Source organism: Micromonospora yongxingensis (genome assembly GCF_052601155.1).
Genome location: NZ_JBQXEO010000027.1, coordinates 1 through 90,756 on the forward strand (window position 1 = coordinate 1; position 90,756 = coordinate 90,756).

At 73.2% G+C, this 90,756-nt stretch carries 87 protein-coding genes, 1 pseudogene and 1 riboswitch; of the genes and pseudogenes, 79 read left to right on the plus strand and 9 right to left on the minus strand.

The annotated features are described in order from the left end of the window. A pseudogene (locus ACTWLT_RS25975) lies at nucleotides 1-1,302 on the minus strand (hypothetical protein); the annotation flags it as partial. A gap of 240 nt (nucleotides 1,303-1,542) precedes the next feature. Between ACTWLT_RS25975 and ACTWLT_RS25980 the strand changes: the two are divergent. The 21 genes from ACTWLT_RS25980 to ACTWLT_RS26080 all read left to right on the plus strand — a co-directional run bounded on the left by ACTWLT_RS25980 (nucleotide 1,543) and on the right by ACTWLT_RS26080 (nucleotide 25,300). Further along, on the plus strand, nucleotides 1,543-2,268 hold the full coding sequence (locus ACTWLT_RS25980) for a hypothetical protein (protein ID WP_445320655.1): 726 nt from the start codon (nucleotides 1,543-1,545) through the stop codon (nucleotides 2,266-2,268). Between the two features lie 147 nt (nucleotides 2,269-2,415). Then, nucleotides 2,416-2,880 carry a DUF948 domain-containing protein gene (locus ACTWLT_RS25985; protein WP_252419166.1) on the plus strand — a complete coding sequence of 155 codons (465 nt, stop codon included), beginning with the start codon at nucleotides 2,416-2,418 and terminating at the stop codon, nucleotides 2,878-2,880. Between the two features lie 29 nt (nucleotides 2,881-2,909). Further along, nucleotides 2,910-3,215 (plus strand): hypothetical protein, encoded by a 306-nt coding sequence (locus ACTWLT_RS25990; RefSeq protein ID WP_252419167.1) that lies wholly within the window; start codon nucleotides 2,910-2,912, stop codon nucleotides 3,213-3,215. Then, the gene (alaS, locus tag ACTWLT_RS25995) at nucleotides 3,212-5,890 is read left to right on the plus strand and encodes an alanine--tRNA ligase (protein ID WP_445320601.1); all 2,679 of its coding nucleotides are present in this window, start codon (nucleotides 3,212-3,214) and stop codon (nucleotides 5,888-5,890) included. The genes ACTWLT_RS25990 and alaS overlap by 4 nt, the downstream gene beginning before the upstream one ends. Nucleotides 5,891-5,963: 73 nt before the next feature. Continuing rightward, nucleotides 5,964-6,422: a Holliday junction resolvase RuvX gene (gene ruvX, locus ACTWLT_RS26000; protein WP_445320602.1), complete on the plus strand. Its 459-nt coding sequence runs from the start codon at nucleotides 5,964-5,966 to the stop codon at nucleotides 6,420-6,422. Beyond that, entirely contained in the window at nucleotides 6,422-7,621 is a 1,200-nt protein-coding gene (gene mltG / locus ACTWLT_RS26005; protein ID WP_445320603.1) for an endolytic transglycosylase MltG, read from the plus strand. Before ruvX ends, mltG begins: the two co-directional genes overlap by 1 nt. Further along, on the plus strand, nucleotides 7,621-8,442 hold the full coding sequence (locus tag ACTWLT_RS26010; RefSeq protein WP_445320604.1) for a shikimate dehydrogenase: 822 nt from the start codon (nucleotides 7,621-7,623) through the stop codon (nucleotides 8,440-8,442). Before mltG ends, ACTWLT_RS26010 begins: the two co-directional genes overlap by 1 nt. Nucleotides 8,443-8,744: 302 nt before the next feature. Next, nucleotides 8,745-9,575, plus strand: a complete 831-nt coding sequence (locus ACTWLT_RS26015; protein WP_445320605.1) for a phosphatase PAP2 family protein — start codon at nucleotides 8,745-8,747, stop codon at nucleotides 9,573-9,575. Nucleotides 9,576-9,717: 142 nt separating this feature from the next. Further along, entirely contained in the window at nucleotides 9,718-11,421 is a 1,704-nt protein-coding gene (locus tag ACTWLT_RS26020; protein WP_445320606.1) for a glycoside hydrolase, read from the plus strand. Nucleotides 11,422-11,631: 210 nt separating this feature from the next. After that, nucleotides 11,632-13,575, plus strand: a complete 1,944-nt coding sequence (locus ACTWLT_RS26025) for a hypothetical protein (RefSeq protein ID WP_445320656.1) — start codon at nucleotides 11,632-11,634, stop codon at nucleotides 13,573-13,575. Nucleotides 13,576-13,719: 144 nt separating this feature from the next. Further along, nucleotides 13,720-15,330 (plus strand): P-loop NTPase family protein, encoded by a 1,611-nt coding sequence (locus tag ACTWLT_RS26030; protein ID WP_445320607.1) that lies wholly within the window; start codon nucleotides 13,720-13,722, stop codon nucleotides 15,328-15,330. Between the two features lie 21 nt (nucleotides 15,331-15,351). Then, complete coding sequence (locus ACTWLT_RS26035; protein ID WP_445320657.1) at nucleotides 15,352-16,686, plus strand: O-antigen ligase family protein; 1,335 nt, start codon at nucleotides 15,352-15,354, stop codon at nucleotides 16,684-16,686. Continuing rightward, nucleotides 16,683-18,281, plus strand: coding sequence for a lipopolysaccharide biosynthesis protein (locus ACTWLT_RS26040; protein ID WP_445320608.1), 1,599 nt, complete (start codon nucleotides 16,683-16,685; stop codon nucleotides 18,279-18,281). Before ACTWLT_RS26035 ends, ACTWLT_RS26040 begins: the two co-directional genes overlap by 4 nt. Nucleotides 18,282-18,289: 8 nt before the next feature. Next, nucleotides 18,290-19,192 carry a sulfotransferase domain-containing protein gene (locus ACTWLT_RS26045; protein ID WP_445320609.1) on the plus strand — a complete coding sequence of 301 codons (903 nt, stop codon included), beginning with the start codon at nucleotides 18,290-18,292 and terminating at the stop codon, nucleotides 19,190-19,192. Next, nucleotides 19,189-20,448: a serine/threonine-protein kinase gene (locus ACTWLT_RS26050; RefSeq protein ID WP_445320610.1), complete on the plus strand. Its 1,260-nt coding sequence runs from the start codon at nucleotides 19,189-19,191 to the stop codon at nucleotides 20,446-20,448. The genes ACTWLT_RS26045 and ACTWLT_RS26050 overlap by 4 nt, the downstream gene beginning before the upstream one ends. Nucleotides 20,449-20,673: 225 nt before the next feature. Then, on the plus strand, nucleotides 20,674-21,153 hold the full coding sequence (locus ACTWLT_RS26055) for a glycosyltransferase family protein (protein ID WP_252419178.1): 480 nt from the start codon (nucleotides 20,674-20,676) through the stop codon (nucleotides 21,151-21,153). Nucleotides 21,154-21,251: 98 nt separating this feature from the next. After that, nucleotides 21,252-21,857, plus strand: coding sequence for a glycosyltransferase (locus ACTWLT_RS26060; protein WP_445320658.1), 606 nt, complete (start codon nucleotides 21,252-21,254; stop codon nucleotides 21,855-21,857). Next, nucleotides 21,854-22,774, plus strand: coding sequence for a glycosyltransferase family 2 protein (locus tag ACTWLT_RS26065; protein WP_445320611.1), 921 nt, complete (start codon nucleotides 21,854-21,856; stop codon nucleotides 22,772-22,774). Before ACTWLT_RS26060 ends, ACTWLT_RS26065 begins: the two co-directional genes overlap by 4 nt. Nucleotides 22,775-22,849: 75 nt before the next feature. After that, the gene (locus ACTWLT_RS26070; RefSeq protein ID WP_445320612.1) at nucleotides 22,850-23,506 is read left to right on the plus strand and encodes a class I SAM-dependent methyltransferase; all 657 of its coding nucleotides are present in this window, start codon (nucleotides 22,850-22,852) and stop codon (nucleotides 23,504-23,506) included. 112 nt (nucleotides 23,507-23,618) lie between these two features. Then, nucleotides 23,619-24,797, plus strand: a complete 1,179-nt coding sequence (aroC, locus tag ACTWLT_RS26075; RefSeq protein ID WP_252419181.1) for a chorismate synthase — start codon at nucleotides 23,619-23,621, stop codon at nucleotides 24,795-24,797. Continuing rightward, complete coding sequence (locus ACTWLT_RS26080) at nucleotides 24,797-25,300, plus strand: shikimate kinase (RefSeq protein WP_445320613.1); 504 nt, start codon at nucleotides 24,797-24,799, stop codon at nucleotides 25,298-25,300. Before aroC ends, ACTWLT_RS26080 begins: the two co-directional genes overlap by 1 nt. A 50-nt stretch (nucleotides 25,301-25,350) precedes the next feature. Here the strand turns inward: ACTWLT_RS26080 and ACTWLT_RS26085 are convergent, their stop codons facing one another. Then, entirely contained in the window at nucleotides 25,351-26,079 is a 729-nt protein-coding gene (locus ACTWLT_RS26085; protein ID WP_445320614.1) for an alpha/beta fold hydrolase, read from the minus strand. Nucleotides 26,080-26,159: 80 nt separating this feature from the next. Between ACTWLT_RS26085 and ACTWLT_RS26090 the strand changes: the two genes are divergently transcribed. The 5 genes from ACTWLT_RS26090 (at nucleotide 26,160) to nusB (ending at nucleotide 29,760) form a co-directional block, all read left to right on the plus strand. Then, nucleotides 26,160-27,158: a helix-turn-helix transcriptional regulator gene (locus ACTWLT_RS26090; protein WP_445320615.1), complete on the plus strand. Its 999-nt coding sequence runs from the start codon at nucleotides 26,160-26,162 to the stop codon at nucleotides 27,156-27,158. Nucleotides 27,159-27,168: 10 nt separating this feature from the next. Next, nucleotides 27,169-28,248: a 3-dehydroquinate synthase gene (aroB, locus tag ACTWLT_RS26095; protein ID WP_445320616.1), complete on the plus strand. Its 1,080-nt coding sequence runs from the start codon at nucleotides 27,169-27,171 to the stop codon at nucleotides 28,246-28,248. After that, nucleotides 28,245-28,685, plus strand: coding sequence for a type II 3-dehydroquinate dehydratase (gene aroQ / locus ACTWLT_RS26100; protein WP_445320617.1), 441 nt, complete (start codon nucleotides 28,245-28,247; stop codon nucleotides 28,683-28,685). Before aroB ends, aroQ begins: the two co-directional genes overlap by 4 nt. 83 nt (nucleotides 28,686-28,768) lie before the next feature. Then, the gene (gene efp, locus ACTWLT_RS26105) at nucleotides 28,769-29,326 is read left to right on the plus strand and encodes an elongation factor P (protein WP_210917934.1); all 558 of its coding nucleotides are present in this window, start codon (nucleotides 28,769-28,771) and stop codon (nucleotides 29,324-29,326) included. A gap of 23 nt (nucleotides 29,327-29,349) precedes the next feature. Beyond that, nucleotides 29,350-29,760 carry a transcription antitermination factor NusB gene (gene nusB, locus ACTWLT_RS26110; protein ID WP_252419227.1) on the plus strand — a complete coding sequence of 137 codons (411 nt, stop codon included), beginning with the start codon at nucleotides 29,350-29,352 and terminating at the stop codon, nucleotides 29,758-29,760. A 71-nt stretch (nucleotides 29,761-29,831) separates the two neighbouring features. Here the strand turns inward: nusB and bldD are convergent, their stop codons facing one another. Continuing rightward, a complete protein-coding gene (gene bldD, locus ACTWLT_RS26115; RefSeq protein ID WP_007458348.1) occupies nucleotides 29,832-30,320 on the minus strand; it encodes a transcriptional regulator BldD in 489 nt (162 codons plus the stop codon). Between the two features lie 287 nt (nucleotides 30,321-30,607). Between bldD and pyrR the strand changes: the two genes are divergently transcribed. The 19 genes from pyrR to ACTWLT_RS26210 all read left to right on the plus strand — a co-directional run bounded on the left by pyrR (nucleotide 30,608) and on the right by ACTWLT_RS26210 (nucleotide 52,801). Then, nucleotides 30,608-31,192: a bifunctional pyr operon transcriptional regulator/uracil phosphoribosyltransferase PyrR gene (pyrR, locus tag ACTWLT_RS26120; RefSeq protein ID WP_445320618.1), complete on the plus strand. Its 585-nt coding sequence runs from the start codon at nucleotides 30,608-30,610 to the stop codon at nucleotides 31,190-31,192. Continuing rightward, nucleotides 31,189-32,115: an aspartate carbamoyltransferase catalytic subunit gene (locus tag ACTWLT_RS26125; RefSeq protein WP_252419188.1), complete on the plus strand. Its 927-nt coding sequence runs from the start codon at nucleotides 31,189-31,191 to the stop codon at nucleotides 32,113-32,115. The genes pyrR and ACTWLT_RS26125 overlap by 4 nt, the downstream gene beginning before the upstream one ends. Further along, nucleotides 32,112-33,389: a dihydroorotase gene (locus ACTWLT_RS26130; protein WP_445320619.1), complete on the plus strand. Its 1,278-nt coding sequence runs from the start codon at nucleotides 32,112-32,114 to the stop codon at nucleotides 33,387-33,389. The genes ACTWLT_RS26125 and ACTWLT_RS26130 overlap by 4 nt, the downstream gene beginning before the upstream one ends. After that, complete coding sequence (gene carA, locus ACTWLT_RS26135; RefSeq protein ID WP_445320620.1) at nucleotides 33,389-34,552, plus strand: glutamine-hydrolyzing carbamoyl-phosphate synthase small subunit; 1,164 nt, start codon at nucleotides 33,389-33,391, stop codon at nucleotides 34,550-34,552. Before ACTWLT_RS26130 ends, carA begins: the two co-directional genes overlap by 1 nt. Next, nucleotides 34,545-37,892: a carbamoyl-phosphate synthase large subunit gene (gene carB, locus ACTWLT_RS26140; protein ID WP_445320621.1), complete on the plus strand. Its 3,348-nt coding sequence runs from the start codon at nucleotides 34,545-34,547 to the stop codon at nucleotides 37,890-37,892. The genes carA and carB overlap by 8 nt, the downstream gene beginning before the upstream one ends. Next, nucleotides 37,889-38,935: a quinone-dependent dihydroorotate dehydrogenase gene (locus ACTWLT_RS26145; RefSeq protein WP_445320622.1), complete on the plus strand. Its 1,047-nt coding sequence runs from the start codon at nucleotides 37,889-37,891 to the stop codon at nucleotides 38,933-38,935. Before carB ends, ACTWLT_RS26145 begins: the two co-directional genes overlap by 4 nt. 141 nt (nucleotides 38,936-39,076) lie before the next feature. Continuing rightward, a complete protein-coding gene (locus tag ACTWLT_RS26150) occupies nucleotides 39,077-40,351 on the plus strand; it encodes an adenosylmethionine--8-amino-7-oxononanoate transaminase (RefSeq protein ID WP_445320623.1) in 1,275 nt (424 codons plus the stop codon). A gap of 70 nt (nucleotides 40,352-40,421) precedes the next feature. After that, nucleotides 40,422-41,258: an orotidine-5'-phosphate decarboxylase gene (pyrF, locus tag ACTWLT_RS26155; protein WP_252419195.1), complete on the plus strand. Its 837-nt coding sequence runs from the start codon at nucleotides 40,422-40,424 to the stop codon at nucleotides 41,256-41,258. Nucleotides 41,259-41,436: 178 nt separating this feature from the next. After that, the gene (gene mihF, locus ACTWLT_RS26160) at nucleotides 41,437-41,754 is read left to right on the plus strand and encodes an integration host factor, actinobacterial type (protein ID WP_007458370.1); all 318 of its coding nucleotides are present in this window, start codon (nucleotides 41,437-41,439) and stop codon (nucleotides 41,752-41,754) included. 25 nt (nucleotides 41,755-41,779) lie between these two features. Then, nucleotides 41,780-42,313, plus strand: coding sequence for a nucleoside/nucleotide kinase family protein (locus tag ACTWLT_RS26165; RefSeq protein WP_445320624.1), 534 nt, complete (start codon nucleotides 41,780-41,782; stop codon nucleotides 42,311-42,313). A 64-nt stretch (nucleotides 42,314-42,377) separates the two neighbouring features. After that, nucleotides 42,378-42,641: a DNA-directed RNA polymerase subunit omega gene (rpoZ, locus tag ACTWLT_RS26170; RefSeq protein WP_074318577.1), complete on the plus strand. Its 264-nt coding sequence runs from the start codon at nucleotides 42,378-42,380 to the stop codon at nucleotides 42,639-42,641. A gap of 14 nt (nucleotides 42,642-42,655) precedes the next feature. After that, nucleotides 42,656-43,864, plus strand: a complete 1,209-nt coding sequence (coaBC, locus tag ACTWLT_RS26175) for a bifunctional phosphopantothenoylcysteine decarboxylase/phosphopantothenate--cysteine ligase CoaBC (protein ID WP_445320625.1) — start codon at nucleotides 42,656-42,658, stop codon at nucleotides 43,862-43,864. A gap of 88 nt (nucleotides 43,865-43,952) precedes the next feature. Further along, nucleotides 43,953-45,146 (plus strand): methionine adenosyltransferase, encoded by a 1,194-nt coding sequence (metK, locus tag ACTWLT_RS26180; RefSeq protein ID WP_252419198.1) that lies wholly within the window; start codon nucleotides 43,953-43,955, stop codon nucleotides 45,144-45,146. A gap of 59 nt (nucleotides 45,147-45,205) precedes the next feature. After that, the gene (locus ACTWLT_RS26185) at nucleotides 45,206-47,227 is read left to right on the plus strand and encodes a primosomal protein N' (RefSeq protein WP_445320626.1); all 2,022 of its coding nucleotides are present in this window, start codon (nucleotides 45,206-45,208) and stop codon (nucleotides 47,225-47,227) included. A 235-nt stretch (nucleotides 47,228-47,462) separates the two neighbouring features. Next, nucleotides 47,463-48,446 (plus strand): AAA family ATPase, encoded by a 984-nt coding sequence (locus ACTWLT_RS26190; protein ID WP_252419200.1) that lies wholly within the window; start codon nucleotides 47,463-47,465, stop codon nucleotides 48,444-48,446. Between the two features lie 118 nt (nucleotides 48,447-48,564). Next, nucleotides 48,565-49,833, plus strand: a complete 1,269-nt coding sequence (locus tag ACTWLT_RS26195) for a cytochrome P450 (protein ID WP_445320627.1) — start codon at nucleotides 48,565-48,567, stop codon at nucleotides 49,831-49,833. 45 nt (nucleotides 49,834-49,878) lie between these two features. Then, nucleotides 49,879-50,436, plus strand: coding sequence for a peptide deformylase (gene def, locus ACTWLT_RS26200; protein ID WP_445320628.1), 558 nt, complete (start codon nucleotides 49,879-49,881; stop codon nucleotides 50,434-50,436). Nucleotides 50,437-50,441: 5 nt separating this feature from the next. Continuing rightward, complete coding sequence (gene fmt, locus ACTWLT_RS26205; protein WP_445320659.1) at nucleotides 50,442-51,368, plus strand: methionyl-tRNA formyltransferase; 927 nt, start codon at nucleotides 50,442-50,444, stop codon at nucleotides 51,366-51,368. Next, the gene (locus ACTWLT_RS26210) at nucleotides 51,365-52,801 is read left to right on the plus strand and encodes an RsmB/NOP family class I SAM-dependent RNA methyltransferase (protein ID WP_252419204.1); all 1,437 of its coding nucleotides are present in this window, start codon (nucleotides 51,365-51,367) and stop codon (nucleotides 52,799-52,801) included. Before fmt ends, ACTWLT_RS26210 begins: the two co-directional genes overlap by 4 nt. An 81-nt stretch (nucleotides 52,802-52,882) precedes the next feature. Here the strand turns inward: ACTWLT_RS26210 and ACTWLT_RS26215 are convergent, their stop codons facing one another. Together ACTWLT_RS26215 and ACTWLT_RS26220 are read right to left on the minus strand one after the other, a co-directional pair. Then, nucleotides 52,883-53,773: a septum formation family protein gene (locus ACTWLT_RS26215; RefSeq protein WP_445320629.1), complete on the minus strand. Its 891-nt coding sequence runs from the start codon at nucleotides 53,771-53,773 to the stop codon at nucleotides 52,883-52,885. 85 nt (nucleotides 53,774-53,858) lie between these two features. After that, nucleotides 53,859-54,749, minus strand: a complete 891-nt coding sequence (locus ACTWLT_RS26220) for a septum formation family protein (RefSeq protein WP_445320630.1) — start codon at nucleotides 54,747-54,749, stop codon at nucleotides 53,859-53,861. Nucleotides 54,750-55,003: 254 nt separating this feature from the next. On the opposite strand from ACTWLT_RS26220, the gene rpe reads away from it, so the two are divergent. From rpe to argH, 24 genes are all read left to right on the plus strand, one after another. Further along, nucleotides 55,004-55,684: a ribulose-phosphate 3-epimerase gene (rpe, locus tag ACTWLT_RS26225; RefSeq protein ID WP_445320631.1), complete on the plus strand. Its 681-nt coding sequence runs from the start codon at nucleotides 55,004-55,006 to the stop codon at nucleotides 55,682-55,684. Between the two features lies 1 nt (nucleotide 55,685). Then, entirely contained in the window at nucleotides 55,686-56,642 is a 957-nt protein-coding gene (locus ACTWLT_RS26230; protein ID WP_445320632.1) for a GGDEF domain-containing response regulator, read from the plus strand. A gap of 78 nt (nucleotides 56,643-56,720) precedes the next feature. Next, nucleotides 56,721-56,891: riboswitch (FMN riboswitch) on the plus strand. Between the two features lie 162 nt (nucleotides 56,892-57,053). Further along, nucleotides 57,054-58,115, plus strand: a complete 1,062-nt coding sequence (gene ribD, locus ACTWLT_RS26235; protein WP_252419209.1) for a bifunctional diaminohydroxyphosphoribosylaminopyrimidine deaminase/5-amino-6-(5-phosphoribosylamino)uracil reductase RibD — start codon at nucleotides 57,054-57,056, stop codon at nucleotides 58,113-58,115. A gap of 1 nt (nucleotide 58,116) precedes the next feature. Beyond that, nucleotides 58,117-58,770 (plus strand): riboflavin synthase, encoded by a 654-nt coding sequence (locus tag ACTWLT_RS26240; RefSeq protein ID WP_445320633.1) that lies wholly within the window; start codon nucleotides 58,117-58,119, stop codon nucleotides 58,768-58,770. Continuing rightward, nucleotides 58,770-59,459 carry a nicotinamide riboside transporter PnuC gene (pnuC, locus tag ACTWLT_RS26245; RefSeq protein WP_445320634.1) on the plus strand — a complete coding sequence of 230 codons (690 nt, stop codon included), beginning with the start codon at nucleotides 58,770-58,772 and terminating at the stop codon, nucleotides 59,457-59,459. The genes ACTWLT_RS26240 and pnuC overlap by 1 nt, the downstream gene beginning before the upstream one ends. A 76-nt stretch (nucleotides 59,460-59,535) precedes the next feature. Next, entirely contained in the window at nucleotides 59,536-60,801 is a 1,266-nt protein-coding gene (locus tag ACTWLT_RS26250) for a bifunctional 3,4-dihydroxy-2-butanone-4-phosphate synthase/GTP cyclohydrolase II (RefSeq protein ID WP_445320635.1), read from the plus strand. A gap of 2 nt (nucleotides 60,802-60,803) precedes the next feature. After that, entirely contained in the window at nucleotides 60,804-61,301 is a 498-nt protein-coding gene (gene ribH, locus ACTWLT_RS26255; protein ID WP_252419212.1) for a 6,7-dimethyl-8-ribityllumazine synthase, read from the plus strand. A gap of 26 nt (nucleotides 61,302-61,327) precedes the next feature. After that, nucleotides 61,328-61,591 carry a phosphoribosyl-ATP diphosphatase gene (locus tag ACTWLT_RS26260; protein ID WP_184184738.1) on the plus strand — a complete coding sequence of 88 codons (264 nt, stop codon included), beginning with the start codon at nucleotides 61,328-61,330 and terminating at the stop codon, nucleotides 61,589-61,591. 47 nt (nucleotides 61,592-61,638) lie between these two features. Then, nucleotides 61,639-62,484 (plus strand): ATP phosphoribosyltransferase, encoded by an 846-nt coding sequence (gene hisG, locus ACTWLT_RS26265; RefSeq protein WP_252419213.1) that lies wholly within the window; start codon nucleotides 61,639-61,641, stop codon nucleotides 62,482-62,484. Nucleotides 62,485-62,692: 208 nt separating this feature from the next. Further along, nucleotides 62,693-63,166 (plus strand): PH domain-containing protein, encoded by a 474-nt coding sequence (locus ACTWLT_RS26270; protein ID WP_252419214.1) that lies wholly within the window; start codon nucleotides 62,693-62,695, stop codon nucleotides 63,164-63,166. A gap of 459 nt (nucleotides 63,167-63,625) precedes the next feature. Continuing rightward, nucleotides 63,626-64,273 carry a translation initiation factor IF-3 gene (gene infC / locus ACTWLT_RS26275; RefSeq protein ID WP_252419215.1) on the plus strand — a complete coding sequence of 216 codons (648 nt, stop codon included), beginning with the start codon at nucleotides 63,626-63,628 and terminating at the stop codon, nucleotides 64,271-64,273. Nucleotides 64,274-64,292: 19 nt separating this feature from the next. Next, the gene (gene rpmI / locus ACTWLT_RS26280; protein ID WP_007458415.1) at nucleotides 64,293-64,487 is read left to right on the plus strand and encodes a 50S ribosomal protein L35; all 195 of its coding nucleotides are present in this window, start codon (nucleotides 64,293-64,295) and stop codon (nucleotides 64,485-64,487) included. 32 nt (nucleotides 64,488-64,519) lie between these two features. Further along, the gene (gene rplT, locus ACTWLT_RS26285; protein WP_030335718.1) at nucleotides 64,520-64,912 is read left to right on the plus strand and encodes a 50S ribosomal protein L20; all 393 of its coding nucleotides are present in this window, start codon (nucleotides 64,520-64,522) and stop codon (nucleotides 64,910-64,912) included. A gap of 83 nt (nucleotides 64,913-64,995) precedes the next feature. After that, nucleotides 64,996-65,793: a TrmH family RNA methyltransferase gene (locus ACTWLT_RS26290; protein ID WP_256483339.1), complete on the plus strand. Its 798-nt coding sequence runs from the start codon at nucleotides 64,996-64,998 to the stop codon at nucleotides 65,791-65,793. Between the two features lie 219 nt (nucleotides 65,794-66,012). Next, nucleotides 66,013-67,080, plus strand: a complete 1,068-nt coding sequence (pheS, locus tag ACTWLT_RS26295; protein WP_445320636.1) for a phenylalanine--tRNA ligase subunit alpha — start codon at nucleotides 66,013-66,015, stop codon at nucleotides 67,078-67,080. A gap of 40 nt (nucleotides 67,081-67,120) precedes the next feature. Then, on the plus strand, nucleotides 67,121-69,700 hold the full coding sequence (gene pheT / locus ACTWLT_RS26300; protein WP_445320637.1) for a phenylalanine--tRNA ligase subunit beta: 2,580 nt from the start codon (nucleotides 67,121-67,123) through the stop codon (nucleotides 69,698-69,700). Nucleotides 69,701-69,861: 161 nt separating this feature from the next. Next, nucleotides 69,862-70,863, plus strand: a complete 1,002-nt coding sequence (argC, locus tag ACTWLT_RS26305; RefSeq protein ID WP_445320638.1) for an N-acetyl-gamma-glutamyl-phosphate reductase — start codon at nucleotides 69,862-69,864, stop codon at nucleotides 70,861-70,863. Next, nucleotides 70,860-72,032 (plus strand): bifunctional glutamate N-acetyltransferase/amino-acid acetyltransferase ArgJ, encoded by a 1,173-nt coding sequence (argJ, locus tag ACTWLT_RS26310; protein ID WP_445320639.1) that lies wholly within the window; start codon nucleotides 70,860-70,862, stop codon nucleotides 72,030-72,032. Before argC ends, argJ begins: the two co-directional genes overlap by 4 nt. Further along, nucleotides 72,029-72,970, plus strand: a complete 942-nt coding sequence (gene argB, locus ACTWLT_RS26315) for an acetylglutamate kinase (protein WP_445320640.1) — start codon at nucleotides 72,029-72,031, stop codon at nucleotides 72,968-72,970. Before argJ ends, argB begins: the two co-directional genes overlap by 4 nt. After that, the gene (locus tag ACTWLT_RS26320) at nucleotides 72,967-74,193 is read left to right on the plus strand and encodes an acetylornithine transaminase (RefSeq protein ID WP_445320641.1); all 1,227 of its coding nucleotides are present in this window, start codon (nucleotides 72,967-72,969) and stop codon (nucleotides 74,191-74,193) included. The genes argB and ACTWLT_RS26320 overlap by 4 nt, the downstream gene beginning before the upstream one ends. Beyond that, nucleotides 74,190-75,131: an ornithine carbamoyltransferase gene (argF, locus tag ACTWLT_RS26325; RefSeq protein ID WP_445320642.1), complete on the plus strand. Its 942-nt coding sequence runs from the start codon at nucleotides 74,190-74,192 to the stop codon at nucleotides 75,129-75,131. Before ACTWLT_RS26320 ends, argF begins: the two co-directional genes overlap by 4 nt. Beyond that, nucleotides 75,128-75,643 carry an arginine repressor gene (locus tag ACTWLT_RS26330; protein ID WP_252420380.1) on the plus strand — a complete coding sequence of 172 codons (516 nt, stop codon included), beginning with the start codon at nucleotides 75,128-75,130 and terminating at the stop codon, nucleotides 75,641-75,643. The genes argF and ACTWLT_RS26330 overlap by 4 nt, the downstream gene beginning before the upstream one ends. Further along, nucleotides 75,640-76,851: an argininosuccinate synthase gene (locus tag ACTWLT_RS26335; RefSeq protein ID WP_252420382.1), complete on the plus strand. Its 1,212-nt coding sequence runs from the start codon at nucleotides 75,640-75,642 to the stop codon at nucleotides 76,849-76,851. Before ACTWLT_RS26330 ends, ACTWLT_RS26335 begins: the two co-directional genes overlap by 4 nt. An 8-nt stretch (nucleotides 76,852-76,859) precedes the next feature. Continuing rightward, on the plus strand, nucleotides 76,860-78,323 hold the full coding sequence (gene argH, locus ACTWLT_RS26340) for an argininosuccinate lyase (protein ID WP_445320660.1): 1,464 nt from the start codon (nucleotides 76,860-76,862) through the stop codon (nucleotides 78,321-78,323). 46 nt (nucleotides 78,324-78,369) lie between these two features. On the opposite strand, the gene ACTWLT_RS26345 is transcribed toward argH, so the two are convergent. Both ACTWLT_RS26345 and ACTWLT_RS26350 read right to left on the minus strand, forming a co-directional pair. Further along, entirely contained in the window at nucleotides 78,370-78,723 is a 354-nt protein-coding gene (locus ACTWLT_RS26345; protein WP_252420384.1) for an MmcQ/YjbR family DNA-binding protein, read from the minus strand. 97 nt (nucleotides 78,724-78,820) lie between these two features. Continuing rightward, nucleotides 78,821-79,246 (minus strand): DNA-binding protein, encoded by a 426-nt coding sequence (locus ACTWLT_RS26350; protein ID WP_445320643.1) that lies wholly within the window; start codon nucleotides 79,244-79,246, stop codon nucleotides 78,821-78,823. A 91-nt stretch (nucleotides 79,247-79,337) separates the two neighbouring features. Between ACTWLT_RS26350 and ACTWLT_RS26355 the strand changes: the two genes are divergently transcribed. The 4 genes from ACTWLT_RS26355 to ACTWLT_RS26370 all read left to right on the plus strand — a co-directional run bounded on the left by ACTWLT_RS26355 (nucleotide 79,338) and on the right by ACTWLT_RS26370 (nucleotide 82,886). Beyond that, nucleotides 79,338-79,979 carry a DNA-3-methyladenine glycosylase gene (locus ACTWLT_RS26355; protein ID WP_445320644.1) on the plus strand — a complete coding sequence of 214 codons (642 nt, stop codon included), beginning with the start codon at nucleotides 79,338-79,340 and terminating at the stop codon, nucleotides 79,977-79,979. An 85-nt stretch (nucleotides 79,980-80,064) separates the two neighbouring features. Further along, the gene (locus ACTWLT_RS26360; RefSeq protein ID WP_445320645.1) at nucleotides 80,065-80,916 is read left to right on the plus strand and encodes a WD40/YVTN/BNR-like repeat-containing protein; all 852 of its coding nucleotides are present in this window, start codon (nucleotides 80,065-80,067) and stop codon (nucleotides 80,914-80,916) included. A gap of 141 nt (nucleotides 80,917-81,057) precedes the next feature. Then, entirely contained in the window at nucleotides 81,058-82,197 is a 1,140-nt protein-coding gene (locus ACTWLT_RS26365) for an LLM class flavin-dependent oxidoreductase (protein WP_445320646.1), read from the plus strand. Further along, nucleotides 82,194-82,886, plus strand: coding sequence for an FMN reductase (locus ACTWLT_RS26370; RefSeq protein ID WP_445320647.1), 693 nt, complete (start codon nucleotides 82,194-82,196; stop codon nucleotides 82,884-82,886). Before ACTWLT_RS26365 ends, ACTWLT_RS26370 begins: the two co-directional genes overlap by 4 nt. Here ACTWLT_RS26370 and ACTWLT_RS26375 read toward each other — a convergent pair. Next, complete coding sequence (locus ACTWLT_RS26375) at nucleotides 82,816-83,697, minus strand: universal stress protein (protein ID WP_445320648.1); 882 nt, start codon at nucleotides 83,695-83,697, stop codon at nucleotides 82,816-82,818. The two genes, ACTWLT_RS26370 and ACTWLT_RS26375, sit on opposite strands and share 71 nt — an antisense overlap. Nucleotides 83,698-83,827: 130 nt before the next feature. Here ACTWLT_RS26375 and ACTWLT_RS26380 point away from each other — a divergent pair, with 130 nt between their 5' ends. From ACTWLT_RS26380 to ACTWLT_RS26400, 5 genes are all read left to right on the plus strand, one after another. Beyond that, nucleotides 83,828-84,340, plus strand: coding sequence for an ArsR/SmtB family transcription factor (locus ACTWLT_RS26380; protein WP_445320649.1), 513 nt, complete (start codon nucleotides 83,828-83,830; stop codon nucleotides 84,338-84,340). Between the two features lie 53 nt (nucleotides 84,341-84,393). Further along, nucleotides 84,394-85,863: a serine hydrolase domain-containing protein gene (locus ACTWLT_RS26385; RefSeq protein ID WP_445320650.1), complete on the plus strand. Its 1,470-nt coding sequence runs from the start codon at nucleotides 84,394-84,396 to the stop codon at nucleotides 85,861-85,863. A gap of 51 nt (nucleotides 85,864-85,914) precedes the next feature. Beyond that, complete coding sequence (locus ACTWLT_RS26390; RefSeq protein WP_445320651.1) at nucleotides 85,915-86,415, plus strand: GNAT family N-acetyltransferase; 501 nt, start codon at nucleotides 85,915-85,917, stop codon at nucleotides 86,413-86,415. Nucleotides 86,416-86,424: 9 nt separating this feature from the next. Continuing rightward, a complete protein-coding gene (locus ACTWLT_RS26395) occupies nucleotides 86,425-87,066 on the plus strand; it encodes a hypothetical protein (protein WP_445320652.1) in 642 nt (213 codons plus the stop codon). Nucleotides 87,067-87,191: 125 nt separating this feature from the next. Then, on the plus strand, nucleotides 87,192-88,517 hold the full coding sequence (locus ACTWLT_RS26400; protein WP_445320653.1) for a hemolysin family protein: 1,326 nt from the start codon (nucleotides 87,192-87,194) through the stop codon (nucleotides 88,515-88,517). 21 nt (nucleotides 88,518-88,538) lie between these two features. On the opposite strand, the gene ACTWLT_RS26405 is transcribed toward ACTWLT_RS26400, so the two are convergent. Next, nucleotides 88,539-88,922 carry a PaaI family thioesterase gene (locus ACTWLT_RS26405; protein ID WP_252420412.1) on the minus strand — a complete coding sequence of 128 codons (384 nt, stop codon included), beginning with the start codon at nucleotides 88,920-88,922 and terminating at the stop codon, nucleotides 88,539-88,541. Nucleotides 88,923-89,027: 105 nt separating this feature from the next. On the opposite strand from ACTWLT_RS26405, the gene tyrS reads away from it, so the two are divergent. Continuing rightward, complete coding sequence (gene tyrS / locus ACTWLT_RS26410) at nucleotides 89,028-90,320, plus strand: tyrosine--tRNA ligase (protein ID WP_445320654.1); 1,293 nt, start codon at nucleotides 89,028-89,030, stop codon at nucleotides 90,318-90,320. Nucleotides 90,321-90,756 lie beyond the last annotated feature (436 nt).

Consider the following 90,756-nt stretch of genomic DNA (forward strand, 5'->3'; position numbering starts at 1 on the left):
ACGCGTCATGCGGATCCTGCCGGCCCGCCGGCCTGCCCGCCGGCCGGTCGCCGGCCGGTCACCGCCGCACCCGTGGGCAGGGCGGACGCGATGCCGCCGCTGCGCCGGCCCGACGCCGCGCAGCCGGGTCGCGGCCCCGGCCCGGAACCCACCGAGCCCGGCCGTCCACTGCCCGCCACCGGCGGGCCGGGCGGTCGGCGTGCGAACGATCCTGCGCGAGCCCCCGGTCCACCGACCGCTCCCGGCGGCGGCCAGTTCGACGCGCCGCCGGCCGGTGCCGTGCCGTCGGTCCCTGGTGGACTGCGACCAGACCCCGCCGTCGACCGTGATCCGCGGACCGCCCGGCGTCGCCCGGGCCCGGTCGACCCCGGAGCGGCGGAGGTTTCCGGCCGTGGGCCTGCCGAGCGCGCCCGCCCGGCCCCCGGCGGGCGTCGCCGCGCCGCCGAACCCGAGCCGGTGGTGCCCCGATCGGGCAACGCCCCGCCGGTGCCCGACGCGTCCACCGGCAACACCGGCGCCGCGCCGATCGTCGGCCCGACCGACGGCGCCGGGCGCCGCCGGGCGGCCCTCGAGGAGCAGGAGCGCGGCGTTGCCGCCGCCGGCGAGCCCCGGACCGACCGGCCGGAGCGACCGGCCGACTGGCTGCGCCAGGCCGGCCGTCTGCCGCACACCGACCCTGGCCTGCCGACGGTCAACCGGCGTGGTGACACGCCCGCCCCGGCCGGGGGTCGGGCCGCACCTCGCCGACCCGCGCCGCCAGCGGGTGCGGATGATCTCACCGACCGCTCGGCCGGCCGGCTCGCCGCGCCCGACCCGGCAGCGGAGCGCCCCGCCGGCCGTCGAGCCGTCGGGCCGCCGGTCGACCCGGGCGCGGACGCCCCGACCGGTCGCCGTGCCGCCCGACCCGGGCCGCCGGAGTCCACCGGGGAGCAGCCGAATGCCGGCCCGACCTATCCGCCGGTCACCGGCGAGCGGCCGACCGTCCGCCGGGGCGCTGCGGTGCCCCCGTCGGACCCGACCGCCCGACGCCGCCGTCCGGCGGCTGATCCCGGCCACGACGGACCCGCCGGGCCACCGCGGCCCCGCCCGGGTGCCGAGGCCGCCGCCCGTGGCGCCGCCCGGCCGGATGGTCCGGGTCGTGCCGCCGTGCCGCCGGGCATTGGCCCGGATGGTCAACCTCGCGTACGCCCGGATGGTCCGGGTCGCGCCGCCGTGCCGCCGGGCGCTGGCCCGGATGGTCCGCCCCGCCCACGCCCGGATGGTCCGGCTCGTGCCGCCGTCCGCCCCGCCGGCGCCGGACACCCGCCTGTGGGTGGCGAGCCCGGCACCGGCCCCGCGACGGCCCGCGGCGGTGCTCCGGTCGCTCGACCCGCGCCGGCCGACCGCGCCGCCGGCCGTGCCCTGCCACCGCCTCGGGACCCCGGTCGTCCAGAGCCGTCCGGCGTCGCCCCGGTGCCACCGCCCAACCGCCCCGGGGAGCCGGTCGGCGTGGCCCGGGCCGCTGCCGTGGTGCCCGTCCCGGGCGGGCCGGTGGACCGGCCGGTGCCCGAGCCGTCCGACGGGCCCGCGCTGCGCCCGGCCGGCCAGGCGGCGCCCGACGACGAGAGCGCCGCACCCGGCGCCCGGTCCGAGCTGCGCCGGCAGTTGCGCGAACGGCGTCGGCTGCGGGCGGCGGTGCTGGTGCTGGTCAGCGTCGTGCTGCTCGGCGCGGTGCCGCTCTTCTTCGGTATCCGTACGCTGAGCCGCGACCCGGTGTTCGACAACCTGGACCAGCTGAACGTGCCCGGCTGGGCCGCGGCGAAGACGGTCGACGAGGTCAGCGGCAGCCGCTGGTGCCTGCTCGACTGTCGACTGCGCGAACGCACCGTCACCTCGGAGAAGTCGCCGGAGGAGACGGCGGGGGTCTACGAGAGCGCACTCCGCGAGGACGGCTGGCAACCGTGGAAGGTGTCCCGCTGCCCGGAACAGGAGACGAAGGGCAGCTACACCTGCTGGCGTCGCGACGAGTTGACCCTCGACCTGTGGGTGCGCGAGCCGACCTGCGTACCGCCGCCGGTCGACGGCGAGCCGGCGGTCGTGCCGTCCGGAGACCCGTCGGCCGCTGCGACGAAGTGCACCGGCTCGTTGGTGTCGGTGAAGGTGCGCAACGCGATCGACGACGAGCGGACCAGGCCCCAGCCGAGCACCGATCCGTCACTGACCGGAGAGGACCCGTTCCCGACAGTCAGCGCGGACCCGCTGGGCGAGTTGACACCCTCACCGTCCTGAGCCGGTTTCCATCACGGACGGTAGGGTCTGGGGCTGGTGGGCCCGCCCGCTGCCGTTGATCGCGATGGCTCGGGGACCGGTACGGGTACCACGGTGGTGCGTTCCGGGGACGTAGGGTCCCCGGAACTCTGCTTGAGGAGGACAGGCGTGGGCGACATTGGAGAGGTCGCGGCGCTGATCGCGGCGTGCGCGTTCGCGGTGCTGGTGCTCATCCTGACGCTGCCCATCCTGCGGCTGCGGCACACGGTGGACGCCACCACTCGGATGATCAACGACCTCAACGATCGGACCGCACCGCTGCTCGGCGACGTGAACACCACGGTGAAGAACGTCAACACCGCCCTGGAGCAGGTGCAGACCTCGCTCGACGGCGTGAACCTCCAGCTGGCGAAGGTCGACACCATGACCAGCCACGCGCAGAACGTCACGGCCAACGTCGCCAACCTGGCCACCGTGGTTTCCGCCGCGGCCGCGAACCCGCTGGTCAAGGTGGCCGCGTTCGGCTACGGCGTACGCAAGGCCGCCGCCGGCCGCCGGCACGCCGAGACCGAGCGCGAGGTGCGCGACACCATCAAGCAGCAGCGGCGCGCTGCCCGGCGCGGCAACCGCTGACCGGCCGGCGCACCAGGAGGTAGCGAGACATGAGGCGGTTGTTCTGGCTCGGCATCGGGCTCGCCGTCGGCGTGGTGGTGGTCCGCAAGGCGACCCGGACCGCGCAGGCGTACACCCCGGCCGGCATGGCCAGCTCGTTGTCGGAATCCGCTGGCGGGCTGGTCGAGTCGCTGCGTAGCTTCGTGGAGGACGTTCGCATCGGGATGGCCGAGCGCGAGCAGGAGATCCACCAGGCGTTCGCCCAGGGTGAGGCGTTCGACGACCAGTTCGCCGAGTTGCGGGAGGACCCGCGCATCGGCGATCGAGAGATTTTTCCGGAGGAACACCAGCGATGAAGACGGCGGAGATCAAGCGGCGGTACCTCGCGCACTTCGAGGCGAACGGTCACGCCGTGGTGCCGTCGGCTCCGCTGCCCGCCATCAGCGACCCGAACCTGCTGTTCGTCAACGCCGGCATGGTGCAGTTCGTCCCCTACTTCCTGGGTCAGCAGGCCCCGCCGTACCGGCGGGCGGTCAGCGTGCAGAAGTGCATCCGCACGCCGGACATCGACGAGGTCGGCAAGACCAGCCGGCACGGCACGTTCTTCCAGATGAACGGCAACTTCTCCTTCGGTGACTACTTCAAGGACGGCGCGATCCCCCTCGCCTGGGATCTGATCACCAAGTCGCAGGCCGACGGCGGCTTCGGCCTCGACCCGGAGCGGATCTGGCCGTCGATCTACCTGGACGACGACGAGGCGTTCGAGATCTGGCGCTCGATCGGCGTGCCGGCCGACCGGATCGTCCGCCGGGGCAAGGCCGACAACTTCTGGTCGATGGGCATCCCCGGGCCGTGCGGGCCGTCCTCCGAGCTGTTCTACGACCGCGGCCCCGAGTACGGCCGCGAGGGCGGCCCGGCGGTCGACGAGGACCGCTACATGGAGTTCTGGAACCTCGTCTTCATGCAGTTCGAGCGGGGTCCGGGCACCACCAAGGACGACTACCCGATCCTGGCCGAGCTGCCGGCGAAGAACATCGACACCGGCATGGGCCTGGAGCGGATGGCCTCGATCCTGCAGGGCGTCGACAACCTCTACGAGATCGACGAGGTCCGGCCGATCCTGGACAGGGCGGCCGAGCTGACCGGCAAGCGTTACGGCGCGCACTCCGGCCACGTGGCCAGCGAGTCGCACCCGGACGACGTCCGGCTGCGGGTGATCGCCGACCACGTGCGTACGGCGCTGATGCTGATCGGCGACGGCGTGACCCCCGGCAACGAGGGGCGTGGCTACGTGCTGCGCCGGATCATGCGCCGGGCGATCCGGTCGGTCCGGCTGCTGGGCTGGCAGGATCGGGCGCTTCCCGAGCTGCTCCCGGTGGCGCGGGACTGCATGGCGCCGTCGTACCCGGAACTGGCGACCGACTTCGACCGGATCGCGCAGTACGCGTACGCCGAGGAGGAAGCCTTCCTGTCCACCCTGCGTGCCGGCACCACGATCCTGGACACCGCGATCGCCGAGACCCGCACCGCGGGCGGCACGGCGCTGTCCGGGGCGAAGGCGTTCCAGCTGCACGACACGTACGGCTTCCCGATCGACCTGACCCTGGAGATCGCCGCCGAGCAGGGCCTCAAGGTCGACGACGAGGGTTTCCGCCGGCTGATGGCCGACCAGCGGACCCGGGCGAAGGCGGACGCGCAGGCCCGCAAGACGGGGCACACCGACGTGTCGGCGTACCGGTCGGTGCTGGACGCGGGTGGCCCCGTGACGTTCACCGGGTACAGCGAGGTGGCGCGGGAGTCGACGGTGCGGGCGCTGCTCGGCGAGGGCGGCCCGCGTCAGGCGGCGACCGAGGGCGACACCATCGAGCTGGTGCTGGACACCACCCCGTTCTACGCCGAGGGCGGCGGTCAGCAACCCGACCAGGGCATGATCACCGTGGGCGGCGGTCAGGTCGAGGTGCTCGACGTGCAGCAGCCGGTGCCCGGTCTGATCGTGCACCGGGCCCGGGTGATCCGGGGTGAGGTGCGCGCCGGCGAGACCGGCTACGCCGAGATCGACACCACCCGGCGGCGCGCGATCTCCCGGTCGCACACGGCCACCCACCTGGTGCACCAGACCATGCGGAACTTCCTCGGCGACTCGGCCACCCAGGCGGGTTCGTTGAACGCGCCGGGTCGGTTGCGGTTCGACTTCAACACCCCGACCGGGGTGTCGCCGAGCGTGCTGCGAGACGTGGAGCAGCAGGTCAACGAGGTGCTCCTGGCCGACCTGGAGGTGCACGCCTTCATCACCTCGCTGGACGAGGCGCGGCGGATCGGGGCGATGGCGCTCTTCGGCGAGAAGTACGGCGAAGAGGTGCGGGTCGTCGAGGTGGGCGACTACGCCCGGGAGCTGTGCGGCGGCACGCACGTGGCCCGCTCGGCCCAGCTCGGCCTCGTGAAGATCCTCTCCGAGTCGTCGATCGGCTCCGGTGTTCGCCGGGTCGAGGCGCTGGTCGGCATGGACGCCTTCGGCTTCCTGGCCCGCGAGCACCTGCTGGTCTCCCGGCTGGCCGAGCTGTACCGGGTGCCCAACGAGCAGGTCGCCGACCGGGTCGAGCAGACCGTCACCCAGCTCCGGGACGCGGAGAAGGAGTTGGAGAAGCTGCGCGCCCAACTGGTGCTGGGCGGGGCGTCGGCGCTCGCCGCGCAGGCCAAGGACGTGCGCGGGGTGGCGTACGTGGGCACCGAGGCGCCGGAGGGCGCGGCCGGCAACGACGTGCGGACGCTCGCCCAGGAGATCCGGGGCAAGATCGACCCGGCGCGGCCGGCGGTGGTCGCGGTGGCGGCCCGCGCGAACGGCAAGGCGTCCCTGGTGGTGGCGGTCAACCAGGCCGCCCGCGGTCGGGGTCTCGCCGCATCGGATCTGGTGAAGGCGGCGTTCTCCGGGCGCGGCGGGGGCAGCCCCGACCTGGCCCAGGGTGGTGGCCTGCCGGCGGCCGAAGCGCCGAACCTGCTACTCACCGTCGAGAAGGCGATCACCGAGGCGTGATGGACCACCATCTTTCGACCAGGGCGGGCCGATCGGCCCGCCCTGGCTTGTTCGGTTCCGGTGGTGACCGTCGGTGAGTGGACGCACGCGTGGCGTTCGGATCGGCGTGGACGTCGGTCAGGTGCGGGTCGGAGTGTCCCGTTCGGATCCGGACGGGGTGCTGGCGACGCCGCTGGTGACTCTCGCCCGGGATCTCACCGCCGCGGCGGACACGGTGCCGAGCGACATTGCCCAGCTGGCGGCGCTGGTGGCCGAACACGAGGCCGTCGAGGTCGTCGTCGGCCTTCCGGTCAATCTCGCCGGCAAGCACGGACCGGCGGCCATCCATGTGAAGGCGTACGCTGACCGACTGGTCGATGTGATAGCGCCCGTCCCGGTAACGCTCACTGACGAGAGGATGTCGACCGTGGTCGCTTCTCGTAGGCTTGCCGAGCGTGGCGTTCGGGGCAAGCGTCAACGTGCGGTTGTCGACCAGGCGGCCGCGGTGGAGATCCTGCAGAGCTGGCTGGACGCGCAGCGGAGGCGGACGTAATGATCGACGATCTGGACCTTGGGTTCGACGAGCCGGAGCGGGGGGAGAAGGGCCGGCACCGGCGGGGCTTCGTCCGCAAGCGCAAGGGCGGCGGCTCCGGGGGACGGGGCAAGACGTTCATGGCCCTGCTGCTGGCCCTGGTCCTGCTGGGCGGCATCGGCGGCGGAGCGTTCTACGGCTTCGACCGGATCCAGAACTACTTCGTCACCCCGGACTACGACGGGGCTGGCACCGGTGAGGTCACCGTCGAGATCAAGAACGGCGCCCTCATCGCCGACATGGCAGACGCGCTGGTCACCGCGGACGTGGTGAAGAGCCACAAGGCGTTCATCGAGGCCGCCGAGGCGAACTCGCGCAGCAAGAACATCCAGCCGGGCACGTACAAGCTGCGCAAGCAGATGAGCGGCGCGAGTGCCGTCACCGCGATGCTCGACCTGAAGAACAAGATCGTCAACGGGTTGACCATCCCCGAGGGGCGCAGCAGCAAGAACATCTACAAGCTGCTGTCGGAGAAGACGAAGATCCCGGTCAAGGACTTCGAGGCCGCCGCGAAGAACCCGCTGGAGCTCGGCATCCCCGACTGGTGGTTCAAGCGCGAGGACGGCAAGAAGGTCCCCAGGTCCGTCGAGGGCTTCCTCTTCCCGGACACGTACGAGATCCCGCCGAAGTCCACCGCGGAGAGCATCCTCAAGCTGATGGTGGAGAACTTCCTCACCGTCACCGAGGAGATGAAGTTCGCCGACCGGGTGCAGAAGGAGCGGGGCGGCGTCAGCCCGTACGAGGCGCTTATCGTGTCCTCGCTGGCACAGGCCGAGGCGGGCAACAAGGACGACCTGGGCAAGGTCGCCCGGGTGGCCTACAACCGGGTCTACGGCGAGTTCCCCTGCAACTGCCTGGAGATGGACGTCACGGTCAACTACTACCTGGAGCTGACCGGCCAGCAGACCAAGACGTCCGCGCAGATGACGGCGGCCGATCTGGACAACCCGAAGAACCCGTACAACCGCAAGCTGCGTGGCCTGGTCCCCACTCCGATCAACAACCCGGGCAGGCAGGCCCTGGAGGGGGCCATGGACCCGCCGCCGGGCAAGTGGCTCTACTTCGTGGCGATCGACAAGCAGGGCCACTCCGCCTTCGCGGAGACCTACGAGGCCCACCAGCGCAACGAGGCCAAGGCCAGGGAGGCCGGCATCATCTGATGGCGCTCCGACGACGGGCCGCGGTGCTGGGCAAACCGATCGCGCACTCCCTCTCCCCGGTGATCCACACCGCCGGGTACGCGGCGGCCGGGCTGACCGGGTGGTCGTACACCCGGATCGAGTGCGCGGCGGCGGAGCTGCCGGCCCTGGTCGCCGGCCTGGGCCCGGAGTGGGCCGGGCTGTCGGTGACCATGCCGGGCAAGGAGGCGGCGCTCGCGGTGGCGGCGCGGGCCTCGCCGGTCGCCGTCGCCGTCGGCGCGGCCAACACGCTGGTACGCCGGCCGGACGGCTCCTGGTGCGCGGACAACACCGACGTCGGCGGCATGGTCGACGTGCTCACCGCCGCCGGCGTGCGTCCCGGGGCGACGGTGACGGTGCTCGGCGCGGGTGGGACGGCCCGCGCGGCGCTGGCCGCGGCGGCCCTCCTCGAGGTCCGCACGGCGACCGTGGTGGCGCGTCGACCCGAGGCGGTCGGGGAGTTGGGTTCGGTGGCACGGGCGGTCGGCCTGTCGATGGCCGGCGCGTCCTGGGCCGACGCCGCCGACCGGTGCCGCGCCGACGTCGTGATCTCCACCGTGCCGAAGGGCGTCGCGGACCCGCTCGCCGCAACGATCGCCTGGCGGCCGGACACCGTGCTGTTCGACGCGCTCTACGATCCGTGGCCAACGCCCCTCGCGGCGTCCGCGCAGGTCGTCGGTTGTCGGATCGTCTCCGGGCTCGACCTGCTGCTGGCCCAGGCGGTCGGCCAGTTCGAGCAGTTCACCGGGGTGAGCGCGCCCCGCGACGCGATGGCGGCGGCCCTGCACGCGTCCCGCCACTGAGCTGGCTCGACCAGCCCGGCGACCGCGACTGTCGGCAGTGCGACACCCGAGGCGGTGGAACGCGACAGGACGGACGCGGCGGCTATCGCGGTGGTCAGGCGTCCCCTAACGTGTCACCAATCGATCGTCACGTGTTGGTGCCGGCGTGGTCGATCCTGTCCGGGAGGCTGTCCACGGGGCCTGGATCGGGAGTTGTTCGACGGCCCGCGGACAGGAGGACCGATGATCTGGCGTTCACCACGCGGTGGCGTGCCAAGGATGGGGCGGTGCCGTTCGCTCGGCCCGGACGGCGGTGACCGGCCATGGTCCTGATCTACGTGCTGGGCGCGCTGTCGGTGCTGGCGCCCGTCGTCCTGGTTCCCCTGGCGGCCGTCCGTTGGGCGCCGGCCGTGCGGCAGAGTCGGATGGCGGAGCGACTGCGCGTCGCGGTGGCCGGGCTCACCGACGCGTTCGGCCGGCTCGGGGCCGCTCTCGTCGTCGCGCTCGCCGGATGCGCGGCGGTGGTGGCGATCTGCTGGCCGCTGGGCGAGGCGCTGTCCAGGTTGGAGCCGACCGTCGACCACGCCGTCTTCGACTACGTGCACGCCCGGCGGGTCGACGCGTGGGCCGACCTCAACTCGTTCGTCACCGCGCTGGGCGACCGGTACCCGCTCAAGTGGGTCACCGTGGTCGCGGCGGTCGGCTTCGCCATCGCCTGGCGCCGCCGCCGCTGGTGGATCCCCCTGCTCGCGATGCCGATGCAGTTCGTCGTCGAGCAGTACACCCAGCAGATCCTGGCCCTCACCGTGGACCGGGGCCACCCACCCACCGACCTCGGCACCTATCCTTCCGGCGGCTGTGCGCGGGTCATGCTCACCTTCGGCACCATCGCGGTGCTGGCGGGCCTGACGTGGAACATCCCGCGGCGCGGCCGGATCGCCATGGTGACCGCGCTGGCGGTGCTGGCCTCGGTGGAGGGCTACACGCGCATCTACGCCGAGCGGCACTGGTTCACCGACGTGATCGGCGGCTGGATCTTCGGTGCCCTGCTGCTCGGCGTGATGGTGCTGACGGTCCTCGTGGCCGAGGGCCGGGTCCGCACACCCGCCGGGCCCGCGACGGCGGTGCCCGTGCGGGTCGCGACCACCACCTGATCGTTCGCCGCACAGCCGGCGACCTGCGGGCATCCTTAGGCTGCCATTAAGACCCGCTTAGCTACCGGTTGTCAGCCACTCGTCGCCGTGTGTACGCCGATACGCTGCGCACAGTTTGCGGTGGTCGACACAGGGAGCCGGTTTGAGCAGGTATGGAGCGCCCCGCCACGTCCGACGCGGCGGTGGCCGACGCAAGGCACTGCTGCTCGGCGTGGCCGCCACGACGGTCGTGGGTGGACTGGTGGCCACCATGGTGCCGCTGCTGGCCGCCGACGACGTGTCGATCGCGGCGACGGCGGACACCACCGCGACGACCGTCAGCCAGGACGGGGACAACGGCGCGAAGACCACCCTCGCCACCTGCCCCAACCGCTGCGACGCCCGCCCCAGTGGCGCACGGGAGGCGGTCCTGGAGTTCGCGACGCCCACGCTGCCGCCGAACGCGGTCAACGTCCGGGCCACCCTGCGGGTGCACGCCTGGCAGGCGTTCGACGCCACGGTGACGGTCCACGCGTCCACGCTGGACGCGCGGCTGGCACGGCCGGCGCCGGGGCCGGTGGGCCCCGCCGTCGACACGGTCACCGGTGTGCGGCCCGGCTTCAACGAGTGGGACGTGTCCAAGCTGGTCACGGGCGACGGCACGCTCACCGTCTCGATGGCGCAGACCGGGTTGGAGACCCGGATCTACTGGGCCTCGACGGAGAACCGCAACCCGGACCTGCGTCCCCGGCTGGTCCTGGCGTACGACGTCGCGAGCCGCCCGACCCCGACGTCGGCGCCGAGCAGCGCCGCGCCGTCTCCCAGCCGGACGGTGGCACCGACCACGCCGCCGCCGTCCGCCAGCGCGAGCCCGACCCGGCCGGCGCCCAGCCCGCCGCCCACCTCAGCACCGCGTCCCCCCACCACCGGGTGCGGACAGGTGTCGCCGAAGCTGGTGCCCTCGTGCGGAGCCTGGTGGGGGATGTACTCGCCGACGAACCCGTCGACCTGGGATCACGGCCGGGCCATCACCGACATCGAGGCGCAGGTCGGGCGGAGCTTCGACATCGTGCACCGCTACCACGACTTCTCCAACAGCGGCAGCAACGGGGCCTTCCCGGACTCCTACGAACAGCAGCAGATGCGTGAGGGCCGGGTGATGTTCTTCGCCTGGGAGTCCCGGGTCTTCTCCTCGGGTGCCGTCCTCACCTGGAAGGACGTCTACGGCGGCCGGCACGACGGGACCATCGACGCTGTCGCCGCCCGGATCAGGGCGACCGGTGTGCCGGTGTTCATGGGCTTCGACCACGAGCCGGAGGACGACCCGGGCAAGGGCGGCGACGCCGACTTCGTCCGCGCCTGGCAGTACGTGCACGACCGGTTCACCGCCGCCGGCGCCCACAACGCCGTCTGGGTGTGGACGATGATGGGCTGGTCGGGCCACTACGGCCGGTACGCCGGCCTGTACCCGGGAGACCGCTTCGTGGACTGGGTGGCCTGGGACCCGTACAACTTCCACGTCTGCAACGGCAGTACGACGTGGAAGAGCCCGTCGACCACCATCGGCAGCTTCTACCGCTGGCTCGACCAGAGCGGCATCGGCGCGGGCAAGCCCCGGATGCTCGCCGAGTTCGGCACCAACTTCGACACGGCCGACCCGGACGCCAAGCGGCGCTGGTTCGAGGAGTTCCCGGCCGCGCTCAAGGCGCACCCGAAGATCAAGGCGGCGATCTACTTCAACTCCGCCGGCGTGACCACCCGGACGCGCACCTGCGACATGACGATGAACCACGACCCGTCCGCCCTTGCGGGGTTCGCCCGGGCCGGCCGCGACGCCTATCTCAGCCAACCGACTCCGGGGGGCTGACACCGCGACGCTCGCGCGACGGCGAGGGGCGGTCGGAGGTCCGTCGGACATCCGACAGCCAGTGCTGATGTCGTCGCTCGGGGCCACTGACCGCCCAATCGGCGGATGTCGCCGGCCGGGATCGGCGAGGCACGCTACGCGGGTTCTCGTCCATCTTGGAGGCGTAGCGTGCCCGAAGTTCCGCTCTCTCGGCGATCTGCCGGATTCCGCATCCGCGCGGCCCTGGTCGGCCTGGTGACCGCCGCCGCCGTGATGACCGTCCCGTCGGCGGCCTCGGCCACCGTGGTGCCCGCCCCCGAGACGGCGACCCTGGTATCAACCAACCCCGCCGACAACACGCCACACGGCCGCGACGGTGAGAGCCGCGCCTTCGCGCAGGTCGGGTCGCAGGTGTACGTGGGCGGCAGCTTCACCGAGATCCGACAGAACGCCAGCGCCCCGTGGATCGGGCAGAGCTACTTGTTCGCGTACGACCGGACCAGCGGAACCATCTCGACCACCTTCCTGCCGGCCCTCGACGGCCCGGTCAACTCCCTGCTCGCCGGCCCGAACGGCACGCTCATCGTCGGCGGCGGGTTCAAGACCGTCAACGGTGTCTCGCGGAAGAACCTCGTGGCGCTGAACCCCACGACCGGGGCGACCGTCGACAGCTGGGTCGGCCGCTCCGACGGCGGCATGATCCGGGACATGGTGCTGCGCGGCAACTGGCTCTACGTCGCCGGCGCCTTCAACTGGCTGAACGGTGCCGCGCACTCCGGACTGGGCCGGCTCAACGCCAGCACCGGCGCGATCGACCCGACCTTCGCCATCAACGCCACCGTCGGGCGGCACGGCACCGGCTCGTACGGTTGGACGATCGACATCACCCCGGACGGGCAGACGATGGTCGCCGGCGGCAACTTCACTCTGGTCAACGGACTGTCGCGCAACCAGATGGCGCTGATCGACCTCTCCGGTACGCCGACGGTGCTGGACTGGAGCACCGAGAAGTTCGTCCCGCCGTGCGCGGCGCCCACGACCTTCGTGCACTACGTGCAGGACGTGAAGTTCGGTGCGGACGGCACCTGGTTCGTCGTCGGCACCAACGGTGGCGCCGGCTGGCCGGCCGCCTACTGCGACGCGCTGATCCGGTTCGAGACCGCCAACCGGGGCAGCGGCCAGCTCGGCACCTGGGTCGACTACACCGGCAACGACACCATCACCTCGGTGGAGGTGGCCGACAACGTCATCTACCTGGGCGGGCACTTCCGCTGGCTGAACAACCCGAACGCGTCCGACGCGGCCGGCAACGGCGCGATCGACCGGCTCGGCATCGCCGCCGTCACCCCCGCGACCGGCCTGCCGGTGGCCTGGAACCCCGGCCGCCGCGGCAGCGCGTCCATGCCGGCCGGCACCAGCAACTGGGGCTCCCAGGTGCCGGTGCTGTGGCGGGGCAGCGACGGGCTCTACTTCGGGCACAACTCCGACGGCATGGGCAGCGAGTACCACGGCCGGCTCGGCATGTTCCCGCTCGCCGGAGGCCGCACCGTCGTCCCGAAGAACCCGCCGACCGCGACCACCGGCAACCTCTACCTCGGCACCGGCGAGGGCCAGCTGGCCAAGGTGCCGTTCAACGGCGCGGGTGTCGGCACGCCGGCCACGGTCAGCCAGCCCACCTACACCAACGCCGGGGCGACCTGGCGGGTGAGCGACCGCATCTACTGGGCGCACACGGTGGCCGGCACCCCCACCGGCAGCCGGATCGACGTCTCGATGTTCAACGGCGGCGCCATCGGCGTCCCGTGGGAGTCGTCGGGGTTCAACGACTGGTTCAACGCCGCTGGCATGACCGGCGCGTTCTACCTCGACGGCCGGCTCTACTACACCCGCAGCGGCGCCAACGCGCTCTACTACCGCTACTTCGAGATCGACGGCAACTACCTGGGCGCCACCGAGTTCCCCCTTCCCACGACCGGTGTCACCTGGTCGTCGGTGCGGGGCATGGCGTGGGTCGGCGGCCGGATCGTGTACGGCGCGACCGACGGCACGCTGCGCAGCGTGGCGTTCGACCCGACGGCCGCCCCGGCCGTGGACGGCGCGACCAGCACGGTGATCGCGCCGGCGGGCGGGGGACTGACGTGGTCCACGCCGAGGATTTTCTTCTCCGTGCAGTGACGACGACCCGTTCGTCACAGAGAATCGATAGATCACGTCGGGCCGGCGGCGGACCACGTCGCCGGCCGGATGCGTCGCAGGGGAATGTACGGCGCGCACGGGCGTCGTTCCGTCCGGGCAATCCATAACAGACGGTGAAGTTTCATGGCTGATGCACCTTCCGGTTCCTGGTCCGCCGACCCGCTCGGCGGTGGGGGCACGCCGGCCCGGACGGTCACCCTGACCGACCTGCTCCGCGTCCCCCTGCACCGGATCCGGCTGGTGGCGGCGGTCGCCGCGGTCGGCCTGCTCGCCGCCCTCGGGTATGTCCTGCTCAGTCCGGGCGCGGTCACCGCGAGCGCGGTGGTGGCGGTGCGCCCGGTCGTCACCGACGCGTTCACCCCGAGCGGCGCCGCCGCCGACCGCGCGGTGAACATGAACGTGGAGAGCGGTATCGCCACCGGAACCGAGGTGGTGCAACGGCTCGTGACCGCCGGTGGCGACGACCAGCGCGACGTGCGGGACGCACTCGAGGTGGAGGTGCCGACCGGCGGGCAGATCCTGCGCTTCTCGTACACCGGGCGCTCCGCCGACGACGCGGTCCGCAACGTCAACCTCGCCGCGCAGACCTACCTCGACGTGCGGCGGACGATGTACGAGAAGCAGCGCTCCGAGATGCTGCGGCGCTACGACGAGAGCATCGCGGAGGTGGACAAGCAGCGGGAGGCGTTGCAGCGGCGCATCGCGGGCGCGCGGGACGGCTCGTTGGACGCGGCGGTCGCCGAACTCGGCGGCACCAACAACCAACTGACCCAGTTGAAGTCGTCGCGGACCGAGATCGCGGCGGTCGACGTCAACCCGGGCTGGATCACTCAGAGCGCGGAACACGTCCTGGTCTCCTCCGACGGGCACACGCTGCTCTACGTGCTGGCCGGGCTGCTCGGGGGCGCACTGCTCGGCGTGGTGCTCGCGTACGCGTGGGAGTCCGCCGACCGCCGGGTCCGGTCGGTCCACGACGGACGGGACGTCACCGGCCTGCCGCTGCTCGGCACCGTGCGCGGCCGGCTGTTCCGCGGCCGGGGGAGGGCGGTGGACGCGGACATCCGGTACGTGGCGATGGCGATCGCCGAGCGGGTTCGCGAGCCGGCCCGGGTGGCTCTGCTGACCACCCGCGAGGACCAGACCGCCGTCACCGCCGGTCTGGCCGTCGCGCTCGCCGCGACCGGCCGGGACGTGTACGTGGCCGACGACAGCGGCCGCCTCGAGCAACTGCGCGCCGCCGTGCTGGCCGACCGGGACCGGCTGCCGGCGACGGCCAGTCCGGTCCGTTCGCTCGTCCCGAAGCCCCGGGCCGCCGATCTGGCCAGCGGCCACGACGTCACCGAGCAGATCCCCGTCCGCCGCCCGTTGCCGTACCCGGTCGGCCGGCGCCCGTCGGCGGACCCGGACGCCACCCTGACCCTGCCCCGGACCCCGGGTACGACCGCGAGCGGCACGAGCACGGTCCGGAACAGCGCCGAGGAGATCCCCGTGGGCGCTGGGGGAGTGCGGTTCGGCACATGGCGGCAGCGCGCCTCCACCGGGATCGTGCTGTTCAACGCGCCGCCGGCCGAGGCCGACGAGCGCGGCGTCGCGGCGGCCCGCCAGGGCACCGCGGTGGTGGTCGTCGAACAGGACGGGACCCGGCAGGGCGACCTGCGCCGGCTCGCGGAGCGGCTGCGCGCGGCCGGCGTCGCCCCGTTGGGTTTCGTGCTCACCCGCAGCGGACGGGCCTGACCGGTGCCCGTCACCGTCGCCCTGGCGAGCCTCGAGCCGGACGGGGGCGGCCCGCCGGTCAGCACCGTACCGCTGCCACCGCCGCCGCCCCGGCTGCCCGGCTGGCCGCTGCTGATCATGTTCGGTCTGGTCCCGCTGTGGTGGCTGGCGGGCGCGTTCTACCTGGTCTGGCCACTGCTCGGCGCGGTGCTGCTGGCGATGCTGATCGTCCGGGGGCGGGTGCCGCTGCCACCGGCCACCGGCATCTGGCTGCTGTTCCTGACCCTGGTGCTGCTCAGCGCCACCCGACTGTCGTCGCCGGTCTCGCTGCTCCCCTTCGGCCTGCGGCTGGGCTACTACCTCACCGCGCTCGTGGTGGGCGTGTACGTCTATGTCTACGCCCGGGAACGAGCCGATCTTGCGGCGGCGCTCGTGCCGGTCTGCCTGTTCTGGTTCGGTCTGGTCGCACTGGGTTGGCTCGGTGTGGTGGCGCCCCGGTTCGCGCTGACCACCCCGGTGGAGATGCTGCTGCCCGCCGGCGTCGCCGGCCACCCGTACATGCAGGACCTGGTGCACGTCACCGCCGCCGAGTACAGCGAGTTGTCGCTCAACCCGATCTACCGGCCGGCGGCGCCCTTTCCGTACACCAACAACTACGGCAGCGCGTACGCGATGACGCTGCCCTGCGTCGTGGCGTACACGATGCTGCGCCGCGGCGGGATCCTCCGCTGGGCGCTGCTCGTGTCGCTGCCGCTGTCCCTGGCGCCGGCCTTCCTCACCCTGAACCGGGTGATGTTCGCGAGCCTCGGTGTGGGACTGGCCGTGCTCGGCGCGCGGGCCGCGCTGCGCGGCAACGTCCGGGTGGGCGCGTCCGTCGTCGGGGTGCTGCTCCTCGGCGGGCTCACCACCTTTCTGATCCCGATCGGGGAGCTGATCGGCAACCGCGTCGCGTCCAGCGACACGAACAGTGACCGGTTCTCCCTCTACGCGGAGGTCATCCGCCGTATCGGGGACTCACCCTGGCTCGGGTACGGCGCTCCGGTCAGCGTGGACACCGTCGCGGCGCAGGTGCCGGTCGGCACCCAGGGGCAGCTCTGGACGGTGCTGTTCAGTCACGGCGTACCGGCGTTGCTCTGCTTCCTGGCCTGGTTCGTGACCGTCACGGTGATCTGCGCGCGGGCCCGCTCGGCGCCCGGGCAGTGGCTGGCGGTGGTCCCGGTGGTGTGCCTGGTGCAGATCCCGTTCTACGGCATGGCCGACCCGACCATCACGGTCGCCTACTTCGCGGTCGCCGTCGCGATGGCGCTCACCGAGCGGGAGGCGGGACCCGGGCGGCGGGCACCGGCCACGCGCGGCCTGACGGCCGTTCCGGGATGACGGCCGGCACCCGTCCGGCCGCCGACTCCGCCGGCGACGAGCAGCCGACCGACGGTACGACCGAGGCCCGGCGTAGCGCCCGCACCGGCCTCGCGGGGCTGGCCGGCGCCGCCACCAACGGGCTCTTCGGCTTCCTGCTGGCGGTGGTCATCACCCGCGGCTACGGCACCGTCGGCTCGGGGGCGTTCTTCGCCGCGATCGGGGTCGTCACCGTCACCGCCGCCGTGTGCACGCTCGGTGCGGAGACCGGCCTGATCTGGACGCTGCCCAGGCGGCGCGCCGGCGGGCGGGGCGACGCCGCCCGGGTGCTCCCGGTGGCGTTCCTGCCGCCGCTGGTGGCCGCCGTCCTCGTCGGCCTCACCGGGGTGTTCGCGGCGGACGCGCTCGCGCCGCGCCTGCTGGACGGGCCGGGCGCCGGCGGTACGACCCTGATCGCGGTCAGCTTCGCCGCGGTGCCGCTGGTCGTGGCGATGACGCTCCTGCTCGCCGTGCTGCGCTGCGTCCGCCCGATCCGGGCGTACGTCGGTGTGCAGTCCGTCCTGGTGCCGGTCGCCCGGCCGGTGCTGGTCGGTGTGGCCGCCGTCGCCAGCGGTGGCGTGCTGGTCGGCGTGACCGGCTGGCTGGTCCCGGCGGCGTTCGCCGTGCTCGTCTGCCTGCTGCTGGTGGCCGGTCCGCTCGGCGTCGGCCGGGGCGCGCCGCTGCGTCCCGAGCGGGCCGACTGGTCGACGTTCTGGCGTTTCGCGCTGCCCCGCGCCGCGTCCGCGGCGATCGACGCCAGCGCCGTGTGGGTCGGCGTGCTGCTCACGTCGGTGCTCGCCGGGCAGGCCGACGCGGGCGTGTTCGGCGCGGTCGGCCGCTACATCCTGGCCGGGCAGCTCGCCATGCAGGGGCTGCGGGTGGCGGTGTCGCCGCAGCTGTCCCGGCTGCTGGGTCGCGGCGAGCGGGCCGCCGCCGCGGCGGTGCACCGGCAGCTGACCACCTGGGCGCTGGTGCTGTCCTGGCCGGTGTACCTGCTGCTCGCCGTGTTCGGGCTGGCGTTCCTCCAGCTCTTCGGCCCGGAGTTCACCGCCGGCACCACCGCGATGACCGTGCTCGCCCTGGCCATGCTGGTCAATACCGGCGTGGGCAACGTGCAGAGCCTGCTGCTCATGGGCGGGCGCAGCGGCCTGCATCTGGTCGCGACGGTGGCCGGGTTGCTGGTCACCGTCTCCCTCGGGCTGTGGCTGATCCCGGAACACGGCGTGACGGGTGCGGCCGTCGCCTGGGCGGTCGGCATCGCCACCGAGAACCTCACCGCGTTCGGCTGCGCCCGGACGGTGGTCGGCCAGCCGCTGGTCGACGCGGCGCTGGTACGCGCGGCGGCCGGGGTCGTCGCCGGGGTGGGGATCGCGGCACTGGTCGGCGTGTCCACGGGCGGTCGGGGGGTCGCCGGTCTGGTGGTGGCGCTGGGCGTGCTGGCCGCCGGTTGCGTCGGCTTGTTGACGGTGCCCCGGGTGCGACGACGCATCCGGGTGACCATGAGGCAGCTCCGTGGCGGGCAGGGGGCGGCGTCGGCCGCCGACGGTGCCGCCGCGGCGTCGATGAAGGGCAGGTGAGGTCCGCCGTGTCGTCCCTCCGAGACCGGGTGAAGCAGCTCGTGCCGACCCAGGTGACCAACCGGGTGAGAAGTTCCCTGGTCGACTACGCGGTGCGTACCAGCGACCGGCGGCCGCTGCCGGACTTCCTCATCATCGGCACCAAACGGGGCGGCACCACCTCCCTGTGGAACTACCTGATCCAGCACCCGCTGGTGCCGCGCCTCTTCCCGGCCTGGAACACGAAGTCCTCGCACTACTTCGAGGAGAACTGGCACCGGGGCGAGGCCTGGTACCGATCGCACTTTCCGACCGGGCGGCAGCGGGCGGCGCTGGAGAGCCGGCACGGCGGGCCGGTGCGGGTCGGTGAGGCGGCCCCGCTCTACATGTTCCACCCGCTGGCCGCGCAGCGCGTCGCCGCGCTGATGCCGTCGGTGCGGCTGATCGTGCTGCTGCGGGACCCGGTCGAGCGGGCGTACTCGCACTGGAAGGAGCGGCGGACGCACGGCATCGAGCCGCTGGACTTCGCCGACGCGCTGGCCGCTGAGGAGGAGCGGACGGCGGGGGAGCGGGAGCGGCTGATCGCCGAGCCGGAGTACGTCAGCGAGCCCTACGACTGGTACACCTACCGGGCCCGGGGGCGCTACCTGGAGCACCTGGAGCCGTGGCTGGACCGGTTCGACCCGGCGCAGATCCTCTTCCTGCCCAGCGAGGGCCTCTACCGCGACGCGCGCGCCACCTACCGCCGGACGCTGGACTTCCTCGGGCTGCCCCCGCACGACCTGCCGAACTTCAAGGTCTACAACGACCGGCGGTCCGCCCCGCTGGACCCGGCGCTGCGCGCGGAACTGACCGCGTACTACCGGCCGTACAACGACGCGCTGCGGCAGCGGCTGGCGCTGGACCTCGACTGGCCGGAGCGGGCCGCGTGACCACCCAGGTCACCGCGTTCACCGATCCGCGTTCCCGCACCGACGGGCTGGGCTGGGTGACCCGGGCGGTCTTCGGCGACGAGCGCGTCGCGCTGACCGTCGGGGGCGACCCGCCGGCCGGTCACCGCCCCGCCGCCCGGTACGCGGTGGTCCCGTCGCTGGCCCGGGCACGGTTCCTGCTGCCGCTCGGCGCGCCCCGGGCCACGGCGGCGTCCCTGCTCGCGTACAACGCGCTGCGCCCACCGAGGGTGCGCGCGGTGCGGGCCGCGCTGGGCGGGCTGTCCCGTGTCGGCGCGCTACGGCGGGCCTTTCCCACCCTCACCGTCTCGGTGCCGGCCGGTCAGGAGCCCCTCGAGCTGCTGCTGGCCGAGCGGCTCGCCGCCGCCCTCGGCGGCGCGCCGCTGTACGCGGCGTGCGGGGTACGCCCACCGGACCCGAACCACAAGCCCACCCTTCAGCTCTTCGCCCCCGACGGCCGGCCCCGCGGGTACGCGAAGATCGGTTGGAACGGTGCCACCCGGGCGCTCGTCACCGCCGAGTCCGCCGCGCTGCGCGCGTTGGCCGAGGTGGGCGATGTTCCGGACCACCCGGCGACACCCCGGCTGCTGGCCGGGCTCGACTGGGCGGGACAGGTGGTGGCGGTGGTCGAGCCTCTGCCGACGCGGGTACGCGGCGTGCCGGTCACCGACCGGCCTCGGATCGCCGCGCTGCTGGCGGTGGCCCGCAGGGGACGCGCGGCGGCCCCGCCCCGCCCGCTGGCCGGCTCACCGTTCCTCGCCCGGCTGGCCGCCGAGGCTGCCCGGGCGGCCTCGGCGGACCCGTCCGGCGCGCGGGCGGTCGCGGCGGTGGCGGGACTGGAACGACGGCACGGGCACACCACGGTCGAGTTCGGACACTGGCACGGCGACTGGGTGCCGTGGAACCTCGGCCTGCACGGCGGACGACTGGTCGCCTGGGACTGGGAGCACAGTGGGCAGGAGGTCCCGCTCGGCTTCGACCTGGCGCACGACGCGTTCCAGCGGGCTCTGGTGCTGCACGGGGAACCGGCCGGCACGGCCGCGGACGCCGTCGACGCCCAGCTCGACCGGTACGGCGACCGGTTGGGGCTCGGGCCGGCTCAGCGCCGTCTGGTGTCCGACGGTTACCTGCTGGAGATGTGGCTGCGGACGTGGCGGCTGGCCGACGGCGGAGCGGGTTGGAACGCCGCCCTGCACCCCTCTCTGCTGGACATCGTCGAGAAACGACAGACGGCATGATTCCGACAAACCGCCACGCCGGTTGGCTGTTGACCACTGGCTGAGCGTGACGGAAGAATTGCTTGTCGTGATGGTGGTCGATGGACCATCGGGCGACCGGCGCGCCGGAAAGCCCGGCCGGGAGATCGAACGCTCGTCCGGTCGCCCTATACAACGGCCGGTCGGCCTGTGGTCTGCTTCAGCCTGGCGCCGACCGAAATTCCAAGCGAACTTGTGGGGAGTCGCGTGGACACGAGCACTGAGGACGGAGGGCCCCCGGTCCTGCTGCTGGTTGGTTCCAGCGGCGGTCACCTGGCCCAACTGCTGGCACTGAGGTCCTGGTACGAGAACCGGCCCCGATGTTGGGTCACCTTCGACACCCCGGAGGCGGTGTCGCTGCTCGCCGGGGAGGACCTGGTGCCGGCACACCACCCGACCACCCGGAACCTGCCGAACCTCCTGCGCAACGCGCTGCTCGCCTGGCGGGTGCTGCGTCGTCGGCGGGTCGCCGCGGTGGTCACCACCGGCGCCGGGGTCGCCGTCCCGTTCATCGTGCTGGCCCGGCTGCGCCGCGTCCCCACCGTCTACATCGAGGTGTACGACCGGATCGACACCCCCACGTTGACCGCCCGGCTCTGCCGCCCGTTCCTCTCCGCGATGCTGGTGCAGTGGGACGAGCAACGCCGGCAGTACCCGGAGGCGACCGTCGTGGGAACACTGCTGTGAGCGGGGAGGCGACCACCGGCACCGCACCCACCGCCCGATCCGCCGCGCCCCGGCCCGTGCCGCACGCGGCCCGGCCCGCCCCCCGCCCGGATTCGGCGCTGGTGCCCCGCCAGCGGGACCGCGCCGACGACGCGCGGCTCCAACTGCTGGTCGCCGTCGGCACCGACAAGCACCCTTTCGACCGGCTGGTGAACTGGCTGGACGAGTGGCACGTCGAAGCTGCCGACCACGTGGGGCTCACCATCCAGCACGGTCACACCCGGGCCCCGGCGGTGCCCGGCGCGGTGCCGTTCCTCGGCCACGACGCGTTGCAGGCCGCGATGGCCGACGTCGACCTGGTGGTCTGCCACGGTGGCCCGGCGACCATCCTGGAGGCCCGCCGGCACGGTCACCTGCCCATCGTGGTCCCTCGGGACCCGGCGCACGGCGAGCACGTCGACGACCACCAACTGCTCTTCGCCCGCCGGCTCGGCGCGGCCGGCATGGTCGCGCTCTGCGAGACCCGTCAGGCCCTGCGCGACGCGCTGGCCGCCGGGCTGGCCGACCCGACCCGCTTCGCGGTCGCCGCCGACCCGCAGGCGCACGACGCGCGGCACGCCGCGGTGGCCCGGGTCGGGCAGATCGTGGACGCGCTGGTCGCCTCCGCAGCCGGACGACGCCGGGCCTGGTGGTTTCCCTGGGCGCGGACCGGGCGGGACCGATGACGCCACGACCCACGGTCAGTGTCGTGGTGCCCACCCGGGACCGGCCGGAGCTGCTCCGGGCCGCGGTCCGGGCCATCCTCGACCAGGACCATCCCGGCGCCGTCGAGGTCGTGGTGGTGCACGACCACTCCGACCCGGACGCGTCGCTGGCCGAGCTGTCCCGGCCGGACCGTGTCGTCCGGGTGATCCGCAACGGCCGCACTCCCGGGCTGGCCGGGGCGCGCAACTCGGGGACCCTGGCCGCCGAGGGTGAGCTGATCGCGTTCTGCGACGACGACGACGAGTGGTTGCCGGGCAAGCTCTCCGCCCAGATCGCCGCGCTCGCCGCCGCGCCGGAGGCCGAGTTCGTCAGCTGCGGCATCCGGGTCAGCTACGACGGCCACACCGTGGACCGGGTGCTCGACCTCGACCGGGTCGCCCTGGCCGACCTGCTCCGGGACCGGCTGACCGAGCTGCACCCGTCCACCTTCCTGATCCGCGCCGCGGCCCTGCGCGACGGGTTCGGGCTGGTCGACGAGGAGATCCCGGGCAGCTACGCGGAGGACTACGAGTTCCTTCTCCGGGCCGCCCGCAGCGCCCCGCTGGTCAACCTGCGCACCCCCTACGTGCTGGTGCGCTGGCACCAGCGGTCGTACTTCGCGCAGCGCTGGGACACCATCTCCGAGGCGTTGCAGTGGCTGCTGGATCGCTATCCGGAGTTCGGCACCCAGCCGGCCGGCGAGGCGCGGGTCACCGGGCAGATCGCCTTCGCCCGGGCCGCGTCCGGTGACCGGCGGGGCGCGCTGCGCTGGGCGCGGCGCACCATCCGGCGCAACCCGCGTGAGCCGCGCGCCTACCTCGCACTGGCGGTGGCCGGCCGGATGGTCCGGGCCGACGCCGTCCTGCGCACCCTGCACAAGCGGGGCCGGGGCATCTGACGACCGCGCCCACCGACCTGCCGACCGGTTCGCCGTGCGAACCGCCCCCCGACACAGCAGACAAGGATGCCGCTCATGGCACTTCACTCGCTCAGGTTCCGCCTGGTCGACTCGCCGACCTCGCTCGGTGCGAAGCGCCGGGCGCGGCGCGCCGCCTGGCTGTCGGACACGTTCCCGCACCTCGCCGAGATGAACGTCCTCGACCTCGGAGGGCGGGTGGAGAGCTGGGCCCGGGTGCCGGTCCGTCCGGCGCGCGTCCACGTGGTCAACCTGGAGCCGCTGCCGTCGGAGCTGCCCGACTGGGCCGAGGCGGACCACGCCGACGCCTGCGAGCTGCCCAAGAGCATCCGCAGCCGCCGCTACGACCTCGTCTTCAGCAACAGCGTGCTCGAGCACGTGGGCGGGCACGAACGCCGCCGGCGCATGGCGGAGGCGATCCGCGAGCTGGCGCCCGCGTACTGGGTGCAGACGCCGTACCGGTACTTCCCGGTCGAGCCGCACTGGGTGGCGCCCGGCATGCAGTTCCTGCCGGTGCCGGCGCGCGTGGTCGTGGCGCGCAGGTGGCCGTTGGCCTACACCCCGGGCAAGTCGTACGAGGCGGCCATCCGGCAGGTCCTCACCACGGAGCTGATCGGCCGGGCGGAGATGCGGCACCTCTTCCCGGACGCCACCATCCGCAACGAGCGGCTGCTGGGCCTCACCAAGTCGCTGATCGCGCACCGGGGCTCGTGACGGCTTCCGCGCCGCCCGACGCGGCCCGGCCCGGCAGCCGCCCGTCGTCCGCAGGGCGGGACGCGGCGGGCAGCGCACCGGGCCGGCGGCCCGCCGTGACAGACTGACCGCTGTGTTGCGCTGGTTGACTGCAGGTGAATCGCACGGCCCCGCCCTCGTCGCGCTGCTGGAGGGCGTGCCGGCCGGTATCGAGGTGACCACCACCGAGATCGCCGACGAGCTGGCCCGCCGGCGGCTGGGCTACGGCCGCGGCGCCCGGATGTCGTTCGAGCGGGACGAGGTCGAGGTGCTCGGCGGCCTGCGGCACGGCGTCAGCCTGGGCAGCCCGGTGGCGATCCGGGTGGGCAACTCCGAGTGGCCGAAGTGGCAGACGGTGATGGCCGCCGACCCGGTGGACCCCGACGAGCTCGCCCGGCAGGCCCGCAACGCGCCGCTGACCCGTCCCCGGCCCGGCCACGCCGACCTGGCCGGCATGCAGAAGTACGGCCACACCGACGCCCGGCCGATCCTGGAGCGCGCCAGCGCCCGGGAGACCGCCGCCCGGGTCGCCGTCGGCACGGTCGCCAAAGCGCTGATCCGCCAGGCGCTCGGCATCGAGATCGTCTCGCACGTCGTCGAGCTGGGTCCGGTGGCCGCGAAGCCCGGGCTGCGCCCCACCCCGTCCGACGCCGCCCGGATCGACGCCGACCCGCTGCGCTGCCTCGACCCGGAGGCCAGTGCCCTGATGGTCGCCGAGGTGGACGCCGCGAAGAAGGCCGCCGACACCCTCGGCGGCGTGGTCGAGGTGCTGGCGTACGGGGTGCCGCCGGGTCTGGGCAGCCACGTGCAGTGGGACCGCAAGCTCGACGCCCGGCTCGCCACCGCGCTGATGTCGATCCAGGCGATCAAGGGCGTGGAGATCGGCGACGGCTGGCAGCAGGCCCGTTCCCGTGGCTCCGAGGCGCACGACGAGATCATCCCGTCGGCCACCGGTGTCCGCCGGGTCACCGACCGGGCCGGCGGCCTGGAGGGTGGCATCACCACCGGCGAGCCGCTGCGGGTCCGTGCCGCGATGAAGCCGATCTCGTCGCTGAACCGGGCCCTGGCCACCGTGGACATCACCACCGGTGAACCGGCCACCGCGATCAACCAGCGCTCGGACGTCTGCGCCGTGCCCGCCGCCGCGGTGGTCGCCGAGGCGATGGTCGCGCTGGTGCTGGCCGAGGCGGCCACCGAGAAGTTCGGCGGGGACTCGGTCGGCGAGATCCGCCGTAACCTGACCGGGTACCTCGACGCGCTGGTCATCCGCTGATGGCGCCGGTCGTCGTGCTGGTCGGCGCGCCCGGCTGCGGCAAGACCACCGTCGGGCGGGCGCTCGCCGAGGCCCTCGGGGTGGAGTTCCGCGACACCGACAGCGACATCGAGGCGATGGCCGGCAAGCCCATCCCGGAGATCTTCATCGACGAGGGCGAGGAGCACTTCCGTACCCTCGAACGGGCCGCGGTGGCCGCGGCGCTCGCGGCCAGCCCGGGGGTGCTCGCCCTCGGCGGCGGCGCGGTGCTGGCCGAGGAGAACCGGGCCGCCCTGGTCGGGCACCGGGTGGTGCACCTGTCCGTCGAGCTTCCCGACGCCGTGAAGCGGGTCGGGCTCGGCGCCGGTCGGCCGTTGCTCGCGATCAACCCACGGGCCACCCTCAAGCACCTGATGGACCAGCGCCGGCCGCTCTACGCCGAGGTGGCCACCGTGACGGTGCGCACCGACGGTCGGCCCCCGGAGGAGATCGTCGCCGAGATCACCGAGCTGCTGCCCCGCTGAGGTCGGCCCGCCCCGGCCGATCGACCGCGGGCGGGCCGCCCCGTCCTCCCTCAGCCGCGGGCGACGGTGTCGAGCACGTCGGCCAGGGCCTTCGGCTCGCTGAGCATCGGCCAGTGCCCGGTGGGCAGCTCGAACAGCCGACCACCGGTCAGCCCGGCGAAGAACGGGTGTCCCTCGCCGATCATCTGTTCCACCACCGTCAGCGGGAAGGTGCTGGCCACCAGCGCGGTCGGCACCGGACGGCCGCCGGTGCGCCGCACCGGGTCGGTCGCCGCGCGCAGGGGCTGCGGGGTGGCCCGGGCGCGCAGCAGGGCCAGGGTCGGTTCGTCCAGGCCGGCCAGGTTGGCGGGGTCCGCCGCCGGGTCCCAGGCCGGCGGCGGCAGCAGGTGACCGCTGCCGATCGCGGCCCGCAGCGCCTCCTGCTCCTCCGGCGGCACCGTGTCGAACTGCGCCGTGCCGTCCGGCAGCGGCCCGCTCTCCACGTAGACCACCCGGGCGATCCGGTCCGGGATGCGGTCCGCCGCCTGGGCGACCGGCATGCCGCCGCCGGAGTGCCCGACCAGCAGTACGTCGTGCAGGTCCTCGACCTCGATCAGCCGGACGATGTCGGTGGTGTGCGTCTCCAGCCCCACCTCCGGCCCGGCCAGGTGGTCCCGCTCGGCCAACCCGGTCAGCGTCATCGGGTACACCTCGTGCCCCTGTGCCCGCAGCGCGGCGGTCACCTCGCGCCACGCCCAGGCACCCAACCAGAACCCCGGTACCAGCACGAACGTCGCCATCTGTCGCTCCTTCTCTCGGGTATGGACACGACCGTACGATTGCAACCGGACAGAATCCGCCCGGTTTGGAGGAGTGGCCTGTGTCACATCCCGCCGCTCGCGTGCTGGGCCTGCTCGAACTGCTGCAGAAGCGGCACCGGTCGACCGCCGCCGAGCTGGCCGGCCAGCTCGGCGTGGACGAGCGGACCGTGCGCCGGTACGCCGCCACCCTGGTCGAGCTGGGCATCCCGGTCACCGCCGACCGGGGTCGTTACGGCGGCTACCGGCTGCGGCCCGGGTTCAAGCTGCCACCGCTGATGCTCACGGACGACGAGGCCGTGGCCGTGCTGCTCGGTCTGGTCGTCGCCGAACGGGTCGGGCTGGGCACCGAGCAACCCGCCACCGCCACCGCGCTGGCGAAGATCCGCCGGGTGCTGCCGGCGGCGCTCGCGGACCGGCTGGCCGCCGTGCAGGAGCACCTCGGGTTCACCCTGCGCCGACCCGAGCCGGGGCCGCAGCCGGCGTCGGGCACCCTGCTCACCCTGGCCTCGGCGGCCCGGCACCGGCAGCGGGTGGCGCTGGACTACCGCTCGTGGCGGGGCGAGCAGTCCCACCGTGAGCTCGACCCGTACGGGCTGGTCTTCCACGCCGGCCGCTGGTATGTCACCGGCCACGACCACCGGCGTGGACAGATCCGCACGTTCCGGCTGGACCGGGTCGACGCCGTGACGCCCGGCACCGCGACGTTCACCGTGCCGGACGGCTTCGACCCGGTGGCCCGGGTGACACGGTCGCTGGCCGCCGTGCCGTACGCGCACGAGATCGAGGTGCTGCTGGAGACCGACCTGGTCGCCGCCCGCCGCCGTGTCCCGCCCAGCGTGGCCGAGCTGACCGCCACCACCGACGGCGTGCTGCTGCGCACTCGGGTGGAGAGCCTGCCCGGCACGGCCGCGTTGCTCGCCGGGCTGGGCTGCCCGTTCACCGTGCGGCACCCCGACGCGCTGCGCGGCGCGGTGGCCGAGCACGCCCGGCTGCTGGCCGAGTGGGCCGCCCGGCCAGCAGGTGGGCGGCTACCCTCACCGCGGCCACCGCTGGACTAGGCTGCCGGCGATGGACGAGGTGACCCGGATCCCCGTCGGCGGCGAACGGCCGTACGACGTGCTGGTCGGACGCGATCTGCTGGACGCGCTGCCCGGGCTGCTGCCCGGCGCGACCCGAGCGGCGGTGCTGCACGCGCCCCCGTTGAAGGCGCTGGCCGACGCGATCGGCGAACGGCTGCGCGCCGCCGGCGTCGAGCCGCTGCCGATCGAGGTGCCCGACGCCGAGGCGGGCAAGCACATCGACGTCGCCGCCGCGTGCTGGGACCGGCTCGGCGCGGCGGGTTTCACCCGTACCGACGCGGTGGTCGGGGTCGGCGGTGGCGCGGTGACCGACCTTGCCGGCTTCGTCGCGGCCTGCTGGCTGCGCGGCGTGCGCTGGGTGCCGGTGGCCACGTCACTGCTGGGCATGGTGGACGCCGCGGTGGGTGGCAAGACCGGGATCAACACGGCCGCCGGCAAGAACCTGGTGGGGGCCTTCCATCCGCCGGTCGGTGTCCTGGCGGACCTGGCCACCCTGGACAGCCTGCCCGCGACCGACCTGGCGGCCGGGCTGGCCGAGGTGGTCAAGTGCGGCTTCATCGCCGATCCGGCGATCCTGGACCTCGTCGAGCGTGACCCGGCCGCGGCCACCGATCCGCGTGGGCCGGTGGCCCGGGAGCTGATCGAGCGGGCGATCCGTGTCAAGGCCGACGTGGTCGCCGGCGACCTGCGGGAGTCGGGCCTGCGGGAGGTGCTCAACTACGGCCACACGCTGGCCCACGCGATCGAGCAGGTCGAGGGCTACCGCTGGCGGCACGGCCACGCCGTCGCCGTCGGCCTGGTGTACGCCGCCGCGCTGGCCCGGCTCGCCGGCCGGCTGGACGCGCCGACCGCCGACCGGCACCGCAGCGCCCTGGCCGCGCTCGGCCTGCCGGTGAGCTACCCGGCCGACGCCTGGCCGAAGCTGCTGGCCGTGATGCGGGTGGACAAGAAGGCCCGGGGCAGCCTGCTGCGCTTCGTGGTGCTGGACGGGCTGGCCCGCCCGGGGATGCTCGAGGGTCCGGACGACGCGCTGCTCGAAGCCGCCTACCGCGAGGTGGGTGGCCGGTGAGGGTGTACGTCCTGAACGGCCCGAACCTGGGTCGGCTGGGCACCCGCGAGCCGGCGGTGTACGGCTCGACCAGCTACGCCGACCTGGTGGCGCTCTGCGAGCGCACCGGCGGGGAGTTGGGGTTCGACGTGACGGTCCGGCAGACCGACGCCGAGCACGAGCTGCTGGGCTGGCTGCACTCCGCCGCCGACGAGGGTGCCGCGGTGGTGCTCAACCCGGCCGCCTGGTCGCACTACTCGTACGCGGTGCGGGACGCCTGCGCCATGCTGCGCGGGCCGCTGGTGGAGGTGCACCTCTCCAACATCCACGCCCGTGAGGAGTTCCGGCACCACTCGGTGGTCTCCGCGGTGGCGACCGGTGTGATCTGCGGGCTCGGCATTGACGGCTATCGACTCGCCCTGCACCATTTGGCCGTTCACGCCACGGCCGCCGACTGAGGCGCCCCGAGCGGGGGTCGGGCGATTCGACGCAGCTAGTAGACTCGTAGGGTCTGTCCGCCAATTGATGATCAAGGCAGGAAATGGCCTCCACCAACGACCTCAAAAACGGCCTGGTACTCAACCTCGACGGCGAGCTCTGGGCCGTCGTCGAGTTCCAGCACGTCAAGCCCGGTAAGGGTGGTGCGTTCGTGCGCACCACGCTGAAGAACGTGCTGTCCGGGAAGGTGGTCGACAAGACCTTCAACGCGGGCACCAAGGTCGAGACCGCGACCGTGGACAAGCGCACGATGCAGTACCTGTACGCCGACGGCGAGGACTACGTCTTCATGGATCTGGAGACCTTCGACCAGATCACCGTCCCCGGCGGCACGGTCGGCGAGGCGGCCAACTACCTCCTCCCCGAGGCCGAGGCGACCGTCGCCACGCACGAGAGCGTCCCGCTCTACATCGAGCTGCCCACCAGCGTGGTGCTGGAGGTCACGTACACCGAGCCCGGTCTGCAGGGCGACCGGTCGACCGGCGGCAACAAGCCGGCCACCGTCGAGACCGGCGCGACCGTGCAGGTGCCGCTCTTCATCACCACCGGCGAGAAGATCAAGGTCGACACCCGCGACGGCCGTTACCTCGGCCGCTCCTGATGGCTGAGGGTCCCAAGCAGCAGATGCCGGCGCGCCGCAAGGCGCGCAAGCGGGCGCTGGACGTCCTCTACGAGGCTGACCTGCGGGACCGGCCCCCGGTGGAGGTGCTCGCCGGCTACCTCCAGCGGATCGAGAAGCCCGCACCGGAGCACCTGGGCTACGCGGTGGGCCTGGTCGAGGGTGTCGCCGAGCACCTGAACCGGATCGACGAGTTGATCGCCAGCTACGCCGAGGGCTGGACGTTGGAGCGGATGCCGGTGGTCGACCGCAACCTCGCCCGCATCGCGGTCTACGAGCTGCTCTACGTCGACGAGATCGACGACGCGGTGGCGATCAGCGAGGCCGTCGAGCTGGCCCGGCAGATGTCCACGGACGACTCGCCGCGCTTCCTCAACGGCATTCTCGGCCGGATCGCCGAGTACGCCACCCGCTGAGCCACCGCTCAGCTCCGTACGACGAAAGGGCCCGTGCCGGATGGCACGGGCCCTTTCGGTGGATCGACTGCTCAGGAGGCGAAGAACGCCCGCGGGTCGGCGACCAGCACACCGTGCTCGGTGAGCCGCTCGATCAGACCCGACGGCGAGGCGTCGTAGACGATCGCGAGCGCCCGCAGGTCGTCGGCGCGGATGGAGAGCACCCGGCCGTTGTAGTCACCGCGCTGCTGCTGGATGGCACGGGCGTAGCGGGCGACGTAGGCCAGATCCTCGGAGGCCTCGTCGTAGAGACGCTCCAGGTCCAGGACGATCTTGCTGGTTGGCTCGTGACGGACCCCACTGCCGTCGGGCAGCAGCTCCGAGACGGGGACGCGGTAGAACTCAGCCAGCTCGGCCAGGCGGGACACCGTCACGGCCCGGTCGCCGCGCTCGTACGAGCCGACCACCACGGCCTTCCACCGCCCGTTCGACTTCTCCTCCACGCCCTGCAGGGACAGACCCTGCTGCTGGCGGATGGAGCGCAGGCGGGCGCCCAGCGACTTGGCGTATTCAGAGGGCATTCGGACACTCCCAGTGCTGCTCGGGGTTCTCCCGTCGATCGCTACGGAGCGTGACGGTACGGGGATTGCGACACCTGGTCAAGTGGTCGTGACCTTACCGTTGGGGAGCACGGGGGGAGTTATCCCCATTCGTCGGCCTGATCCGATGATCAGCGGCCGCCGTCCATCGGCCCGGTGACCACTGGTAACGTGGCGTGAAGCCCCGGCCCTCGTCCGTCCCTGGACCGGCCGGAGGTGCCCGACATCCTTTAACGACCCGTCCCGTGAGGCGGGGAAGGAGGTCCGCCGTGGCATACCCACCGGCTGCCCGCTCGTCACCACCGCGACAACCCTCGGTGAAGGTGATCCTCGCCAGCGCCGACGTGCAACGCGTGGTCGACCGCATCGCCCACCAGATCCTGGAGAAGACCCAGGGCGCCGCAGACACGGTGCTGCTCGGGATTCCCACCCGGGGCGTCCCCCTCGCCCGGCGGCTCTCCGCCCGGATCAGCACCTTCGAGGACGTCGCCGTTCCGGTCGGTGTGCTCGACATCACTCTGTACCGCGACGACCTGCGCCGGCACGCGACCCGCGCGGTCGGCCCCACCGAGCTGCCGCCCGGCGGCATCGACGGCAGGCGGGTCATCCTCGTCGACGACGTGCTCTTCTCCGGCCGCACCGTCCGGGCCGCGCTCGACGCGCTCAACGACGTGGGCCGCCCGTCGTCCGTGCAACTCGCCGTGCTGGTCGACCGCGGCCACCGGGAGCTGCCGATCCGGGCCGACTACGTCGGCAAGAACATCCCGACCTCCCTCGCCGAGAGCGTCAAGGTGACGCTCGCCGAGACCGACGGGACGGACGAGGTCAAGTTGTACGGGGGTCCCACCGCATGATCAGGCACCTGCTCTCCGGCGCGGACCTGGACGCCGACACCGCCACCGAGATCCTGGACACCGCGGCCGAGATGGCCACCGTCGCCGGCCGGGAGATCAAGAAGCTGCCCGCGCTGCGCGGCCGGACCGTGGTGAACCTCTTCTACGAGGACTCCACCCGCACCCGGATCTCCTTCGAGGCGGCGGCGAAGCGACTCAGCGCCGACGTGATCAACTTTTCCGCGAAGGGGTCCAGCGTCACCAAGGGCGAGAGCCTGAAGGACACCGCGCTGACCCTGCAGGCCATGGGCGCCGACGCGGTGGTCGTCCGACACCCCGCGTCCGGCGCTCCGCACCGGCTGGCCAACTGGGTCGACGGGTCGGTGGTCAACGCCGGCGACGGCACCCACGAGCACCCCACCCAGGCGCTGCTGGACGCGTACACCATGCGGGCCCGGCTGGGCCGGCTGGCCGGCCTGTCGGTCGCGGTGGTCGGGGACGTGCTGCACTCCCGGGTGGCCCGCTCGAACGTGCTGCTGCTCTCCACCCTCGGCGCCAAGGTCACCCTGGTCGGCCCGCCCACCCTCATCCCGGTGGACATCGCCGCGGCGCTCGCCCCCGGCACGGACGTCTCCTACGACCTCGACTCCGTGCTGCCCAACGTGGACGTGGTGATGATGCTGCGGGTGCAGCGGGAGCGGATGAACGACTCCTACTTCCCCTCGGCCCGCGAGTACGCCCGCCGCTACGGCCTGGACGGGCCCCGGATGCGCCGGCTGCCCGCGCACGCGATCGTCATGCACCCCGGCCCGATGAACCGGGGGATGGAGATCACCCCCGAGGTGGCCGACTCACCCCGCTCCACCATCGTCGAACAGGTCACCAACGGGGTCTCCGTGCGGATGGCCGTCCTGTACCTGCTGCTCGGAGGGAACAACCGGTGACCGCGTACCTCATCACCAGCGTGAGCGTCGTCGGCGCCGCGCCGACCGACCTGCTGATCCGCGACGGCGTGGTCGCCGAGGTCGGCCCGGGGCTGTCCGCGCCGGACGCCACCGTCGTCGACGGCACCGGCCTGGTCGCCCTGCCCGGCCTGGTCGACCTGCACACCCACCTGCGCGAGCCCGGGCGGGAGGACGCCGAGACCGTCGAGTCCGGCTCCCGGGCGGCCGCGCTGGGCGGCTACACCGCCGTCTGCGCGATGGCCAACACCTCCCCGGTCGCCGACACCGCCGGCGTGGTCGAGCAGGTCTGGCGACTCGGCCGGGAGGCCGGGCTGGTCGACGTGCAGCCGATCGGCGCGGTCACCGTCGGGCTGGCCGGCGAGCGCCTCGCCGAGCTGGGCGCGATGGCCGACTCCGCGGCCCGGGTGCGCATCTTCTCCGACGACGGGTTCTGCGTCGCCGACCCGAAGCTGATGCGCCGCGCCCTGGAGTACGTCAAGGCGTTCGACGGGATCATCGCCCAGCACGCCGAGGAGCCGCGGCTCACCGAGGGCGCCCAGATGCACGAGGGCGAGGTCTCCACCCGGCTCGGGCTGATCGGCTGGCCGGCGGTCGCCGAGGAGGCGATCATCGCCCGGGACGTGCTGCTCACCGAGCACGTGGGCGGCCGGCTGCACGTCTGCCACGTCTCCACGGCCGGCAGCGTCGAGGTGCTGCGCCAGGCCAAGGCACGCGGTGTACGGGTCACCGCCGAGGTGACCCCGCACCACCTGCTGCTCACCGACGAGCGGGCGGAAACCTACGACCCGGTCTTCAAGGTCAACCCGCCGCTGCGCACTGCCGCGGACATCGCCGCGCTACGCGCCGCGCTCGCCGACGGGGTGCTCGACGTGATCGCCACCGACCACGCCCCGCACGCCGTGGAGGACAAGGAGTGCGAGTGGGCGTACGCCCGGCCGGGGATGCTCGGCCTGGAGACGGCCCTCTCCATCGCGCTGGACGTGCTCGGCCCCCAGTGGGACCTGATCGCCGAGCGGATGTCCCGCACCCCGGCCCGCATCGCCGGGCTGACCGGCCACGGTGTCGACCCGGCACCCGGCGTGCCGGCCAACCTGACCCTCGTCGACCCGGCCGCCCGCCGCACCATCGAACCGGCGGAGCTGGCCAGTCGCAGTCGCAACACCCCGTACGCCCGCATGACGCTGCCGGGTCGCATCGTGGCGACCTTCCTGCGTGGCGAGCCGACGGTCCTGGACGGAAAGGCTGTCAAGTAATGGTCAAGCGCAGACCCGCAATCCTCGTACTCGAGGACGGGCGTACGTTCCACGGCGAGGCGTACGGCAGCGTCGGGGAGACCTTCGGCGAGGCGGTCTTCAACACCGGCATGACCGGCTACCAGGAGACCCTCACCGACCCCTCCTACCACCGCCAGGTGGTCGTGCAGACCGCCCCGCACATCGGCAACACCGGTGTCAACGGCGAGGACGACGAGTCCGGCCGCATCTGGGTGGCGGGTTACGTGGTGCGCGACCCGGCCCGGATCGGCTCGAACTGGCGGGCCACCGGCAGCCTCGAGGACCGGCTCGCCACCGAGGGTGTGGTGGGCATCAGCGGCGTGGACACCCGGGCGCTGACCCGGCACCTGCGCGAGCGGGGCGCCATGCGGGTGGGCATCTCCAGCGTCGACGACGACCCGCGCGCCCTGCTGGCCCGGGTGCGTCAGTCGCCGCAGATGGTCGGTGCCGACCTCTCCTCGGAGGTGACCACCGCCGAGCCGTACGTCGTCGAGGCGGTCGGCGAGCACCGGTTCACCGTGGCCGCGCTGGACCTGGGCATCAAGCGCAACGTGCCGCGCCGGCTCGCGGCGCGCGGGGTGACGACCCACGTGCTGCCCGCCGGGTCGAGCATCGAGGAGCTGCTCGCCACCGGCGCCGACGCGATCTTCCTGTCGCCCGGTCCCGGTGACCCGGCCACCGCCGACGGCCCGGTCGCGCTGGCCCGGGAGGCGCTGGGCCGGCGGGTGCCGCTGTTCGGCATCTGCTTCGGCAGCCAGATCCTCGGCCGGGCGCTCGGCTTCGGCACCTACAAGCTGGGCTACGGCCACCGGGGGATCAACCAGCCGGTGCTCGACCGTGCCACCGGCAAGGTGGAGGTGACCAGCCACAACCACGGCTTCGCGGTTCAGGTGCCCGGCGCGGGTGAGGGCGCGGTGGTCCCCGACCAGGTGATCGACACCGACTTCGGCGGGGTTCGGGTGAGTCACGTCTGCCTCAATGACAACGTGGTCGAGGGGCTGCGGGCCGTGGACGTGCCCGCCTTCACCGTCCAGTACCACCCGGAGGCGGCGTCCGGCCCGCACGACGCGGACTACCTCTTCGACCGATTCGCCGATCTCATCGAGGGCCGGACCCACAGCGAGGGGCGCAGCAATGCCTAAGCGGACCGATCTCAAGCACATCCTGGTGATCGGCTCCGGGCCGATCGTGATCGGGCAGGCCTGCGAGTTCGACTACTCCGGTACCCAGGCCTGCCGGGTGCTGCGCAGCGAGGGGATCCGGGTCAGCCTGGTCAACTCGAACCCGGCGACGATCATGACGGACCCGGAGTTCGCCGACGCGACCTACGTCGAGCCGATCACCCCGGAGTTCGTGGAGCTGGTCATCGCCAAGGAGCGACCGGACGCGATCCTGGCGACCCTCGGCGGGCAGACCGCGCTGAACACCGCCGTCGCCCTGCACGAGGCCGGCGTGCTGGAGAAGTACGGTGTCGAGCTGATCGGCGCGAACATCGACGCGATCAACCGGGGCGAGGACCGCCAGCTGTTCAAGGAGATCGTCGCCAAGGCCGGCGTCCGCCTCGGCGTCGACGACCCGGCCGGGCTGGTGCCCCGCTCGCGGGTCTGCCACTCGATGGACGAGGTCGAGGCGACCGTCGCCGAGCTGGGCCTGCCGGTGGTCATCCGGCCGTCGTTCACCATGGGTGGCCTGGGCTCCGGCATGGCGCACACCCCGGAGGACCTGGCCCGTATCGCCGGCGACGGGCTGTCCGCCAGCCCGGTGCACGAGGTGCTCATCGAGGAGAGCGTGCTCGGCTGGAAGGAGTACGAGCTCGAACTGATGCGCGACCGGCACGACAACGTGGTGGTGGTCTGCTCGATCGAGAACATCGACCCGATGGGCGTGCACACCGGCGACAGCGTCACCGTGGCCCCGGCCATGACGCTCACCGACCGCGAGTACCAGCACCTGCGTGACCTGGGCATCGCGGTGCTGCGCGAGGTCGGTGTGGACACCGGCGGCTGCAACATCCAGTTCGCGGTCAACCCGGCCGACGGCCGGATCGTCGTGATCGAGATGAACCCCCGGGTGTCCCGCTCCTCGGCGCTGGCCTCCAAGGCGACCGGCTTCCCGATCGCCAAGATCGCCGCCAAGCTGGCCATCGGCTACACCCTCGACGAGATCCCCAACGACATCACGTTGAAGACTCCGGCGGCCTTCGAGCCGGCCCTGGACTACGTGGTGGTGAAGATCCCGAGGTTCGCGTTCGAGAAGTTCCCCGGCGCCGACCCGGAGCTGACCACCACCATGAAGTCGGTGGGCGAGGCGATGAGCCTCGGGCGCAACTTCACCGAGGCGCTGAACAAGGCGATGCGCTCGATGGAGACCAAAGAGGCCGGCTTCTGGACGGTGCCCGACCCGGCCGGCGCCACCAGGGAGAACACCCTCGCCGCGCTGCGCGTCCCGCACGACGGGCGGCTCTACACCGTCGAGCGGGCGCTACGCCTCGGCGCGTCGATCGCCGAGGTCACCACCGCGTCCGGCGGGATCGACCCGTGGTTCCTGGACCAGATCGCCGCGCTGGTCGAGCTGCGCACCGAGATCGTGGACGCCCCGGTGCTCGACGCCGAACTGCTGCGCCAGGCCAAGCGGGCCGGGCTGTCCGACCGGCAGCTCGCCGCCCTGCGCCCCGAGCTGGCCGCCGAGGACGGCGTACGGACCCTGCGGCACCGTCTCGACGTACGCCCGGTCTACAAGACCGTGGACACCTGCGCGGCCGAGTTCGAGGCGACCACCCCGTACCACTACTCCAGCTACGACTCCGAGACCGAGGTCGTGCCCTCGGACCGGCCCAAGGTGCTGATCCTGGGCTCCGGCCCGAACCGGATCGGTCAGGGCATCGAGTTCGACTACTCGTGCGTGCACGCGGTCCAGGCGTTGCGGTCGGCCGGCTACGAGACCGTCATGGTCAACTGCAACCCGGAGACGGTCTCCACCGACTACGACACCGCCGACCGGCTCTACTTCGAGCCGCTGACGTTCGAGGACGTGCTGGAGGTCTGGCACGCGGAGGATTCCTCCGGCCGGGCGGCCGGCGGACCGGGCGTGGTCGGCGTGGTCGTGCAGCTGGGCGGGCAGACCCCGCTCGGCTTGGCGCAGCGGCTCAAGAACGCCGGGGTACCGGTGGTCGGCACCTCCCCGGAGTCGATCCACCTCGCCGAGGAGCGCGGGGCGTTCGGCGCGGTGCTCGCCCGGGCCGGGCTGCGCGCGCCGGCGCACGGCATGGCCACGTCCTACGACGAGGCCAAGACGATCGCCGACGAGATCGGCTACCCGGTGCTGGTCCGGCCGTCCTACGTGCTGGGTGGGCGGGGCATGGAGATCGTCTACGACGATCCGACGCTGCGCGACTACATCGGACGGGCCACCGACATCTCCCCGGACCACCCGGTGCTGGTGGACCGGTTCCTGGACGACGCCATCGAGATCGACGTGGACGCGCTGTGCGACGCCGACGGCGAGGTCTACGTCGGCGGGGTGATGGAGCACATCGAGGAAGCCGGCATCCACTCCGGCGACTCGTCGTGCGCGTTGCCGCCGATCACCCTCGCGGGCTCGCACCTGGCCGAGGTCCGTCGCTACACCGAGGCGATCGCCCGGGGCGTCGGCGTCCGCGGCCTGCTCAACGTGCAGTACGCGCTCAAGGACGACGTGCTCTACGTGCTGGAGGCCAACCCGCGGGCCTCGCGGACCGTCCCGTTCGTCTCCAAGGCGACGGCGGTGCCGCTGGCCAAGGCGGCGGCCCGGATCGCGCTCGGCGCGACCATTGCCGAGCTGCGCGCCGAGGGTCTGCTCCCGGCCACGGGGGACGGCGGCACGATGCCGGCCGACGCGCCGATCGCGGTCAAGGAGGCGGTGCTGCCGTTCAAGCGCTTCCGCACCCGCTCCGGCAAGGGGATCGACTCGCTGCTCGGCCCGGAGATGAAGTCGACCGGCGAGGTGATGGGCATCGACACCAACTTCGGGCACGCCTTCGCCAAGAGCCAGTCGGCCGCGTACGGCTCCCTGCCGACCGGCGGAAAGATCTTCGTCTCGGTCGCCAACCGGGACAAGCGCGGCATGATCTTCCCGATCAAGCGCCTGGCCGATCTGGGCTTCGAGATCGTGGCGACCACCGGCACCGCCGAGGTGCTGCGTCGGCACGGCATCGCCTGCGAGCAGATCCGCAAGCACTACCAGGCGGGCGAGGGAGACGACGCGGTCTCGCTGATCCTCGGCGGTGACGTGGCCCTGGTGATCAACACGCCGCAGGGTTCGGGTGCCAGCGCCCGCTCGGACGGGTACGAGATCCGCAGCGCGGCGGTGACGGCGGACATCCCCTGCATCACCACGGTTCCCGGCGCCGCCGCGGCCGTGATGGGCATCGAGGCGCGAATCCGTGGTGACATGCAGGTCCGTCCCCTGCAGGACCTGCACGCCACCCTCCGGGCCGCCCAGTGACCGTGTTCGAGCGGGCGGTACGGCCCTGGTTGTTCCGGATCGGGGGCGGGGACGCGGAGGCGGCCCACGAGTGGACGCTGCGGCGGCTGGCCGTGCTCTCGCGCCGGCCGGTGGCGTTGGCGGCACTGCGGGCCCGGTACGCGGTCCAGGCGCCACGCACGGTGTTCGGCGTGCGGTTTCCCAATCCGGTCGGGTTGGCCGCCGGGATGGACAAGGACGGCGCGGCGCTGCCGGCCTGGCCGGCGCTCGGCTTCGGCTTCGTCGAGGTCGGCACGGTCACCGCGCACGCCCAGCCGGGCAACCCCCGGCCGCGGCTGTTCCGGCTGCCGGCCAGCGAGGCGGTGGTCAACCGGATGGGCTTCAACAACGCCGGTGCCGCCGCGCTGGCCGCCCGCCTGGCCGCGCTGCCGCGCCCGATCGGCGTACCGCTGGGCATCTCGCTGGGCAAGTCCAAGGTGACCCCGCTCGACGAGGCGGTCGAGGACTACCTCGCCTCGTACCGGGCGCTGCGCGGGCACGGCGACTACTTCGCGGTGAACGTCTCCTCCCCGAACACGCCGGGTCTGCGGTCCCTTCAGGACCGTGCGCACCTGGACGCGCTGCTCGGCGCGCTGGTGGGGGAGAAGCCGGTGCTCGTCAAGATCGCACCGGACCTGACCGAGGCGGCGATCGCCGAGCTGCTAGAGGTCTGCCTGGCCCGGGGTGCGGCCGGTGTGATCGCCACCAACACGACCCTGGCCCGCAACGGGCTCGCCTCGGTGGACACCGAGCGCGGCGCGGAGGCCGGCGGTCTGTCCGGCCGCCCGCTCACCGCCCGGGCGAGGGACGTGGTCGCCTTCGTACACCGGGAGACCGGTGGCCGCCTTCCGATCATCGGCGTCGGTGGAGTGCTCGACCCCGACGACGCGGCCCGCATGGTCGACGCCGGCGCCGCCCTGGTGCAGCTCTACACCGGCTTCATCTACCGGGGCCCGGCCCTGGTCCGCGCGGCCGCCCGCGCGACGGCCACAGCGGTGGCACCGGATCCGGTCGCCGGCCGGTGACCCCCCCGCCTCGGTGCCGGCCCGGCTCGGCTCGGTGCCGAGCCGGCCCCGCGCCGAGGGGGTGACCCGACCCGGCCACCGGCCGCCCACCGCCCTGGCCGTGGCCACCGCCCGGAGCGTTCGCGCCTGGAAGGAGTACGTGTGACACCCGAGGAGATCCTGACCGCCGACCGGGCGCACGTCTGGCACCCGTACGCCGCGCTGCCGCCGGCGAACCCGCCGTTCGTGGTGTCCAGCGCCGAGGGGGTACGGCTGCGGCTGGCCGACGGGCGGGAACTGGTGGACGGGATGTCGTCCTGGTGGGCGGCGATCCACGGCTACCGGCATCCGGTCCTGGACGCGGCGGTGACCGACCAGCTCGGCCGGATGAGCCACGTGATGTTCGGCGGGCTCACCCACGAACCCGCCGTCCAGCTCGCCCGGACCCTGGTCGAGCTGGCCCCGGAGGGACTGGAGCACGTGTTCCTGGCCGACTCCGGCTCGGTGAGCGTCGAGGTGGCGGTGAAGATGTGCCTGCAGTACCAGCGGGCCGTCGGTCAACCGCAGCGGCGCCGGCTGGCCACCTGGCGGGGCGGCTACCACGGTGACACGTTCCACCCGATGAGCGTGTGCGACCCGGAGGGCGGGATGCACCACCTCTGGGGTGACGTGCTGCCCCGGCAGGTCTTCGCCCCGGTCCCGCCGGGCGGTTTCGCCGATCCGCCCGACGAGGCGTACGTGGCGGCGCTCGTGGACGCGGTCGAGCGGCACGCCGACGAACTGGCCGCGGTGATCGTCGAGCCGGTGGTGCAGGGCGCCGGCGGGATGCGCTTCCACCATCCGGAGTACCTGCGGGTGCTGCGCGAGGTGACCCGCGCGCACGGGGTGCTGCTGATCTTCGACGAGATCGCCACCGGCTTCGGCCGTACCGGGACGATGTTCGCCGCCGAGCACGCCGGGGTGACCCCGGATGTCATGTGCGTGGGCAAGGCGCTCACGGGCGGCTACCTGACCCTGGCGGCGACGCTGTGCACGCCGCGGGTCGCCCGGGCCATCTCCGCCGCCGGGGTGCTGGCGCACGGCCCGACCTTCATGGGCAACCCGTTGGCCTGTGCGGTCGCCAACGCCTCCATCGGTCTGCTGCGGGCCGGGGACTGGGCGGCCCAGGTCAACAGGGTCGGCGCCGGTCTGCGGGCCGGGCTGGAGCCGTTGCGGGGCGCGCCGGGTGTGACCGACGTGCGGGTGCTCGGCGCGATCGGCGTGGTCCAGCTCGACCACGAGGTCGACCTGGGCGCGGCCACCGTGGCGGCGGCCGGCCGGGGGGTGTGGCTGCGGCCCTTCCGCGACCTGATCTACACGATGCCGCCGTACGTCACCGACGACGCCGACCTGGCCCGGATCGCGGCCGGTGTGGCGGCGGCGGTGGCGGCCGGCTGAGCCGGCCTGATCACCGGGCCGGGGTACCCCGGGCGGGCTGCCGCCCGGACGAGGAGAGGGGAAGTACCGGATGGAGAGCTTCGGAACCCGGTTGCACCGGGCCGTCACCGAGCGGGGACCACTCTGTGTGGGCATCGATCCGCATCCCGGTCTGCTGGCCCGCTGGGGCCTCGCCGACGACGTCCAGGGGCTTGACCGGTTCGCCCGGACCGTCACGGAAGCCCTCGGTGACCGGGTTGCGGTTGTCAAGCCTCAGTCGGCCTTTTTCGAGCGGTTCGGGTCCCGCGGTGTGGCGATTCTTGAGTCAACTATCCGACAGTTACGGGATGCCGGTTCGCTCGTTCTGCTGGACGTCAAGCGCGGCGACATCGGCTCGACGGTCAGCGCGTACGCCGCCGCGTACCTCGATCCATCCAGCCCGTTGTATGTCGACGCGGTCACCGCGAGCCCCTACCTGGGAGTAGGTTCGCTCGCGCCGATGTTCGAGCTGGCCGCCGAGCACGGCGGCGGAGTCTTCGTGCTGGCCCTCACCTCCAACCCGGAGGGGGCCGCCGTCCAGCGGGCCCGCACGGCCGACGGACGCACCGTGGCGCAGACCGTGATCGACGAGATTTCCCAGCTCAACAGGGGTGCGGACCCCCTCGGCAGCTTCGGTCTGGTGGTCGGCGCGACCATCGGCGACACCGGCCACGACCTCTCCGGCGTGGGGGGTCCACTGCTCGCTCCGGGGCTCGGCGCGCAGGGTGCCGGCGCCGCGGATCTGCGGACCGTCTTCGGTTCCAGCCTCTCCGCGGTGCTCCCGTCGTACTCCCGGGAGGTGCTCTCGGCGGGCCCCGACGTCGCCGCTCTGCGGGCCGCCGCCGACCGGGTGCTGGCCGACTGCCGGGCCGTTCTGGCTGCCCCGTGACTGACTGACGGCTCGGTCACTCTGCAATGATCATCGCGCGCCCACGTTGCCGAAAGCTCCGTTGACCGCTAGTTTTCCCCGCGCTGGGAACCACGGACCCCTTGGTTCACAGCGACACCACGTTTCACAGATGCGGCGGTGCGCCCCGCCCGCCGCGATAGGGACCTGAGGAGAACTGGTGCCGCTCCCGTCACTGACCCCCGAACAGCGCGCTGCCGCGCTCGAGAAGGCCGCGGAGATCCGCAAGGCCCGTGCCGAGCTGAAGGAGCAGCTCAAGCAGGGCAAGACCACCCTTGGTGCCGTCCTCGAGCGCGCCGAGAGCGACGACGTCGTGGGCAAGCTCAAGGTTTCGGCCGTCCTGCAGGCGATGCCGGGCATCGGCAAGATCCGGGCTACCCAGATCATGGAGAAGCTCAAGATCGCCGACAGCCGTCGCCTGCGCGGCCTCGGCGAGCAGCAGCGCAAGGCACTGCTTGGAGAGTTCGCCGCCAACTGAACCTGGCAGCGTGTAGAAACAAGCAGTGAGCACGGATGACGAGGCGCGCCCGGCGGCTCGGCTCACTGTCCTGGCTGGACCTTCGGGTTCCGGCACGGAGAGTGTCGTCGAGCTTGTCCGGGCGCGTTCTCCGTCCGTGTGGATCCCGGTGCCGGCGACCACCCGGCCGCGCCGGGAGGCGGAGGTGGACGGAGTCGACCGGCTGTTCCTGGCCCCCGCGGAGTTCGACCGCCGGGTGGCCACCGGCGAGCTGCTGGAGTGGTCCCGGATGGGTCCACACCGCCGGGGCACCCCGTACCTGCCGCTGCGCGCCCGGCTCGACGCCGGGCAGCCGGTGCTGCTCCCCCTCGACCTGGCCGGCGCCCAGCTGGTCCGGGCACGGTCACCCGACGCCCGGCTGGTGCTGCTGAGCCCACCCGGGTACCGACCCGCCCCGGCCGTGGCGGCCGCCTTCGACCACACGCTGAGCCACGACCGCACCGATCGGGTGGTTGACGAGCTGGTAGGCTTACTCGGTTCTTCTTATCCGGACCCGGCCTGGTCGCGCGTGCGTGGCTGAGGGCCGGCCGCCGTTGAGACTCAGCACCGCGTCCGCGCGGCTCGAAAGACGCAGAGGTTAATTCGTGGGATCCATCGCCAACCCCGAAGGCATCACCAACCCGCCGATCGACGAGCTCCTCGAGAAGACGACGTCGAAGTACGCGCTGGTCATCTTCGCCGCCAAGCGCGCGCGCCAGGTCAACGCCTACTACAGCCAGCTCGGTGAGGGCCTCCTGGAGTACGTCGGCCCGCTCGTGGAGACCACCCCGCAGGAGAAGCCCCTCTCGATCGCCATGCGCGAGATCAACGGTGGCCTGCTCACCGCCGAGCCGACCGACCAGCCGTAAGCCCCCGCACGTCGATGTCCGCCGGGATCGTCCTCGGGGTCGGCGGCGGCATCGCCGCCTACAAGGCCTGTGAGCTGCTGCGGCTCTTCACCGAATCGGGCCACCGGGTTCGTGTCGTGCCGACCGCGTCGGCGCTCCGGTTCGTCGGGGCGCCGACCTGGGCGGCGCTCTCCGGCCAACCGGTCGCCGACGACGTCTGGTCCGACGTGCACGAGGTGCCGCACGTCCGGCTCGGCCAGCAGGCCGACCTGGTGGTGGTCGCGCCGACCACCGCCGACCTGCTCGCCAAGGCCGCCCACGGGCTCGCCGACGACCTGCTGACCAACACGCTGCTGACCGCTCGCTGCCCGGTCGTGCTGGCCCCGGCCATGCACACCGAGATGTGGGAGCACCCCGCCACCGTGGCCAACGTCGCCACGCTGCGCGCCCGGGGTGTCCGGGTCATCGAGCCGGCCGTCGGCAGGCTCACCGGGGTCGACACCGGCAAGGGCCGGCTGCCCGACCCGGCGGAGATCTTCGCGGTCGCCCGTCGGGTCCTCGCCCGGGGCGGGCACGCCCCCGCCGACCTGGCCGGCCGGCGGGTGGTGGTCACCGCGGGTGGCACCCGCGAGCCGCTGGACCCGGTGCGCTTCCTGGGCAACCGGTCCTCCGGCAAGCAGGGTTACGCCTTCGCCCGGGCGGCGGTCGCCCGGGGCGCCCGGGTCACCCTCATCGCCGCCAACGTCTCCCTCACCGACCCCGCCGGTGTCGACCTGATCCGGGTGGGCACCACGGCCGAGTTGCGGGAGGCCACGCTGAAGGCCGCCGTCGAGGCCGACGCGGTGGTGATGGCGGCCGCTCCGGCCGATTTCCGGCCGGCGACGTACGCGCCTGGCAAAATCAAGAAGTCGGACGATGGCGTCGCACCCGCCATCGAGCTCGTCACCAACCCGGACATCGCGGCGGAGCTCGGCCAGCGCAAGCGGGCGGAGCAGTTGCTGGTGGTGTTCGCCGCCGAGACCGGCGAGGCCGAGGCCAACGGCCGGGCGAAACTCGCCCGGAAGCGGGCCGACCTGATCGTGGTCAACGAGGTCGGTCAGGACAAGGTCTTCGGCGCCGACACCAACACGGTGACGGTCATCGGCGCGGACGGCTCGGTCAGCCGACTGCCGGAGCAGGCCAAGGAGGACGTGGCCGACACCGTGTGGGATCTCGTCGTGGCGCGGCTGCCCGGCCGCTCCTGACGGGTGGAACAGCGCACGACCGACGGGGAACATCCGCCGCAGTGGTGATTAGACTGCCGCGGAACGACTTCACACGCTTAGGAGTGCCGTGACACGCCGCCTCTTCACGTCCGAATCGGTCACGGAAGGCCACCCGGACAAGATCGCCGACCAGATCAGCGATGGCATCCTCGACGCCCTGCTCACCGAGGATCCGCACAGCCGAGTGGCGGTGGAAACCATGATCACCACCGGTCAGGTGCACATCGCGGGTGAGGTGACCACCAAGGCCTACGCCGACATCCCGACCATCGTGCGCCGCACCATCCTCGACATCGGGTACGACTCCTCGAAGAAGGGTTTCGACGGAGCCTCCTGCGGGGTCAGCGTCTCCATTGGTGCGCAGTCCGAGGACATCGCGCAGGGCGTGGACAACGCCTTCGAACTGCGTACCGGGGCGTCGGAGAGCGCGCTGGACGCGCAGGGCGCCGGCGACCAGGGCATGATGTTCGGGTTCGCCTGCTCCGAGACCCCCGAGCTGATGCCGCTGCCGATCGCGCTGGCGCACCGGCTGGCCCGCCGGCTGGCCGCGGTGCGCAAGGACGGCACGATCCCGTACCTGCGCCCGGACGGCAAGACCCAGGTGACCATCGAGTACGAGGGGCTGCGCCCGGTCCGGCTGAACACGGTGGTCGTGTCCAGCCAGCACGCCGCGGACATCTCCCTGGAGTCGCTGCTCACCCCGGACGTGCGCGACCACGTCATCGCCCCCGAGCTGGAGAGCCTCGGCCTGGACACCGACGGCTACCGGCTGCTGGTCAACCCGACCGGCCGCTTCGAGATCGGTGGGCCGATGGGTGACGCCGGGCTGACCGGCCGCAAGATCATTGTCGACACCTACGGCGGGTACGCCCGGCACGGTGGCGGCGCCTTCTCCGGCAAGGACCCGTCCAAGGTGGACCGCTCGGCGGCGTACGCGATGCGCTGGGTGGCCAAGAACGTCGTCGCCGCCGGCCTGGCCGAGCGGTGCGAGGCGCAGGTCGCGTACGCCATCGGCAAGGCGCACCCGGTGAGCCTCTTCATCGAGACGTTCGGCACCGAGACCGTGCCGGTCGCCTCGATCGAGAAGGCCGTCACCGAGGTGTTCGACCTGCGTCCGGCCGCGATCATCCGGGACCTCAACCTGCTCCGCCCGATCTACCAGCAGACCGCCGCCTACGGCCACTTCGGCCGCGAGCTGCCGGACCTGACCTGGGAGAGCACCGACCGGGCCGCCGACCTCAAGTCGGCCGCAGGAGCCTGACCGCCACCAGGCGCAGCGACCGGCGACCCGCGGATGGGTCGCCGGTCGCGCGCGTCTGCGTGGACGTCGGACTGGCCCACCTGGACCGGCCGTTCGACTACCTGGTGCCGGCCGAGCTGGACGACGTGGCGGTGCCCGGCACCCGGGTGAAGGTGCGTTTCGCCGGGCAGCTCGTCGACGGCTGGCTGCTGGCCCGCGCCGACGACTCCGGTCACACCGGCCGGCTCGCCTACCTGGAGAAGGTGGTCTCGCCGGAGCCCGTGCTGGCGCCCGAGATCGCGCGGCTGGCCCGGGCGGTCGCCGACCGGTACGCGGGCAGCCTCGCCGACGTCCTCCGGCTCGCCGTGCCACCCCGGCACGCCCGGGTGGAGAAGGAGCCCCGCGGCGGCCCGTCCACACCACCGGCCCCCGCCGACGACGCCGCCGATCCGACCGCGACCTCCGACCCCGCGACGGCCGCGCCCGCGACCGTGCAGCCCGAGTCAGGCCCGGAGCCCGCCGGACTCGGCGGGGGAGCGTCCGGCGGGGCGGTCGACCCGCGTGGGTGGCGGGACTACCCGACCGGGCCTGCCCTGCTTCGCGCCCTCACCGACGGGCGGGCACCCCGCGCGGTCTGGTCGGCGCTGCCGGGCGAGGACTGGGCCGCCCGCTACGCCGACGCCGTGGCCGCCACCGTCGCCGGGGGGCGCGGCGCGGTGGTCGTGGTGGCCGACGCCCGCGACCTCGATCGACTGGACGCCGCGCTCACCGCCGTGCTGGGCCCGGGGCGGCACGTCAGCCTCACCGCCGCGCTCGGCCCGGCCCGCCGCTACCGGGCGTTCCTGGCCGCCCGGCGCGGGGAGGTGCCGGTGGTGATCGGCACCCGGGCGGCGATGTTCGCCCCGGTGGACCGGCTCGGCCTGGTCGCCGTCTGGGACGACGGCGACGACCTGCACTCCGAGCCCCGGGCGCCCTACCCACACGCGCGCGACGTGCTGCTCACCCGCGCCCAGCTCGCCGAGGCCGGCGCGCTGGTCGGCGGGTACGCCCGCACGGCCGAGGCGCAACTGCTGCTGGAGACCGGCTGGGCGCGGGAGGTGGTGGCGGACCGGGCGACCGTGCGGGCGCGTATCCCGGCCATCGCGCCGACCGGCGACGACCCCCAGTTGGCGCGCGATCCCGGTGCGGCCACCGCCCGGCTGCCCAGCCTGGCCTGGACGGCCGCCCGCGACGCCCTCCGGGCGGACCTGCCGGTGCTGGTGCAGGTTCCCCGGCGCGGCTACCTGCCCTCCATCTCCTGCGCGGACTGCCGCACCCCGGCCCGCTGCGCGCACTGCGCCGGCCCGCTCGCGTTGCCGTCCGCCGGCGGCACCCCGGCCTGCCGTTGGTGCGCGCGGGTGGCCGCCGCGTACGCCTGCCCGGAGTGCGGCGGGCGGCGGCTGCGCGCAGCGGTGACCGGCGCCCGGCGTACCGCCGAGGAGCTGGGCCGGGCGTTTCCCGGCGTGCCGGTGCGGACCTCGGGGCGGGAGGAGGTCCTGACCGACGTGCCCGGTGGGGCGGCCCTGGTGGTCGCCACCCCCGGCGCCGAGCCCGTCGCCGTGGGCGGCTACGGCGCGGTGCTGCTGCTCGACTCGTGGGCCCTGCTGACCCGCGCCGACCTGCGTGCCGGGGAGGAGGCGCTGCGCCGCTGGCTGGCCGCCGCGGCACTGGCCCGCCCCGCCCCCGACGGTCGGGTGGTGGTGGTCGCCGACGGCGCGCTCGCCCCGGTGCAGGCCCTGCTGCGCTGGGACGCCGGCTGGTTCGCCGGTCGGGAGCTGGCCGAGCGCCGCGAGCTGGGCTTCCCACCGGCGGTGCGGATGGCCAGCGTCACCGGCCCGGCCGAGGCGGTGGCCGACCTGCTCGCCGCGGCCCGGCTACCCGACGACGCCGAGGTGCTCGGGCCGGTGCCGGCCGAGGAGGGCCGGGAGCGGATGCTGGTGCGGGTGCCCCGGGCCCGGGCCGCCGCGCTGGCGGAGGCGCTGCACTCGGCGGCCGGGGTGCGCGCCGCTCGCAAGGCCGCCGACCCGGTCCGCCTCCAGGTCGATCCGCTGAGCATGTTCTGACCGTTTCGGCACGTGCCGGACCTGGTCCGGGCCGGTGGTCCTCGCACACCGCGTCCGGCAAAGCGGTGGCGCCGGGGTGGTAGCATCGCCCGTCATGCCCAGGCGTACGACGGCTCCAGGTCGAGGTGGGGGCGTCAGACGCGCCGAGCTGGAGCCGTCGCAGGATGGCGGGAATGCGTCGGTCGGACGCGATGTCGATGATGTCAGTGAGCCGGTGATCAGGGGTGGACCAGTCGTGACCGTTGGACAATCGATCGTCTTCAACGGCGACCTCGGCAGCGGCAAGAGCACCGTGTCGGTCGAGATCGCCAAGCGTCTCGGAATGCGCCGGGTCAGTGTGGGTGACCTCTACCGGGAGATGGCGCAGCAGCGGCAGATGACCGCCCTGCAACTCAACCTGCACGCCGAGCTGGACCAGGCCGTCGACGGCTACGTCGACCAGCTTCAGCGGGACATCGCCGCCTCCGGCGAGCGCCTCGTCATGGACTCCCGGCTGGCCTGGCACTTCTTCACCGACGCGCTCAAGGTGCACATGATCACCGAGCCGGGTGAGGCGGCCCGCCGCGTGCTGGCGCGCCCCTCCGGGCCGGCGGAGAGCTACGCCTCGCTGGAGGAGGCCAAGGCCAAGCTGCGCGAGCGCAGCGAGAGCGAGCGCAGCCGCTTCATCGTGCGGTACGGGGTCGACAAGGCCCGGCTGCGCAACTACGACCTGATCTGTGACACCACCCGCGCCTCCGCCGCCGAGGTGGTCGAGCACATCATCGGCGCGTACGAGGGGACGCTCGGCGCCGAGGTGCTGCGCGACGGCCCGCCGCTGCTGCTGCTGGACCCGGCCCGGGTCTACCCGACCGAGGACATCGCCACCCTGCGCGGGCTGTGGGACACCGAGTTCGTCGGCGACGTGGCCGAGGCCGGCGACGAGGGCCTGGAGCCGTTGAAGATCGGGTTCACCGGCGAGTACTTCTTCGTCGTCGACGGTCACCGCCGGCTCAGCGCCGCCCTGCAGAACGGCTTCTCCCTGGTGCCCGCCCAGCTCGTCGCCGAGGTCGACGAGCCGGTGGTGGGCGGGACGAGCGCGATCGACTACTTCGCCGCGCAGGTGCGCCCCGGCCTGGTCTACGACTGGGAGGCGGCCCACAAGATCCAGCTGCCGCTGCCGGAACCCGCGCTGCTCGGCGGCGACGCGGTCCTCGCTGGGGACCCGGGCGCCAGCGCCTGACCCCGCCGCCCGAGCCGCCCCCTGCGGGTCGGGCGGCGTTTCCCCGCTCACGGGGATGCCGGGCGTCGACGTCGTGAGGATGATGGAGCCTCCGACGCATCGACGGGGGAGGCCGGCCATGGACGCTGCCGAGGCGCTCACACTGCTCATGTCGCCGCAGGGGCGGATCGACCCGTACCCGACGTACGAGCGGCTGCGCGCGCACGGACCGGTCGTGGAGGCGCTGCCGGGCCTGTACGTGGTGACCGGCTACCCGGAGGCCGACGAGCTGCTCCGCGACCCCCGCCTCGGGGTGCTGGACGACGCGTTGCGCGACCAGGTCTGGCCGAACTGGCGGGAGAGCCCGGCGGTGTCGTCGATCGCCCGGTCCATGCTGCGGACCAACCCGCCCGACCACAGCCGGATGCGCCGGCTCGCCGCCGGCGCGTTCACCCCGCGCCGCATCGCCGGCATGCGGGACGTGGTGCGCGCCCAGGCCGAGGAACTGCTCGACGCGATGCGGGACCGGGCCCGCGACGGCGCGCCGGTCGACGTGCTGGCCGACTTCGCGTACCCGCTGCCGGTGGCGGTGATCTGCGCGCTGCTCGGCGTACCGGCGGCCGACCGGCCGCTGTTCCGCCGCTGGGCCGGCGACCTGACCGGCGTGCTGGAGCCGGAGATCACCGCCGAGGAGCTGGCCGTCGCCGACGCCGGCGCCGCCGAGCTGCGCGCGTACTTCGCCGAACTGGTCGCCGCGCGCCGCCGTACGCCGGCCGACGACCTCACCACGGCGCTGGTCCAGGTGCACGACACCGACGGTGAACGGCTCACCGGCGACGAGTTGCTGGCCAACCTGGTGGTGCTGCTCGTCGCCGGCTTCGAGACCACCACCAACCTGCTCGGCAACGGGCTGGTGGTGCTGCTGGAGCACCCCGGGGCCGCCGCCGCGCTGCGCGCCGACCCGGGGCTCGCCCCGGCGTACGTCGAGGAGCTGCTGCGCTACGACTCCCCGGTGCAGCTGACCACCCGGACCAGCACCGCGCCGGTGCGCTGCGGCGGGCTCGACCTGCCGGCCGGCAGCACGACGCTGCTGCTGCTCGGCGCCGCCAACCGGGACCCGCGCCGCTACCCCGAACCGCAGCGCTTCGACCCGACCCGCGACCAGGCGCACCCGCTGTCCTTCGGCGCCGGCCCGCACTACTGCCTCGGCGCCGGGCTGGCCCGGCTGGAGGCGCAGCTCGCCTTCCCCATGCTGCTGCGCCGGCTGCCCGGGCTTGCCCTGGCCGGGGCGCCCCGGCACCGGACCCGGCTGACCCTGCGCGGCTACGAGAGCCTGCCGGTGACGCTGGGCACACCGGCCGTCGCCGATCGAGGTGCGCCGGCCGGTGCCCACCCGGGGACTCCGTAGACTGGTACGGCACCGCTCGTCCCACCCATGAAGGAGCCCTCCCGCGTGACCGTTCAGCCCATCCGTCTGTTTGGGGATCCGGTGCTGCGCACGCCGGCCGATCCGGTGGTCGACTTCGACGCCGAGCTGCGTAGGCTCGTCGCCGATCTGACCGACACGATGCGTGAGCAGAACGGCGCCGGCCTGGCCGCCCCGCAGCTCGGTGTGAGCCTGCGGGTGTTCACCTTCGACGTCGACGACGTGCTCGGGCACCTGATCAACCCGGTGCTCGAATTCCCCGACGAGGAGGAGCAGGACGGCCCCGAGGGCTGCCTGTCCATCCCCGGGCTCTACTTCGACACCAAGCGCCGGCAGAACGTCGTCGCCAAGGGCTTCAGCTCGTTCGGCGACCCGGTGCAGATCGTCGGCAGCGGTCTGATGGCGCGCTGCGTGCAGCACGAGACCGACCACCTCGACGGCGTGCTCTTCCTCGACCGGCTTGATCCGGAGGGGCGCAAGGAGGCGATGAAGGCGATCCGCCAGGCCGAGTGGTACGACGCGGCGGCTCCGCCGGTGGTCAAGCTCAGCCCGCACATCACGGACCCGTTCGGTCTGGGCCGGTGACCCCGATGCGTGTGGTCTTCGCCGGTACGCCGGCCGTCGCCGTCCCCGCCCTGGCCGCTGTCGCCGCCTCCCGGCACGAGCTGGTCGCCGTGGTCACCCGGCCCGACGCTCCCGCCGGGCGTGGCCGTGGCCTGTCCCGCTCCCCGGTCGGCGAGTGGGCCGACGAGCACGGCGTCGAGGTGCTCACCCCGGCCCGCCCCCGTGAGCCGGAGTTCCTCGACCGGCTGCGCGAGCTGTCGCCGGACTGCGTGCCGGTGGTCGCCTACGGCGCGCTGGTGCCGCCGGCCGCGCTGGAGATCCCCCGGTACGGCTGGATCAACCTGCACTTCTCGCTGTTGCCCGCCTGGCGTGGCGCCGCACCCGTGCAGCACGCGGTGCTGCACGGTGACGAGCTGACCGGGGCCAGCGTCTTCCAGCTGGAGCAGGGCCTCGACACCGGCCCCGTCTTCGGCACCCTCACCGACGAGATCCGCGCCGGTGACACCTCCGGCGACCTGCTGGAGCGACTCGCCGGGTCCGGCGCGGGGCTGCTCGTGGCGGTGCTCGACGCGATCGCCGACGGCACGGCCCGGGCCGAGCCGCAGCCGGCCGACGGGGTGTCGCTGGCACCGAAGCTGACCGTGGACGACGCGCGGGTGCGCTGGACCGACCCGGCCTTCGCGGTCGACCGGCGAATCCGGGCCTGCACTCCGGCGCCGGGCGCGTGGACGACCTTCCGGGGCGAGCGGGTGAAGCTCGGTCCCGTCGTGGCGGCGGCCGACGGCCCCGACCTGAAGCCGGGGGAGCTGCTGGTGGAGAAGGCCCGGGTGCTGGCCGGCACGTCCACCGTGCCGGTGCGGCTGGGCGAGGTCCGGGCCGCGGGCAAGCGGGCCATGCCGGCGACCGACTGGGCGCGCGGCGTCCGGGTCAGCACCGGCGAGGACTTCGCGTGACGGCCCCGGAGGGCACGCGCCCGACGCGCGGTGGCCCGTCGACCGGTCGCGGCGGTGACCGCCGGCCGGTCCGGCCGCCGGTGGACCGGCCGCGGAGGGCGGCGTACGAGGCGGTCGCCGCGGTGCACCGCGACGACGCGTTCGCCAACCTGGTGCTGCCCACCATCCTGCGCGAGGAGGGGCTGTACGGCCGGGACGCGGCTTTCGCCACCGAGCTGACCTACGGCACGCTGCGCCTCCTGGGCACCCTGGACGCGATCCTCACCGACGCGGCCGGCCGGGACGTGGCCCGGATCGACCCGCCGGTGCGGGACGCGCTGCGGCTCGGGGCGTACCAGCTGCTGCACACCCGGGTGCCGGCACACGCTGCCGTCTCGTCGACCGTGGACCTGGTCCGCGCCGTCGCGCCCGGCGCCACCGGCTTCGCCAACGCGGTGCTGCGCGAGGTGTCCACCCTCGACGCGGACGGCTGGGTGGCGAAGCTCGCCCCGCCGATGGAGACCGACCCGATCGGGCACCTGTCGCTGGCGTACAGCCACCCGCAGTGGATCGTGCGGGCCTTCTCCGAGGCGCTCGGCGGTGACCTGGGCGAGACGACCCGGCTGCTGATCGAGGACAACGAGCGCCCTCCGGTGCACCTGTGCGCCCGGCCCGGCCTGATCGATCCGGTCGAGTTGGCCGACCAGGTCGGCGGCGCGCCCGGCGCCTTCTCGCCGTACGCCGTCTACCTGCCCGGGGGCGCGCCGGGTGACGTGCCGGCCGTGGTCGACGGCCGGGCTCACGTCCAGGACGAGGGCTCCCAGCTGGTGGCCAGCGCCCTCGCCGACGCGCCGCTAGACGGCCCGGACGGGCGCTGGCTGGATCTGTGCGCCGGCCCCGGCGGCAAGGCCGGCCTGCTCGGCGCGCTGGCCGCGCAGCGGGGTGCCCGGGTGACCGCGGTGGAGGTGGCCGAGCACCGCGCCCGGCTGGTCTCCCAGGCGACCCGGGGCCTGCCGGTGACCGTGCTGGCCATGGACGGCCGTGAGGTCGGCGGAGACCCGAAGCTGCCGGAGCAGCACTTCGACCGGGTGCTGGTGGACGCGCCGTGCACCGGGCTGGGGTCACTGCGCCGCCGGCCCGAGTCGCGGTGGCGCCGTCAGCCCTCCGACCTGCCGCCGCTGACCCGGCTGCAGCGGGAGCTGCTCGGCGCGGCCCTGCGTGCCGTCCGCCCGGGTGGCCTGGTCGCCTACGTCACCTGCTCGCCGCACACGGTGGAGACGCACGTGACGGTGACCGAGGCGGCGCGCCGTAGCGGGGTGCCGGTGGACTTCGTCGACGCCCGGCCGCTGCTGCCGGCCGGTATGCCGGGTCTGGGTGACGGGCCGACCGTGCAGCTGTGGCCGCACCGGCACGGCACCGACGCGATGTTCCTCGCCGTCCTGCGCCGGGGCTGAGTCGTTCCGCGTCGGGGTTGAGTCGCCCGGCGACGCGCACCGCACCCGGCCTCACCGGCCGGGTGCGGGGTGGCCCGCCGGTCAGGTGACCGGGAGTCCCTTGGTGCCGGCGCCCTTCATCGAGCGGGTCAGGTTCCGGTCGCTGATCCACAGGAAGCACTGCACACCGCGGTTGCCGTTCTTCCACTCCTGCTCGTACGGCTGGTAGTAGATCGTCCCGGCGCGGAAGTCGAGCTGGGCGTTGTCCGGCACCTTGGCGTACTTCGCGATCATCGTCTGGCAGGCCTGGTGGGTCCGCTTGCTGGTGCGGGTGAACTCCGCGTAGCTGATGTCCGGGGCCTGCCAGACTCCGACGAACTCGGCGTGGTGCTTGGCCGTGCAGGGCACCGCGACCATCTCGTCGATGTCGTCCTTGACCAGCTTGGGGTTGAAGCAGCGGTACGCCAGCGGCGCCGCTCCGGTCAACGCCCCGCGGATGCTGCCGGTGCGCAGGTCGACGGAGGTGTCGTCGATGCTGGTCAGCTCGGTGACGTCGCAGCGGTACCAGCGGGCGCCAGCGGCCCAGGCGGGCGCGGACGGCAGCACGACGGTCAGACCGACCCGTCCGGAGCGCCAGTCGGCACCCACCGCCTTGCTGACCTCCTTGTCACAGCCGGCCTGTGCGGCCCGCATGCCCACGGAGCCGGGCGGCGGCGGAGTGTTGCGCTCGGCACCCGGGCCGGTGAGCGTGCCGACGTGCACGGTCTCCACCCGGTGCGCTTCGGTGCACGCCGTCGGGTTGTAGCCGCTCAGGAAGCCGACCTGCTGGGAGGAGTGGTGGCAGACACCGGCGGCGGGAACGAACTGCTGCGCCGCGGCGGGCGCCGCCCAGTCGTCGATGAGGTTCCGGTCAACTCCGGCGGGTGCGCCGCACCCGGCCAGCGCCATGGTCACCGCCGCGCCCACGGCGACCGCCGCCAACCACCGTCGCATCCCCCGACCTCCCGCCGCTGGTGGTCTCCGGCCGGCCCCCAGCCGGTCGGTAGCGCCACGGCGCAGCAGCATACGGCACCGGTGCTCAGATCGCTGGTAGTCCCGCTGGGCCGGCGCCACGCATCGAACGGGTGAGTTTGCGGTCGTCGCTCCACAGGAAACACCGCACGCCGCGGTCACCCTCCTCCCACTCCCGCTGCGACGGTGGGTAGTAGATGGACCCGGCCCGGTACGGCAGGTCGCTGTTGTTCGGCACCGCGGCGTACGCGGCGATCAACGCCATGCAGCGCTTGTGTGCCTGCTCGGCGGAGCGGGTGAACTCCGCCCAGGTCACGTCCCGTTCCACGTAGACGCCGACGAACTCGGCGCGGTGCGGCTCGGTGCAGAGCACCGGCGCCATGTAGTTGAGGTTGTCGCCGATCAGCTTGGGGTCGAAGCAGCGGTGGGTCAGGGGGGTGTCGCCGATCAGCGCGCCGCGCAGGCTGCCGGTGCGGTTCACCGGTCGGGTGTTGTCGATGCTGCCGGTCTCACTGAGGTCGCAGCGGAACCAGCGTGCGCCGCCGGCCCAGGCCGGGACGGTGGGCAGTGAGACCGACAGGGTGAGCCGTGCCGTGTGCCAGTCGCCGCCGAGCACCTCCCGGGCCCGCTGGTCGCACTCGGCGCGGGCGGTGCGCAGCGCCGGCGACCCCGGCTCGGGGCGGGTGCCGGACAGCGCGGCGGGGCCGGTGAAGGCGCCGACGTGGATGGCCTCGGCCACGTGGTTGCGCGCGCAGTCCACCGTCTCGTACGTGCTGGCCTGCACGACCGGGGTGATCCGGGGCAGGCAGGTGTCGGTGGCGGGGGTGAACGGCTTCGGGGCGGCCAGCGCCGGCCAGTCGTCGATGAGATCGCCGTCCGCGCCCCGCGCCGGCCCGCAGCCGGCCAGCAGCATCGTCGTGACGCCGGCCAGCGCCAGCGCTCCGAGCCACCGTCGCATCGTCCGCCCTCCCGGGAGCTGGCGGCCGGTCACCGCGCCCAGCGGCGAGACCCCGGCGGGCGTGCAGCCTACGGCACCGTCCCCGTTGGAGTGTCGTCGCGTTTCCGTCGATCGGCCAGCCGCTGATATCTGTTCGTCCGGATTCGCCGGTCCGGATCGGCTCATTCTGCACCACTGGTCACCACTGGGTCACAGCGCGTCGGAGATGGTGCCGCGATGCGGGCGGCGGGTGGCCGCGTTCGTACACTGGCCCCGTGACCGTACCGCCGCCGATCGTCGCGCCGAGCATTCTGGCCGCCGATTTCGCCCGCCTCGCCGAAGAGGTCCGTGCCGTCGAGGACGCCGCGGACTGGTTGCACGTGGACGTGATGGACAACCATTTCGTGCCGAACCTGACCATCGGCCTGCCCGTGGTGCAGAGCCTGCGGGCCGTGACGGCGATGCCGTTCGACGTGCACCTGATGATCGAGGATCCGCGCCGGTGGGCCCCCGGTTACGCCGACGCCGGGGCGTACAACGTGACGTTCCACGCCGAGGCGTGCGACGACCCGGTGGCGCTCGCCAAGGACCTGCGCTCGGCGGGCGCGAAGGCCGGGCTGGCCATCGACCGGGACACGCCGATCGAGCCGTACCTGGACCTGCTGCCGAGCTTCGACACCCTGCTGATCATGACCATCAAGGCCGGCTTCGGTGGGCAGCGGTTCATCCCGCAACTGCTGGACAAGGTCCGCGCCGCCCGCCGGCACGTCGACGCCGGGCACCTGGAGCTGCGCATCGAGGTCGACGGCGGGATCGCCGCCGACACCATCGAGCAGGCGGCCGCCGCCGGCGCCGACGCGTTCGTGGCCGGGACCGCCGTCTACGGCGCCGCCGACCCGGCGGAGGCGGTACGCCACCTGCGCACGCTGGCGGAACGCGCGGCTCCCGGAGCCTGAGGTGGACCCCGACGGCGATCGCAAGGACATCGTCCTCGTCGTCGACGACGACGCGGACATCGCCCGTTTCGTCGAGTTCAACCTGCGGCTGCACGGCTTCGAGGTGATCCACGCGAGCGACGGCCAGGAGGCACTGGAGGTCATCGAGCGGCAGCGGCCCGACCTGGCCGTGGTCGACCTGATGATGCCCCGGATCGACGGGCTGGAGCTGACCCGGCGGCTGCGCGCCGACCCGATGACCTCCGCCATCCCGGTGATCATGTTGACGGCCAAGGGCATGACCGTGGACAAGGTGCACGGGCTCAGCGCCGGCGCCGACGACTACCTGGTCAAGCCGTTCGACACCGCCGAGTTGGTGGCCCGGGTCTCGTCGACGCTGCGGCGCAACAAGGAGTTCCGGGAGGTCTCCCCGCTGACCGGCCTGCCCGGCAACAGCCGGATCCGCCGGGAGATCAGCGACCGCGTCCGCCACGGGGTGGACTACGCGGTCGGCTACATCGACATCGACCGGTTCAAGAGCGTCAACGACCGGTACGGCTTCGTCCGTGGCGACGACTTCATCTCCGCGCTGGCCCGCAGCCTGCACCGGGCGGTGGTGGCGGTGGGCCTGCCACCGGCCTTCCTCGGCCACGTCGGCGGCGACGACTTCGTCATCGTCTGCACCCCCGACCAGGTCCGTCCGCTGACCTCCAAGGCGGTGGTCGACTTCGAGAAGTCCGCCGACACGCTCTACGACCCGACCGACCGGGAGCGTGGTTTCGTCGAACTGAAGGACCGGCGCGGCACCATCCGCCGGGCCGCCCTGGTCACCCTCTCCATCGGCGTCTCCCTCTCCGACGCCGGCAAGCGGTTCACCGACCCCCTGGAGGCCATCGCGGTGGCCTCCGAGATGAAGACGGTGGCCAAGAGCCAGCCGGGGTCGTACGTGGCGGTGGACCGGCGGCGCGGCGTCACGTGAGCGTGATACCGCTGTGAAGTAGCTCGCGTGGGTGGCGACGCACCCCCACTTGCGTGTAAGACTGCCGGTGTACCCACCACGCGCTGGCGGGACTCGGTGAAATTCCGAACCGGCGGTGATCCACGGTCCAACCGTGGTCAGCCCGCGACCCGGACGGCTCTGCCGTCCGGTGGACCTGGTGAAAATCCGGGGCCGACGGTTGGGGGCGGTTCGTCCGCGCCCAGACAGTCCGGATGGGAGACAGCGCGCGGGACGGACGGGTCGTAGCCGGCCGCTGGCTTCAGCGTGCCGTGCCGGCCCCCCGGGGGCGGCTGTGCCGTTCCCGGAATCCGCCGCCGCCTGCCCGCGGCCCCATGCCGCCTCCCTGACCGCCAGCGCGCGGACGGCGAGTGAGAGGGCAGGGGCAGGGCGATGGCCAGCGTCTCCGTCGATGAGGCGATGCGGCGTGCGATCGAGCTGGCGGCGCGCGGGCTGGGCACGACCAGCCCCAACCCGGTGGTCGGCTGCGTGCTGCTCGACGCCGACGGCACGGTCGTCGGCGAGGGCTTCCACGCCTACGCCGGCGGACCACACGCGGAGATCGTCGCGCTGGCACAGGCCGGGGAGCGGGCCCGCGGCGGCACCGCCGTCGTCACTCTGGAGCCCTGTGACCACACCGGTCGCACCGGTCCCTGCAGCAGCGCCCTGGTCCAGGCCGGCGTGGGCCGGGTGGTGATCGCCGTACCCGACCCCAACCCGGTCGCCACCGGCGGCGCCGCCACGCTGCGCGCCGCCGGGGTCCGGGTGGACCTGGGGGTACGCGGCGACGAGGCCGAGGCCGGCAACGTGGCCTGGTTGACCTCCATGCGCCGGGGCTGGCCGTACGTGATCTGGAAGTACGCCGCGACCCTGGACGGCCGGTCCGCGGCGGCGGACGGCACCAGCATGTGGATCACCTCGGAGGCCGCCCGGATCGACGTGCACGCGCTGCGCGGCACGGTCGACGCGGTCCTCGCCGGGGTCGGCACCGTGCTCGCCGACGATCCCCGGCTGACCGCCCGCAACCTGCGCGACGGCAGCCTGGCCATCCGGCAGCCGCTGCGGGTCGTGGTGGACAGCTCGGGGCGTACCCCGGCGGACGCCCGGGTCCGCGACGGCGCCGCCCGGACGTGGATCGCGACCGCCGCCGAGGTCGGCGCCGGCCCGGACGGCCGGGTCGACCTGCCGGCGCTGCTCGCGGCGCTGCACCAGCGCGGGGTCCGCGCGGTGCTGCTGGAGGGCGGCCCCCGGCTGGCCGGCGCGTTCCTGGCCGCCGGCCTGGTCGACAAGATCGTCGGGTACGTCGCGCCCCGGCTGCTGGGCGCCGGCCCGACCGCCCTCATGGACGCGGGCGTGACCACCATCGCTGAGGCCATCGATCTGGAGTACGTCGACGTTACGCAGGTCGGTCCGGATCTCCGGATCACCGCTTTGCCCCGGAAGAGGGAGGGCTGACATGTTCACCGGCATTGTCGAGGAGCTGGGCGAGGTCGTCGCGGTGACGTCGACGGCGGGCGATTCGGCGCTGGTCGCCGTACGCGGCCCGCTGGTCACCTCCGACGCCCGGCACGGCGACTCCATCGCGGTCAACGGCGTGTGCCTGACCGTGGTGGAGGCGGCGGACGGTGTGTTCACCGCCGACGTGATGGGGGAGACGCTGCGCCGCTCCGCGCTGGGCGCGCTGCGCCCCGGCGACCCGGTCAACCTGGAGCGGGCCGCCGCGCTCGGCAGCCGCCTCGGCGGGCACCTGGTGCAGGGCCACGTGGACGGGGTCGGCGAGCTGATCTCCCGGGAGCCGGCCGAGCAGTGGGAGACGGTCCGGTTCCGGCTGCCCGCCGCCCTCGCCCGGTACGTGGTGGAGAAGGGATCGATCACCATCGACGGCGTGTCGCTGACCGTGGCCGAGGTCGGCGCGGACGAGTTCGCCGTCGGCCTGATCCCCACCACGCTCAAGCTGACCACCCTCGGCGCGAAGGACGTCGGCGACCCGGTCAACCTGGAGGTCGACGTGCTGGCCAAGTACGTCGAGCGGCTGCTCGGCGCCCGGCTGGCCGACACCGCTACCGCCGGTACGCCCGGGGTGGCCACAGGCACAGGCGGGGTGGCCTGATGGGCCCGCTCGGCTGGCTGCTGGACGCCCAGGTGCACATCGCCGGTTCGCCGGTGCTGGTCCGGGAGATCGTCGGCAACGCGTTCGGGCTGGTCTCCGCGCTGCTCGGGCTGCGTCGGGTGGTCTGGGCCTGGCCCGTCGGCATGATCGGCAACGTGCTGCTGTTCACCGTGTTCCTCGGCGGGGCGTTCGCCACCCCGCAGGAGCACGACCTGTACGGGCAGGCCGGCCGGCAGGTGTTCTTCTTCGCGGTCAGCGTCTACGGCTGGTGGCGCTGGCAGCGCAACCGCCGTGCCGACGGTTCGCACGCCGCGGTGCTTCCGCGCTGGGCCACCGGGCGGGAACGACTGGCGATGCTGCTGGCCGCCGCCGTCGGCACCGCCGCGGCGTACCCGGTGCTCGCCGCACTGGGCTCCTGGGGCCCGCTCGCCGACGCCTGGATCCTGACCGGCAGCCTGCTGGCCACCTACGGCATGGCCCGCGGCTGGGTGGAGTTCTGGCTGGTCTGGATCGCCGTGGACGCGGTCGGCGTGCCACTGCTGCTGCGCGGCGGGTTCTACCCGTCGGCGGCCATGTACCTGGTCTACGGCGCCTTCTGCGCCTGGGGCTTCGCCGCCTGGTGGCGCACCTCCCGCGCCGCCCGGCCGGCGGCCTCGCTCTCGCCCACCTACACGGAGGCCGTCGCATGAGCAAGCGCAGCGAGCGAATCATCAGGTTCAGCGCAGTGGTGCCTCGTGACGGCACGGAGCGAAGTGGAGTGCCGGCATGAGCAGCTTCGCGAGCATCGAGCAGGCCGTCGCGGACATCGCGGCGGGTCGGCCGGTCGTCGTGGTCGACGACGCCGACCGGGAGAACGAGGGCGACCTGATCTTCGCGGCCGAGCTGGCCACACCGGAACTGCTGGCGTTCACCGTGCGGTACACGTCCGGCTACATCTGCGTGCCGTTGACCGAGAGCGAGTGCGACCGGCTCGACCTGCCGCCGATGCACCACACCAACCAGGACCGGCGGGGCACCGCGTACACCGTGACCGTGGACGCCCGGGAAGGGATCAGCACCGGCATCTCGGCGGCCGACCGCGCGCACACCATCCGGCTGCTCGCCGACCCGACCACCGACCCCACCGACCTGGCCCGACCCGGCCACGTGGTGCCGCTGCGCGCCCGCGAGGGCGGGGTGCTGCGCCGTCCGGGGCACACCGAGGCGGCGATCGACCTGACCCGGCTCGCCGGGCTGCGCCCGGCCGGTGTGCTCTGCGAGCTGGTCAACGACGACGGCACCATGATGCGCGTGCCCGACCTGGAGAAGTTCTGCGCCGAGCACGGCCTCACGCTGATCACCATCGCCGACCTGATCGCCCACCGTCGGCGCACCGAGAAGCAGGTCGAGCTGGTCGCCGACGCCCGGATGCCAACCCGCCACGGGGTGTTCCGGGCGCTCGGCTACCGCGCCGAGCACGACCCCGCCGAACACGTCGCCATGGTGCTGGGCGACCTCGGTGACGGCCAGGACGTGCTGGTCCGGGTGCACTCCGAGTGCCTCACCGGGGACGTGTTCGGCTCACTGCGCTGCGACTGCGGGCCCCAGCTGGACGCCGCGCTCGCCCGGGTCGCGCAGGAGGGCCGGGGCGTCGTGCTCTACGTCCGCGGGCACGAGGGGCGCGGCATCGGGCTGCTGCACAAGCTGCAGGCGTACCAGTTGCAGGACCTCGGCCGGGACACCGTCGACGCGAACCTCGACCTGGGCCTGCCCGCCGACGCCCGCGACTACGGCACCGGCGCGCAGATCCTGTACGACCTGGGCGTGCGCTCGATGCGACTGCTCACCAACAACCCGGCCAAGCGGGCCGGGTTGGAGGGCTACGGGCTGACCATCACCGGCCGGGAAGGGCTGCCCGCCGGCGCGCACCCCGAGAACCTGCGCTACCTGCGCACCAAGCGGGACCGGATGGGTCACCTGCTGGACGAGTTGGACGAGGTGACCGAGGCGCCGACGGGGCGCGCGGTGGCCAGCGACGAGATCGGAGCATAGACATGGCGGGTTTCGGGGAACCGGGCGTGCAGACGGTGGACGCCACCGGGATGACCGTCGGGGTGGTGGCGGCCCGGTGGCACGGTGAGCTGACCGACCACATGCTGGAGCGGGCCGTCGCCGCCGCCGAGGCGTCCGGCGCGCGGGCCGTGGTCGCCCGGGTCGCCGGCTCGGTGGAACTGCCGGTGGTCGCCCAGGCCCTCGCGCGCCGCTGCGACGTGGTGGTGGCGCTCGGCGTGGTCGTTCGAGGCGCCACCGCGCACTTCGACTACGTCTGCCGCTCCGTCACCGACGGGCTGACCCGCGTCGCCCTCGACGAGGGCAAGCCGGTGGCGCACGGTGTGCTCACCGTGGAGACCATCGAGCAGGCCCGCGACCGGGCCGGTCTGCCCGGTTCCGCGGAGGACAAGGGCTGGTCGGCGACCGTCGCCGCCCTCGACGCCGCGCTGGCCGTCCGGACGCTGGCGCACAACGGCCAGCGGGTCGGCTTCGGCGGCTGACCGACGGACTGGAAGAATCGGGTTCCGTGAAGACGTTCGAGGAGTTGTTCGCCGAGCTGCAGGCCAAGGCCGCCGCCGGCACCCCGGGCTCCGGCACCGTCGCCGCCCTGGACAAGGGGGTGCACTTCATCGGCAAGAAGGTCGTCGAAGAGGCGGCCGAGTCGTGGATGGCCGCCGAGTACGAGGGGCCGGAGCGTACCGCCGAGGAGATCTCCCAGCTGCTCTACCAGGTCCAGGTGCTGATGCTCGCCAGCGGTCTCGAGCTCAAGGACGTCTACCGACATCTGTGAGTGCCCCCACCCGTTGATCAGATCCGCGATCGAAGGAGCACTCCGTCATGCTGCGTGTCGCCATTCCCAACAAGGGCACCCTGGCCGAGCCGGCCGCCCAGATGCTGCGCGAGGCGGGCTACCGCCAGCGCACCGACCCCAAGGACCTCATCTGCCGGGACGAGGCCAACGACGTCGAATTCTTCTACCTGCGCCCCAAGGACATCGCCACCTACGTCGGCTCGGGTGACCTCGACCTGGGTATCACGGGCCGGGACCTGTTGATCGACTCGGCCGCGCCGGCCGAGGAGGTCGTCGACCTCGCCTTCGGGCGGGCCACCTTCCGCTTCGCCGCCCGCCCCGACGACATCGCCTCCGTGCAGGACCTGGGCGGGCACCGGATCGCCACCGCGTACCCGGGCCTGGTCGAGCGGCACCTCGGCGAGGTGGGCGTGAAGGCCGACGTGATCCGCCTCGACGGCGCGGTGGAGAACGCCGTACGCCTCGGCGTCGCCGACGTCATCGCCGACGTGGTGGAGACCGGCGCCACCCTGCGCCAGGCCGGCCTCGTCGTCTTCGGCGAGCCGCTGCTGCGGTCCTCCGCGGTGCTGGTGCGTCGCACCGACGCGCCGGCGCACCCGCAGGCCGAGCAGTTGCTGCGCCGCCTGCACGGTGTGCTGGTGGCCCGCCGTTACGTGATGCTCGCCTACGACGTGCCGGCCGGTCTGCTCGACCGGGCCAGCGGGCTCACCCCGGGCATCGAGTCGCCCACCGTGTCGCCGCTGCACCGCGAGGGTTGGGTGGCGGTGCAGGCCATGGTCCTCCGCGACGACGTGCACCGGATCATGGACGAGCTGTACGAGATCGGCGCCCGGGCCATCCTGGTCACCAACATCCACGCCTGCCGCCTCTGACCTCTGCCGTCCGTCGGGCGGTGCGCGACGGTCACGCCCCGGCGCGCAAGATCACGCTCGATCACGGATCCAGTGGCTTCCCTCGCTGCCGAGGCCACTGGATCCTGGATCGAGCAGGAGCTCGCGCGGTGCGGCGCCGCAACGGTGCGGCGCGGTGGTGCGGCGGGTGGTGCGCTTGCGGGGCGAGGGTGGGTGGCAAACTGGTGGGGTGAGTGAAACCGAGCTGGTCCGCCTGAAGCCCCGCCGCATCCGGGTGGTCTGCTGGTCCGCGGCGGTCGCGCTGGTGGTGGTCTTCGCTCTGGTGGCCACCTCGTTGAGCGGTCCCACCGGCGACGGCTACGGCAGCTTCCAGCGCGGCGACCAGATCGCCATGATCGGTCTGGGCATCTTCGGCGCGCTGGGCTTCCTGCTGTTCACCCGCCCCCGCGTCGAGGCCGATGCGCGTGGTGTCCGGGTGCGCAACATCATCGGGTCGTACGAGCTGCCCTGGGAGGTCGTACGGGGAGTCCGGTTCGACCGGGGCGCCCCGTGGGCCAGTCTCGAACTGCACGACGACGACCTGTTGCCGATGGTCGCGCTGCAGGCCGCCGACAAGGAACTGGCCGTCGAGGGGGTCCGCGCGCTGCGCCGGCTGCACGACGCGCACCAGGCCCGCCTCGCCGAGCGCGCCACCGGCCGCTGACCGCACCGCGCCGCACCGGGCCGTCCGACCCGCCCGGTCGCGCCAGAGCCTCAGCAAGATCCGCGCACCATCGCCGAAGGTGCTGCCTCCGAGCGCCGTGAGACAGCACCGTCACCGAAAGTGCGCGGATCAGCGGGCACCCGTGCCCGGTTTGGGGGTGGCCGGGGCGGCGGTGTAGTGTTGTCGAGTCGACCAGGCTGTCTCCGCGTGCGAGCAGACAGCCACGAAAGCGGAGCGCCTGCTCCCACCCGAGTCGCCGCCACGGTGGCCGGGTCCGGTCCCCGGTTCCGGGCACGTCCCGGCGCCGGATGCGCGATCCTGTGATCGTGCCGACCGGTCGAGCGGGCCCTGGCATGCGCCGGGGCCTTCTGCTTTCCGGGTCGGTTCCCACCCGGGAGCCGCGGGGTCGGCAAGAAAGCAGAAACGACTCGAGGAGGCCCCATCAGCGTCGAACCACGCGTGAACGAGCAGATCCGGGCACGTGAGGTCCGACTGGTCGGCCCCGAGGGTGAGCAGGTGGGCATCGTCCCACTGGAGCGCGCCCTTCAGCTGGCCGCGGACGTCGATCTGGACCTGGTCGAGGTTGCGCCGATGGCGCGCCCGCCGGTGTGCAAGCTCATGGACTTCGGCAAGTTCAAGTACGAGAGCGCACTCAAGGCGCGCGAAGCGCGGCGTAACCAGCAGCAGACCGTCATCAAGGAAATGAAGCTCCGTCCGAAGATCGACCCGCACGACTACGAGACCAAGAAGGGTCACGTGGTGCGGTTCCTCAAGGCGGGCGACAAGGTCAAGGTGACGATCATGTTCCGCGGTCGCGAGCAGAGCCGCCCGGAGCTGGGTTACCGGCTCCTGCGCCGGCTCGAATCCGAGATCACGGACCTGGGATACGTCGAGGCCGCTCCGAAGCAGGACGGCCGAAACATGATCATGGTTCTCGCTCCGCATCGGGCCGTCAAGGCCTCCGCGGTCGCCGCTACGGCGTCCCGCGGTGCACCTCGGGACCGGGCAGCGGACGAGTCCGCTCCGGAAGCCGATGAGACCGCGGCGGCCGGCGAGACCGCAGCAGCCGGTAGCACCGGCACCGCCGCCGACACCAGCGGCGAGTAACAGGGGAGAGACGTTCCACATGCCGAAGATGAAGAGCCACACGGGTATGGGCAAGCGGGTCAAGGTCACCGGCAAGGGCAAGATCGTTGCCCAGCAGGCTGGCCTCCGCCACAACCTGGAGAAGAAGCCCTCCACCCAGACCCGCCGGCTGACCGGCACGGTCGTGCTGGCCAAGGCCGACGTCAAGCGCATCAAGAAGCTGCTCGGCCGCTGACGCGCGCCACCTTTACGTAATAAGGAGTTGAGATGGCACGCGTCAAGCGGGCTGTGAACGCCCAGAAGAAGCGTCGTACCCTGCTGGAGACCGCGAGCGGTTACCGCGGTCAGCGCTCCCGGCTGTACCGCAAGGCCAAGGAGCAGGTGCTGCACTCGATGCAGTACGCCTACCGGGACCGTCGTGACCGCAAGGGCGACTTCCGGCAGCTGTGGATCCAGCGGATCAACGCGGGCGCCCGGGCCAACGGGATGACCTACAACCGCCTGATCCAGGGCCTGCGTCTGGCCGGCATCGAGGTCGACCGCAAGATCCTGGCCGACCTGGCTGTCAACGACGCCGCCGCCTTCGCGGCGATCGTCGAGCTGGCCCGGGCCGCGGTCGCGGCCGAGGGCACCGGCGGCGCGGCGGCCCAGGCCGCCTGATCCCCGCGCACAAGAGCGAGGCGTCTCCCGTGTCGGCACTGCCGTCCGGGGGGCGCCTCGATCGTGCCGGAGGACCACCAACCATGGCCTTCACCCCGCGTACACCCAGGGTTGTCGCCGCCCGCCGCCTGCAGCGCCGCCGGGACCGCGAGGCCACCGGCCGTTTCCTGGCCGAGGGGCCGCAGGCGGTCCGCGAGGCGCTGGCCCGGCCCGGGGTGGTCACCGAACTGTTCGGTACGCCCACCGCCCTCGACCGTCACCCGGAGCTGGCCGCTGTCGCGGCCCGGGCCGACGTGCCGGTCTCCGAGGTGACCGACGAGGGGCTCGCCGCGCTGGCCGAGACCGTCGCCCCGCAGGGGCTGGTCGCCGTCTGCCGGCACCTGGACGTGCCCTTGGAGCAGGCCCTCGCGGGTGCGCCCCGGCTGGTGGCGGTGCTCGCCGAGATCCGTGACCCGGGCAACGCCGGAACGGTGCTGCGTACCGCCGACGCCGCCGGAGCGGGCGCGGTGGTCTTCGCCGGCGAGGCCGTCGACCCGTACAACGGCAAGTGTGTGCGGGCCTCCGCCGGCAGCCTGTTCCACGTCGACGTGGTCCGCGCCGCCGACCCGGTCGAGGTGGTCGACGCGCTGCGCGCCGCCGGGCTGTCGATCTTCGCCACCACGGGGTACGGCGACAGCGACCTGGACGACCTGACCGACTACGGCCGGCTCGTCGGGCCCACCGCATGGCTGTTCGGCTCCGAGGCGCACGGTCTGCCCGAGGAGCTGACCGCCGCCGCCGATGCCCGGGTACGGGTGCCGCTGTACGGGCGCGCGGAGAGCCTGAACCTGGCTGCCGCCGCCGCGGTCTGCCTGTACGCTTCAGCGAGAGCGCAGCGCTGAGGGTGACCGCCTCCGGCGCGACTGACAGCAGGGGAGATCGTCCGTCCATGAACGCGCCACGGCGTTCGTTTAGCCAGCCCGCCGGTGTCGGCGGGCGGCGGGTCTGACCTGCTCCCTGCGCAACTCCTACCGGCGGGCTGCGGCGCAGCCGCGCGTCCGTAGACTCGCTTCGCCGCCCCGGTGAGGGCTGGCGCCGCCGTGAGGGAGTGCCCGTACGCCATGAGCTACCGCAACGATCCGTACGACCCGAAGCAGGTCGCCCTGCTCGACCCGGCCGCCCTGGCCGAGGCCGTCGCCGACGCCACGAAGGCGTTCACGGCCGCCGCCGACCCGGACGCGCTGACCGCGCTACGCCCCGCGCACCTCGGTGACCGGTCTCCGGTCTCGTTGGCGCGTCGGGAGATCGGCGCGCTGCCACCCGCCGCCAAGTCCGACGCCGGCAAGCGGGTCAACGAGGCCCGCCGGGCGATCGAGACCGCCTACGCCGACCGTTCCGAGGTGCTGGAGCGCGAGCAGGCCGAGCGGGTGCTGGTCGAGGAGCGGGTGGACGTCACCCTGCCGTACGACCGGCGCCCACGCGGCGCCCGGCACCCGCTGAGCACCCTGATGGAGTCGATCAGCGACCTCTTCATCGGGATGGGCTACGAGGTGGCCGAAGGTCCCGAGGTCGACCTGGAGTGGGTCAACTTCGACGCGTTGAACATCCCCGCCGACCACCCGGCGCGCGGGCTGATGGACACGTTCCACATCGCACCGGAGGGTTCCGGTCTGGTGCTGCGGACGCACACGTCGAACGTGCAGACCCGCACCATGCTCAGCCGCAAGCCGCCGATCTACGTGATCTGCCCGGGCCGCGTCTACCGCACCGACGAGGTGGACGCCACGCACAGCCCGGTCTTCCACCAGGCGGAGGGCCTCGTCGTGGACAAGGGCATCACGATGGCCCACCTGCGCGGCACCCTCGACCACTTCGCCCGGGCGATCTTCGGGCCGGAGGCGAAGACCCGGTGGCGGCCGCACTACTTCCCGTTCACCGAGCCGTCGGCGGAGTTCGACGTCTGGTTCCCGGAGCACCGCGACGGCCCCCAGTGGGTCGAGTGGGGTGGCTGCGGAATGGTCAACCCGCGGGTGCTGCGCGCCTGCGGCGTGGACCCGGAGGTCTACTCCGGGTTCGCCTTCGGCATGGGCATCGACCGGACCCTGATGGTCCGGCACGGGGTCGGCGACATCCGCCATCTCTTCGAGGGCGACGTGCGGTTCAGCCGCGCGCTCGGGACCGGGGCGTAGGCGATGCGGGTACGAGACACGGGAACGGTGGTCTGAAGTCATGCGAGTTTCTGTCAGTTGGCTGCGGGAGTACGTCGACCTCCCCGCCGACCTGCCCACCGGTGACCTGGAGCAGGCGCTGGTCGACCTCGGCATCGAGGTCGACTCCGTCCAGGACCTGCGGGAGTCCGTCACCGGCCAGTTGGTCGTCGGCGAGGTGCGCGAGATCGAGGAGCTCACCGGCTTCAAGAAGCCGATCCGGTTCTGCCGGGTCGACGTGGGTGACGCCAACGGCACGGGCGAGCCGCAGGAGATCGTGTGTGGAGCGCGCAACTTCGCCCCCGGCGACCGGGTGGTGGTGATCCTGCCCGGCGGTGTGCTGCCCGGCGGCTTCGCCATCGGCGCCCGCAAGACGTACGGGCACAACTCCGCCGGCATGATCTGCTCGGCGAAGGAGCTGGGCCTGGGCGACGACCACTCGGGCATCATCGTGCTGCCGCCCGACGTGGCGGCCAAGCCGGGTGACGACGCGCGGCCGGTGGTCGGCCTCGACGACGTGGTGCTGGAGCTGGACATCACCCCGGACCGGGGGTACGCGCTGAGCCTGCGCGGCCTGGCCCGGGAGCTGTCGCACGCGTTCGACGTGCCGCTGCGCGACCCGGCCCTGGTGCCGGCTCCGGGCGGCACGGCCGAGCCGGCGTACCCGGTGGAGGTGCGCGACACGGTCGGCTGTGACCGGTTCGCCGCCCGCCTGGTCCGTGGCGTCGACCCGAACGCGCCCACCCCGTCGTGGATGCAGCGGCGGCTCGTCACGGCCGGCATCCGCAGCATCTCGCTGCCGGTTGACATCACCAACTACGTGATGCTCGAGCTGGGCCAGCCGATGCACGCCTTCGACGCCGACCGGATCGTCGGGCAGCTGGTGGTCCGGCGGGCCGAGCCGGGGGAGAGGCTGACCACCCTGGACGGGGTCGAGCGGGTGCTCGCCACCGACGACATGGTCATCTGCGATGCCGGAATCCCCAACCCGCTCGCGGGAGAGGGCGCCGGCGTGCCGATCTCGCTCGCCGCGGTGATGGGCGGTGAGACCAGCGAGGTCGTCGCCGGCACCACCGACGTGCTCTTCGAGGCGGCCCACTGGGACCCGGCGATGGTCGGGCGGACCGCCCGCCGGCACAAGCTGTTCAGCGAGGCCGCGAAGCGCTGGGAGCGGGGCGTCGACCCGGCCCTGCCGCTGGTCGCGCTGGAGCGGGCCGTGCGGCTGCTCACCGAACACGGCGGCGGCGCCGCGGGTGAGGAGATCCTCGACCTCGACCACGTCCGGCCGCGTACCCCGATCACCCTGCCGGCGGATCTCCCGACCCGGCGGATCGGGGTCGAGTACCCGCCGGCGCGGGTGGTCGCCCTGCTGGAGCGGGTCGGCTGCACGGTCGCGCAGGGCGCGGACCGGCTGGCCGAGGACCCGGGTTCGGTGGGCATGGCCAGCGGCGCCGGGGTGGCGCTCAGCGTCACCCCGCCGACCTGGCGGCGCGACCTGACCGACCCGGCCGACCTGGTCGAGGAGGTGGTCCGCCTCGACGGGTACGACCGGGTGCCGTCGGTGCTGCCGACCGCGCCGCCCGGCCGTGGGCTGACCTTCCGTCAGCGCCGGCGCCGGACGATCGCCTGGTCGCTGGCCGAACGGGGGTACGTGGAGGTTCTCGCGCACCCGTTCGTGTCGTCGGAGCTGGCCGACCTGCTCGGCCTGCCGGCCGACGACCCGCGCCGGCAGGCGGTGCGGCTGGCCAATCCGCTGTCCGAGGAGGAGCCGCTGCTGCGTACCACGCTGCTCGGCCCGCTGCTGGGCATCCTCAAGCGCAACCTCGGCCGGGGCCTGCGCGACTTCGCGCTCTACGAGATCGGGGCGGTCTTCCACCCGCGCGTGGGGGCGGGCAGCCCGCCGGCGATGGGCGTGGACCGGCGCCCCACCGACGCGGAGTTCGCGGCCGCCGACGCGGTGGTGCCGGCGCAGCCGGTGCACGTCGCGGTGGTGCTGACCGGTGACCTCGACCCCGCCGGTTGGTGGGGTCCGGGTCGGCCGGCCGGCTGGGCGGACGCGATCGAGGCGGCCCGCGACGTGCTGGACGCCGCCGGCGTTCCGGCCGAGCGGGTCGAGGTACGCGCCGCCGAGTACGCGCCGTGGCACCCGGGCCGCTGCGCCGAGGTGCTGGTCAACGGCACGGTCGTCGGACACGCCGGTGAGCTGCACCCGGCGGTGGTGGCGGCGCTGGAGCTGCCCCGCCGTACCGCTGCGATGGAGCTGAACCTCGACGCGGTGCCGTCCGCCCCGGTGGCGCCCGCCCCGGCGGTCTCCGGCTTCCCGCCGGCTCTGATCGACGTGGCCCTGGTGGTGGACGACTCGGTGCCGGCGGAGCAGGTGCGCCGGGCGCTGGAGGCGGGCGCCGGCGAGCTGCTGGAGGACGTGCGGCTGTTCGACGTGTACTCCGGTGAGCAGCTCGGTGCGGGTCGCCGGTCGTTGGCGTACAAGCTCACCTTCCGGGCGCAGGACCGGACACTGACCGTCGAGGAGGCGGTGGCCGCCCGGGACGCGGCGGTCGCTGTGGCGGCGGAACGGGTCGGGGCCACCCTGCGCGGCGCCTGAGGCGATCTGACACGGGCGTGTCCTCCGTCGGCTTCCGACGGGGGACACGCTCGTTTCGTGTGGGCAGGACCACTGCCTCATCTCCATGCATCCGACTGCATGAAGTTGCAATGGCTGATCAACGCTGCTAACCTTCGCTGCATAGTCATGCGGAGGTGAGTATGGGAATCCGAGTCGCGGTCGCCGGAGCGAGCGGCTACGCCGGGGGCGAGCTGCTGCGCCTGGTCGCCGGGCACCCGGAGTTCGACCTGGTCGCTGCCACCGCGCACAGCCAGGCCGGGCACCGCCTCGACGTCGTGCACCCGCAGCTCACCGGCCTGGACCTGGTGCTCGCCGAGACCGACCCGACGACCCTGGCCGACGCGGACCTGGTCTTCCTCGCCCTGCCGCACGGCGAGTCGGCGGCCCTCGCCTCCCAACTGCCGCCCGAGGTCCGGATCGTGGACCTCGGCGCCGACCACCGGCTCGCCGACCCGTACGCCTGGGCGCACTACTACGGCGGCACGCACGCCGGCCAGTGGACCTACGGCCTGCCCGAGCTGCCCGGCCAGCGGGAGCTGATCGCCGGCGCCACCCGGGTGGCGAACACCGGCTGCTACGCCGCCGCGATCACCCTGGCGCTCGCGCCGCTGATTGCCGCCGGTGCGGCCAGCCCCGCCGACGTGGTGGTGGTCGCCGCCTCCGGCACCTCCGGCGCGGGGCGGGCGGCCAAGCCGCACCTGCTGGGCAGCGAGGTGATGGGGGACCTGTCGCCGTACCGGGTGGGCACCCACCAGCACGTACCGGAGATCAAGCAGGCCACCGGCGCGACCGGCCTGTCGCTCACCCCGATCCTGGCGCCGATGCCGCGCGGCATCCTGGCCACGGTCACCGCGGCGCCGGCACGCGGCGTCGACCCGCAGGAGGTGCTGGCGCGGGCGTACGCGGACGCGCCGTTCGTGCACGTGCTGCCGGAGGGCCGGTGGCCGCACACCGCCGCCACGCTGGGCTCGAACTCCTGCCACCTGCAGGCCACCGTCGACGTCGACTCCGGCCGCCTGATCGTGCTCAGCGCACTGGACAACCTGGGCAAGGGTGCCGCCGGCCAGGCCGTCCAGAACGCCAACCTGATGCTCGGCCTGCCGGAGACGACCGGCCTGTCGGTCTGGGGGATCGCACCGTGAGCGTCACCACCCCACGGGGGTTCCGGGCCTCCGGCGTGGCCGCCGGCCTGAAGGCCAGCGGCGACGCCGACGTCGCGCTGGTGGTCAACGACGGCCCGGACGCCGGGGTCGCCGGGGTCTTCACCACCAACCGGGTCAAGGCCGCGCCGGTGCGCTGGACGCAGCAGGTCGTACGCGGCGGTGTGGTCCGCGCGGTGGTGCTCAACTCCGGTGGCGCCAACGCGTGCACCGGCCCGGCCGGCTTCCAGGACACCCACGCCACCGCCGAGCACACGGCCGCCGCCCTGACCTCGGTCAGCCCACGGCTGATCCTCGGCGCCGGCGAGGTCGCGGTCTGCTCCACCGGGCTGATCGGTGAGCGGCTGCCGATGCCGAAGCTGCTGCCCGGCGTCCGCTCGGCGATCCGGGGGCTGTCCCGCGACGGCGGCACGGCCGCCGCCGAGGCCATCATGACCACGGACACCCGGCCGAAGACCACGGTGGCCCGGGGCAGCGGCTGGACGGTCGGCGGCATGGCCAAGGGCGCGGGGATGCTCGCGCCGGGGATGGCCACGATGCTCTGCGTGCTGACCACCGACGCGGTGGCCGGGCCGGAGACCCTGGACGAGGCGCTGCGCGCGGCCACCCGGGTCAGCTTCGACCGGGTCGACTCCGACGGTTGCATGTCCACCAACGACACGGTGCTGCTGCTGGCCAGCGGCGCGAGCGGCATCGAGCCGACTCCGGCCGAGCTGACCGCCGCGGTCACCGCGGCCTGTCACGACCTCGCCCAGCAGTTGCTCGCCGACGCCGAGGGCGCCACCAAGCAGATCGCCATCGACGTGGTCGGCGCGGCCGACGAGGACGACGCGGTCGAGGTGGGCCGGTCGGTGGCCCGCAACAACCTGGTCAAGACGGCACTGTTCGGCAACGACCCCAACTGGGGCCGGATCCTCGCCGCCGTCGGCACCACGGCGGCGGCGTTCGAGCCGGACGAGGTGGACGTGGCCGTCAACGGGGTGTGGGTGTGCAGGGCCGGCGCCGCCGCCGAGGACCGCTCGAAGGTCGACCTGACCGGCCGCGACGCGACCATCCGGATCGATCTGCACGCCGGCACGGCGGCCGCGACGATCTGGACCAACGACCTGTCCCACGCGTACGTGCACGAGAACTCGGCGTACTCCACATGAGCCTCAGCACCGATCTCACCCGCGCCCAGGGCAAGGCGGAGACCCTGATCGAGGCGCTGCCCTGGCTGGCGCGGTTCTCCGGCTCGACGGTGGTGGTCAAGTACGGCGGCAACGCCATGACCGACCCCGGACTGCAGCGGGCGTTCGCGGCCGACATGGTCTTCCTGCGCTACGCCGGTCTCAAGCCCGTGGTGGTGCACGGCGGCGGCCCGCAGATCTCGGCCATGCTGGGTCGGCTCGGGATCGCCAGCGAGTTCCGGGGCGGCCTGCGGGTGACCACCGCCGAGGCGATGGACGTGGTCCGGATGGTGCTGGTCGGGCAGGTGGGGCGGGAGCTGGTCGGTCTGATCAACTCGCACGGCCCGTTCGCCGTCGGTCTCTCCGGTGAGGACGCCCGGCTGTTCACCGCGGTGCGCCGTCCGGCGTACGTGGACGGGCTGCCGGTCGACGTCGGCCAGGTCGGCGACGTCGAGTCGGTCGACGTGTCGGCGGTGACCGACCTGATCGCGGCCGGTCGGATCCCGGTGATCTCCACGGTGGCGCCGGACGCCGACGGTGTGCTGCACAACCTCAACGCGGACACCGCCGCCGCCGCGCTGGCCGTGGCGTTGCGGGCCCGCAAGCTGGTGGTGCTCACGGACGTGGCCGGCCTGTACGCCGACTGGCCGGACACCACCAGCCTGATCTCCGAGATCAGCACGGACGACCTGGCGAAGCTGCTGCCCGGCCTGGAGTCGGGGATGGTGCCGAAGATGGAGGCGTGCCTGCGGGCGGTGGCCGGGGGAGTGCCCGCCGCGCACGTCGTCGACGGTCGGGTGGCGCACTCCACGTTGCTGGAGGTCTTCACCTCGGAAGGGTTCGGAACGATGGTCGTGAGCCCGAGAAGTGAGCCTGCGAGCCCCGCAGTCGCGAGCACGGAAGGGTCGGTCGCGTCATGAGCACGCTGGTGCAGCGCTGGGAACAGTCCATGATGGACAACTACGGCACCCCGCCGCTGGCCCTGGTCTCCGGCGCCGGCGCGGTCGTGGTCGACGACGTGGGCCGGGAGTACCTGGACCTGGTGGGCGGCATCGCGGTGAACGCCCTCGGCCACGCCCACCCGGCCATCGTGGCCGCCGTCTCCAAGCAGGTCGCCACCCTCGGGCACGTCTCCAACCTCTACGTCGCCGAGCCGGCGGTCGCGCTGGCCGAGCTGCTGTTGGCGCTCGCCGGCCGGCCCGGTCGGGTCTTCTTCGCCAACTCCGGCGCGGAGGCCAACGAGGCGGCGTTCAAGCTCTCCCGGCGGACCGGCCGCAGCCACGTCGTCGCCACCCGGGGCGGCTTCCACGGCCGCACCATGGGCGCTCTCGCGCTGACCGGCCAGCCGGCCAAGGCCGACCCCTTCCGCCCGTTGCCCGGCGACGTGACCCACGTCGACTACGGCGACGTCGCCGCCCTCGACGCGGCGGTCACCGACGCCACCGCCATGGTCATCCTGGAGCCGATCCAGGGCGAGGGCGGCGTGGTCGTACCGCCGGCCGGCTACCTCGCCGCGGCGCGGAAGATCACCGCCCGGCGCGGCGCGCTGCTGGTGCTCGACGAGGTGCAGACCGGCATCGGTCGTACCGGGCACTGGTTCGCCCACCAGGCCGAGGGTGTGGAGCCGGACGTGGTGACGCTGGCCAAGGGGCTGGGCGGCGGTCTGCCGCTCGGTGCCACGCTGGCCTTCGGTCCGGCCGCCGACCTGCTCACCCCGGGCTCGCACGGCACCACGTTCGGTGGCAACCCGGTGAGCTGCGCCGCGGCGCTGGCCGTGGTGGCGACCATTGCCAACGAAGGGCTGCTCGACCACGTCAAGCGGGTCGGCGAGCGGCTGCGGCGCGGCATCGAGGCGCTGGACCACCCGCTGGTCGCCGAGGTGCGGGGTGCCGGACTGCTGCTCGGTGTGGCGCTCACCGCGCCCGTGGCGCCGGTGTTGTCCGAGGCGCTGCGCGAGGCCGGTTTCCTGGTCAACGCGGTGCAGCCGGGCGTGGTCCGGCTCGCCCCGCCGCTGATCCTCACCACCGCCCAGGCGGACGCCTTCCTCGCCGCGCTGCCCGCGGCCCTGGACGCGGCCGCTCCCGCCGCCGCCGGCCGGATCTCGACGCCGACCATCGCGACCACGACGGGAACGACCCCATGACCCGGCACTTCCTGCGCGACGACGACCTCTCGCCCGCCGAGCAGTCCACCGTGCTCGACCTGGCGGAGCGGATGAAGGCCGACCGGTTCGGCCACCGGCCGCTGGCCGGGCCGCGCTCGGTGGCGGTGCTCTTCGACAAGCAGAGCCTGCGCACCCGGATCTCGTTCGACGCCGGCATCGCCGAGCTGGGCGGCCACCCCCTCGTGGTGGACACCCAGGTCACCCACTTCGGCCGGGGCGAGACGCTGGCCGACGCCGGGCGGGTGCTGTCCCGCTACGTCGCGGCCATCGTGCTGCGCACCCACGGCGACGACCGGATCGCCGAGGTGGCGGCCGGCGCGAGCGTGCCGGTGATCAACGCGCTCACCGACGGCTTCCACCCCTGCCAGCTGCTCGCCGACCTGCTGACCGTCCGCGAGCGGTGCGGCGGCACGGCCGGCCGCACCCTGACCTACGTGGGCGACGGCGGCAACAACATGGCGCAGTCGTACCTGCTGGCCGGCGTGACGGCCGGGATGCACGTGCGGATCGCCGGGCCGACCGGCTTCGCGCCGGACCAGGCCGTGGTGGACCGGGCGGCGGAGATCGCCGCCGGCACCGGCGGGTCGGTGCGGGTGCTGACCGACCCGGGCCAGGCGGTACGCGACGCCGACGTGTTGGCCACCGACACCTGGACCTCGATGGGGCAGGAGGACGACGGGCTGGACCGGATCACCCCGTTCCTTCCCTACCAGGTCAACAAGGAGTTGCTCGGCCAGGCCGCGCCGGACGCGATCGTGCTGCACTGCCTGCCCGCACACCGCGGCGAGGAAATCACCGACGAGGTGCTCGACGGCCCGCAGAGCGCGGTCTTCGACCAGGCCGAGAACCGGCTGCACGCCCAGAAGGCGCTGCTGACGTTCCTGCTGGGCGCCGCGAACGAAGGGCCAGTCCTGTGACCGCCCCGCTGACCCGCGCCGCCCGGCACGCCCGGATCGTCGAGCTGATCCGCGACAAGGCGGTCCGCTCGCAGACCGAACTGGCCGACCTGCTGGCCAGCGACGGCGTCGCGGTCACCCAGGCCACCCTCTCGCGGGATCTGGACGAGCTGGGCGCGGTCAAGGTGCGCGGCGGCGACGGGCCGGCGGTCTACCTGATCCCCGAGGACGGCCACCGGCCGCTGCGCGACGCCGAGGCGGCACCCGCCCGGCTGGTGCGGCTGCTGCGTGAGCTGCTCAACGGGGTCGACTCCAGCGGCAACATCGCCGTGCTGCGTACCCCGCCGGGCGCAGCCCAATACCTGGCCAGCGCGTTGGACCGAGCGGGCCTGCCCGAGGTCGTCGGCACCATCGCCGGCGACGACACCATCCTCGTCGTGGCCCGTGAGGCCGTCGGCGGGGCCGCACTCGGCGACAAGCTCGCCGGTTGGGCCCGCGGGGAAGACAACGTTGAAGGGAGCACCACACCATGACCGAGCGGGTCGTCCTGGCGTACTCCGGAGGGCTGGACACCTCCGTCGCCATTCCTTACCTGGCCGAGCAGACCGGCGCCGAGGTGATCGCGGTGGCGGTCGACGTCGGGCAGGGCGGCGAGGATCTCGACGCCATCCGGCAGCGCGCACTGGACTGCGGCGCCGCCGAGTCCGAGGTGGTCGACGCGCGCGACGAGTTCGCCGCCGACTACTGCCTGCCGGCCATCCGGGCCAACGCCCTCTACATGGACCGTTATCCGCTGGTCTCGGCGCTGTCCCGGCCGCTGATCGTCAAGCACCTCGTCGCCGCGGCGCGCAAGCACGGCGGGACGATCGTGTCGCACGGTTGCACCGGCAAGGGCAACGACCAGGTCCGGTTCGAGGTGGGCCTGAACGCGCTCGCCCCCGACCTGAAGATCATCGCGCCGGCGCGGGACTTCGCGTGGACGCGGGACAAGGCCATCGCCTTCGCGGAGGAGAAGGGGCTGCCGATCGACGTGTCGGCGAAGTCGCCGTACTCCATCGACCAGAACCTGTGGGGTCGCGCGGTGGAGACCGGCTTCCTGGAGGACATCTGGAACGCCCCGATCGAGGATCTGTACTCGTACACGGCCGACCCGGCGCAGGACCGCGACGCCGACGAGATCGTGATCACCTTCGAGGCCGGCGTGCCGGTGGCGATCGACGGCGAGACGGTCACCCCGTACCAGGCGATCCTGGAGCTGAACCGGCGTGCCGGCGCGCAGGGTGTCGGCCGGCTCGACATGGTCGAGGACCGGCTGGTCGGCATCAAGAGCCGCGAGGTGTACGAGGCGCCCGGCGCGATCGCGCTGATCACCGCGCACCAGGAGCTGGAGGCGGTCACCGTGGAACGGGACCTCGCCCGGTTCAAGAAGGGTGTCGACCAGCGCTGGGGTGAGCTGGTCTACGACGGCCTGTGGTTCTCGCCCCTGAAGGACTCGCTGGACGCGTTCATCGACGACGCGCAGCGGCACGTGAGCGGCGAGGTGCGGATGACCCTGCACGGTGGGCGGGCCACCGTCACCGGTCGGCGCTCCGAGGCGAGCCTCTACGACTTCGGGATGGCCACCTACGACACCGGCGACACCTTCGACCAGTCCCTGGCGAAGGGCTTCGTGCAGCTGTGGGGCCTGCCGAGTCGGATGGCCGCCGCGCGGGACGCCCGGCTGGGCGGCTCCGGCCAGTGACCCCCACAATGGGCGGCGTGGACGACAAGAGCCTCACCGAGAACAGCGCCGCCACCAACCGGACGAGCCTGTGGGGTGGCCGGTTCGCCGGCGGCCCCGCCGAGGCGCTGGCCCGGTTGTCGGTGAGCGTGCAGTTCGACTGGCGCCTCGCGCCCTACGACATCGCCGGTTCCCGGGCGCACGCCCGGGTGCTGGCCGGTGCCGGCCTGCTGAACCCGGAGGAGCTGGGCCGGATCCTGGCCGCCCTGGACGATCTGGAGGCCGCCTGCGCCTCCGGGTCGTTCCGTCCCACCGTCGACGACGAGGACGTGCACACCGCGCTGGAGCGCGGGCTGCTGGAGCGGCTGGGCAGCCTCGGCGGCAAGCTGCGCGCCGGCCGGTCCCGGAACGACCAGGTCGCCACGGACCTGCGGCTGTACCTGCGTGACCACGCCCGTGGCGTGGCCGGCCGGGTGGTGGAGCTGGCCGAGGCGCTGGTCGAGCAGGCCGAGCGGCACGTCGACACCGCGGCGCCCGGCATGACCCACCTGCAGCACGCCCAGCCGGTCACCTTCGGGCACTGGCTGCTCGCCCACGTGCAGCCGCTGCTGCGTGACCTGGAGCGGCTGCGGGACTGGGACCACCGGGCGGCGATCAGCCCGCTCGGTGCGGGCGCGCTGGCCGGCTCCGGGCTGCCACTGGACCCGGTGGCCGTGGCCAAGGAGCTGGGCTTCCGCACGTCGTTCGCCAACTCGATGGACGCCGTCGCCGACCGGGACTTCGTCGCCGAGTTCCTCTTCACCACGGCCATGATCGGGGTGCACCTGTCCCGGCTCGGCGAGGAGGTCGTGCTCTGGACGTCGCACGAGTTCGGCTGGGTGGAGCTGGATGACGCGTTCGCCACCGGCTCATCGATCATGCCGCAGAAGAAGAACGCGGACATCGCCGAGCTGGCGCGGGGCAAGTCGGGCAGGCTGGTCGGTGGTCTGATGACGGTCCTCACCATGCTCAAGGGCCTGCCGATGACCTACGACCGGGACATGCAGGAGGACAAGGAGCCGGCCTTCGACGCGGTCGACACCCTGGAGCTGCTGCTGCCGGCCCTCGCCGGGATGATCTCCACGATGACCGTCCGCGTCGACCGGTTGGTGGCCGCCGCCCCGGTCGGTTTCTCGCTGGCGACCGAGGTGGCCGACTGGTTGGTCCGCAGGGGCGTGCCGTTCCGCGACGCGCACGAGATCACCGGCCGGCTGGTGGCGCTCTGCGCGGCCCGGGAGTGCGAGCTGGAAGAGGTCTCCGACGCGGATCTGGCCGCGGTCAGCGAACACCTCGACCCGTCGGTGCGCGACGTGCTCTCGGTCCGTTCGGCCCTCGCGGCCCGGATCACCCCCGGCTCCACCGGCCCCGGCCCGGTGGCCGACCAGCTCGCCGCCGCGGCGGACCAGCTGGTCGGCTGGCGGGAGTGGGCGACGGAGCGGGTCGTACCCCGCTGATCTCGCCGTGGCGCCGGCGCGGCTCGCCGCCGGCGCCGCGGTCGGTTCAGGCCGTCGGGCGCTCCCGCTTCGGGAGTTTCGCCACCACCATGTCGTACGACCCGTCGACCGCCTCGGCGAGCTCCTCCTCGCCGATCCCGCCGTCGAGGCGCAGCGTGTTCCAGCCGGACCGCCCGATGTAGGCCATCACCCGCGCGTCGTCGGGGTGGCGGTGCAACCACTCGTCGGCGATCTCGCGGGTCGGGCCGCACTTCACGCCGACCGTCGGGTTTCCCTCGCCGTTGCCGAGGAAGGCGAAGATCCGGCTGCCGACCTTGACCACCTCGTCGCCCTCCCATGGCCGGTCCAGCCACGCTCCCGGCTTGGCCAGGCAGTACGCCAGCATCTCCGCGCGGTCCATGCGTGCCTCCCGGAATCGTCGTGCGCACAGTCTGCGCGCCCGGCCGGCACGTGGCATGCCGGTCGGCCGGGCGGGCCACCGTGGGTTGGTGTGGCGGTCAGCCGGTCTGCTCGGCGGATCGGGCGGCGACCCGTTCGTAGCGCTGCCGGGCGGCCTGTGCGCTGCCCAGGCCCAGCCCGTACGCGATGGCCTGCCAGGTCAGGCCCCGGTCGCGGGCCAGTGTCAGCAGCCCGGCCTCCAGGGCGTCCAGCTCGGCGCGGACATGTGGCAGCAGGGTCAGCGCGGCGGTCAGGTCGGCGCCGTCGATCGGCTCCTCGGTGGGCTCGCGCTCGGCTCCGCCCGCGGCCAGCGCGGTGACCAGGGCCACCGCCTCCCACGGGTCCAGCACGTACGGGTGTGCCCAGCGGCCCCGCTGGGCGCCGGTGCCGGCGTGCCGTTCGCTGATCCGCCGCAGCGCCTCGTGAGTGCGGTGGGCGCGGGCCCGGGCGGGGTTCGGCGCGGTGAACGGGTCCTCGGTCGTCATGCTCCGATCACAGCTCATCAACGACAGATTGTCAACAGATTGTTGAAAACTGAGTGGGTGCTCGGACCGGGCGCTGGGTACCGTCATGGTCATGGACGTACTCCCTGGTGACCGCGCCGCCGACGCCGAGCTGGCGTCGCTGGCGGAGCTGCTCGCCGGTCCGCTGCTGCCGGCCGCGCGCGGGCTGCTGGGCTGCCGACTGGAGGCCGGCGACGTCACCGTCCGGATCACCGAGGTCGAGGCGTACGCCGGGACGGCCGGTGACCCGGCCTCGCACGCGCACCGGGGGCGCACGCCACGCAACGCGGTGATGTTCGGGCCGGCCGGGCACGCCTACGTCTACTTCACCTACGGGATGCACTGGTGCATGAACGTGGTCACCGGGGTCGAGGGGGAGGCCGCCGCGGTGCTGCTGCGCGCCGGGGAGGTGGTCGACGGCCTGGAGACGGCCCGGGCCCGTCGACCGGCCGTTCGTCGGGATGTGGACCTGGCCCGTGGTCCGGCCCGGCTCTGCGCGACGCTCGGCATCGACCGGGCGGCATACGGCGTCCATCTGCTCGGTGACGGGCCGGTCCGGTTGCGTCCGCCGGTGCGCCCGGTGCCGGCGGAGGCGGTGGTCGCCGGGCCGCGGGTCGGCGTGACGGGTGCGCACGACCTGCCGTGGCGGTTCTGGCTCGACGGCGACCCGACGGTCAGCGCCTACCGGCGACACGTGCCTCGCAGCCGGCGCTGAGGGCGGCCCGGCGAGCCCTGGCAGATCTGTCGCAGGGGTGTGGCCTAATCACCCCACCTGCTCGCCGACGGCTTCGGAGGACGTCATGGCAACGCTGCTCGCGATCGGCACGGCCAAGGGGTTGTTTCTCGCCAGCAGCGCCGACGGCCGGCGCAGCTGGGAGGTCAGCGGCCCGCATTTCCCGATGACCGGCGTCTACGCGGTCGCGGTCGACACGCGTCGGCCCACCCCGCGGCTGCTCGCCGGGGTGACCAGCTCACACTTCGGGCCCAGCGTCGCCACCAGCGACGATCTCGGTGCCTCCTGGGACGAGCCCGACCACGCGCCGGTCGCCTTTCCGGCCGACACCGACACCACGCTGGAGCGTGTCTGGCAGCTGATGCCGGCCGGCCACGACGAGCCGGACGTCGTCTGGGCCGGCGCCCAGCCGTCGGCGCTGTTCCGGTCCACCGACGGCGGCCGCAGCTTCGAGCTGGTCCGGTCGCTCTGGGACCATCCGCACCGCCCGGAGTGGGATGCCGGCTTCGGTGGTCAGGCCGTGCACACGGTGTTGCCCCACCCACGCGACCCGGCTCGGCTGCTGGTCGCCATGTCCACCGGTGGGGTCTACCGCTCGGAGGACGCCGGGGTGAGCTGGGCGCCGGCCAACACGGGCATCCGCGCCTACTTCCTGCCCGACGAGTGGCCGGAGTTCGGCCAGTGCGTGCACAAGGTCGCCCGGGACGGGGTCGACCCCGACCGGCTGTACGCGCAGAACCACCACGGCGTCTACCGCTCCGACGACGACGGCCGCACCTGGTCCTCGATCGCCGACGGGCTGCCCAGCGACTTCGGCTTCACGATGGTGTCCCACCCGGCGCGGCACTCCGGCGGGCTGTCCACTCCGGTCGGCGACGGTGCCGAGGTGCGGGTGCTGCCCTCGGTCGCCGGAGGCTGACCCGGTCCGGGCGGGCGGAGGCGAGGAGTGACCGCCGCCACTGCGGTGCCTGCCGCCGACGGAATAGTTGCGTCGTCAAATAAGTTGTGGGCTGCGTCCGGGTACCACGACGGGACCCGGTTGACACGCGAGGAGCTGGTCATGCAGTTCGGAGTCTTCACCGTCGGCGACGTCACGGTCGACCCGACCACCGGCCGGGAGCCGACCGAGCATGAGCGGATCAAGGCGATGGTCGCGATCGCCCTCAAGGCCGAAGAGGTCGGCCTGGACGTCTTCGCCACCGGCGAGCACCACAACCCGCCGTTCGTGCCCTCGTCGCCGACCACCATGCTCGGCCACATCGCGGCACGTACCGAGCGGCTGCTGCTGTCCACCGCGACCACGCTGATCACCACCAACGACCCGGTGAAGATCGCCGAGGACTTCGCGATGCTCCAGCACCTCGCCGACGGCCGGGTGGACCTGATGATGGGCCGCGGCAACACCGGGCCGGTGTACCCGTGGTTCGGCAAGGACATCCGCGCCGGCATCCCCCTCGCGATCGAGAACTACGACCTGCTGCACCGCCTCTGGCGCGAGGACGTGGTCGACTGGAAGGGTCGCTACCGCACCCCGCTGCAGTCGTTCACCTCGACGCCGCGCCCGCTCGACGGGGTTCCCCCGTTCGTCTGGCACGGCTCGATCCGCAGCCCGGAGATCGCCGAGCAGGCCGCCTACTACGGTGACGGCTTCTTCGCCAACCACATCTTCTGGCCCAAGGAGCACACCCAGCGGATGGTCGGGCTCTACCGGGAGCGGTACGCGCACTACGGCCACGGTTCCGCCGACCAGGCCATCGTCGGCCTCGGCGGGCAGGTGTTCATGCGGCGCAACTCGCAGGACGCGGTCCGGGAGTTCCGGCCCTACTTCGACAACGCCCCGGTCTACGGGCACGGGCCGTCGCTGGAGGAGTTCAGCCGGGAGACCCCGCTGACCGCGGGCAGCCCGCAGCAGGTCATCGACCGTACGTTGGGCTTCCGGGAGTACGTCGGTGACTACCAGCGGCAGCTGTTCCTCATGGACCACGCCGGGCTGCCCCTGAAGACGGTGCTCGAGCAGCTCGACCTGCTCGGCGAGGAGGTCGTGCCGGTGTTGCGCAAGGAGTTCGCGGCGCTGCGCCCGGCGCACGTGCCGGAGGCGCCCACCCACGCCTCGCTGCTCGCCGCGGCGGGCGGCGCCAAGGACAGCACCGTCCACGCCGTCGACGACGTGACGGGCAAGGCGCCGGAGGTGGCCCGATGACACGCCGGACCCTGGCCGTGGTGTCCGCGGGGCTGAGTCAGCCCTCGTCCACGCGGCTGCTCGCCGACCAGCTCGCCGGGGCGACCCGCGACGAGCTGGTCCGGCGCGGCGCCGAGGTCGAGCTGCGCGTGGTCGACGTGCGCGAGCACGCCCACGACGTGGTGAACAACCTGCTCACCGGGTTCCCGCCGGCCGCACTGCGCGAGGCCCTCGACGCGGTGACCGGGGCTGACGGCGTCATCGCCGTCACGCCCATCTTCAACGCGTCCTACAGCGGGCTGTTCAAGTCCTTCTTCGACGTGGTGGAGGCCGAGTCGCTGGTCGACCGGCCGGTGCTGCTCGGCGCCACCGGTGGCACCGCCCGGCACTCGCTCGCCCTGGAGCACGCCGTCCGCCCGATGTTCACCTACCTGCGGGCGGTGGTCGTACCCACCACGGTGTTCGCGGCCCCGGAGGACTGGTCCGGCGGCACCGCCGAGGGCGCACTGCGAGGCCGGATCAGGCGAGCCGCCGGGGAGTTGGCCGACCAGGTCGAGCGTCGGCTGCCGGCCACCGGCCCCGCCGATCCGTTCGCCCTCACCACCGACTTCCTGCAGATGCTCGGCCGCGGTGACGACGTCACCCCTCCCGGTCGTACGGGTGAGCGACCAGGACCGGGCAGTGCGCGTGCTGGATCGCCGCCTGGCTGACCGAGCCGAGCAGCAGCCCGGCGAACCCGTGCCGGCCCCGGGTGCCCACGACCAGCAGCGACGCTCCACCGCTCGCCTCGATGAGCCCCCGGGCCGCGCCGGCCGCCCGCACCGGATGCTCCCGCACCACCAGACCGGGATGGTCGGCCCGGACGGCGGCGGACGCCTCGGCCAGCAGCCGCACCGCCTCGGCCTGGTGCGCGGCCTGCGACTCCTCGACCTCGTCCGGCACCGGCCGGTCCCCGTCGGGTCGGCCGACGTGCACGAGCACCAGTGGCACGTCGCGCAGCGCCGCCTCGTCGGCGCCGTACCCGGCGGCGAGCCGGGACGATTCGGAGCCGTCCACGCCGACGAGCACCGGCTCGTCCACCGGGATCGGTTGCTCGTCGGGGCGGACCACCAGCACCGGGCAGTGCGCGTGCGCGGCCACCTGCGCGCCGACCGAGCCGAGCAGTAGCCCGGCGAACCCGCCGTGCCCTCGGCTGCCGACCACGACGAGGTCGGCGTGGCGGGACTCCTCGACCATGGTGGCGCCCGGGCCGCCGGCGACCTGACGGACCTCGACACGCAGGCCGGGCCAGCGGTCGGCCAGGTCGGTCGCCGTCCGCTCCAACATCTGCTGCGCCTCCTCGGTGGGCGCCGGCACCCCGAGGTCGTACGGGTTGAGCGGCACGCCGTACCCGAGTGGGTGCAGGTAGCCGTGGACCAGGAGCAGCGGTCGGTGTCGGAGCAGAGCGGCGCGGGCCGCGTGCTCGGCGGCGACGAGGCTGGACGGGGATCCGTCCACGCCCACCACGACAGGTCGGTTCATCGGCGCTCCCTGGGTCGGTCAGGTCATTGTCGGTGCACCTGGCGGGCGGTGCCGGTATTTGCCGGTGTCGCGCCCGGTGAAGACGCCGCGTCGTCTTGCACGGAAATACGTATGTGCGTAATATCGACGCATGACGAATGTGGAGGAGCGCCTCGCCGCACTGGAGGCACAGGTCGCCGCGTTGACCGAGCACGCGGCGACGGCACCGCCAGCGGCGGCGACGTCCCACCCGCCCGCCGGCACGTTCTGGGCCCTCGACGGGCTCAAGCAGCGACTCCCGCCCGACGGCGCTGGCGCCGTGCTCTACACCGGCACCGTCCGCGTCGCCGACCAGCACTACGACTGGCAGTACGGGCGCACCGTCGACGACCTGCTCGCCGGCGACTGGACGGAGCTGGCCACCGCCCTGTCCGCGCTGGCCCACCCGGTGCGGCTGCGGCTCCTGCGGGAGGTCCTCGGTGGCCGCCAGACCACCGGTGAGCTGGCCGAGATCGAGGAACTGGGCACCACCGGTCAGCTCCACCACCACCTGCGCCTGATCACGGCCGCCGGCTGGCTGCGCAGCGCCGGCCGAGGCCGGTACGCCGTCCCCGCCGAGCGCGTGGTGCCCCTGCTGGCCATCCTCACCGCCGCCGGCCGCTGACCCCCGCTTCCGCCACCGTCGACGCCGAAACCCCTCACGACGGAAGGACCATCATGCGCAGAACCGCCGCCACCGCCCTCCTCGTCGCGCTCCTCGCCGGCCTCGTCGGGGTCGCGCTGATGCCCCGCGTTCCCCGACTCGGCCCGCAGGTCACCGGCGACCGTGATCTAGCGGCCGCCGCCCGGGCAGCCGTTTCCGACCCGAAGGGACACCGGGGGCTCGCTGTCGCCCTGGTCGAGAACGGCCGGATCCGCACCGCCGGCCTGGGTGACCGGGACGGCACCGGTCGGCCCGTCGAGACCGGCACCCCGTTCGAGATCGGCTCGGTCGCCAAGGTGCTCACCGGCATGCTCCTCGCCGACCAGGCCGCCGCCGGTGTCGTACGCCCCGACGACCACCTCGGCGACACCTGGTCCACGATCACCGGCCCCGCACGCGACGTCACCCTCGCCGAGTTGTCCAGCCACCGCGCCGGTCTGCCCAGGCTGGCCCCCGGCTCGCCGCTCGACTGGGCCCGCATCCTCTGGTCCAACGTCTCCGGCGGCAACCCGTACGGCCAGGACGTCGACCAGGTCCGCGCCGCCGGCGAGCGGGTCGATCCCGGCGACGGGCGCGGCGAGGTCCACTACTCCAACCTCGGTCCGGCCCTGCTCGGCCAGGCGCTCGCCGCGAAGGCCGGCGTCGCGTACCCCGAGCTGCTCCAGACGCGGCTGCTCCGGCCGCTCGGCATGACCGCGACCGTGGTCGCCACCGGGGACGGCGACCTGCCGTCCGGCCGCGCCCACGGCAGTCGGGCCGGTGGGCGCCCGCTCGACCCCTGGCTCGGTGCCGGGTACGCCCCGGCCGGCGTCGGTCCCTGGTCCACCGCCGAGGACCTCGCCCGCCTGCTGGCCGCCACCGTCGCCGGCACCGCGCCCGGCGCCGACGCGGCCACCGCCCGGTTCAGGGAGGACGACGACACCCGCATCGGGTACGGCTGGTTCACCACCCGTCACGGCGACCGCGAGATCGTCTGGCACAACGGCGCGACCAGCGGGTTCCGGTCCTACGTCGGATTCGAGCGGGCCACCGGCAGAGCGGTGGTCGTGCTCGGCAACACCGACCGGGGCGTCGAACCGATCGGCCTGCGGCTGCTCGGCGTGCCGGAGGAGGAGGCCGGCGCGGCGGCACCGGTGGTGCCGGTGTGGATCGGTGCCGGTCTCGCGGTGGCCTTCACCTTCCTCGGCGGCCTCTCCCTGTTCGGCACCGTCCGCCGCAGGGGCCTGGACCGGGTGACCCTGGTGGCGGCGGCGGTGTGGGCGCTCGCCTACCTCGGGCTCGGGCACCGCATGGGGGACTGGTCGGTGGTGCCGGTCTGGTTGTGGCCGGTCGGTGCCGGCCTGTCGGCGGCGGGGGTGGCCCTGGCAGCGACCCGGTGGCGTGCCCTGCCGGCGGTCGACGCGACAGTGCCGTGGCGTCGCGTGCTGTCGGTGGCGAGTTCCCTGGCCGCCGCCACGTTGGCGTTCGTGGCCGTCGCCGCCTGAGCCCACGTCGGCTTCGGGTGGACTGACACACCTGCTGCGTACCCTCACCGAATGACCTTCGACGTGCAGCTGCGCCCGGTCCGCGAGGACGACCTCGTGGAGTTCTTCCTGCACCAGCAGGATCCGGAGGCCAACCGGATGGCCGCGTTCGTCGCCGCCGACCCGTCCGACCACCGCGAGTTCGCGCGGCACTGGGCCCGGGTGCTCACCAACCCGGCGAACCTGGTCCGCACCATCGAGGTCGACGGCGAGGTGGTCGGTTACGTGAGCGCCTTCCCGGTCGGTGACCTCACCGAGGTCAGCTACTGGATCGACCCGGCACGCTGGGGCCGGGGCCACGCCACGGCGGCCCTGGCCGCCCTGCTGCGCGAGCTGCCCCGGCCGGTGCACGCCCGCGCCGCCAAGGACAACGCCGCGTCCCTCGCGGTTCTCCGCAAGTGCGGCTTCGTGGTGGTCGGCGAAGACTCGGGGTACGCCAACGGCCGCGGCGTCGATGTCGAGGAGTGGCTGCTGGAGCTGCCCGCCGACGGCTCTGACCTGGGCGGGCACTAGTCTCGCGGGGTGAATTGGTTGGATCTGGTCGGCTGGGCCGGCTCCGCGGTACTGGTCTGGTCGCTGCTGCAGTCACGCATCCTGCGGCTGCGCGCGCTCAACCTCGTCGGCTGCCTCGTGCTGATCGGCTACAACGCCGCCCTCGAGGTGTGGCCCATGGTCGGGCTCAACATCGTGCTCGCGGTGATCAACGTCTGGTACCTGCGGGGGATGCTCGCCACCCGTCACGACGAGCAGACCTACCAGGTGGTGGAGGTCGGGGTCGACGACCAGTTCCTGGCGCACACGCTGCGGGTGCACGGCCCCGACATCGCCCGGTTCAACCCCGACTTCCACTGGGACCCGGACGCCGCGAACCGCTCCGCCTTCCTCGTGGTCACGGCCGACGAGGTGGTGGGGGTGGTCCTGTCGCACGCCGAGGCGCGCGGGGTCGCCCAGATCGACCTGGACTACGTGACCCCGAAGTTCCGCGACTTCACCCCCGGCGAGTTCGTCTACCGGCGCAGCCGCCTCTTCACCGAACGGGGCTTCCACCGGGTGGTGAGCCCGCCCGGGATGGTCGCCCCCTACTACCACCGGCTCGGGTTCCGCCCGGAGGGCGACTCGTACGTCCTGGATCTGCCGGCGTCACCGGCGACCGAATCGGCGTAGCGTCCCCGGGCAGGATTCGGCCGGCGCCGCACGGGGCACAGACACGCGTACGCCGGGCGGGTCCGCCGAACGGCGGGCACCGCGCGGAGCGGCCGGTGCCACCACGACGAGGGAGCGAACCAGGCGTGCAGAGCTACGGGAGCCAACTGGCCCTGGTCGGAATTCTGGTCGTCATCAACGCGCTCTTCGCCGGCAGTGAGATGGCGTTGGTGTCGTTGCGGGACAGCCAGATCCAGCGGTTGGAGCGCACCAGCCGGGCCGGACGGGTCCTGGCCCGGCTCGCCAAGGACCCGAACCGTTTCCTGGCCACCATCCAGATCGGCATCACCCTGGCCGGTTTCCTGGCCTCCGCCGCCGCGGCGGTCTCGCTGGCCAAGCCCCTGGTGCCGCTGCTCGGGGTGTTCGGCGGCGCCGCCGAGACGGTGGCGATCGTGGTGGTCACCCTCGCGCTCACCTTCGTCACCCTGGTCTTCGGCGAGCTGGCCCCCAAGCGGATCGCCATGCAGGCCGCCGAGCGCTGGGCGCTGCTGGTGGCCCGACCGCTCGACCTGCTCGCCACGTTCACCCGCCCGGCGGTCTGGGCGCTCGGCGCCACCAGTGACCTGGTCGTCCGCCTGGTCGGGCTCAATCCGAAGCACCAGCCGGACGAGATCGGCCCGGACGAGCTGCGCGACATCGTCGCCGGCAACCACGGCTTCACGAAGGAGCAGCGCACCATCATCGCCGGTGCCGTGGAGATCGCCGACCGGCGGTTGCGGGCTGTCCTCGTACCCCGGTTGCGGGTCTTCACGCTCGACAGCGGGACCACCGCGGAGGCCGCGCGCCTGGTGCTGGCCGCCACCGGGCACTCCCGGGCGCCGGTGGTGCGCCACGGCGGCCTGGACGACACGCTCGGCGTGATCCACCTGCGTGACCTGGTGGGGGTGCCCGACGACCGGCCGGTCGACGAGATCGCGCGTCCACCGATGCTGCTGCCGGACTCGCTGCCCGTCGTGGACGCGCTGCGCCAGTTCAAGGCCGAGCGTCAACACATCGCGCTGGTGGTGGACGAGCGGGGCGCCGTCGACGGCATCGTCACGCTGGAGGACATCCTGGAGGAGATCGTCGGGGAGATCTACGACGAGACCGACCGGGACGGGTACTCGGTGCGCCGCGACCCGGACGGCGCGCTGGTGCTGCCCGGCACGTTCCCGGTGCACGACCTGCCGGACATCGGCGTCGAGCTGCCGTCGCGGCCCGACGGTGACTACACGACCGTCGCCGGGCTGGTGCTGGCCCGCCTCGGGCACATCCCCACCGTCGCCGGGGAGGACGTCACCCTGGACGGCTGGGTGCTGATGGTGGCCGGCATCGACCACCGGGCGATCACCGAGGTACGGCTGAGTCGTGTCCCCGAGGGGGCCGAGCCCGACCAGGACGCCGAACCGGTGCTGGACGAGGCGCGCAGCTGACCCTGCCGGGGTGTGGCCCGGTCAGGCGGGGGAGAGGTTCTGCAGCCGGACCTGGCCGCGGGCGACCAGCCGCTGGTCGGCGTCGGTGATCTCCACCTGCCAGAGCTGCTGGCTGCGGCCCCGGTGCACCGGCGTGCCGACCGCGGTCAACTCGCCCTCCCGGACGGCCCGCAGGAAGTCGGTCTGGTTCGACACGCCGACGACCGTTCCCCGGTCGGCGAGCCACAGCGAGCCGCCCACGCTGGCCGCGGTCTCGACCACCGAGCAGTACACCCCGCCGTGCTGGATGCCGAACGGCTGGTGCAACTCGGGTCGGACGCGCCAGGTGATGACCACCCGGTCGGCGGTCGCCTCCTTGAACGTCAGCCCGAGCAGGGCGACGAAGCCACCCGTCACGTCCGGCATCTCCACGGCCAAGCCTCCTCGATCAACAGGGCGCAAGCGTAACCGGGGCGGCTTGCGCCAAACCCGGTACGGGTCGGTGCCGGTGATGGGGGAGAATCGGTGACCGTGACCGACAGTAGCCTCCCGCCGTCCGGGCGGGACTCCCTGACCGACGACCTGCTCTGGCGTGGCCTGATCCAGGACTCGACCGGCCTCGACGAGCTGCGCGAGCTGCTCGACGGAGGGGACCGGGCCACCTTCTACGTGGGCTTCGACCCCACCGCGCCGAGCCTGCACGTCGGGTCCCTCATGCAGGTCACCATGGCCCGCCGGCTGCAACTCGCCGGGCACCGGCCCTTGCTGCTGGTCGGCGGGGCGACCGGGCAGATCGGTGACCCGAAGGCGAGCGCCGAGCGGACCCTCAACCCGCCCGAGGTGATCGCCGGCTGGGTCGCGCGGATCCGCGAACAACTGTCGCCCTTCGTGTCCTACACGGGGGAGAACGCGGCGCGACTGGTGAACAACCTGGACTGGACCGGCGAGATGTCGGTGGTCGAGTTCCTCCGCGACGTGGGTAAGCACTTCCCGGTGAACAAGATGCTCGCCCGGGAGGTGGTGCGGGCCCGGCTCGAGACGGGCATCAGCTTCACCGAGTTCAGCTACCAGCTGTTGCAGGCCAACGACTTCTTCGAGTTGCACCGCCGCGACGGCTGCCAGCTCCAGTTCGGCGGCTCCGACCAGTGGGGCAACATCACCGCGGGTGTCGACTACGTACGGCGGCGCGGCGCCGGGCCGGTGCAGGCGTTCACCACGCCGCTGGTCACCAAGTCCGACGGCACCAAGTTCGGCAAGACCGAGGGCGGCACCGTCTGGCTCGACCCCTCGCTGACCAGCCCGTACGCCTTCTACCAGTTCTGGCTCAACGTCGAGGACCGGGAGGTCGACCGCTACCTGCGGTACTTCAGCTTCCGCTCGCGCGAGGAGCTGGAGGAGCTGGCGAAGGCGACCGCCGAACGGCCGGCGGCCCGGTTGGCGCAGCGGGCGCTCGCCGAGGAGGTGACGAGCCTGGTGCACGGCCCCGAGGAGGCCCGGCAGGCGATCGCCGCCAGTCAGGCGCTGTTCGGCCGGGGCTCGCTGGACGACCTGGCCCCGGAGACGCTGCGCGCGGCGTTGACGGAGGCCGGCCTGGTGCGGCTGGCCGCCGACCTGCCGGACGTCGCGGGCCTGCTGCGGGACGCCGGGCTGGTGCCCAGCCTCAAGGAGGCCCGTCGGGTGATCGCCGAGGGTGGCGCCTACGTGAACAACAACCGGGTGACCGAGGTGGACGCCACCGTGTCACCGGCCGAGCTGCTGCACGGGCGCTACCTGGTGCTGCGTCGCGGAAAGCGCTCGTTCGCGGGCGTTGAGCTGGTGGAATAGCCATCGGTCGACCATGTGACGGGGGACGCGTCCGGTGGATTTGACGATCACTCCACCGGACGCGTAACTTTCTCTCTGCCAGCGCGGAACGGACGAAACAGGCGAAAGCCTGAGAGGCCGGAGCGCGGGAATGGCCGCCAGGCCGGAGGGGTTACACCTTCTGGACTTGGTACCGGGAGGTGCCCCCAGAACCGCCGCGAGGCGGATTTGGCGAGGCGAAGCCGACCGGGTAAGGTTGACGACCGGCAGGGAAACGGGCGAGTTCGCGGGAGACCGCAACGGCCGGCCTGCCAAACCCGTGACGAGAGCGGCGCAAGCCGGTCGAGACATGGCGCCCGCAACACGGGGTGAAGCATGACGAACCGCCAAACAGCGGTTTGACACAGCGGAAACCGGCGGGTAACGTAGTAAAAGTGCCTAGCGCGATATGAGCGCT

Excerpts from the sequence above, each read along its gene's own strand:
- ACTWLT_RS25990 (WP_252419167.1), top strand. The coding sequence starts at position 2,910 with ATGAGGCGGTTGTTCTGGCTCGGCATCGGGCTCGCCGTCGGCGTGGTG.
- alaS (WP_445320601.1), top strand. The coding sequence starts at position 3,212 with ATGAAGACGGCGGAGATCAAGCGGCGGTACCTCGCGCACTTCGAGGCG.
- mltG (WP_445320603.1), top strand. The coding sequence starts at position 6,422 with ATGATCGACGATCTGGACCTTGGGTTCGACGAGCCGGAGCGGGGGGAG.
- ACTWLT_RS26010 (WP_445320604.1), top strand. The coding sequence starts at position 7,621 with ATGGCGCTCCGACGACGGGCCGCGGTGCTGGGCAAACCGATCGCGCAC.
- ACTWLT_RS26015 (WP_445320605.1), top strand. The coding sequence starts at position 8,745 with ATGGTCCTGATCTACGTGCTGGGCGCGCTGTCGGTGCTGGCGCCCGTC.
- ACTWLT_RS26030 (WP_445320607.1), top strand. The coding sequence starts at position 13,720 with ATGGCTGATGCACCTTCCGGTTCCTGGTCCGCCGACCCGCTCGGCGGT.
- ACTWLT_RS26040 (WP_445320608.1), top strand. The coding sequence starts at position 16,683 with ATGACGGCCGGCACCCGTCCGGCCGCCGACTCCGCCGGCGACGAGCAG.
- ACTWLT_RS26065 (WP_445320611.1), top strand. The coding sequence starts at position 21,854 with ATGACGCCACGACCCACGGTCAGTGTCGTGGTGCCCACCCGGGACCGG.
- ACTWLT_RS26070 (WP_445320612.1), top strand. The coding sequence starts at position 22,850 with ATGGCACTTCACTCGCTCAGGTTCCGCCTGGTCGACTCGCCGACCTCG.
- ACTWLT_RS26080 (WP_445320613.1), top strand. The coding sequence starts at position 24,797 with ATGGCGCCGGTCGTCGTGCTGGTCGGCGCGCCCGGCTGCGGCAAGACC.
- ACTWLT_RS26085 (WP_445320614.1), bottom strand. The coding sequence starts at position 26,079 with ATGGCGACGTTCGTGCTGGTACCGGGGTTCTGGTTGGGTGCCTGGGCG.
- aroB (WP_445320616.1), top strand. The coding sequence starts at position 27,169 with ATGGACGAGGTGACCCGGATCCCCGTCGGCGGCGAACGGCCGTACGAC.
- efp (WP_210917934.1), top strand. The coding sequence starts at position 28,769 with ATGGCCTCCACCAACGACCTCAAAAACGGCCTGGTACTCAACCTCGAC.
- nusB (WP_252419227.1), top strand. The coding sequence starts at position 29,350 with ATGCCGGCGCGCCGCAAGGCGCGCAAGCGGGCGCTGGACGTCCTCTAC.
- bldD (WP_007458348.1), bottom strand. The coding sequence starts at position 30,320 with ATGCCCTCTGAATACGCCAAGTCGCTGGGCGCCCGCCTGCGCTCCATC.
- ACTWLT_RS26125 (WP_252419188.1), top strand. The coding sequence starts at position 31,189 with ATGATCAGGCACCTGCTCTCCGGCGCGGACCTGGACGCCGACACCGCC.
- carA (WP_445320620.1), top strand. The coding sequence starts at position 33,389 with ATGGTCAAGCGCAGACCCGCAATCCTCGTACTCGAGGACGGGCGTACG.
- carB (WP_445320621.1), top strand. The coding sequence starts at position 34,545 with ATGCCTAAGCGGACCGATCTCAAGCACATCCTGGTGATCGGCTCCGGG.
- pyrF (WP_252419195.1), top strand. The coding sequence starts at position 40,422 with ATGGAGAGCTTCGGAACCCGGTTGCACCGGGCCGTCACCGAGCGGGGA.
- coaBC (WP_445320625.1), top strand. The coding sequence starts at position 42,656 with ATGTCCGCCGGGATCGTCCTCGGGGTCGGCGGCGGCATCGCCGCCTAC.
- ACTWLT_RS26195 (WP_445320627.1), top strand. The coding sequence starts at position 48,565 with ATGGACGCTGCCGAGGCGCTCACACTGCTCATGTCGCCGCAGGGGCGG.
- fmt (WP_445320659.1), top strand. The coding sequence starts at position 50,442 with ATGCGTGTGGTCTTCGCCGGTACGCCGGCCGTCGCCGTCCCCGCCCTG.
- ACTWLT_RS26215 (WP_445320629.1), bottom strand. The coding sequence starts at position 53,773 with ATGCGACGGTGGTTGGCGGCGGTCGCCGTGGGCGCGGCGGTGACCATG.
- ACTWLT_RS26220 (WP_445320630.1), bottom strand. The coding sequence starts at position 54,749 with ATGCGACGGTGGCTCGGAGCGCTGGCGCTGGCCGGCGTCACGACGATG.
- ribD (WP_252419209.1), top strand. The coding sequence starts at position 57,054 with ATGGCCAGCGTCTCCGTCGATGAGGCGATGCGGCGTGCGATCGAGCTG.
- ACTWLT_RS26240 (WP_445320633.1), top strand. The coding sequence starts at position 58,117 with ATGTTCACCGGCATTGTCGAGGAGCTGGGCGAGGTCGTCGCGGTGACG.
- pnuC (WP_445320634.1), top strand. The coding sequence starts at position 58,770 with ATGGGCCCGCTCGGCTGGCTGCTGGACGCCCAGGTGCACATCGCCGGT.
- ACTWLT_RS26250 (WP_445320635.1), top strand. The coding sequence starts at position 59,536 with ATGAGCAGCTTCGCGAGCATCGAGCAGGCCGTCGCGGACATCGCGGCG.
- ribH (WP_252419212.1), top strand. The coding sequence starts at position 60,804 with ATGGCGGGTTTCGGGGAACCGGGCGTGCAGACGGTGGACGCCACCGGG.
- hisG (WP_252419213.1), top strand. The coding sequence starts at position 61,639 with ATGCTGCGTGTCGCCATTCCCAACAAGGGCACCCTGGCCGAGCCGGCC.
- rpmI (WP_007458415.1), top strand. The coding sequence starts at position 64,293 with ATGCCGAAGATGAAGAGCCACACGGGTATGGGCAAGCGGGTCAAGGTC.
- rplT (WP_030335718.1), top strand. The coding sequence starts at position 64,520 with ATGGCACGCGTCAAGCGGGCTGTGAACGCCCAGAAGAAGCGTCGTACC.
- ACTWLT_RS26290 (WP_256483339.1), top strand. The coding sequence starts at position 64,996 with ATGGCCTTCACCCCGCGTACACCCAGGGTTGTCGCCGCCCGCCGCCTG.
- pheS (WP_445320636.1), top strand. The coding sequence starts at position 66,013 with ATGAGCTACCGCAACGATCCGTACGACCCGAAGCAGGTCGCCCTGCTC.
- pheT (WP_445320637.1), top strand. The coding sequence starts at position 67,121 with ATGCGAGTTTCTGTCAGTTGGCTGCGGGAGTACGTCGACCTCCCCGCC.
- argC (WP_445320638.1), top strand. The coding sequence starts at position 69,862 with ATGGGAATCCGAGTCGCGGTCGCCGGAGCGAGCGGCTACGCCGGGGGC.
- argB (WP_445320640.1), top strand. The coding sequence starts at position 72,029 with ATGAGCCTCAGCACCGATCTCACCCGCGCCCAGGGCAAGGCGGAGACC.
- ACTWLT_RS26320 (WP_445320641.1), top strand. The coding sequence starts at position 72,967 with ATGAGCACGCTGGTGCAGCGCTGGGAACAGTCCATGATGGACAACTAC.
- argF (WP_445320642.1), top strand. The coding sequence starts at position 74,190 with ATGACCCGGCACTTCCTGCGCGACGACGACCTCTCGCCCGCCGAGCAG.
- ACTWLT_RS26335 (WP_252420382.1), top strand. The coding sequence starts at position 75,640 with ATGACCGAGCGGGTCGTCCTGGCGTACTCCGGAGGGCTGGACACCTCC.
- argH (WP_445320660.1), top strand. The coding sequence starts at position 76,860 with ATGGGCGGCGTGGACGACAAGAGCCTCACCGAGAACAGCGCCGCCACC.
- ACTWLT_RS26345 (WP_252420384.1), bottom strand. The coding sequence starts at position 78,723 with ATGGACCGCGCGGAGATGCTGGCGTACTGCCTGGCCAAGCCGGGAGCG.
- ACTWLT_RS26350 (WP_445320643.1), bottom strand. The coding sequence starts at position 79,246 with ATGACGACCGAGGACCCGTTCACCGCGCCGAACCCCGCCCGGGCCCGC.
- ACTWLT_RS26355 (WP_445320644.1), top strand. The coding sequence starts at position 79,338 with ATGGACGTACTCCCTGGTGACCGCGCCGCCGACGCCGAGCTGGCGTCG.
- ACTWLT_RS26360 (WP_445320645.1), top strand. The coding sequence starts at position 80,065 with ATGGCAACGCTGCTCGCGATCGGCACGGCCAAGGGGTTGTTTCTCGCC.
- ACTWLT_RS26365 (WP_445320646.1), top strand. The coding sequence starts at position 81,058 with ATGCAGTTCGGAGTCTTCACCGTCGGCGACGTCACGGTCGACCCGACC.
- ACTWLT_RS26370 (WP_445320647.1), top strand. The coding sequence starts at position 82,194 with ATGACACGCCGGACCCTGGCCGTGGTGTCCGCGGGGCTGAGTCAGCCC.
- ACTWLT_RS26375 (WP_445320648.1), bottom strand. The coding sequence starts at position 83,697 with ATGAACCGACCTGTCGTGGTGGGCGTGGACGGATCCCCGTCCAGCCTC.
- ACTWLT_RS26380 (WP_445320649.1), top strand. The coding sequence starts at position 83,828 with ATGACGAATGTGGAGGAGCGCCTCGCCGCACTGGAGGCACAGGTCGCC.
- ACTWLT_RS26385 (WP_445320650.1), top strand. The coding sequence starts at position 84,394 with ATGCGCAGAACCGCCGCCACCGCCCTCCTCGTCGCGCTCCTCGCCGGC.
- ACTWLT_RS26390 (WP_445320651.1), top strand. The coding sequence starts at position 85,915 with ATGACCTTCGACGTGCAGCTGCGCCCGGTCCGCGAGGACGACCTCGTG.
- ACTWLT_RS26405 (WP_252420412.1), bottom strand. The coding sequence starts at position 88,922 with ATGCCGGACGTGACGGGTGGCTTCGTCGCCCTGCTCGGGCTGACGTTC.